At 70.6% G+C, this 115,343-nt stretch carries 86 protein-coding genes and 2 pseudogenes (2 of these 88 running past the window's edge); 41 read left to right on the top strand and 47 right to left on the bottom strand.

All coding sequences use genetic code 11. The annotated features are described in order from the left end of the window. On the bottom strand, positions 1-330 hold the 5' portion of the coding sequence (locus G4D85_RS33190; protein WP_164018079.1) for an SgcJ/EcaC family oxidoreductase. The gene continues 294 nt to the left of window position 1, outside the view; only the first 330 of its 624 coding nucleotides appear in the window; it begins with the start codon at positions 328-330; its stop codon lies beyond the left edge, outside the window. Between the two features lie 181 nt (positions 331-511). Between G4D85_RS33190 and G4D85_RS33195 the strand changes: the two genes are divergently transcribed. Both G4D85_RS33195 and G4D85_RS33200 read left to right on the top strand, forming a co-directional pair. Then, a complete protein-coding gene (locus G4D85_RS33195) occupies positions 512-3,481 on the top strand; it encodes a chemotaxis protein CheB (protein ID WP_164018080.1) in 2,970 nt (989 codons plus the stop codon). Positions 3,482-3,566: 85 nt separating this feature from the next. After that, on the top strand, positions 3,567-5,234 hold the full coding sequence (locus G4D85_RS33200) for an ATP-binding protein (RefSeq protein ID WP_164018081.1): 1,668 nt from the start codon (positions 3,567-3,569) through the stop codon (positions 5,232-5,234). A 1-nt stretch (position 5,235) separates the two neighbouring features. Here G4D85_RS33200 and G4D85_RS33205 read toward each other — a convergent pair whose 3' ends face one another. Beyond that, on the bottom strand, positions 5,236-6,909 hold the full coding sequence (locus tag G4D85_RS33205) for a HEAT repeat domain-containing protein (RefSeq protein WP_164018082.1): 1,674 nt from the start codon (positions 6,907-6,909) through the stop codon (positions 5,236-5,238). Between the two features lie 184 nt (positions 6,910-7,093). Between G4D85_RS33205 and G4D85_RS33210 the strand changes: the two genes are divergently transcribed. Continuing rightward, the gene (locus G4D85_RS33210; RefSeq protein WP_164018083.1) at positions 7,094-8,038 is read left to right on the top strand and encodes a patatin-like phospholipase family protein; all 945 of its coding nucleotides are present in this window, start codon (positions 7,094-7,096) and stop codon (positions 8,036-8,038) included. A 642-nt stretch (positions 8,039-8,680) separates the two neighbouring features. Here the strand turns inward: G4D85_RS33210 and G4D85_RS50860 are convergent. The 3 genes and pseudogenes from G4D85_RS50860 to G4D85_RS33225 all read right to left on the bottom strand — a co-directional run. Continuing rightward, positions 8,681-8,839 (bottom strand): annotated as a pseudogene (locus G4D85_RS50860) (helix-turn-helix domain-containing protein); the annotation flags it as partial. A gap of 419 nt (positions 8,840-9,258) precedes the next feature. Further along, positions 9,259-10,053: an endonuclease/exonuclease/phosphatase family protein gene (locus G4D85_RS33220; RefSeq protein ID WP_240359644.1), complete on the bottom strand. Its 795-nt coding sequence runs from the start codon at positions 10,051-10,053 to the stop codon at positions 9,259-9,261. A gap of 331 nt (positions 10,054-10,384) precedes the next feature. Next, complete coding sequence (locus G4D85_RS33225) at positions 10,385-12,598, bottom strand: neutral/alkaline ceramidase (RefSeq protein WP_164018084.1); 2,214 nt, start codon at positions 12,596-12,598, stop codon at positions 10,385-10,387. Positions 12,599-12,713: 115 nt separating this feature from the next. Here G4D85_RS33225 and G4D85_RS33230 point away from each other — a divergent pair, with 115 nt between their 5' ends. Beyond that, complete coding sequence (locus tag G4D85_RS33230) at positions 12,714-13,565, top strand: hypothetical protein (RefSeq protein WP_164018085.1); 852 nt, start codon at positions 12,714-12,716, stop codon at positions 13,563-13,565. Between the two features lie 17 nt (positions 13,566-13,582). Here G4D85_RS33230 and G4D85_RS33235 read toward each other — a convergent pair whose 3' ends face one another. After that, a complete protein-coding gene (locus G4D85_RS33235) occupies positions 13,583-14,233 on the bottom strand; it encodes an NADPH-dependent F420 reductase (RefSeq protein ID WP_164018086.1) in 651 nt (216 codons plus the stop codon). Between the two features lie 110 nt (positions 14,234-14,343). Here G4D85_RS33235 and G4D85_RS33240 point away from each other — a divergent pair, with 110 nt between their 5' ends. Next, positions 14,344-15,285 (top strand): LysR family transcriptional regulator, encoded by a 942-nt coding sequence (locus G4D85_RS33240; protein ID WP_164018087.1) that lies wholly within the window; start codon positions 14,344-14,346, stop codon positions 15,283-15,285. Between the two features lie 17 nt (positions 15,286-15,302). Here the strand turns inward: G4D85_RS33240 and G4D85_RS33245 are convergent, their stop codons facing one another. After that, entirely contained in the window at positions 15,303-16,037 is a 735-nt protein-coding gene (locus tag G4D85_RS33245; RefSeq protein WP_205525830.1) for a VTT domain-containing protein, read from the bottom strand. A 355-nt stretch (positions 16,038-16,392) separates the two neighbouring features. On the opposite strand from G4D85_RS33245, the gene G4D85_RS33250 reads away from it, so the two are divergent. The 8 genes from G4D85_RS33250 (at position 16,393) to G4D85_RS33285 (ending at position 26,210) form a co-directional block, all read left to right on the top strand. Next, a complete protein-coding gene (locus G4D85_RS33250) occupies positions 16,393-16,854 on the top strand; it encodes a general stress protein (RefSeq protein WP_164018089.1) in 462 nt (153 codons plus the stop codon). 38 nt (positions 16,855-16,892) lie between these two features. Beyond that, entirely contained in the window at positions 16,893-17,231 is a 339-nt protein-coding gene (locus tag G4D85_RS33255; protein ID WP_164018090.1) for a hypothetical protein, read from the top strand. 32 nt (positions 17,232-17,263) lie between these two features. Continuing rightward, the gene (locus G4D85_RS33260) at positions 17,264-18,481 is read left to right on the top strand and encodes a sodium:proton exchanger (protein WP_164018091.1); all 1,218 of its coding nucleotides are present in this window, start codon (positions 17,264-17,266) and stop codon (positions 18,479-18,481) included. After that, on the top strand, positions 18,478-19,776 hold the full coding sequence (locus G4D85_RS33265) for a cation:proton antiporter (protein ID WP_164018092.1): 1,299 nt from the start codon (positions 18,478-18,480) through the stop codon (positions 19,774-19,776). The genes G4D85_RS33260 and G4D85_RS33265 overlap by 4 nt, the downstream gene beginning before the upstream one ends. Positions 19,777-19,829: 53 nt before the next feature. Further along, positions 19,830-20,441 (top strand): L-threonylcarbamoyladenylate synthase, encoded by a 612-nt coding sequence (locus tag G4D85_RS33270; protein ID WP_164018093.1) that lies wholly within the window; start codon positions 19,830-19,832, stop codon positions 20,439-20,441. A 115-nt stretch (positions 20,442-20,556) separates the two neighbouring features. Further along, complete coding sequence (locus tag G4D85_RS33275; RefSeq protein ID WP_420821738.1) at positions 20,557-21,444, top strand: hypothetical protein; 888 nt, start codon at positions 20,557-20,559, stop codon at positions 21,442-21,444. A 15-nt stretch (positions 21,445-21,459) separates the two neighbouring features. Next, the gene (gene xerD / locus G4D85_RS33280) at positions 21,460-22,389 is read left to right on the top strand and encodes a site-specific tyrosine recombinase XerD (protein WP_164018095.1); all 930 of its coding nucleotides are present in this window, start codon (positions 21,460-21,462) and stop codon (positions 22,387-22,389) included. Positions 22,390-22,622: 233 nt separating this feature from the next. Beyond that, complete coding sequence (locus G4D85_RS33285; RefSeq protein WP_164018096.1) at positions 22,623-26,210, top strand: VWD domain-containing protein; 3,588 nt, start codon at positions 22,623-22,625, stop codon at positions 26,208-26,210. A gap of 84 nt (positions 26,211-26,294) precedes the next feature. Here the strand turns inward: G4D85_RS33285 and G4D85_RS33290 are convergent, their stop codons facing one another. After that, positions 26,295-27,479 carry a DUF4388 domain-containing protein gene (locus G4D85_RS33290; RefSeq protein ID WP_164018097.1) on the bottom strand — a complete coding sequence of 395 codons (1,185 nt, stop codon included), beginning with the start codon at positions 27,477-27,479 and terminating at the stop codon, positions 26,295-26,297. 268 nt (positions 27,480-27,747) lie between these two features. Between G4D85_RS33290 and trpS the strand changes: the two genes are divergently transcribed. The 6 genes from trpS (at position 27,748) to G4D85_RS33320 (ending at position 37,980) form a co-directional block, all read left to right on the top strand. Continuing rightward, on the top strand, positions 27,748-28,794 hold the full coding sequence (gene trpS / locus G4D85_RS33295; protein ID WP_164018098.1) for a tryptophan--tRNA ligase: 1,047 nt from the start codon (positions 27,748-27,750) through the stop codon (positions 28,792-28,794). 164 nt (positions 28,795-28,958) lie between these two features. Continuing rightward, a complete protein-coding gene (locus tag G4D85_RS33300; RefSeq protein ID WP_164018099.1) occupies positions 28,959-29,828 on the top strand; it encodes a segregation and condensation protein A in 870 nt (289 codons plus the stop codon). After that, positions 29,815-30,801 carry an SMC-Scp complex subunit ScpB gene (scpB, locus tag G4D85_RS33305; protein WP_164018100.1) on the top strand — a complete coding sequence of 329 codons (987 nt, stop codon included), beginning with the start codon at positions 29,815-29,817 and terminating at the stop codon, positions 30,799-30,801. The genes G4D85_RS33300 and scpB overlap by 14 nt, the downstream gene beginning before the upstream one ends. Positions 30,802-30,825: 24 nt before the next feature. Beyond that, a complete protein-coding gene (locus tag G4D85_RS33310; RefSeq protein WP_164018101.1) occupies positions 30,826-33,543 on the top strand; it encodes a pseudouridine synthase in 2,718 nt (905 codons plus the stop codon). 85 nt (positions 33,544-33,628) lie between these two features. Then, complete coding sequence (locus G4D85_RS33315) at positions 33,629-35,761, top strand: HEAT repeat domain-containing protein (RefSeq protein WP_164018102.1); 2,133 nt, start codon at positions 33,629-33,631, stop codon at positions 35,759-35,761. Further along, positions 35,761-37,980 (top strand): cyclic nucleotide-binding domain-containing protein, encoded by a 2,220-nt coding sequence (locus G4D85_RS33320; RefSeq protein ID WP_164018103.1) that lies wholly within the window; start codon positions 35,761-35,763, stop codon positions 37,978-37,980. The genes G4D85_RS33315 and G4D85_RS33320 overlap by 1 nt, the downstream gene beginning before the upstream one ends. Before the next feature lie 18 nt (positions 37,981-37,998). Here the strand turns inward: G4D85_RS33320 and G4D85_RS33325 are convergent, their stop codons facing one another. Next, positions 37,999-38,694 carry a GspE/PulE/PilB domain-containing protein gene (locus tag G4D85_RS33325; RefSeq protein ID WP_164018104.1) on the bottom strand — a complete coding sequence of 232 codons (696 nt, stop codon included), beginning with the start codon at positions 38,692-38,694 and terminating at the stop codon, positions 37,999-38,001. Between the two features lie 168 nt (positions 38,695-38,862). On the opposite strand from G4D85_RS33325, the gene G4D85_RS33330 reads away from it, so the two are divergent. Next, the gene (locus G4D85_RS33330) at positions 38,863-39,696 is read left to right on the top strand and encodes a hypothetical protein (protein ID WP_205525820.1); all 834 of its coding nucleotides are present in this window, start codon (positions 38,863-38,865) and stop codon (positions 39,694-39,696) included. A gap of 13 nt (positions 39,697-39,709) precedes the next feature. On the opposite strand, the gene G4D85_RS33335 is transcribed toward G4D85_RS33330, so the two are convergent. Next, positions 39,710-40,957 carry an ArsB/NhaD family transporter gene (locus tag G4D85_RS33335; protein WP_164018105.1) on the bottom strand — a complete coding sequence of 416 codons (1,248 nt, stop codon included), beginning with the start codon at positions 40,955-40,957 and terminating at the stop codon, positions 39,710-39,712. Between the two features lie 310 nt (positions 40,958-41,267). Here G4D85_RS33335 and G4D85_RS33340 point away from each other — a divergent pair, with 310 nt between their 5' ends. Genes G4D85_RS33340 through G4D85_RS33355 form a run of 4 tightly spaced genes read left to right on the top strand, consistent with a single transcriptional unit; the run spans position 41,268 to position 44,949 of the window. Continuing rightward, positions 41,268-41,696 carry a hypothetical protein gene (locus G4D85_RS33340; RefSeq protein ID WP_164018106.1) on the top strand — a complete coding sequence of 143 codons (429 nt, stop codon included), beginning with the start codon at positions 41,268-41,270 and terminating at the stop codon, positions 41,694-41,696. Between the two features lie 10 nt (positions 41,697-41,706). Beyond that, positions 41,707-42,516, top strand: coding sequence for an SAM-dependent methyltransferase (locus G4D85_RS33345; protein ID WP_164018107.1), 810 nt, complete (start codon positions 41,707-41,709; stop codon positions 42,514-42,516). Positions 42,517-42,528: 12 nt separating this feature from the next. Then, entirely contained in the window at positions 42,529-44,043 is a 1,515-nt protein-coding gene (locus G4D85_RS33350; RefSeq protein ID WP_164018108.1) for a ferritin-like domain-containing protein, read from the top strand. A 6-nt stretch (positions 44,044-44,049) separates the two neighbouring features. Continuing rightward, positions 44,050-44,949, top strand: a complete 900-nt coding sequence (locus tag G4D85_RS33355; protein WP_164018109.1) for a hypothetical protein — start codon at positions 44,050-44,052, stop codon at positions 44,947-44,949. Here G4D85_RS33355 and G4D85_RS33360 read toward each other — a convergent pair. Further along, complete coding sequence (locus tag G4D85_RS33360) at positions 44,908-47,628, bottom strand: bifunctional serine/threonine-protein kinase/formylglycine-generating enzyme family protein (protein ID WP_164018110.1); 2,721 nt, start codon at positions 47,626-47,628, stop codon at positions 44,908-44,910. The genes G4D85_RS33355 and G4D85_RS33360 overlap by 42 nt on opposite strands. A gap of 339 nt (positions 47,629-47,967) precedes the next feature. Between G4D85_RS33360 and G4D85_RS33365 the strand changes: the two genes are divergently transcribed. The 4 genes from G4D85_RS33365 (at position 47,968) to G4D85_RS33380 (ending at position 54,440) form a co-directional block, all read left to right on the top strand. Then, on the top strand, positions 47,968-49,590 hold the full coding sequence (locus tag G4D85_RS33365; protein WP_164018111.1) for a sigma 54-dependent Fis family transcriptional regulator: 1,623 nt from the start codon (positions 47,968-47,970) through the stop codon (positions 49,588-49,590). A 71-nt stretch (positions 49,591-49,661) separates the two neighbouring features. Further along, positions 49,662-52,079, top strand: coding sequence for a DEAD/DEAH box helicase (locus tag G4D85_RS33370; protein WP_240359646.1), 2,418 nt, complete (start codon positions 49,662-49,664; stop codon positions 52,077-52,079). Positions 52,080-52,094: 15 nt separating this feature from the next. After that, complete coding sequence (locus G4D85_RS33375) at positions 52,095-53,726, top strand: ribonuclease H-like domain-containing protein (protein ID WP_164018112.1); 1,632 nt, start codon at positions 52,095-52,097, stop codon at positions 53,724-53,726. Between the two features lie 228 nt (positions 53,727-53,954). Then, positions 53,955-54,440 (top strand): FKBP-type peptidyl-prolyl cis-trans isomerase, encoded by a 486-nt coding sequence (locus G4D85_RS33380; protein ID WP_164018113.1) that lies wholly within the window; start codon positions 53,955-53,957, stop codon positions 54,438-54,440. 35 nt (positions 54,441-54,475) lie between these two features. On the opposite strand, the gene G4D85_RS50410 is transcribed toward G4D85_RS33380, so the two are convergent. The 22 genes from G4D85_RS50410 to G4D85_RS33490 all read right to left on the bottom strand — a co-directional run bounded on the left by G4D85_RS50410 (position 54,476) and on the right by G4D85_RS33490 (position 84,387). Then, the gene (locus G4D85_RS50410; protein ID WP_275900334.1) at positions 54,476-55,960 is read right to left on the bottom strand and encodes a collagen-like domain-containing protein; all 1,485 of its coding nucleotides are present in this window, start codon (positions 55,958-55,960) and stop codon (positions 54,476-54,478) included. A gap of 24 nt (positions 55,961-55,984) precedes the next feature. Next, positions 55,985-57,769 carry a hypothetical protein gene (locus G4D85_RS33390; protein ID WP_164018114.1) on the bottom strand — a complete coding sequence of 595 codons (1,785 nt, stop codon included), beginning with the start codon at positions 57,767-57,769 and terminating at the stop codon, positions 55,985-55,987. A 3-nt stretch (positions 57,770-57,772) separates the two neighbouring features. Next, positions 57,773-58,483, bottom strand: coding sequence for a hypothetical protein (locus G4D85_RS33395; RefSeq protein ID WP_164018115.1), 711 nt, complete (start codon positions 58,481-58,483; stop codon positions 57,773-57,775). A 9-nt stretch (positions 58,484-58,492) separates the two neighbouring features. Further along, positions 58,493-59,215, bottom strand: a complete 723-nt coding sequence (locus tag G4D85_RS33400; protein WP_164018116.1) for a carboxypeptidase-like regulatory domain-containing protein — start codon at positions 59,213-59,215, stop codon at positions 58,493-58,495. Positions 59,216-59,233: 18 nt separating this feature from the next. Next, positions 59,234-60,916 carry a hypothetical protein gene (locus G4D85_RS33405; protein WP_164018117.1) on the bottom strand — a complete coding sequence of 561 codons (1,683 nt, stop codon included), beginning with the start codon at positions 60,914-60,916 and terminating at the stop codon, positions 59,234-59,236. Further along, positions 60,913-62,718 (bottom strand): baseplate J/gp47 family protein, encoded by a 1,806-nt coding sequence (locus G4D85_RS33410; protein ID WP_164018118.1) that lies wholly within the window; start codon positions 62,716-62,718, stop codon positions 60,913-60,915. Before G4D85_RS33410 ends, G4D85_RS33405 begins: the two co-directional genes overlap by 4 nt. After that, a complete protein-coding gene (locus G4D85_RS33415; RefSeq protein WP_164018119.1) occupies positions 62,715-63,185 on the bottom strand; it encodes a GPW/gp25 family protein in 471 nt (156 codons plus the stop codon). Before G4D85_RS33415 ends, G4D85_RS33410 begins: the two co-directional genes overlap by 4 nt. Next, on the bottom strand, positions 63,185-63,523 hold the full coding sequence (locus G4D85_RS33420) for a hypothetical protein (RefSeq protein ID WP_240359647.1): 339 nt from the start codon (positions 63,521-63,523) through the stop codon (positions 63,185-63,187). Before G4D85_RS33420 ends, G4D85_RS33415 begins: the two co-directional genes overlap by 1 nt. A gap of 4 nt (positions 63,524-63,527) precedes the next feature. After that, the gene (locus G4D85_RS33425; protein ID WP_164018121.1) at positions 63,528-64,202 is read right to left on the bottom strand and encodes a phage baseplate assembly protein V; all 675 of its coding nucleotides are present in this window, start codon (positions 64,200-64,202) and stop codon (positions 63,528-63,530) included. Next, entirely contained in the window at positions 64,199-65,179 is a 981-nt protein-coding gene (locus G4D85_RS33430) for a hypothetical protein (protein WP_164018122.1), read from the bottom strand. The genes G4D85_RS33425 and G4D85_RS33430 overlap by 4 nt, the downstream gene beginning before the upstream one ends. Beyond that, positions 65,176-66,444, bottom strand: coding sequence for a hypothetical protein (locus G4D85_RS33435; RefSeq protein ID WP_164018123.1), 1,269 nt, complete (start codon positions 66,442-66,444; stop codon positions 65,176-65,178). The genes G4D85_RS33430 and G4D85_RS33435 overlap by 4 nt, the downstream gene beginning before the upstream one ends. A 2-nt stretch (positions 66,445-66,446) precedes the next feature. After that, on the bottom strand, positions 66,447-66,935 hold the full coding sequence (locus G4D85_RS33440) for a hypothetical protein (RefSeq protein WP_164018124.1): 489 nt from the start codon (positions 66,933-66,935) through the stop codon (positions 66,447-66,449). 24 nt (positions 66,936-66,959) lie between these two features. Then, the gene (locus G4D85_RS33445; protein ID WP_164018125.1) at positions 66,960-67,454 is read right to left on the bottom strand and encodes a hypothetical protein; all 495 of its coding nucleotides are present in this window, start codon (positions 67,452-67,454) and stop codon (positions 66,960-66,962) included. 41 nt (positions 67,455-67,495) lie between these two features. Further along, positions 67,496-68,947 (bottom strand): phage tail sheath C-terminal domain-containing protein, encoded by a 1,452-nt coding sequence (locus G4D85_RS33450; protein WP_205525822.1) that lies wholly within the window; start codon positions 68,945-68,947, stop codon positions 67,496-67,498. Between the two features lie 81 nt (positions 68,948-69,028). Next, positions 69,029-69,856: a hypothetical protein gene (locus tag G4D85_RS33455; protein WP_164018126.1), complete on the bottom strand. Its 828-nt coding sequence runs from the start codon at positions 69,854-69,856 to the stop codon at positions 69,029-69,031. Continuing rightward, positions 69,853-73,581: a WD40/YVTN/BNR-like repeat-containing protein gene (locus G4D85_RS33460; protein WP_164018127.1), complete on the bottom strand. Its 3,729-nt coding sequence runs from the start codon at positions 73,579-73,581 to the stop codon at positions 69,853-69,855. The genes G4D85_RS33455 and G4D85_RS33460 overlap by 4 nt, the downstream gene beginning before the upstream one ends. A gap of 69 nt (positions 73,582-73,650) precedes the next feature. Continuing rightward, complete coding sequence (locus G4D85_RS33465; RefSeq protein WP_164018128.1) at positions 73,651-76,497, bottom strand: zinc dependent phospholipase C family protein; 2,847 nt, start codon at positions 76,495-76,497, stop codon at positions 73,651-73,653. 4 nt (positions 76,498-76,501) lie between these two features. Then, positions 76,502-79,852 (bottom strand): hypothetical protein, encoded by a 3,351-nt coding sequence (locus tag G4D85_RS33470; protein WP_164018129.1) that lies wholly within the window; start codon positions 79,850-79,852, stop codon positions 76,502-76,504. Then, the gene (locus tag G4D85_RS33475) at positions 79,853-80,434 is read right to left on the bottom strand and encodes a hypothetical protein (protein WP_164018130.1); all 582 of its coding nucleotides are present in this window, start codon (positions 80,432-80,434) and stop codon (positions 79,853-79,855) included. A 281-nt stretch (positions 80,435-80,715) separates the two neighbouring features. Continuing rightward, positions 80,716-81,717 carry a hypothetical protein gene (locus G4D85_RS33480; protein ID WP_164018131.1) on the bottom strand — a complete coding sequence of 334 codons (1,002 nt, stop codon included), beginning with the start codon at positions 81,715-81,717 and terminating at the stop codon, positions 80,716-80,718. After that, the gene (locus tag G4D85_RS33485) at positions 81,717-82,622 is read right to left on the bottom strand and encodes a bile acid:sodium symporter family protein (protein WP_240359648.1); all 906 of its coding nucleotides are present in this window, start codon (positions 82,620-82,622) and stop codon (positions 81,717-81,719) included. Before G4D85_RS33485 ends, G4D85_RS33480 begins: the two co-directional genes overlap by 1 nt. Positions 82,623-82,731: 109 nt before the next feature. After that, positions 82,732-84,387, bottom strand: coding sequence for a M28 family metallopeptidase (locus G4D85_RS33490; RefSeq protein ID WP_164018133.1), 1,656 nt, complete (start codon positions 84,385-84,387; stop codon positions 82,732-82,734). A 227-nt stretch (positions 84,388-84,614) separates the two neighbouring features. Here G4D85_RS33490 and tesB point away from each other — a divergent pair, with 227 nt between their 5' ends. The 5 genes from tesB to G4D85_RS33515 all read left to right on the top strand — a co-directional run bounded on the left by tesB (position 84,615) and on the right by G4D85_RS33515 (position 90,042). Continuing rightward, positions 84,615-85,499 (top strand): acyl-CoA thioesterase II, encoded by an 885-nt coding sequence (gene tesB, locus G4D85_RS33495; protein WP_164018134.1) that lies wholly within the window; start codon positions 84,615-84,617, stop codon positions 85,497-85,499. Positions 85,500-85,586: 87 nt separating this feature from the next. After that, complete coding sequence (locus tag G4D85_RS33500) at positions 85,587-86,540, top strand: DUF1963 domain-containing protein (RefSeq protein ID WP_164018135.1); 954 nt, start codon at positions 85,587-85,589, stop codon at positions 86,538-86,540. An 86-nt stretch (positions 86,541-86,626) separates the two neighbouring features. Further along, positions 86,627-87,325, top strand: coding sequence for a glutamine amidotransferase-related protein (locus G4D85_RS33505; protein WP_164018224.1), 699 nt, complete (start codon positions 86,627-86,629; stop codon positions 87,323-87,325). Positions 87,326-87,584: 259 nt separating this feature from the next. After that, complete coding sequence (locus G4D85_RS33510) at positions 87,585-88,124, top strand: PDC sensor domain-containing protein (RefSeq protein WP_164018136.1); 540 nt, start codon at positions 87,585-87,587, stop codon at positions 88,122-88,124. Positions 88,125-88,149: 25 nt separating this feature from the next. Next, complete coding sequence (locus G4D85_RS33515; protein WP_164018137.1) at positions 88,150-90,042, top strand: methyl-accepting chemotaxis protein; 1,893 nt, start codon at positions 88,150-88,152, stop codon at positions 90,040-90,042. Between the two features lie 86 nt (positions 90,043-90,128). On the opposite strand, the gene G4D85_RS33520 is transcribed toward G4D85_RS33515, so the two are convergent. Then, positions 90,129-90,410, bottom strand: a complete 282-nt coding sequence (locus G4D85_RS33520) for a hypothetical protein (protein ID WP_164018138.1) — start codon at positions 90,408-90,410, stop codon at positions 90,129-90,131. Positions 90,411-90,503: 93 nt separating this feature from the next. Beyond that, positions 90,504-90,923 carry a type II secretion system protein GspG gene (locus G4D85_RS33525; protein WP_164018139.1) on the bottom strand — a complete coding sequence of 140 codons (420 nt, stop codon included), beginning with the start codon at positions 90,921-90,923 and terminating at the stop codon, positions 90,504-90,506. Positions 90,924-91,183: 260 nt separating this feature from the next. Between G4D85_RS33525 and G4D85_RS33530 the strand changes: the two genes are divergently transcribed. Beyond that, positions 91,184-92,905, top strand: coding sequence for a M23 family metallopeptidase (locus tag G4D85_RS33530; protein WP_164018140.1), 1,722 nt, complete (start codon positions 91,184-91,186; stop codon positions 92,903-92,905). 13 nt (positions 92,906-92,918) lie between these two features. Here G4D85_RS33530 and G4D85_RS33535 read toward each other — a convergent pair whose 3' ends face one another. Both G4D85_RS33535 and G4D85_RS33540 read right to left on the bottom strand, forming a co-directional pair. Further along, the gene (locus G4D85_RS33535) at positions 92,919-93,179 is read right to left on the bottom strand and encodes a hypothetical protein (RefSeq protein WP_164018141.1); all 261 of its coding nucleotides are present in this window, start codon (positions 93,177-93,179) and stop codon (positions 92,919-92,921) included. A gap of 70 nt (positions 93,180-93,249) precedes the next feature. Next, entirely contained in the window at positions 93,250-94,695 is a 1,446-nt protein-coding gene (locus G4D85_RS33540) for an ELWxxDGT repeat protein (protein WP_164018142.1), read from the bottom strand. 211 nt (positions 94,696-94,906) lie between these two features. On the opposite strand from G4D85_RS33540, the gene G4D85_RS33545 reads away from it, so the two are divergent. Then, positions 94,907-96,328 (top strand): galactose oxidase-like domain-containing protein, encoded by a 1,422-nt coding sequence (locus G4D85_RS33545; protein ID WP_164018143.1) that lies wholly within the window; start codon positions 94,907-94,909, stop codon positions 96,326-96,328. A 4-nt stretch (positions 96,329-96,332) separates the two neighbouring features. On the opposite strand, the gene G4D85_RS33550 is transcribed toward G4D85_RS33545, so the two are convergent. After that, positions 96,333-97,061 (bottom strand): SDR family NAD(P)-dependent oxidoreductase, encoded by a 729-nt coding sequence (locus G4D85_RS33550; RefSeq protein ID WP_164018144.1) that lies wholly within the window; start codon positions 97,059-97,061, stop codon positions 96,333-96,335. A 256-nt stretch (positions 97,062-97,317) separates the two neighbouring features. Next, a complete protein-coding gene (locus G4D85_RS33555; protein ID WP_164018145.1) occupies positions 97,318-98,259 on the bottom strand; it encodes a bifunctional helix-turn-helix transcriptional regulator/GNAT family N-acetyltransferase in 942 nt (313 codons plus the stop codon). Between the two features lie 235 nt (positions 98,260-98,494). Here G4D85_RS33555 and G4D85_RS33560 point away from each other — a divergent pair, with 235 nt between their 5' ends. Both G4D85_RS33560 and G4D85_RS50865 read left to right on the top strand, forming a co-directional pair. After that, the gene (locus G4D85_RS33560; protein ID WP_164018146.1) at positions 98,495-99,265 is read left to right on the top strand and encodes an SMI1/KNR4 family protein; all 771 of its coding nucleotides are present in this window, start codon (positions 98,495-98,497) and stop codon (positions 99,263-99,265) included. Positions 99,266-100,085: 820 nt separating this feature from the next. After that, positions 100,086-100,217: pseudogene (locus tag G4D85_RS50865) on the top strand (TetR family transcriptional regulator); the annotation flags it as partial. A 693-nt stretch (positions 100,218-100,910) separates the two neighbouring features. On the opposite strand, the gene G4D85_RS33570 reads toward G4D85_RS50865, so the two are convergent. Beyond that, the gene (locus G4D85_RS33570) at positions 100,911-101,906 is read right to left on the bottom strand and encodes a bile acid:sodium symporter family protein (RefSeq protein WP_164018147.1); all 996 of its coding nucleotides are present in this window, start codon (positions 101,904-101,906) and stop codon (positions 100,911-100,913) included. A 198-nt stretch (positions 101,907-102,104) separates the two neighbouring features. On the opposite strand from G4D85_RS33570, the gene G4D85_RS33575 reads away from it, so the two are divergent. Next, a complete protein-coding gene (locus G4D85_RS33575) occupies positions 102,105-102,785 on the top strand; it encodes a GNAT family N-acetyltransferase (RefSeq protein ID WP_240359649.1) in 681 nt (226 codons plus the stop codon). Between the two features lies 1 nt (position 102,786). Here the strand turns inward: G4D85_RS33575 and G4D85_RS33580 are convergent, their stop codons facing one another. Continuing rightward, positions 102,787-103,875, bottom strand: coding sequence for an endonuclease/exonuclease/phosphatase family protein (locus G4D85_RS33580; protein WP_164018148.1), 1,089 nt, complete (start codon positions 103,873-103,875; stop codon positions 102,787-102,789). A gap of 107 nt (positions 103,876-103,982) precedes the next feature. Next, entirely contained in the window at positions 103,983-105,791 is a 1,809-nt protein-coding gene (locus G4D85_RS33585) for a hypothetical protein (RefSeq protein WP_164018149.1), read from the bottom strand. A gap of 202 nt (positions 105,792-105,993) precedes the next feature. Between G4D85_RS33585 and G4D85_RS33590 the strand changes: the two genes are divergently transcribed. Then, the gene (locus G4D85_RS33590; RefSeq protein WP_164018150.1) at positions 105,994-106,764 is read left to right on the top strand and encodes a 3-hydroxybutyrate dehydrogenase; all 771 of its coding nucleotides are present in this window, start codon (positions 105,994-105,996) and stop codon (positions 106,762-106,764) included. Here G4D85_RS33590 and G4D85_RS33595 read toward each other — a convergent pair. From G4D85_RS33595 to G4D85_RS33605, 3 genes are all read right to left on the bottom strand, one after another. After that, on the bottom strand, positions 106,718-108,082 hold the full coding sequence (locus G4D85_RS33595; protein ID WP_164018151.1) for an MFS transporter: 1,365 nt from the start codon (positions 108,080-108,082) through the stop codon (positions 106,718-106,720). The two genes, G4D85_RS33590 and G4D85_RS33595, sit on opposite strands and share 47 nt — an antisense overlap. A gap of 54 nt (positions 108,083-108,136) precedes the next feature. Next, a complete protein-coding gene (locus G4D85_RS33600; protein WP_164018152.1) occupies positions 108,137-109,558 on the bottom strand; it encodes a hypothetical protein in 1,422 nt (473 codons plus the stop codon). A 99-nt stretch (positions 109,559-109,657) separates the two neighbouring features. After that, positions 109,658-111,079, bottom strand: a complete 1,422-nt coding sequence (locus tag G4D85_RS33605) for an esterase/lipase family protein (RefSeq protein ID WP_164018153.1) — start codon at positions 111,077-111,079, stop codon at positions 109,658-109,660. A 411-nt stretch (positions 111,080-111,490) separates the two neighbouring features. On the opposite strand from G4D85_RS33605, the gene G4D85_RS33610 reads away from it, so the two are divergent. Together G4D85_RS33610 and G4D85_RS33615 are read left to right on the top strand one after the other, a co-directional pair. Further along, positions 111,491-112,723 (top strand): threonine aldolase family protein, encoded by a 1,233-nt coding sequence (locus tag G4D85_RS33610; RefSeq protein ID WP_164018154.1) that lies wholly within the window; start codon positions 111,491-111,493, stop codon positions 112,721-112,723. 99 nt (positions 112,724-112,822) lie between these two features. Further along, complete coding sequence (locus G4D85_RS33615) at positions 112,823-113,020, top strand: hypothetical protein (RefSeq protein ID WP_164018155.1); 198 nt, start codon at positions 112,823-112,825, stop codon at positions 113,018-113,020. A 19-nt stretch (positions 113,021-113,039) separates the two neighbouring features. Here the strand turns inward: G4D85_RS33615 and G4D85_RS33620 are convergent, their stop codons facing one another. After that, entirely contained in the window at positions 113,040-114,278 is a 1,239-nt protein-coding gene (locus G4D85_RS33620; protein WP_164018156.1) for an MFS transporter, read from the bottom strand. A 66-nt stretch (positions 114,279-114,344) separates the two neighbouring features. Continuing rightward, positions 114,345-115,343, bottom strand: the 3' portion of a protein-coding gene (locus G4D85_RS33625; RefSeq protein ID WP_164018157.1) for a GAF domain-containing sensor histidine kinase. It continues 822 nt past the right edge of the window; the window shows 999 of its 1,821 coding nt (coding positions 823-1,821); its start codon lies off the right edge, out of view; the stop codon is at positions 114,345-114,347.

The raw sequence follows: 115,343 nt of genomic DNA on the forward strand, positions 1-115,343 counted from the left end.
ATCCACCTCGAACTTCGCGGTGACCTTCTCCACCACGCGGTTCGGCCCGCGCATCATCTCGTCGTAGTAGGCGCGGATGGCCTCCTTGCCCACGCGCACGTCGTTGTTCATGGTGGTGAAGACGACGTCCGGGTGCAGGTGCGTCAGCATCCGGTCCACGTCCTGCTTGTTGAGCGCGTCCTCCATGTCCTGCTTGAGGGCTCGCAGTGCGATGTGCGTGGCCTCCACGTCCGGAGGCGCGCCACCGGGCGCGGCGGCCTCCTGGGCCAGGACGGGCGCCGAGAGGAACGAGAGCAGCAACGCCACCACACAGCCGAGGGTCCGCGTCATGAAGGCTCCGGAAGAAGGCAGGGCTGCCCGGCAGGCAGGTCCGCACGCGTTATGGCACACCTGCGTCAGCGTGCTCACCTGAAGGAGTCGGGTTCGCGCAGTCACGCCGGGAGCCCGGCGCGTATGCTGCGCCCACGGACGGTCGCCAGGCCTCGCCGGACACCGCACCCCGGAGCGCCCCTTGAGCAGCCGCAAGCCAGTGAAGAAGAAGGGCCGCGCAGCTCCCGCCACGTCCAGGCGCACCCGTCGCAAGGCCCCCGCGGAAGGCGTCCCCGTGGTGGGAATCGGCGCCTCCGCCGGCGGGCTGGAGGCCTTTCGCGAGCTGCTGCGCTACCTGCCGAGACAGTCGGGAATGGCCTTCGTGCTGGTGCAGCACCTGTCACCCACCCACGAGAGCAACCTGACGGTCCTGCTGGCGCGGGTCAGTCCCCTGCCCATCGTCGAGGCGAGCGACGGCCAGAAAGTCCAGGCCGACCACGTCTATGTCATTCCGCCCGCGGTGCTCCCCTCGCTCCAGGACGGCAGGCTGCGGCTCGTCCCCCGTCCGCATGGCCCGGGGCTACCCCGGACCATCGACCATTTCCTGGGCTCGCTCGCACGCGAGCAGGGCCCCCGGGCCGTGGGGGTCATCCTCTCGGGGACGGGCTCGGACGGCACCCAGGGGATGAAGGCCATCCAGGACGCCGGAGGCATCACCCTGGCCCAGGCCCCGGACTCCGCGCGCTTCCCGGGCATGTCCCAGAGCGCGTCGGCCGAGGGCGCCGTCGGTCGCGCGCTGCCGCTGAAGGAACTCGGGCAGGCCCTCCTGTTCCTGCGCCAGCCTCCGGAGGCGCCGCTGCCCACCTCCGTTTCCGCCGAACCGGACTTCTCGAGCGAGCCCGAGGCGCTGGGACAGCTCTTTGGCCGGCTGAAGGTCGCCACCGGCGTGGACTTCGCCCAGTACAAGCCGACGACCATCTTCCGCCGCCTGTCGCGGCGGATGGCCCAGTGCGGGATGGAGCGGCTCTCCGACTACGTCACCTGGATGGACGCACACCCCGCGGAAATGGACGCGCTCCGGCAGGATCTGCTCATCCACGTCACGAGCTTCTTCCGGGACCCGGAGTCCTTCCAGTCACTCAAGCTCGACCTCATCCCCGAGCTGCTCCACAGGCACTCTCCGGACGAGCCGCTGCGCGTGTGGGTGCCCGGCTGTGCCACCGGGGAGGAGGCCTACTCCATCGCCATCTGCTTCCTGGAGGTCCTGGCCACGGTGCCCTCGCCACCGGGGCTCCAGGTGTTCGCCACCGACCTGAGCGAGGCCGCCATTGAGAGCGCCCGCGCCGGCGTCTACCCGGAGTCCATCTCCGAGCACGTCTCGCCCGAGCGCCTCCGCCGCTTCTTCGTCCAGGCCCCCGGCGGCTATCAGGTCGCCAAGCCGGTGAGGAGCGTGTGCGTCTTCGCCCGGCAGGACGTGGTGAGCAATCCGCCCTTCTCACGGCTGGACCTCATCAGCTGCCGCAACGTCTTCATCTACCTGGGCCCCGCACTGCAGCGGAAGGTGCTGGCCACGCTCCACTACGCGCTCAAGCCGAGGGGCTTCCTGCTGCTCGGCTCCTCGGAGTCGGTGGGCGCCGCGGCCGACTTGTTCTCCCTGCACGAGAAGGGGCACAAGACCTATCGCAAGAAGGCCGTCGCCTCCCGCGCGGGGTCCTTCCTTCCCCCAAGGGAGCCACGGGCCCATCCGCACGACGGACTGCTGCTCGCCCGCGAGCCGATGCTGGCGCCGCCCGACCCGCAGCGGGAAGCGGACCGCATCGTCCTGGCCCACTACGGGCCGCCCGGCGTCATCGTCAACGACGAGCTGGAGATCGTGAACTTCCGCGGCCACACCGGGGACTACCTCGAGCCGCTGCCGGGCGCGGCGAGCCTCCAGCTCCTGAAGATGGCGCGCGAGGACCTCACGCTGGAGCTGCGCACCGCGGTGAGACAGGCGAAGCGGCAGGGCAGCCGCGTGCGCCGCGAGCGCGTCCGCCTGACCGAGGGAAAGCGCGAGCGGCGGGTCAACATCGACGTGCGCCCGCTGCGGGCCTCCTCCGGCACCCGCGAGCGCTACTTCCTCATCCTCTTCGAGGAGGTCCACGAGCCGGCTCCCGCCCCCAGGGCCACGCGAGGTCGGAAGGCGTCGCCCAGGGACGCCTCGGAAGCGGACTCACTGCGCGAGGAGCTGGCCACCACGCGCGAGCACCTCCAGGCGCTCCTGGACGACCAGGAGACCGCGCACGAGGAGCTGCGCGCCGCCAGCGAGGAGGCGCAGTCCTCCAACGAGGAGCTGCAGAGCACCAACGAGGAGCTGGAGACGACCAAGGAGGAGCTGCAGGCCACCAACGAGGAGCTGACCACCGTCAACGAGGAGCTGGAGAACCGCAACGCGGAGCTGAGCCAGGTCAACAGCGACCTGAACAACCTGCTGGGCAGCGCCCACATCGCCACCGTCATGGTGGGCAGCGACTTGCGCATCCGCCGCTTCACTCCCATGGCGGAGTCGGTGCTGAAGCTGTCATCCGGAGACCTGGGCCGTCCGTTGCGGGACCTCAAGTCCCCGCTGTTCCCCGCGGACCTGGGAGCGGCCATCGCCGAGGTGACAGAGACGCTCGTCACCACCGAGCGCGAGGTCCAGGACGCCGGGGGGCGCTGGTTCCAGCTCCGGCTGCGCCCCTACAAGACGGCGGACAGGCGCATCGACGGCGCGGTGATGACGGTGCTGGATATCGACAGGCTCAAGCGCAGCCTGGACGAAGCCCGGCAGGCGAGGGAGCTGGCGCAGGCCATCCTGGACACGCAGCGAGAGCCGTTCCTCCTCCTGGACCCCTCGCTGCGCGTGGTCTCCGCCAACCCCGCCTTCTACCAGGCGTTCCAGGTGACGCGGGAGCAGACGGAGGGCCACCGCGTCTACGACCTGGGCAACGGCCAGTGGAACATCTTCCGGCTTCGCGAGCTCCTGGAGGAGCTCCTCCCCCGGGACTTGCAGCTGCGGGACTTCTCCGTGGAGCACGTCTTCGAGCACATCGGCGCGAAGCGGATGCTCCTCAACGCCCGGAAGCTCGTCGGCGATGCCTCGCGCCCGGGGCGGATTCTCCTGTCCATCGAGGATGTCACGGGCAGGACGTAGTGCGGCCGGGATCGCTCCCGGCGGATGGCACTCGGGGGCAGGTGAGAGTACACCGGTAGCGGGTGTTCCTGCCCTGGGGGGATGGATGAGCCATTTCGCACAGATGTCCAAGGCGGATTTGGTTCGCGCCCTTGAGAAGCTGGAGCCGGTGCGGGTCGCTCGGGACGCGCTGACCGCCACGGTGCAGGAGCTGCAACGCCACCAGATAGAGCTGGAGATGCAGAACCGCGCGCTGCGTGAAGCCCAGCAGGCGCTGGAGCAGTCCCACCACCGCTACGTGGACCTCTATGACTTCGCCCCCGTGGCGTATCTCACCCTGGACGCGCGGGCCTGCATCCAGGAGCTGAACCTCACGGCGGCGGCGATGTTGGAGCGGGAGCGCCCCCAGCTCCTGGGCCAGCCCTTCACGCCCTTCGTCGAGGGGGCGGACTCGGCCCGGTTCCTCCAGCACGTGCGCCACTGCGCGGTGGAGGGGAAGGTGGGGAGCCTGGAGGTGAGGCTGCGCCTCGCGGGGAGCCGGGCGGAGGTCCGGCTGCACACCGCGCCCTTTCCGAGCGGAGCGCCGCAAGGCGGCCAGGTGTGCCGGGTGGCCCTGGTCGACCTCACCGAGCTGCGCGAAGCGCAGTCCCGGCTGGAGCTCGCCGAGCGGCTGGCGTCGCTGGGCACGCTGGCGGCAGGGGTGGCGCACGAGCTGAACAACCCCCTGGCCTTCATTGGCCAGTGCCTGGAGCTGGCCCGCCTCCGGATGGGGGAGCGCACCGCCGGGGCCGTGGAGAAGGAGGTCCAGGAGCTGCTGGTGGACGCGGCCGTGGGCACCGAGCAGCTGCGCTCCATCGTCCGCGACCTGCACACCTTCGCCCGCGCGGAGGAGGAACGTCAGGAGCGGGTGGACGTGCGCGAGGTGCTGGGGCGCTCCGTCCGGATGGCCCAGGGGGAGATCCGCCATCGCGCGAGGCTCGTTCGGGACGAGACGGAGGTGTCGCGGGTGCTGGCCAACGAGGGCCGGCTGGGGCAGGTGTTCCTCAACCTGCTGGTGAACGCGGCGCGTGCGATTCCTGTGGGAAATGCGAGTCAGCATGAGATTCGCGTCGTCATCCGGGATGAGCCGGGCTCGGTGGTGGTGGAGGTGCGCGACACCGGCCAGGGCATTCCGCCGGAGCGGCTGGAGCGCATCTTCGACCCCTTCTTCACCACCCGGCCGGAGGGCCAGGGGTTGGGGCTGGGGCTCAGCATCAGCCACAGCCTGGTGACGCGCATGGGCGGTGAACTCACGGTGGAGAGCGAGCCGGGACTCGGCAGCCTCTTCCGCGTCCGGCTGCCGGCGGCGCCCGCCGTGTCCGGCCCGCCTGCCCAGCTGCCTTCACCCCGCCTCCCGAAGCGGCCCACCCGGAGGGGACGCATCCTCATCGTGGATGATGAGCCGAAGCTGGTCCTGACGCTGGGGATGCTGCTGGAGGAGGAGCATGACGTGACGCGCTCCCTGAAGGCCCGCGAGGCCCTGGAGTGCATCCAGGCGGGGCCTCCGTTCGATGTCATCCTCTGTGACTTGATGATGCCGGAGATGACCGGCGAGCAGCTCTTCGAGGCCGTGTCCGTCGCGGTTCCCGAGCAGGCACTCAGGATGGTCTTCATGACGGGCGGGGCCTTCACGGACGGGGCCCAGCGCTTCCTGGAGCAGGTGAAGAACCCGCGGCTCATCAAGCCCTTCCGCGTGGACGAGCTGGAGGCGGTGCTCGCGCGGGTGATGGGTTGAGTCACGAGGTCGGGAGGGCCTTCCCGTCGCGGGCCCGCAGCGCGTCCGCGAGGCGGACCGTGTCCTTCACGGGATCCCATGTGCCCAGGGCCCAGGGCAACACCTCGTCCAGGATGGCCTGCCGGAGCTCCCTCGTCGCCTGGTGGGGCTGGAGCGGCGTGGGGGACTCCTGGCTTCCGCCCAGGGCCCAGGTGATGACGGACTCGCGGCTGAGCGCGCGGCTCGCGGCGTAGACGCACGAGGCGAGAGCGCCTCCCTCGCTCTCCTCGAGCAGCGCTTGCTGGGAGGAGGCGGGCTCCTCCGAAGGGAGGCAGAGGGTGGCGTACGTCACCGACCAGGCCGCGGAGAAGGCGTCCGGCGAGGACATCTGACTGGGAATGATGTTCCCGTGATGCCGGGCGCTCCGGACGTGGTCCTCGGAGGGCTGACATACCCACCGGTCCATCGCCATGACGGCCCGCCGGGCCCCGTCGTTGCTCGGCTGCTGGTATTCCCACAGCCCCAGCACCCGGCGCGCGGCGGCCAGGGCGACACGAACGGTCAGCTCGGGGCCGAGCTCCCGCAGCCCCGCGGCCCAGTGCGCGACGCTCTTCGCCGGGGCCTCGGAGGGCTCCCGGGGTGGCGGCAGCGCTCGTAGCAGCGCCGTGACGCGTGGGTCCTGGACCTGCCCCGGGGCGAGGGCTGGCGCACGGCGGCGGAGCACGTCGCGGGCGATGTCGTCGATGGCCGCGTCCACGTAGGGGGCCAGAAGGGAGAGGGCCGTCAGCTCGAGGAGCCCTGGAATGGCGGGCAGGCCCCGCACGCCCAGCCGGCCGAGGGTGAGCAGCGCACGCAGCCCCTCCTCGCGCCGACTCAGCAATACGAAGAAGGCGTCCCGCTGTCCCAGGCGCGCATCCTCGGGTCGGTTCTCCGCCGCCTTCCGGGCCAGCTCCAGCAGCAGGGGAATGGCTCGCACCGGCTCCAGCGTCGCGAGGATTCGCAGCGCTTCGAGGCGGTTGGCGTCGTCCAGGATGGACTGCTCCTCCAGGGCCGTGACGACCTCCGCGTCACCCGGGAAGCGGCCCAGCAACTGGAGGGCATTGCGGCGCGCGTGCGGGTCGGAGTCCTCCAGCCGCGTCAGTGCCACGCTCCGCACGACGTCGGGCAGGGGGCCGTCGACCACCGCCAGCGCCTGCGCGGCCAGGCTCCTTAGCCGCGCGTCATGCTTGTCCTGGAGGCAGGGGAGGAGAGCGCGGAGGGCGGCGGCGGTGGCGCGGGGGCGCATCCGGATGAGCACCGTGAGCGCCATCCACCGCACGCGCGCGCTCGGCAGGCGCAGCGCCTCCAGGAGAGCGGGGACCGCGCACGTGGGCAGGGGCTCGAGACGTCCGAGCGTCTCGATGCACTGCGCGCGGACGCTCGCGTCCGCCTTCGGCGGGACGTCCAGCCTCGGCGTCCGCAGCGTGTCCACGAGCGCCGGCACCGCCCCCAGCCCGGCTTCGAGCACGCGCCCCACGGCTTCGCTGGAGTCGAACCACCGCGCGCGCACCTGGGCGAAGTCGGCAATCCACTCGCGCACCGTCCTGCCCTCCATCCGGAAGCCCGAGTGCACCAGGGCGGCATCCAGGCGTCGGAGGGAGGCGAGGTCGTCCGGCCGGGCCCCGCGCCGTGTCTCTTCGAGGTCGTCGTCGCGCATGAGGGGCCACCTCCCGAGGGCAGGGACGTCCGCTGGAGTTCGTTCTGACTCCGGAGCATCGCATCACCGGACGCGAGGGAGGGAGCGATGGTTCGGGGTGGACACACGAAGGCGCCCGGAGGCAATTCCCGCGTCGCGCCCATGCACCTATCCCTGTCGTCCTTCTCTGAGGTGTGCCATGGCCATGACGGACCGTCCCGCAACGCTCGTGCTCTCCGGTGGTGGCGCCAAGGGTTCCTTCCAGGTGGGCGCGGAGCGCGTCCTGCGCGAGGTCCACGGCTTCCGTTGGGAGCGCGTCTTCGGTGTCTCCGTGGGAGCGCTCAACGCCTCGCTCCTGGCACAGCAGGCGTACCGGGAACTGAACGACATCTGGCTGAACATCCGCGAGGCCGACGTGTACCGGAAGTTCGCCTGGCCCGTCATCGCGCTCCGGCTGGGCCTGCTCCGCAAGCTCGGGCTGTATGACGGCACGCCGCTGCGGGACTTCATCCAGCGGAAGGTCGCTGGACGCCCGTTCGTCGTTCCCGCCCATGTGGGCCGGGTGTCCCTGGTGTCCGGCCAGTACGAGCTGGTGCCCAGCGACTCGAAGGACTTCCTGGAGGCCGTGTGGCACAGCGCCACCATGCCCATCATCTGGGAGCCCATCGGCCCCAACGCCATCGTCGACGGCGGGCTGCGCAACAACACCCCGCTGGGAGACGCGCTGGAGTTCGGACCGACGGAAATCGTGGTCATCGCCTGTGCCTCGCCGAAGCTGGAGGCGGCGAAGCCCCCGGTCAACCTCCTGGATGTGGTCAAGCGCGGGCTCGTCGACATCACCCTCAACGAAATCCTCCTCAACGACGTGGAGGCCTTCGTCCGCATCAACGACATCGTCCGGCAGGCGTACGACGAGGGCCTGACGTTGCGGAGGCCGGACGGCGTGCCCTACCGCTACTGCCGCATCACCGTCATCGAGCCGGCGAAGCCCCTGGGGGACACGCTCGACTTCTCGCCGGAGATGGTCCGCATGCGCATGCGGCATGGCGAGGAGATGGCCCGCTCCGCCATGCGGCCCACAGGTGTGGGCCCGGGCGAGGTCATGCCGCCGCAGGTGGGGCCCTTCGCGGTGCCCCCGCTCCACGCGTAGGCGCGCCTTCACCGCTGGGGAAGCGACGAGGGCGGGCGCTCCATCCCCCGGCGTCCCGGTGGAGGGCTCATTCAGCAGAGCAGGCGTGAGGGTTGCCGCGAGGCCACCGGGCGTTCCGGGTGAGGGCTCCTTCGCACCTGGAGAGGGCGTGCCAGGATCTCGGGGGCCAGAGTCTTCTGAGCGGACCAGGGCGCGCCAGAGCGCATTGATTGATGTGAGCACTTCCGCTTCGCCGACCTGCGCTCCCTGCCACGCCGCGCGCGCCAGTTCCAACAGCGTGCCCCACACCAGCCCCTCTCCCATCCGGGTGCAGCCCGGCGTCAGCACTCCCTCACGCTCGCCTTTCTCCAACACCTCGCGCACCAACGCGCGGGTGGCTCCTCCGTTCGACTGTGGCAGGAGGGCGCCCGGAATCCGGGGACCGGGGGCAGGGGTGGACCGCGGCCCATACTCATGCGCATGCCAGTGCAGGAAGGTGAAGCTGAAGAGGTCCGGGTGCCGTAGTGCCCACCCGGCCAATTCCCACCAGAAGGCGTAGAAGGCCCGGCCGAAGTCCACGCCCGGTTGCACATGCTTCATGAAGAAGGCGACGTCGGCCTGGTAGCTCAGCTCCCTCTCGGCGTAGTCGCGCACCGCCAGCGACAGGCCCTGCTTGCTGCCGTAGTGCCGGTACAGCGTGCCCACCGAGAAACGCATGGCCCGCGCCAACTCGCAGGCCTGCACGTTGTCGTACCCCCGCCGCGCCAGCAGCGCCGCCGCCGCGTACATGGCCTCGGCGTGCATCATCTCCAGAACCCACATCCCCCGTCCCCCTCGCGCCCCGGGTGGCTGCTGGCTGGAAGGAACAACTCCTTCCCCCTCCCGCCCCCGGGCGGCTGCCGGCCGGAATGAACGTTCCTTCCGCCAGCATCTGTCTACCGGGCGGGTCTGACATGGGGCGCAACTCGGCCGCCCCTGATTCAGGCACTGCGCGCGTAGACCCGGGACGTCACGCCAAATGCGCCGCGCGGGCGCCCTCCAGGGTCGTCACTTCCGAAGGACGCTGGAGGGACGGCGGGAGATACCCTCCAGGGCCCGGGCGACCACCGAGGGCTCCAGGTGCAGGCTTCGCGGCATTTGCATGTGGCGCGGATACGCGGAGGCCGCATGTGGGAAAGGGCGGTCTCGCCTGGGATGTTCTCCGGCACGCTGCGCTTCCACCAAAGGCCCGTGTCGCACCGTCAGGGCGCGAAGTCGAAGTGGGCCGCGACGGGGCAGTGGTCCGAGTCCCCCGCGTCCAGCACCCGTGCTCCGGACAGGTTGAGCCCTCGTCCCAGGATGTGGTCGATCTCCATGAACCTGAAGGCCAGCGCGGGTCGCGCGGGCCACGTCGGTCCGCAGCTCGCGTCCGGTCCGTCGCAGGCATGGGCGAAGCCCGCGGAGGCGAAGGACTTCATCGCGGCGTCCCCTCGCTCCTCATTCATGTCCCCGAGCAGCAGCAGCGGCATCTTCTCCTTCGCATAGCGGTCCACGAGCGCCCGGGCCTGCTTGTCTCGCAGGCTCGCGTTCTTCGGGAGGGACTCCAGCAGGCCGTCATCCTTGTGGTGCCTCGCGCCCGGTGCCATCAGATGGACGCAGACCACTTTGAGCCGACGCCCGTTCACGAGCACCTCCGCTTCCATGGCAGGCATGCGGTGCGGCCGCTGCCGGAAGACCTCCGTGCGCAGCAGCCGGTGCCGGGTGGCGATTCCCACGCCCCAGGTCCCAGTGCGAGGGACGAAGCGTCGCTGGCGGTACTCCTTGCCCAGTCGTCGCTCGAAGGCCCAGGCGAAGCGGGGCGTCAGCTCGCGCAGACAGAGGACATCTGGCTTCGCCGCTTCGATGACGTCCACGGACTTCTCCACGCCTTCGAATGAGGAGTCGTAGAGCACGTTGTACGTCATGGCCTTGAAGGGCGGCGGCCCCGATGCGGTCTGCCGGATCCCGCTCCCACAGGCGGCGAGGAACAGGAGCACCGCGATACGTTGGATGCGCATGGCCCGGACTGCCTGCAAGGTCAGGACCCGGAGGTGGCACGGCTTCGTTCATGAGTGGAGGCGCTGTGCCGAGGACTCCGGTCATGTACCGCCCTGCACGCTGATGAGTCCGCGAACCGTACGTGAGGGACGCGACGTGCTGGCGGCACGAGTCGTACATCGTCTCTTGCGTCCATGTGGCAGCAGTCCGTGGTCCTCGGGACGCGAGGTGTGGCCGGTGGAACGCGGTGCAAGCACGAGCCATGTTGAGCTTCGCCGCGCACCGACAGGGCCACTGCGTGGGAGCGATGGCTTGCGTGGCCGGGAGAGGTGGGCCGGCCAACGTATGCCGTCACCGCGTGGCGGCTGTTGCCGGCGCTGCGGGAGAGGGCTCTACCTCCGACACGGCCTGCGCGCGGGCGGCGCCGGGCGGGCAGCGGTCAGCGACGGACTCCGTGACGGAGAACTCACGCGACATGCCGCTGTAGGGGCGCGGAGCATCGTCCGGGCGCGGGCGCCAATCGCCATCATGGCGGATGCGGTACGTGCCCGGACGCGTGTCCTCGGGAATGTCCCACTCCACCGTCACCTGCGAGCACGCGCCGCGAGGAGGGCAGGGGTAGCTCTTCCAGCGGTACTTCGTCTCCCAGTCCCAGTCGTACGCCACCGGCACCCAGTTCCCGTCCTCCTGCCGGCGCTGCACCTCCAGATAGGAGCGCTGCGTGCGCAGGTCATTGCGCGGGTAGCCTCCCCAGAAGGTGACGCGCGCCGTGCCACAGCGCGGGTAGGTGCCCTCCACGTCCCGGCCGGAGACGACGGCGCCGAAGGTGATGTTGCCGAAGCGAGGATCTCCCCGTGGCACCTCGTCGTACGTATGGGACAGCCGGGTCTCCTTCACGAGGCCGCTGGGGGACTTCGGCTTCGGTCCCTTCGGCACCTCCGCTCCCGAGGCGAGCGCCTCCGCCAGCTTCGCCGTCTCCTGCTGCACCGCCGCGAGCTGCCACGGGCCGAAGTGGGTGGAGGCCCCTTCGTAGTCCTGCTTCGCGTACTCCTGGCGCGTCGTGAGGTAGCCCGAGTACGCGTTGGACAGCCCGGCGATGACGACATGCTCCACGCCCACCGGCGCCAGCCGCTCGCGCACCGTCTCGCGCAGCCGCCGGCCCGCCATGGTGGTCATCTCGAAGGGCACGGCCACCAGCACCAGGTTGCCCAGCCGCACCAGCTGCACCGGCAGCACGTTGGGGCTCATGATGGGGCACATGTCCCCGGGCTTCAGCACCACCGGCTTCTCCGCCTGACACGGGTCGTTGTCCACGCCGCAGAAGAAGCCCGCCAGCGGGTCGCCACAGCGCACGCCCTCTTTGCCCACGCCCCGGCCGTCCTCCGTGCCCGCGAGCATGGAGATGCCCAGCGCCGCCTTGCACGTCCGGCGCTCCTGACCGTCCGCCCACTCGGGCGCCACCTTCACATCGTCCATCTTCACGTACGTGTGCCGGTAGTCCACGCCACCCGTGAGCGGCCGCGCGCTCGCGGTGTCCTCGAAGAGGCGCCACGCGAGGTCGAACTGCCGGCGGCCGGCTTCGACGGTGGCGGAAAGGTCCCCCTCGCCCCGGCCCCCTCCACCGCCGTAGATGTTGGGCGTCACATCGCCCTCGTTGCTCTGGGCGAAGGCGGCCACGAAGGTCTTCGGCGAGCCGTAGTCCGTGTCCTGGCGCTTCTCGAAGAGATAGGACGCATAGCCCTTGTTGTCGCCGCTGATGAGCGTGTTGCGGTTGCTCATGGACGTGGCGTGCACCGCGAACCAGCTGAGCATCCCCACGGGGGACATCGGCCCCGGCTCCGGGGATGCGGAGGACTCCAGCCGCAGCAGCGTCATGGCCGTGTCCACGTCCCCCGAGTACCGCGCGCGCTCCTCCCGGGGGTTGAGGCCATACGCGCCCGCGGAGCGGTTGCCGCTCGCTCCGGGCAGTTCACCCGTCGCCAGGAGGATGCGCCCGGGGGCGACGTTGTCGTGGGCCCGGACGATGGACTGGAAGATGCCCTCCGCGATGGCGTCGAAGTTCTGCGGCACGAAGCCGATGATGGGGATGCCCAGGAAGGTGTGGTTGTAGAGCGCGTAGTGCGAGTAGCCGCCCGGCCCCGCGTGCGTGTGCGTGGCGCTCAGCAGCACGTTGTCGTCCGAGTACAGGTCCTCGCCGTAGCGCTCGCGGAGCTTCCGCACCACATCCAGCTTCACCGCCTGGAAGATCATCCCCAGGTCCGCGCTGACGAACACCGCCCGCCTGTCATTGCACGGCGAGGCGATGACGAAGGCGCGCGAGCGCAGCCGCAGGTGGATGCCCGAGGTGTTCTGTCCCGCCTTGACGTAGCCCATCATCATCACCTGCGCCGCCGGGCCGGTGACGTCGTAGACGCCCGTGCCCACCTGGAAGTCCGAGCGGCCGTCGCACCCCTGGGCCCGGAGCGCGAGGGCCTGGGGCTGGGGCTCCACCCGCTTCGGTGCACAGCCGCCCAGCGCCGCGAGCGCCAGCGCGAGCATCCACCCGCGTGAGGACAGGCATTGCATGGTGGTGGTTCCCCCTCGGTAGGATGGGGCGGCGTGCCCGCTCGTGGCGTGAGAGGTTAACCCACCGTGAAGTATTTCTCGCCCGGGTTCAGCGCAGCGCAGAGGAGCCAACACCATGAGTCAGGTTGCCACCCGGAGCCCTCCCGCCGCGCCACGCGAGGACGAGCCGCGGCAGCACGACTCCCTGGACGTCCCCCAGGTGGAGGGTAGCGGTCCGGTCTCCACCGGGGGGCCCGTCGCCTTCCGGGGCGAGCCCCTGTTGGATACCCTCACCGTGCTCGTCCAGGAGGTCCACACCGCGACGGACCTCAAGAAGCCCGGAATGGTGGGGGCCATCAACGCGCTGCTGGCACGGCTGCCCGCGGAGGTGGACGCTGGAGCAGCCTCGGCCGTGCTGCAGCGCCTGCTGGCGGCGGGGCGCCTGGAGGGACTGGCGGACGAGGAGGGGCAGTTTGCCAGCATCGCGGCCACGCAGACCCTGCTGGACCTGGGCTACCCGCATGCGCTCGAGGTGACGCCGGAGCAGCTGGAGGCCCTGCGCCGCTGGAGGCCAACGACGCCTCCCGTGCCATGGTTCAACATCTCCGTGACGCTGTTCTTCGCCTTCGTCGCGCAGATCTTCTTCGCCTCGTCCGGGCCCGACTACCATCCCATGATGGCGGAAGTGCTCGCCGGTGGGACGCGGCGGTTCGCGGAGCGCACCTGGCTGGAAGACTTTGTCCGGAGCACCTCGGCGCTGGTGACCGCGGGCCAGTTCTGGTCGAACTTCGCGGCCTTCATCCTGTCCGTGGCGGCGGGCTGGCACTACCGGGGGCGCCGGCTGGCCCGGCGCGTCTTCTTCGGCCTCGGCGTCCTGGGCCTGCTGGTGGGCAGCCTGCAGCTGACAGCGAGCGTGTGGCTGACGTGGACCACGTTCGCCTCGGCGGCGGGCTCGCTCGTCTCGGGCTGGTTGCTGAAGAGGCGGTGAGCCGGTGGGGCTCCGGCTCAGGCCCGGACGAGCTGCACGTTGAAGTGGGGGGTGCCGAGCGCCTGGTAGAGCCGGAGCCACAGGAACAGGTAGCTCTCCGTGCCACGCGACGTGGTGATGTCCCCCAGGTCGACGACGCGCTTCCAGCCGAACCCCTCCGTGAGGACCTGCGTCACCTGCTTCTTCGCGCCCGCGTCGTTGCCGGCGACGAAGATGTCCGTCGGCGCGGGCAGCAGGCCCGGGTTCACCATGACGTCGGCCGCGACGGTGTTGAGGCTCTTGACCACCTTCACGTCCGGGAAGGCGCGCTGGAGCTGCTCGCCCAGCGAGTCCGTGTTGCAGATGGACAGGGTGGGGGGAAAGCCCTTGGAGAAGTCGAGCGGGTTGGCCACGTCCACCAGCACCTTGCCCTTCAGGTGCTCCGCGCCCGCCAGCTTCAGCGCCTCCAGGGAGGCCGTGCCCGCGGTGCAGTTGAAGAGCAGCTCCCCGAAGGCCGCCGCGTCGGCGAAGGTGCCCTGCGAGGCCCTGGCGCCCGCCTTGCGCGTCCAGGCCACCGCCTTCTCGTGGTTCGCCGTGCGCGAGCCCATGCGCACCTCGTGGCCCAGCTCCACCAGCTTCGTGCCCAGCGTCTCGCCCACCACTCCGGTGCCCAGGATTGCGATTTTCATGAATGAGGTTCTCCGTGCTTCGGGGTTGGGCCAACCCTAACCGTCAACTCCACGCGCATCGAGCACGCGGGGGTTGAACCATCGTCAACTCCAGGTTGACAATGTGGGCCATGGATTTGTTCGCGGGTGTCATCCCCTTCGTCCACGTGGCCGAGGAGCGCAGCTTCCGGAAGGCGGCGGCGCGGCTCGGTGTCACCACGGCGGCGGTGAGCAAGGCGGTGCGCAGGCTGGAGGAGGACGTGGGCGCCAGGCTGTTGGAGCGCACGTCCCGGCAGGTGGCCCTCACGCCCGAGGGCGCGGAGTTCCTCGAGCGCGCCCGGGAGGCGGTGGCCCAGGTGCGCGCGGCCCGCGAGACGGTGGCCCAGGCCCAGCGCGCGCCCCGGGGCCCGCTCACCGTGTCGCTGTCGTACATCCTGGCCCCCGTGGTGCTGCCCCGCCTGGCGCGGCTGCAGTCCCGCTATCCGCAGCTGACGCTCCATGTCCGCATGGATGACCGCTTCAGCCGCATGGTGGACGAGCACATCGACGTGGCCCTGCGCGTGGGTGAATTGGAGGACTCCAGCCTCGTGGCGCGGCGGCTGCTCCACACGCGGTGGGTGACGCTGGCTTCGCCCGCGCACCTCGCCCGCCATGGCACCCCCGCGAGCCCGGCGGAGCTGTCACGCCACCCGTGCCTGAAGTTCGTGGACCCTCGCGGCCTGGCGCGGGACTGGGTGTTCCTGCGCGAGCCCGGCGGCGCTCCGGAGGCGGTGCGCACGCAGCTGGCCATGGACGTCAATCACGGCCCCGCGCTGCTGGACCTCGCCGCCGCCGGCGCCGGGCTGTGCCAGGTGCTGGACTTCATGCTCGACGCGCGCGCGCGGGACGGGCGGCTGGTGGAGGTGCTCGCCGAATACTCGGCGGAAGGCCCGCCCGTGCATGCGCTGTGCATCCCCGGCCGGCAGGCCGTGCCCCGGGTGCAGGCGCTGCTGCAGCTGCTGTCGGAGGAGCTGCGACCCGGGGGCCGCACGGAGTCGGGAACCTTTCAGCGGGTGGGTGCGTCCAACCGTTGAACAGTCGCGCCGGGTCGCTACCAGGTGGCGGGAACACCGCTGTCCTGCTTCGACGGCTCCGGCCGCACCCGCGCCACCGGCACCTTGTCCGGCGGCGTCCCCGACGCGTGGGCCGGCGCGTTCGGGTCTTCTTCGGGTGCGTCGTTGATCTCCTTGTAGAAGCGCCTGCCGATGAACACACCGAGCACCAGCGACACGCCCAGCCCCACCGCGGAGACGACGGTCATCACCGTGCGGCCCTGCGCCAGCCCACTGCCGAACTGCGCGGTGAGGAAGGTGCCGGGAATCGTGCCGATCATGATTCCGGCGAGGGAGGGCCACAGCCTCGCGCCACTCGCCGCCGCGGCCACCAGCATGACGTCCGTGGGGCACAGGGGGTTGATGCAGGCCAGCAGCGCGAAGAGGAAGTCATGGCGCTTCGCGGCTCGCACCAGCGCGGGGTACTTGCCGCCAGCCAGGCGCTTCATGGGCCGGGTGCCTACCTTTCGCGCCACCCCGAAGAGCAGGATGGCAGACAGGAAGCTGCCCGTTAGTGAATAGAGGGTCGCTGCGAGCGTCCCGAACATCATCCCGCCCACCGCGGTCAGCAGCTGACCGGGGAGCAGCGTCACCGGGCGGATCGTGAGAAAGGCAATGTACGCCAGGGGAGCCGCCTTCCCGAAAGGCTCCAGGACGGCGGCAATGTGTTGCTGGTCGATGAAGTCCGGTCCGAGGAACCGGAGCATCACCAGGCCTCCCACGGACACGAGCATCGGGGCCAGTACCCGGAGCCATGTCTTCGCCGACTGCGCCACGCCGTGCCTCCCCCTCGCGGCCCGATCGCCGGACGCGCCGTTGGCAGAAGGTAGGGGCCTATCGGGAATCGGCAATGTGCAGTGCGGTGTTTCAAACATAGGAGCGTCCTGGCGGACGTGCCGTCGCCCGGCACGAATGCTCGGCAGGCGCACCTCAACAGCCTGGAATCACTCAGGTTTTTGTGTGGTGTGTCAGGCGCGAACGGCTGGCGGTGTACGGAGCTTGCTTGCATCGGGGCGCTTCCGTCCCAAGGTTTCAGGCAAGGGGCACCGAGGCGAGGGACGGGTGGCAGTCACGAGAGGAGATGGCGATATGTCGGACAAGGACAACAAGGGCAGCATGACGGTGGCCGAAGCGGGCCGTAAGGGCGGCGAGACTGTCCGCAACGAGCGAGGCCGGGAGTTCTACGAGACCATCGGCCGCAAGGGCGGCGCGACGGTGAAGGCCGAGCGCGGTCGTTCCTTCTACGAGGAGATTGGCCGCAAGGGCGGCGAGACGGTGAAGGCCGAGCGCGGCGCGAAGTTCTACGAGGAGATCGGCAAGAAGGGCGGGGATCGCGTCAAGGCGACCCGCGGGCCGAACTTCTACGAGGAGATCGGCCGCAAGGGCGGGCAGAAGGTGAAGAAGCTCATCGAGGAGGGCAAGCGCGCGGCTCGCGCCGCGATGGTGGCCGCCGAGGGAGGCACGCCGGAAGGCACGGCTCCCGCGGCGCCCTCCGCTCCCGCGGCTCCTCCGGCTTCCGAGCCGGCCGGCCAGGGCCAGGGTAACGAGTAGCGTGGCGCCAGGGGCGCGGACCCGGTAAGACGGGCCGCGTGTACCTGGTCATCACGTTCCTCGAACAGTTGGAAGTCACCGAGCGGGCCATCCGTCGGCTCCGGGAGTTTGGCATCCCGGAGCCGTTGGTGGTGCGCGCCCGGAGCGCCGCGGCTGCGTTGTCCGCAGAGGTGCCCGTGTTCGCGGGACTTCGCAGCCTGGCGCTGGGCGCGGACGAGGACCGTGTCCTCCTGGTGAGCCTGTTGCCAGCGCTGCCCGCCGAGGAGCTGGAGCGGCTGGTGCAGCGAGTGCAACTGGAGATGGATGCGGACGACCCGCCCATGGGCCGGCTGGTCGCCCTGCCGGTGATCTCGGCGCCCACGCACCGCCGCTCGTGACGTGGGGGGGCGGAGCGGTGTAAGCACAGCTCGTGCAAGCGCTGCTCGTCCTCCTCTCCATCGCGGCGCTGTCGCTGCTTGCCTCCAGTCGCGCGCTGGATCCGGGACGCTTCCCGGCTCTGGCGAGGCTGGCGGCCAGCGGCTTCCTGTTCCTCATCTTCGGCGTGCTCATGGGGCCGTCGGTGGCGGGGCTGCTCTCCACACGCAACCTGGACGGCCTGCGCCCGGTGGTGGCGCTCTGCCTGGGTGCCTCGGGAGTCATCCTCGGCCTCAACCTGGAGCCCCGGCTGCTGAGGCTCCTGCCCCGGCCGGTGTACTCGGCCGCGCTGGCGCACGCCGGCACGGCCTTCCTCTTCGTGGCGGTGCCGCTGGTGGCGCCCATCCTCCTCACGTCCGGGCTGTCTCCCCAGGCGGCGGTGGGCGCGGCGGCGCTGCTGGGCGCGGCGGCGAGCCTGTCCTCCGGCCACTTCGCGGTGCTGGCGTACCGCTCGGGGCGGATGGACCGGGCGCGCGGGCTGGGCGTGGCGCTGCTGACCATGCTGGATGACGCGGTGGGCCTGGGCGTGCTGGCGCTGGCGCTGGTGCTGGGCGCGTCCACCCAGGTGGGCGAGGGCCTGGGGCTGGTGTGCCTGGCGCTGCTGCTGGGCGTCATGTGCGGCGCGCTGCTGGCCTTCCTCACGCACTCGCTGAAGGACCTGGCGGAGCTGACGACGGTGACGCTGGGCGGGGTGGCGCTGGTGGGCGGCGCGGCGGCGTACCTGCGCGTGTCCGCGCTGCTGGCGGGCGTGGCGTGCGGTGCCACGCTGGCGCTGGTGGGCGGGCGCACGGTGGAGCGGGTGGCGCGTGCGCTCGGGCGGGTGGAGCGGCCCGCCTTCCTGGTGCTGGTGTTCCTGGTGGGCTGCGGCGTGCATGCGCGGGACTGGGGCGCGTGGGCGCTGGTGCCGGGCTTCGTGGGGCTGCGCTTCCTGGGCAAGGTGCTGGGCGGGAAGCTGGCGCAGCGGCTGGTGGGGAGCGCGCTGGAGCTGCCCCCGAGGCTGGGCTACGCGCTGATTGCCCAGGGCGGCCTGGCGCTGTGCCTGGTGGCCGAGTACGGGATGCTGGTGCCCGGCGGGCTGTCCCAGCGGGTGCTGGACGTGGTGGTGGTGGGCGCGGTGCTGAACGAGCTGCTCGCCGGCCCGGCCTTCCGGCAGGTGCTGGGCCCCCCGCGCGCGGCCACGCCTGCTCGGCAAGACCTGGAGGTGGCGGCATGAAGGGCGCCGTCATCCGCCTGCTGCTGCTGATGGGGCTGCTGGCGGTCATCAGCCGGGCCCAGGTGCTGCGCGCGGACGCGGGCACGCCGGTGACGCTGGCGGCCGGGGCGCTGCTGTTGTGCGGCCTGTTCGCGGGCAAGGTGGCCAAGGGGCTGGGGCTGCCGCGGCTCACGGGCTACCTGCTGGTGGGCGTGGCGGTGGGCCCCTACGCGCTGGGCTTCATCCCCAACGCGGGCGTGAAGGGGCTGGAGCTGGTGAAGGGGCTGGCGGTGAGCCTCATCGCGCTGGTGGCGGGCACGGAGCTGCGGCTGGGGCTCATCCGCCGGGTGGGCGCGCGGGTGGCGATCTTGTGCGCGGGCGTGTGCGGGCTGACCTTCCTGGCGTGCTTCGGGGCGACGTTCGCCGTCAAGCCGCTGCTGCCCTTCATGGCGTCCATGACGGTGCCGCAGGCGCTGGCGGTCAGCGCGCTGGTGTCCACGGTGGTGGTGTCCTTCTCGCCCACCGTCACCATCGCCATCGTCCAGGAGACGAGCGCGCGCGGCACCTTCACCGAGTTCCTCATGGCGCTGGTCATCATCGGCGACCTGTTCGTCATGGTGGCCTTCGCGCTGGCGGCGGGCGTGACGAAGGCCAGCTTCGGCGGCGGGCTGGACGTCACCGGGCTGCTGGGCTCGGTGGGGTGGGAGCTGTTCGGCTCGGTGGCCGTGGGCTGCGTGCTGGCGATGGTGGTGCTCGTCTACATGCGCGGGGTGAAGCGGGAGCTGCCGCTGTTCCTGGTGGGCCTGTCCTTCGCGGCGGCCGAGGGCGGCGCGCGGCTGCACCTGTCCCCGCTGCTGGTGTCGCTGGCGGCCGGGGCGCTCATCGCCAACCTGGACGAGAAGGCGGGGGAGCGCATCCACCATGCGATTCAGCAGGCGGGCCTGCCGGTGTTCGCGCTGTTCTTCGCGGCGGCCGGGGCAGGGCTGAAGCTGGACGCGCTGGTGACGGTGGGGCCGGTGGCCATGCTGCTGGTGGCGCTGCGGGGCGTGGCCATCTGGTTCTCGTGCAAGCGCCTGGCGCCCGCGGACGACCCGCGCCTGAAGGAATACCTGTGGATGGGGCTCATCTCCCAGGCGGGCGTCACCTTCGGGCTGGCGGCGCTGGTGTCCCGGACGTTCCCCACCTTCGGGCCGCAGGTGGAGGTGCTGATTGTCGCCATGATTACCGCGCACGAGCTGGTGGGCCCGGTGCTCACGCGGCGGGCGCTGGCCGCCAGCGGGGAAGTCCGCGCGGACGAGGCGGCTGGAACGGCGTAGGCTGGTCCGCAGCTCACCGGGCACTCACGGGACGAGACAGGAGACACGGAGACATGGCCGCACCCATCCTCGAGGTGGACATGGAGCACCCGTCGCCGCGCCACGTGCAGCGCGCGGTGGAGGTGCTCGAGCGCGGCGGGCTGCTGGCCTACCCCACGGACACGTACTACGGCCTGGGGTGCGACCTCAGCTCCAAGAAGGGCATCGAGCGGCTGTACCAGCTCAAGGGCCGCGACAAGAAGAAGCCGCTGTCCTTCCTGTGCCCCGACTTGTCGGACGTGGCGAAGTACGCGCACGTGAGCAACTTCGCGTACCGGACCATGAAGGGGCTCACTCCCGGTGCGTTCACCTTCATCATGGAGGCGACGCGGCTGGTGCCTGATTTGATGATGTCCAAGCAGAAGCAGGTGGGCATCCGGGTGCCGGACGCTCCGTTGGTGCGCGAGCTGGCCCGGGCGCTGGGCCGCCCTCTGGTGACGACCTCGGCGACCAATACGGAGGGTGTGCCGCTCACCGACGCGAAGGACATCAAGACCGAGCTCGGACACGGGCTGGAGCTCATCCTTGACGGGGGCGTGACACTCAACGAACCCTCCACGGTGATTTCACTCATTGGCGATACGCTTGAAATCCTGAGGCAAGGCAAGGGTAGGCTAGGGGATTGAACTTGAAGGAAGGGGGGAAGCCTTGGCACAGGGGGGAACAGCGCCAGGACCCGTGGATGCACCTGAGCAGGTGCCCGGTCTGCTGAGATTGTTACTGTTGCTACTGTTCCGGCCAGTGGATCTCCACTACCGGCTGAGGACCGCGGGCATCCGCGCGCCGGGAGGCCGCATCGGCCAGCTCTGGCGTGAGCAGGCCGAGGGAGGCCGGGCCGCGGGCCTCTACGTGAAGCGCCTGTTGCTGCTGCTGGTGGTGGGCTCGCCGCTGATGACGGGGCTGGTGGGCCTGCTGCTTCAGCGCGCGGGGATTCCGCTGCACGGCGGGTGGTGGATGTCGGCGCTGTGCTGCTCGGCGGCGGGGCTGATGCTGGCCCTGGTGTCGGGGCTGGCGGCGGGCGTGCTGCTGGGGACGCTGGCGAGCCTGTCCATGCTGGTGGGGCTGCACGCCACGGCCGGGGGCGCCTTCGGGCCGCTCCTGGGAGGCGCGGCCGGCGTGGTGGTGGGGGTGTGCCTGGGCGTGGTGGCGGGGCTGGCGTCGGGGAGCATCGCCAGCATCACCGGAGGGCGCGGCCCATCCGTGGTGCGGGTGCAGGTGGCGGCCATCGTCACGAGCGTGGTGCCGATGCTGGTGTGGAGCGGCACGGCGAACATGTCCTTCGCGGGGGCGGTGGCGGCCAGCTCGCTGGTGGCCTTCCTGCTGAGCGCCTTCCGGCTGCCGCTGTACGCGGTGGAGGTGCTGGCCTCGGCGGTGGCGTACGCGGTGGAGAAGTGGACTGGCAAGCCCACGCTGACCTGGGTGCCGGTGCGCCACCACAACCTCAGCTACCTGCCGCACCCCTTCCTGGGACGGCACCTGGCGCTGGCGGTGCGCTCGCGGCCGGCGGAGGTGCTGGCGGTGGCGGATGCGTGCCTGCGCTCGCCGGGGAACATCCTGGTGGGGTGGCCATGGGTGGTGCAGGCGCTGGAGGCGGCCTCGGCGGACGGAGGCGCGGCGCCGCGGAGCTGAGGTACGGTGGCGGCCATGGAAGGGTTGCTCGACGCGTTCATCGCCTTCATCCGCGCGGAGCGCGGGCTGTCCGGCAAGACGGTGGACGCGTACGCCGCGGACCTCACCGTGTACTTCGAGGACCTGCGGGCGCGCGGCCTCGACGACGTGACACGGGCAAAGCAGGAGGACGTGTCCGCGCACCTGGTGGCGCTCGGGAAGCGAGGCGTGGGCAAGCGCAGCCAGGCGCGCCACCTCGCGGCCCTGCGCGGCTTCCACCGCTTCCTCGTCGCCGAGCGGATGGCGGACAAGGACCCGACGGAGGACCTGGACACGCCGCGCTCAGCGAAGAAGCTGCCCTCGTTCCTCACGCTGGAGGAGGTGGAGCAGCTGCTGGGCAGTCCGGACGAGCGCACGTCCACGGGCCTGCGCGACAAGGCGATGCTGGAGGTGCTGTACGCCACGGGCCTGCGCGTGAGCGAGCTGTGCGGGCTGGGGCTCAATGACATCCAGCTCACCGCGGGCTACCTCGTGGCCAAGGGCAAGGGCGCCAAGGAGCGCCTCGTCCCGCTGGGGAGCGTGGCGATAGAGAAGGTGCAGGCGTACCTGGGGCTGTCGCGGCCGGCGCTGCTGGGGAAGCGCCAGTCGAAGGCGCTGTTCGTGACGCCTCGGGGCGGAGGCTTCACGCGGCAGGGCTTCTGGAAGCTCATCAAGCGCTATGCGCTGAAGGCGGGCATCCTGAAGCCCATTTCACCGCACAAGCTGCGGCACTCGTTCGCCACGCACCTGGTGGAGCGCGGCGCGGATCTGCGCGCCGTGCAGCAGATGCTCGGCCACGCGGATCTAGCCACCACGCAAATCTACACCCACGTGAACAGCGCGCGCCTGAGGTCGGTCTACGACGAGTTCCACCCGCGCAGCGACGTGTTCGTCCCCAAGCCGAAGAAGCGCAAGACGGGGACGTAGGGAAGGGCGAGCGCGTCATTCCAGGGACGCGCTTGGACGCCCTGGCCGGGCCGCGCGGTGCGCCAGTGTTACCGCGAAAGTTACTGTCAGTGAAGTCCTGTAACCTATGGTGCTACAGCGGCTGCGTGTCGCGCCGTGTTTCCGCGCGGTTCGGTGCGGCCACTGATTTGCAGCATTTTCGCGCCTTCACCGCCTCACGCTCAGCAGATGTCCACACCCCCGGAGCTCACTGAATGAGACTCAAGAGACTCATCCCGTCTTCATTACAACCCAGTTGTCGATCAGGACTGGGCGCGCTGCTCGTCGCGTCCTCGCTGTTCGCGGTGACGGCGGAAGCCGCTGCCCTCAAGGTCGTGACCATGGGGCTCGGCTCGGGCACGGTCACCTCGTCCGTGGCGGGCATCAACTGCAGTGAAACCAGTAGTCCCAGTCCCGACTGTGAAGAGTCCTATGGCTCCATCTCCGTGACGCTCACCGCCACGCCCGCCGCGGGGTCCACCTTCGGAGGGTGGGACACCGACGTCGATGGGGACACCGCGTCCACCTCGGACTGCACGGGCATGGCGCTGACCTGCGTCCTGAACATGGCCACGGCGAAGTCCGTGAGACCGGTCTTCAATCTCTCGACCCCCATCCCGGCCCTCACGGCCGCGGACCCGACCGCCATCACGCCCACCGAAATCCAGACGTACCTGACGGCCAACCCCAGCGTCGACACCGTGGCCGAGTTCATCGCCGCGCTGCCGGCCCCGTTCAAGTACAGCCCCATCATGATGTCGCGCTCGGAGAGCCTGCAGACGGGCACCGCCGAGTTCCCGCGCATCCTGCTGTCGAGCATCAACGCGAAGTCCGTCTTCTCCATCGGGCCGGTCCTGCACTCCGCGTACCCGGGCTCGCATCCGGACGTCATCGAGTACATGCAGTGGGATGCACCCACGAAGAACTTCCGCTTCCACGAAATCATCCTGAAGCCCATCCCGCCGATGGGCGTCATCCCGGCGCGCACTCGCATGGTTGCGGTCGACGACCTGAAGTGCTCGAACTGCCACTCGACGCGGAACGTGGTCAACCAGTCGACCCTCCCGGGCACGGACGGCATGCCCGTGGGTATCATCAAGACGAAGAACAAGCCCAACTGGGACCCGTATGACAGCTGGGGCGGGATGGTTCCGTTCAACCGGGACCGGCTGTACAACGGCTCGCTGGACACGGCCGCGTACCGCAAGCTCTACAACCCCTGGACGTGGCGCAACAGCCACCCCATCCGCTCCCTGATCGAGCAATTGCGCCTGCAGCCCCCGAGTGCGCCCGTCGGCGACAAGATCACCCGCTTCCGCGGCGGTCCGGGCGACGGCACGCCCCGGCTTCCCTTCGACACGGTGTTTCCGGTGACGACCGAGCCCGTCCCCTCGACCGCCGGCTCGACGACGAGCTCGTACACGTTCAACAACGCCATCGCGGGCGCGCCCACCAGCGTCCCCACGGGTGGGGCCTACGTCATGCTGCACCACCACTCGCCCCTCACCTTTGACGAAGGGCGCGGCATCCAGTTGTTCGACCTCCTCGGAGGCCTCGATGGCACCCTCAACCAGCAACGCGTCGCGGATGAAATCGCGAGCCACCGCTGGGCGACCGGCAACGTGTTCATCGACCCCCGGCCGGTGGCCCTGGCCATCACGAAGGGCTGCCTCACCATCGGCGCGGGGGCGGTCACCAGCCCCTTCGGGGCCCTGACGTTCAATCAGGCCTTCTTCACGGCGCGCCACGGCGGCAACAACATCAACGCCGTCCGCACCGACACCGACACACGCACGAAGAGCGTGCCGCGCAGGAAGGTGGACATCGAGAAGTTCAACCTCGACCGGACCGGCGACCTGTACCTGGACTTCTTGAGCTCGCCGGTGAACGGCCTCGTCCAGCAGTACGGTGCCACGACCAGCTCGTTGACGGATACCTCTTTCCCCCGGCTGCGGCGCGAGGCGTTCCGCCGGCCCATCGACGCGGGCAGCGCCGACGCGACGTCCATGGGCGGCAAGCTGGTCGACCGTGAAATCTACAGCCAGAACACGACGCCGATGGCCCTGTACCGCTATCTCCTCGAGCCGCTCGGCATCTCCGTGGACAAGTGGTCCATGGGCGTGCGCGGCCGGTCGCGCACCTATGCCTTCGCCGACGTGTTCTCCGCGTACACGAGCACCCTCCAGGCTGCGCTCCAGGCCAACCTGACCTCCGACCCCATCCCCGGCCTCTCGTCGCCCTTCGCCTGCAGCGCCCTGATTCCGTTCGTGAACGCCACGCTGGCGTCGCTGCCCCCGGCGAACGCCGTGCCGACGTACACGGACGTGCAGCGCATCTTCAACAAGAGCTGCATCGAGTGCCACGGTGGGCTCAACTACCCGCCGTACTCGAACTACGGGACGGGCCTGAACCTCGCCGAGGACCAGTCCGGTCCCTTCGTGAATCCGCTCACGGCGTCGCACGGCGCTGCCCTGGCCCGGGCCGCCAGCCTGGCGGGACCGCTGTACTCCCGCATCACCACCGTGTCGGAAGGTTGCCCGGGCGGCATGATGCCGTGTGGCGGGCCCCCGCTGAGCCAGGCGGACATCGACACGATTCGCCGCTGGATCGTGGGTGGCAATCCCTCCACGTGGGGTGACCCGCACCTCACGACCATCGACGGCGTGCGCTACGACTTCCAGAGCGCTGGAGAGTTCGTGCTGCTCCGCGATCCGACCATGGAGATCCAGGCGCGGCACATGCCCGTCCAGACGGAAGGGCCCGTGGGGCCGGACGCGCACACCGGGCTGACCTCGTGCGTGAGCATCATGACGGCGGTGGCGGTGCGCGTCGGTCCGAACCGAATCACCTACCACCTGAATCCCCAGTGGCGAGAGGGTCTGGAGCTGCGCGTCAATGGCAATCCCGTGCAGCTCGGCACGGAGCTCCTGCTGGCCGGCGGTGGGCGCATCGTCCGGACGCCCTCCCAGGGTGGTATCCAGATCGAGGGACCCGGTGGGACGCGCATCATCATCACCGTCGATTGGTGGGCGCACTATTCGGTCTATTACATGAACGTCAGCGTGCAGCAGGCGCGCGCCACCGAGGGCATCCTCGGTCCCATCGCCGTGGGGAACTGGCTGCCGACGCTGTCGGATGGGACGCAGCTGGGGCCTCGCCCCACGGACCCGTACCAGCGCTACATCCAGCTGTACGAGAAGTTCGAGGACTCCTGGCGGGTGACGAACGCCACGTCGCTGTTCGACTACCTGCCCGGGTACTCCACCGCGTCGTACACGGTCAAGGAATGGCCGGAGTACAAGGCGGACGAGTGCAAGGTCAACAAGGCGCCCCCCGGGGTTCCGGTCGTGCAGGCGCTGCCGTCGATTCCGATGGAGCAGGCCTTCGAGATCTGCCGGTCCGTCGTGAACGCAGACCGGCGCATGCAGTGCGCGCAGGACGTGGCGGGGACGGGCGACCCGATCTTCGCGCACACGTTCGTGGAGTCCGAGAAGATCGAAGCCAACAACGCGCCCGGCATTCTGGGGCTGATTTTCCCGAGGGACATGGCCATCGCCTCCGCGACGATGACCTTCCAGTGGGAGGGCACCTTCGACAAGGACCAGGACACCGTCCTCTACCGGCACTGCGTCTGGAGCGTGGACACCCACTTCACCTTCCAGTCGTGCGACAAGCCGACGCGCGAGCTCGCCCGGACGGTGTCGCTGGAGCCCGGCAAGGACTTCCTCTGGAAGGTCCTCGCCGAGGACGGGAAGGGTGCCAGCACCGAGAGCGTGACGTGGCGTGTGACGGCGAAGCAGTAGCCGCCATCGCTGTCGCCTGAATGAGGAAGGGCCACCTCCGCGCACGCGGGGGTGGCCCTTTCCGTTTCACCCGTCAGGCGGGGCTCAGGTCCCCACGCCCACCGTCGGAATCCCGAAGGGGTCCGTGCTCGCGCGGCGGGGTGAGGCGGCCCGCTCGCTGCCGGGCAGGGGGGCCACGTGGATGAGCCCGGACGCCATCAGCCGGTGCACCGAGCGCGACGCGGCCAGCTCGCCCATGGCCGCCGTGCGCAGCGCCTGCCGGATGCTCCGGCTGCCCCGCAGCTTCGAGTACAGGTACAGGTCATCCGCCGTCAGGTCCGGCGGGGTGGGGCGGGGAATCGGCTCGAAGACGAGTCGCCCGTCCAGCGCGAACAGCTCGTCGCTGAGCGCCAGCGTCAGCCGCACCTCCGCCTCGCGGTACAGCGCGTGGGCCTCCGGCACCGGGCCGCGCTCCAGCACCTGCGCCGCCAGGGCCACCGCGTGGTCGTACTTCCCCGTCTCCAGGAAGCGCTTCACCAGGTTCAGCAGCTCCGCCAATTCCGCGGCCTCGCCCAGCCGGGGGCCCTTGGGCCGCTGCGGCGCCAGCGCCCCGCGCCGGTAAAGGTGCAGCACCCAGCGCGCGGCGAACAGCGGCCCCTCCTTCGCGTTCGCCAGCATCTCCGCCAGCGTGGCCCCGCTCGACGCGAGGTCCAGCTGCACGTCCTCCTCCTCGGAGAACGTCTCCACCGCGAACTCGCGGAACACGCGGAACGTCACGTCCTGCCGGGGGAAGATGTCCCGGAACACCGCCCACTCGCGCAGCCGTGACACCGCGTCCCGGTGCAGCGTGGACAGGGGCAGCTTCAGTCCCACCGCCCGCCCGAAGGACGGCAGCCCGGGGGTGAACTCCACCTCGCCCGACTCCCAGGCGTAGCAGTCGAAGAGGGCCTCGCGGGCCTTGTGCTCCAGGGCCTCGATGAGCCGGGGCAGCTCCACGAAGCAGCGCTGCACCAGGAAGGTGCCGTAGGGGATGCCCGCGCCCTCTGCCGCCTCGAAGGCCGCCGCGGCCCGGGGCGCGTCGAGGATGCGCAGATTCACCAGCACCTGCGCCAGGTGCTCGCGCGGGTCATTCGAGCTCTCGCCCACCAGGCAGCCGTCCTTCACCTGGAAGCACCGCCGCACCGCCCCTCGCTCCACCCGCAGCGTGCCCTCCACTCCGGGCGCGGTGAAGAGCGGCGGCATCACCATCTGCAGGCGATAGCTGGCGAGACTTCCGTTGAATGACTCCATTGAGGTGCGTCCTCCCGAGGTGCTTCACGAGGTGGGCTGCGCGTGCTCGCAGGTGGTGCCGCCAGGGTAGCGTCTTACCCGCCCCCTGTTCAACCGCAAGTGCCCGGATTTCCTTGGGATTTCCTGGCTCGTCGCAAATTTTCAGGGAGAGAGGGTGCGGGTTTCCACCAGTCGACGGAAGCGCCGCAGCCTCAACGGAAGGTTGCAGGGGCGCGGCGGGTGTGCGAACCAGCCGCGTCCACCACCCGTCACTCGAGTCGGAACCGACATGCGGATTCTCTCAGGCGTCCAGTCGTCCGGAAAGCTGCACATCGGCAACTACTACGGTGCGCTCCGCCAGTTCGTGCAGCTGCAGGACGAGGGCGAGTCGTACTACTTCATCGCCAACTACCACTCGCTCACCAGCCTGCGGGATCCGAAGGTCTCGCTGGAGATGACGCGCGACGCGGCCGTGGCCTACCTGGCGCTGGGGTTGGATCCGAAGAAGGCCATCCTCTTCCGGCAGAGCGACGTGCGCGAGGTGCTGGAGCTGTACTGGATTCTCGGCACCGTGACGCCGCTGGCGAACCTGGAGCGCGCCACCAGCTACAAGGACAAGATCGCCAAGGGCATCAGCCCGGACTTCGGCCTCTTCGCCTACCCGGTGCTGATGGCGGCCGACATCCTCCTCTACAGCGCGGACATCGTCCCGGTGGGGAAGGACCAGGTGCAGCACATTGAATTCGCGCGCGACTGGGCGGTGAAGTTCAACGCGCAGTATGTGCCCGGCTACGACCCGGCGGACCCGGAGGGCAAGGAGCGGGGCCACACGCCCGGCATCATCAAGCTGCCCGCCGCGCGCCTCCAGGAGTCCACCGCCGTGGTGCCCGGCATCGACGGACAGAAGATGTCCAAGTCCTACGGGAACACCATCGACCTGTTCGGGGACGAGAAGGAAATCAAGAAGCGCATCATGTCCATCAAGACGGACTCCACCCCCGTCGATGCGCCCAAGCCGGTGCCCCAGCAGCCGCCCTCGACGCCCGGGCTGGTCAGCGACGCTCCGCTCTATGACCTGCTCAAGCTGATGCTCCCCGAGGCCGAGTTCCGCGACGTGGACGCCAGCTGGAAGGCGGGAGGGAAGGGCTACGGCGAGTACAAGAAGAAGCTGCTGGAGGCCTACCATGCGACCTTCGGCCCGGCCCGCCAGCGGTACGCCGAGCTGGTAGCCGACCCGGCCGGGGTGGAGAGCATCCTCCAGGACGGCGCCAACCGCGCCCGCCAGGAAGCCACCCGGCTGATGGAGCAGGTCCGCCGCGCGGTGGGCATCCCCTGAGGTGGAGTGACTGAACGGGCTTTCACTGCCGATTGTTTGACCCTCCTGGGGGGCACTGCTAAGGAGGTGTGTCCCCCCGACTCGCGCCCCAGGCCAAGCAAAGTCGGGCCTTTACGCGATGACGAGCCGTTTCCCACACCTTCGAGGGCAGCCAAGGACATCCGGTGAGTGAGGAACGGCACGCACCGGCCGACGAGGCCCTACGTGAGGGGGAGCTGCCCCGTACCCCGGGCGACTCCTTCCGCGTTGCGCTGCCCAATTTCGAGGGGCCGCTCGACCTGTTGCTCCACCTCATCAAGGAGCACCGGGTCGACATCTTCGACATCCCCCTGGCGCTGATCACCGAGAAGTACCTTCAGCACCTGGAGCGGATGCGGGAGATCAACCTGGACATCGCCGGGGAGTTCCTGGTGATGGCCTCCACGCTGGCCCACCTGAAGTCCCGCATGCTGCTGCCCCGGCAGGACGCCGCGGCGGTGCAGGAGGGCGCGGAGGCGCTGGCGGCGGCCGAGGAGGCGGAAGACCCGCGCGCGGAGCTGGTGCGGCGGCTGCTCGAGTACCAGAAGTACAAGGACTCGGCGGAGCAGCTCGCGACGCAGGACCTGCTCGGCCGTGACGTCTTCACCCGCAACGTGCCGGTGGAGGCGGTGCCCATCCCCGAGGAGGAGGTGGGGCTCCAGGAGTTCAGCGTCCTCAAGCTGGTGGAGGCCCTGGACCGGGTGCTGGAGCGCCTGCAGCCCAAGCTGCAGCACGAGGTGGTGCGCGAGCGGGTGACGCTGTCCGAGGCCATCCTCCGAATCGTCGAGCGCCTGCGGCCGCATGGACAGGTCCTCTTCGACAGCCTGTTCACCGAGCAGGACACGCCCACGCGCCAGGAGATCGTCATCACCTTCCTGGCCATCCTCGAAATGGTGAAACGGCGGCTCATCCGGGTGGTACAGGAGGAGGCGATGGGGCCCATCCTGCTCCTTCCCAACGGGGATGCCCTGGAGAAGCTGGCCCCCACGGAGGTCGACGAAAGTGACTATCGGTAGCAACGGCCCCGAGGACGAGACTCCTGCCCCTGGCACGCCCGGCGGCCCCGGCCCGTTCTCCGAGGACGAGATTGCCTCCGTCACCGGCCCCGGCGATGCGGACGAGCTGGACGAGGTGGAAGCCGCCGCGATTGAAGAGGACTCGGACGACGACGTCACTCCCGATTTGGAGACGTCCTTCGAGAAGCTCATCTCGAAGAGCCGGAAGCTGTCTCCGGACCGCATCCGCACCGTCATCGAGAGCGTGCTCTTCGTCGCGGAGCGGCCACTGTCGGTGGAAGAGCTGTACATGGCGACGGGCATCGACCGGGAGCTCATCGCCGAGGCCATCAACCAGCTGTCCGGCATCCACCGCGACGGCATCAGCGGCATCGTGCTGCACGAGGTGGCGGGCGGGTGGCAGTTCCGGACGGACCCGCACTCGGGTGAGTACGTGCGGCGCTACCTGCGGGTGAAGCCGCAGCGGCTGACGCGCGCGGCGGTGGAGACGCTGGCCATCATCGCGTACCGGCAGCCGGTGACCCGGCCGGAGATTGAAGACATCCGCGGCGTGGACTGCGGCGCGGTCCTCAAGGCACTGATGGACCGCAAGCTGGTGAAGATCCTGGGCAAGCGCGAAGAGGTGGGGCGTCCCATCCTCTACGGCACCTCGCGCGAGTTCCTGGAGTTCTTCGCCCTGAAGGACCTCTCGGCCCTGCCGACGCTTCGTGAGTTCCACGAGCTGACGCAGGAGCACCGGGAAATCGTAGAGAAGGAGACGCAGCCGGCGCCGGCTGCGGCGGGGACCGTGGACACCCTGGCGGACCCGGGTTTTACGAAGCGGATGGAGAAGAGCGCGGCGGCAAGCGAGGCCGCGCTAGAGGAGCTGGAGCAGGCCATGGAGGCCGCTGACCGGACACAGAAGGTCAGCTCCAGCGTCCTGGACACGCCCCCGAAGCCCGTGATGGGCGAAGAGGGGCCCAAGCCCGAGTGACGGGCATGACGGAAGAAGGCAAGGATGGCTGCCGAAAGATTGCAGAAGTATCTGGCCCGCGCGGGAGTGGCTTCGCGCCGGCACGCAGAAGAGCTCATCACCGCAGGCCGTGTGACGGTGAACAACGAGACGGTGACGGAGCTGGGCAGCCGGGTAGAGCCGGGAACGGACCTGGTCGCGGTGGACGGGACGCTGGTGACGCCGCCGGACACGTCCTCCTACTACCTGCTCTACAAGCCGATTGGCGTCGTGACGACGCTGTCGGATCCGCAGGGCCGGCCCACGGTGGGCAACTACGTGGAAGAGACGGGCAAGCGCCTGTTCCCCGTGGGACGGCTGGACTACGACGCCGAGGGCGCGCTGCTGTTCACGGATGATGGGGCGCTGGCGCACAAGCTGACGCACCCCAGCTTCCAGGTGCCGCGCATGTACCTGGCGAAGGTGAAGGGCGTCCCGGATGCGGCCACGCTGGACAAGCTGCGCGGCGGTGTGCGGCTGGAGGACGGCATGGCCACGCCGCTGTCCGTGGACGTGTTCGAGGCGGCCGAGCGGAACACGTGGCTGAAGATTGTCGTGGCGGAAGGGCGGCCGCACCTCATCAAGCGCCTGTGCGCGGCGGTGGGCCACCCGGTGGTGCGCCTGTTCCGGCCGGCCTACGCGGGCATCGGCGTGGAGGGAATGCGGCCGGGTGAGCTGCGCGCGCTGAAGAAGTCCGAGGTGGAGCAGCTGGGCGCGGTGTCCGAGGGACGCGCGCAGCCCGCGGCGGTGGAGCTGAAGCTGCCTCCGCGCCGGCATGGCCGCGCGGCTCCGGGCTTCGACGGGGACGAGGACGAGCTGTCGATGGACGATGAGGCGCCCGCGCCTCGCAAGGCGTCGAAGACCATGGTGGTCGCGGCCAAGGCCGCTCGCGCGATGGATTCGCGTCCCGAGAAGCGCGAGCGGAAGCCCGCTGCCGAGGGTGGCACGGGCAAGGCCCGCGTCGGCCGCACTGGCAGTGGGGACGAGGCGCGTCCTCCGCGCAAGGCGTGGGGCGGTGGCGACGCGGACGGTGCTCCTCGGGGCCGTGCCGCTGGCGCCGGTCGTCCGGTGCGCAAGGAGTGGGGCGCCGGTGGCGAAGACAAGCCGCGTCGCAGTTTCGGTGCGGGTGGCGAGGACAAGCCTCGTGGCCGCAGCTTCGGTGCGGGTCGCCCGGAGCGTAGCGCTGGCGGTGAGGACAAGCCGCGTCGCAGCTTCGGTGCGGGTGGCGAGGACAAGCCTCGTGGCCGCAGCTTCGGTGCGGGTCGCCCGGAGCGTAGCGCTGGCGGTGAGGACAAGCCGCGTGGCCGCTTCGGTGCGGGTGGCGAGGACAAGCCGCGTCGCAGTTTCGGTGCGAGTGGTGAGGACAAGCCGCGTGGCCGCTTCGGCGCTGGCGGCGAGGACAAGCCTCGTGGCCGCAGCTTCGGTGCGGGTGGCGAGGACAAGCCGCGTGGCCGCTTCGGCGCCGGTGGTGACGACAAGCCTCGTGGCCGTAGCTTTGGCGCCGGTGGCGAGGACAAGCCGCGTGGTCGCTTCGGCGCGGGTGGTGACGACAAGCCGCGTGGCCGTAGCTTCGGTGCCGGTGGTGACGACAAGCCGCGTGGCCGCAGCTTCGGCGCGGGTGGTGACGACAAGCCGCGTGGCCGTAGCTTCGGTGCGGGTCGTCCGGAGCGTAGCGCTGGCGGTGAGGACAAGCCGCGTGGCCGTAGCTCCGGCGCGGGTGGCGAGGACACGTCGCGTGGCCGTGGCTACGCCTCGGTGGAGCGTGGCGCTGCTGCAAGCCGTCCGGTGCGCAAGACGTGGGGCGCCGGTGGCGATGAGGGCGCGGCACCTCGGGGCGAGGGCCGTCCGGTGCGCAAGACGTGGGGCGCCGGTGGCGACGAGGGCGCAGCGCCCCGGAGCCGTGGCGCCGGTGGTGAGGACCGGCCGCGGGCCCGTAGCTTCGGTGCCGGTGCCGCCGGTCGTCCGGAGGGTGGCGCGGGTGGCGAGTCCCGGCCGCGTGCGCGTGGATATGGCGTCGGCGGGGCGGGTCGCCCCGAGCGTCGCGAGTCCGGCGCTGGCGCTGGCCGTCCGGAGCGGAGCGAAGGCCGCCCCGCGCGCAAGACCTGGGGTGGCGGTGACGAGGGCGGTGCCCCTCGCGGTGCCCGTCCCGAGCGTCGTGAATTCAGCCCCCGGGCTGGCGCTGCTGGCGGCCCCCGTGGCGCCGGGCGTCCCGAGCGTCGCGAGTTCAGCCCCCGGGCTGGCGCTTCAGGCGGCCCCCGTGGCGCCGGGCGTCCCGAGCGTCGCGAGTTCAGCCCCCGGGGTGGTGCTTCAGGCGGCCCCCGGGGTGCCGGGCGTCCCGAGCGTCGCGAGTTCAGCCCCCGGGGTGGAGCCTCGGGCGGGCCGCGTGGCGCGGGCCGTCCGGAGCGCCGGGAGTTCTCGCCGCGAGGCGCCGAGGGTGGTGCACCTCGGGGTCGCGGTGGCCCGGGTCGCCCCGGATTCGGCGCGGGTGCTCGGGGGGCAGGCAGCCGTCCCGAGCGCAAGGAGTGGAGCCCGACCGACGCGCGCGGCAACCCCAGTGAGCGGGTCGTCCGGGCAGGCGCTCGCCGTGGCCCCTCCGACGAGAGGGGCGAGGGCGGGAAGTCCGGGGGATTCAAGGAGCGGGGCGCGTCGCCTCGCTTCTCCAGTGGGGGACCTCGAGGGGGAGCAGGCCGGCCCCCTCCGCGGGGTCCCCGCCGTCCCCGCTGAAGTCACACCCGTTGGATTGGGCGGGCGGAGGGGCTCGTTGATATAACCGGCAGCGACTTTTCCACCGTTTCCCTAGCGGAGAACGATGCGATCCGGCGCGCGCCCCTACCTCCTCATCCTGGCACTGGTCCTCGGCTGCAATGGCAGCCGGGACCAGCTGCTCGCCGATCTCCAGAGTCCTCGCCCGGAGGTCCGTGCCCTCGCGGTGAAGAAGCTGGCCGACCAGGGCAATGCGGACGACCTCGTCCTCTTCACCCGCGCGGCCAAGGACCTGGCCGCCATCGTCCGCGCCGAGGCCGCCGTGGCGCTCGGCGAGAGCCAGGACCCCCGCGTGGTGGACCTGCTCGGTGAGCTGCTCGAGGACTCCGACGAGGACGTCCAGGGCCGCGCCGCCATGGCGCTCTCCAAGGTGAAGAACGACAAGGCCAAGGCTTACCTCACGCTCCAGTACGGGCGGCGGGGCCGCGCCACACGGCAGGTCATCGTCCAGGCACTGAAGAACGCCAACGTCCCCGGCGCCATGGCGGAGGTGGTCGCCGCCGAGGCCAAGGCCCAGTGGGACCGGAACCTCCTGGCCCTCACCGAGGGCGTGCTGCCCGAGCGCGTGGGCGCCGCCGAGGAGCTGGGCAAGAGCGGGCGTCCGGAGGCCGTGAACCGGCTGCTCCCGCTGGTGCGCGACAGCCAGGTCATCCTCGCCGCCGCCGCGGTGCGCGGCCTGGGTGACGCCGGAGACAAGCGGGCGGTGGGGCCCATCGCCCTGCTGCTGGACGAGAGCTTCCCGGAGCTGCGCGAGGCCGCCATCAGCGCGCTGATGAAGCTGCAGGACCCGGCCGTCGCGCCGCGCCTTCAGGCGGTGGCGGCGGAGAAGAGCGCGGTGAGCCCGCTGGCCATCGACGCCATCCTGGCCTTCCCCCGCTCGCCGCAGACGGATGCGGCCCTGTGCGCCGTCATCATGGACGGCGCTTCCTCCGAGGCGCTGGCCGCGGGCCGGAGCATGCGCTCGCGGGGCGGCTGCCCGGTGGACCCCATTGGAGAGCGGCTGGCGCGCCCAGCCACGGCCGCCAGCGGACTTCAGGCGGTGATGGGACTCGGACCCGCGGCGCTGCCGCTGCTGGGCCGGGTGACGCCGTGGTTGAACCAGCCTGACGCGTCGCTGCGGTTGCTCGCGGTCGAGGCGGTGGCCGCGGTGGGAGATGCCTCCGTCGTCCCCGCGCTGCAGAAGCTGTACGAGCAGGAGGTGCAGGGGCTGGCGTCCCTCCGCGCGGACTGGGTGACGCAGCCGCTGCCGGAGCGCTACGGCGAGGGCTTCGACCCGTCCGCCGCGTCCGCCGAGCCCCGTCACGTCCACGCCGCCGCCCCGGGTACCGAGGACCGGGCCGTGAAGCACGCGACGCTCCTGGAACGCGTCAAGGCGCTCAACGCGACGCGCGCGCGGGAGTCCGGCCAGACGATGGTGCAGCACCGCGTGCCCACCGAGCTGTACGACGACGTGGAGACGGAGCGCCTCGCGCCGCTGGCCACGCTGCTGCGCGCGCTGGGGACCCTGAAGGCACCGGGCGCGTTGGAGCTGCTCAAGGGCTACACCCAGGATTCGAGCGCTGCCCTTCGCGTGGCCTCGCTGGTGGGGCTGGCGCGGCTGGGGCCGGAGGGCGTCGCGGTGGCGAAGACGGGGCTGCTGGAGCCCGAGCGCGACCTGCAGAAGACGCTGGCCCAGGCGCTGGCGGAGGCGGGTGAGGTGGGGCAGGCCGCGCTGGTGGAGCTGCTGCCGAAGATGGGCAGCGAGAAGCTGCTGGTGCTGGACGCGCTCACGCGCGGCGGGAGCGTGCCGGCCTCCGCGTCGGCCGTTCTCCAGACGGTGGTGCGAGAGGGGGGCCCGGAAGCGGCCTTCGCCGCGGCGCTGCTAGGCCGGATGCAGGCGAAGGACGCCGTGCCCACGCTCATCAAGGCGCTGGACGAGCCGAACAGTGTCGCGCGGCGGGACGTGCTGCTGGCGCTCGGGGCCATTGGCGACACGCAGGCCGCCGAGGTGGTGGCGCGAGACTTGTTCCACGACCTGCCGGAGATTCGCGCCGCCGCGGCTTCGGCGCTGAAGAAGATTGGCACCCCCGCGCAGGCCGAGTCGCTGGATGCGCTGAAGGGGGACTACTTCCGCACCGTGCGTGAGTCGGCGGGAGCGGCACTGACCCGGGATGGCACCGCCGCCGAGGGGGCCCGTTAATGGAGCTGCGCAAGCTCAAGGACAAGGCCACCGAAGCCTTCACCAAGGGCCGCTTCTCCAAAGCCGCGGAGCTGTACGAGGAGTACTGCCGGGCCGACCCGAAGGACCACCAGTCGCGCCTGCGCACGGGCGACGCGTGGGTCAAGGCGGGTCAACGCGACAGGGCCATCTCCGCGTACCAGTCCGCCGCCGAGGGCTTCGCGAAGGAGGGGTTCCTCCCGCGCGCCATTGCCGCGAGCAAGCTGATCCTGGAGTTGGACCCCGCGCACCGTGGCGTGCAGCAGATGCTCGCGGACCTGTACGCGCGGCGGGCGGCGCCGGCCGGGGCGAGGGCTCGTGGCCCCATGGGCAGCGCCTTCGCCGAGGCTCCGGCCCCGGAGCCCGTCGCGAAGTCCCGCCTGCCCGACGCGGTCCGGGCGGCCGTGGCGGAGATCAACCTGGATGTCGACGTCGAGCCTCCGGAGTCGCTGGTCGCCGGGGGTACGCCGGTGGACCTGTCCTCCGAGCTTCCCGCGGAGCTGTCGCTGTCCGTCGATGCGGCTCCGGGGGCTTCGGCGGGGGCGGAGGAGGAGGTCCTCCACTCCGTGAGCGTCGGGCTTTCGTACCTCGTGCCCGATGATGGGGCAGAGGCGCGCCCGGCGGCGCCGGAGGGTGATGAGCCCATTTTCATGGGCGTGGTCGTGGAAGAGGCGGAGCCCGTCGTGGAGGGCCAGGGGCTCTCAGAGGAGACGGACTCCAGCGCTCCGATGGCGGCTTCGGCGCCTGCCTCCGCGCCCGCCGAGGTACCGGTTCCCCCGGCGGTTGCGGCCCGCGCGCAGGAAACGGTCCGCGCGCAGGAGGCAGCCCGTCCCGCGTCGACCTCGTTGCCACCGGGCCTCCAGCCTCGCGCGTCGCAGCGGGTGGCCGTGCCGGCCGCGCTCCAGTCGCCTCCGCCTCCCGTCAACACGCCCCTGGCCGAGGCGCTGCCTCCGGTGCGGACGCCCAGCGGAAAGTGGCAGGCACTCTCGTCGCCCATCGCGGATTCAAGCGCCGCGGCCCCCCCGAGCTCCGCGACGCCTGTTCCCGCGGAGTCCGTGGCCCCCGCATCCTCTGCACCCCCGGGCCTGCGCCCCCGCCGCGCCGAGCCGCTGCCTCCCGCTGGCGCCACCGCGCTTCCGCTCCGCGAGCTGTCCCCGGAGCTCGGGGCGTCGCTTCGCGCCTCGGCGGTGTCCTCCTTCACGGAATTGGAGCTGGAGGGCGACTCGCTGCTGCACGCGGTGGAGCTCGCCGCCCAGGCGGGCTTGAGCCAGCGCGCCGCCATGTCCGCCTCGCCCGTCGCGGACGAGGAAGAGGTCTACAGCCTCACCGAGGAGGTCGCCTCCGACGGGCGCTCGGTGGAAGAGCTGCCCACCGTCCCGCTGTTCTCGGACCTGCCGCGCGACGCGTTCATCGAGCTCTTCGAGCGCTGCCCGCTGCGCCGCTTCGGCCCGGGGGAGCGCATCATCGAGCAGGGCTCTCACGGCGACGCCTTCTACGTCATCTGCGAAGGCACCGTGCGCGTCTTCCGGACGGAGGGCGGCCAGCGCCAGGACCTCGCCACGCTGGAGGGCGGCGCGTGCTTCGGTGAGATGGCGCTGCTGTCCGGCGCGGCGCGCACGGCCTCCGTCGAGGGTGCGTCCGAGGACACGCAGCTCCTGGAGATCTCCGCGCCGGTGCTCGCCGAGCTGTCCCGCAGCTACCCGCTGGTGGCCCAGGCCCTCAAGAAGTTCTGCCGGCAGCGGCTGCTGACCAACGTGATGAACACCTCGGCGCTGTTCCGGCCCTTCAACCGGAAGGACCGGCGCACGCTGGTGGAGCGCTTTCGCGCGCGCGACGTCGAGCGCGACGACGTCATCATCCGCGACGGCGACCAGACGGACGGCCTCTACGTGGTGCTGTCCGGCGAGGTCGAGGTGAGCAAGGACGGCCACCTGCTGACGCGGCTGAAGGAGGGTGACCTGTTCGGGGAGATCTCCCTGCTGCAGAAGACGCCCGCCACCGCGACGGTGTCGGCCGCCCGGCACACCACGCTGCTGCGGCTGCCGCGCGCGGACTTCGACGCGCTCATCTCCAGCCACCCTCAGATCCTGGTGCTCATCTCCGAGCTCAGCGACGAGCGCCTGCGCCGCACCCAGCGCGTGCTGGGCGAGGCCTCCGAGGGTGACCTGGCGGAGGGCGACGAGGATCTCATCCTGGTGTGAGGCGCAGGGCCTCCGGCGTCAGCGGACCTTCGCGAGGTAGTCGTCGCGAGTCACCAGGCCCCGCGTCTCCAGCAGCTCCAGCATCGCGCGCAGCGAGCGGGCCTGCTGCGCCACCATGCGCTCCAGGCTGGCCACCTGCTGCGAGAGGTCGTCGACGCGCTGGAGCAGCTCGCTCTCACGCGGCGCGGGCGTGGGGTGCGCCGTCGCGCGCCCGGTGACGATGAGGGGCTCCGACTCGGAGGGCGGGGCGAGCTCGAAGGTGGGCTCGTCCATGCCGAACGTGAGCGGGGTGGCCGTGGGAGAGGTGACTTCCCCATGGTAGTTGCGGCGGATGGCGCGCTCGATGGACGACGCGGCCGCGACGACCACTTGAATGCGCTGGCCGGTGTGGAAGGCCAGCTCCTGGAGGGACTCCACGTTGGTGGGGTCGGCCGTGGCGACGGTGAGCACCTTGTTGAGCGGGTCCGCGGCGGTGGGGAAGACGGTGTAGCGCTCGGCGATGTCCGCGCGGACCGCCTGGAGGGCCACGGGGGAGGGCGTGTGGGCCTCCAGGTCGACCGTGGGAATGGCGAGCTGCCGGGAGAGGGCGTGGACCATGGAGTTCTCGTCCACGAAGCCCATCTGCACCAGGGTGAGCCCCAGCTTGCCGCCCCACTTGCGTTGCTCCGCGAGGGCGGAGCGAAGCTCCGTCTCCGTCAGCAGGCCGGCGTCCATGAGAATCTCCCCGAGCCGGCGCTTGCGACCAGGGAGGGAAACAGGGGGCGGGGTAGGCGTACTCACGGCGGCGGAGCATACCAGTGGACGACGACGGGGAGCCCCAAAGGGTGAGGGTACGGCCGGGTAGGAGCATGAAGGCGGAACTTGCGATACAACTGCGGGTGAATGACACGGTGCCTCCTTCTGCCTCTCGTGCTGGTACTCGCCAGCGGTTGTGCGTCCCAGCGGCTGGCCGGCGCGGACCTGGACCGCGTGCGGCGGCCCGCCTTCATCTCCCGCATCGAGGAAGGCGCGGGGCCCAAGAGCCTCGTGTTCCGCGAAGACTCGGCGTACGGCGGCAAGCTCAAGAAGCTGGAGCCGGTGGAGGCGGACCGGCGGCTCACGGTGAAGCTGCAGCAGGCCGTGACGCGCTTTGAAATCTCCGAGCGCATCCGCGTCAACACGCTGACCCAGCTTCCGCGCGAGTACCCGTGGACGCGCGTGGTGGACCCGGCCCGCGTGGCCTCGGTCCTGGAGAGCTTCCTCGTGGAGGAGGTGCCCGCCAACGCGCCGGACTATGACCTGGTCACTCCGCTGGGCGCGGACACCATCGTCGAGTTCGTCGTCCAGGAGTACGGCATGCGCAGCCAGGACGGCCGCGCCGGCGCCTACGTGCGCGGGTACGGGCGCATGTTCACGCTGGATGGGCGCTCGGAGGTGTGGCGGCGCCCGTTCGAGGTGGACCAGGTGTCCGCGAAGGCCGAGCACCTGGACCCCTTCAAGGTGGGAAAGAACCCGGACCTGTTCCGCCAGGCGCTGACGAAGATGCTGGACGAGGTGGCCGAGGTCTTCGTGAAGGACCTCACCCCGAAGGACCGTCGGGGCGGCCCGCCGCTGCCGGACATGCCCACCACCGCCGCGCCGGACTCGGTGCCCGGCGTTGCCGACCAGCCCTCGCCGTCGCAGCCTCCCGAGCAGGAACTGCCCGCCGGGGAGCTGCCGGACCCGGACCCGGAGTAGCCCGCTTTCGCGCTCAGAACAGCGCGTGCTCCGCGAGGAGCACGGCCAGCCCGACGACGAAGCTGACCAGGGTGACGGGCACCCCCACGCGCAGGTAGGCGAGGAAGGTCATGTTCACCTTCCCGCGCGCGGCCTCGAAGACGATGAGGTTGGCCACGCTGCCCACCAGCGTGAGGTTGCCGGCCAGCGTGGAGCCCAGCGCGAGCACGTGCCAGCCCAGCTCGACGTTCTGCAGCGTGGGCACCCACGTGCGCGCGAGCATGACGAAGGGCACGTTGCTGAAGAGGTTGGACGCCACCAGCGTCAGCCCCGCGAAGCCGAGCGTCTCGCGCCAGGGCGGGCCGGCCATGAGGGGCGAGAACAGCGCGCGGATGTCCTCGGCCCAGCCGTGCTTGTTCACGCCGTAGACGACGACGAAGAGGCTGGCGAAGAAGAGGAGCAGCACCCAGTCCACGCGCTCCAGCGCCTCGCGCGGCTCGCGGCGGGACAGGGCCATGACCAGGGCGGCGCCGGCCAGGGCGCTCCAGCTCATGGGCAGGCCGGCGAAGAAGGCCGCCACGACTCCGACGAGCACGGCCAGGGTGAGTGCCAATAATCCCCGGTCCACCGGAGGCGGGGGAGGGTGCGCCTCGAAGCGCTTCGTGGGCAGGTCGTACCGGAAGATATAGACGAGCGCGCCGGTGACGATGGCGGTGGAGATCAGCGCAGGCAGGGCCATGTACGCGGCGAAGCTGGCGTAGGACAGGCCCGAGGCACCCTGGATGAGCATGTTCTGCGGGTTGCCGGTAAACGTCGCCACCGAGCCGCTGTTGCTGCCCATGCACACCGCGAGCAGGTAGGGAACGGGCGGCAGGCGCGCGTCCTCCACCGTGGCGAGCACCAGCGGCGTGAGCATCAGGCACACGGTGTCGTTGACGAGGAAGGCCGACAGCACCGCGGAGATGAAGGTGACGGCCACCAGCAACAGCCGGGGCGTGTGGGCCTTGCGCACGGCCCAGGCTCCGGCGGTGCGGAAGAAGGCCGCCTGCGACAGGTAGGCGGCCAGCAGCATCATCCCGAGCAGCAGGACGATGGTGTCCCCGTCGATGGCGTGCCGGGCGGAATTCTCGCTGTGGTTGAAGACCTCGGCGGGTGTGACGACGCCGAAGACCACCATGAGCACGGCGCCGAGCAGCGCGCCGCCGGGCCGGTCCAGCTTCAGGAACGGAAGACGGGCCCCGGCGATGAAGACGTAGGTAAACAGGAAGATAGCGAGGGCCACGGGCGCGGCACCCTATCCGAGAGTCCGCCGCCGCGCCGCATCCATCAATTGCATGGGATGTCGTGGAGGTGTCGTGCGAATGCCAGGCAGGCTGTCGCGGCGGTGTTGCCCGGTTGTCTCGCGCGGCTCCCCGAGGGAGCGCCCCGTGGCACGGGCATCGCCTGCGGACCCATGGAATCTGGGGGGTTGCGACGACGGCGCCATGCGGGTCGGTCGAATGCGCTCAAGAAAGCCCGGTGGTCCAGTGCTTGCTCATGCTCACGAACGAAGCCCTCGGTCGTGGGGGCCTGTTCTCGGAGGCGGAAACGTCATGACGCTGCTGGACTATCTCATCGAGGTTTCGCAGGACCCCATGAAGGAAGAGATGTTCAAGAAGTTCCGCGCCCATGCACTCGAGAATGTGGCGCTTGCTTCCGAGGACAAGCAGTTGTTGCTCGACAACAACTGGAAGGCCATCTCGCAGAAGCTCGGCAACAAGGTGTTGATCATCATCTACGAAAATCTGCGGGTGACGCTCCCCGAGTTCATCAACGCCCTAGCCCGGAGCGAGCAGTTGAAGGCGAGCTTCATGGCGGACTCCAGTGCCTTTCTCAAGTCCGTGGACTTGGAGGCCCACGATAGGGAGCTGCTGACCCGAGGCATCATCACCGAGGTCGAAAACGCGCTCGGCAGGCAGTTGGAGGGTCCGCTGCTCGTCGCCTTCCAGAAGGGCGGCAACTCCCAGGGTTCCGGCGCCTGAGCGAGCGACCATGATCGCCAACCCGACTTCGCATTCAACTCCTGGGGGAAGGCTGGTGGTGGTGGGGACCGGGATCCGGACCGGTGCTCACCTGACCCCCGAAGCCGCCTACTGGGTCCGGTGCGCCGACAAGGTGTTCCATGTCGTGTGCGATCCAGTGAGCGAGGCACTGCTCCGGGAGCTCAATCCGCGAGCGGAGTCGCTCGTGGGGCTCTATGCCGAGGGCAAGAGCCGCCTGGAGACCTACCGGGCGATGATCCAGCGCACCGTGGCAGCCGTGGAGGAGGGGTTGCTGGTGTGCCTTGCGGCCTACGGGCACCCAGGCGTGTTCGCCTGGCCGACGCACGAGTCCATCCGACTCGCTCGTGCGAAGGGGTACGAGGCCACCATGCTGCCAGGCATCTCCACCGAGGACTGCCTGTTCGCGGACCTCGGGGTGGACCCCGCGACCCACGGATGTCAGAGCTACGAAGCGACGGACTTCCTCCTTCGCCGACGCCGGTTCGATCCATCCGTGCCGCTCGTCCTGTGGCAGGTCCACATGATTGGCGAGCGGAATTTCCGCCCCGAGGGTTGTGACCGCGCACGCATCCAGATCCTCGCGGAGGTCCTTGGAAGCCACTACGGCACGAGCCATGAGGTGGTCTGCTACCAGAGCCCCCAGCTGCCCATCCAGGAGCCCACGCTGACCCGAGTGCCCCTGTCCGATCTGGGGACGCACGCGGAGCTGATCTGGACGCTCTACGTCCCCCCCCGAGAGCAGCCCAACGTCGATAGCGAGATGGTGCTGCGCCTCGGGCTGAGTGCTGCCCTCGGCTGAGGACGAATGACCATGGCACCGACCGAGACCATCACGAAGCGCGAGCAGCTCGTCACCGCGCTCTACGATGCCGCGGAGCTGGAGCACACGCTCTGCTGCCAGTACCTCTTCGCGGCCTTCTCGCTGAAGGCCCGCAAGGAGGAATGGCCAGGTGACGCCGTCGCCTGGGAGTGCGTGCGCGAGTGGAAGAGCCGCCTGTTGCTGCTCGCCCGCCAGGAGATGGTGCACCTGGGGGTCGTCTGCAACCTGCTCAGCGTCGTCGGAGGAGCACCGCATCTGGAGCGGCCGAACTTCCCGATGCCAGCGCCGCTCTTCATGCCCGATCAGAGGTTCGACCTGCTGCCCTTCAACGAGGAGGCTCTCGACCGGTTCATCCTCGTGGAGCGACCTCGTGACTCGGACAGTGATGGCGCACCACAGCCGACGGTGCCGCTCCCTCGGCCGGCGCTGAAGGTCAGGCAGGATCGGCATACCGGGGCTGTCAGTATCTGCGCCGTGGAGCCCGGTACTCGCTTCGAAGGGGAGGAACTGCTCCCGGATGACGAGTTGATCCGCATCGACAACCGGGAGCTCACCGCCGCCCGACAGTGTGAGTTCCTGAAGGAGGCCAAGCCCGGGACTGTGGTGCCGATTGAAGCACGCAGGAAGGGGTGCCAGCAGCCACTCCACACGAAGGTGGCACTGGACGCCGGCTTCAGCCGTCCGCTGCTTGGCTACGACAGCGTCGCCGACCTCTACGAGAAGATTGACGTAGGACTGGGGCTCCTTGCCGGGACGAAACCCAACCAGCTCCTGGTCAACCGGGGCGAGGGACAGATTACCAACGAGAGCTTCAACTACCCCACCAGCCAGGTCGTCCACGACATGTTCTTCCCGAAGATCAAGGACCTCAAGTCAGCAAGGGGGGCAATCCAGTTCGTCCAGAAGCAGGGGGAAGGGACCCTGAAGGAAGGCGGCCACCATGCGCTTCTCCTGCAGACGCGGAAAGAACTCATCCAGATGCAAGCGACCCATGGGCCTGCTTTCACCCCTGCTCGACCCGTGCGCTCCAATCCACAGGCGCGCGAGGACCTGTCCCGTGAAGGCGCTGCCTTCATCGAACAGCACGAGGCCAGAGACGTGGCCCTCCTGCTTAACTACGCCTACGAGACGATGCTGATGATGCTGGTCCGCCTGTATGCGGATGCGGGCCGGGACAGCTCCAAGCAGTTCATCGTGCTCCGCGATACCGCGCTCAGGTCCATCATGACGATGGTCATCCGTCCGCTGGGCGAAGTGCTCACGGAGCTGCCGGCCTCGGAGGATGGAAAGTGGATGGCGGGTGCCTCCTTCGAGATCGACAGCCGCATACCGCTGATCCACAACACCAAGGCCGCGTGGGCCATCTTCCAGGAACGGCTGACGAACCTGGCCGAGCGGTCGAAGAAGATGTGCGGACGCACGGGCGTTCTCGAGAGGATGAACTACGTCCATCAGAATCTGGACTGCCTCGCCAGGGACCTGGGCGTGAGACTCAAGGAGAAGTGACAGGTCATGCTCACGCTCTTGTTCGACGGTTGGTTCCAGTGCCGGCTTCCCACCAACCCCGATCCCGCGGACGAACCTCGGGGCGTCTCGGGATACACGTTCGCCCTCGCGAACGAGCTGGATCTCGACAGGATCATCCGCTTCAACGACCCGGTGGATCCCCGTTCCCATGCGCCTCAGGTGGGCGTGGCCGTCCGTTCGGTGCTCGTCGATGGGGTGGCTCTGCCGTTCAACCACCCCCTGGTGGGAGCCCGGGTCGATCTGCTCGGCAAACCGGTGTTCGACGCGGCCAATGGCATCCTCATCGAAGAGGCCTATGAGCCCATCATGCCCTTTGATCTCCAGGTGTCCCTCCCCGGCCAGGGAGAGCTGCTGCGGGCGAAACTGCCCGATTTCGATACCTATAAACAGGACCAGGCCAAGCGGCGGCTGCAGGTCGTGAAGTTCTTCGAGTGCCACCTCTTCGCAGCCCAGGCAGGCGTGCAGGATCCTCTTGCATGGCGTAGACGGCGACTCGAGCAGCTGCGGGTGGACCTGGCGAAGAGTGGCAACGCGGTCGAGCAGTGCGCATTGCGCAAGCGCATCCAGGAACTGGAGGTCACCGAGCCCCGGAAGAATGGGGCTTCCCAGTTCACCGAACGGAGGCTGCTCTTCTTGAACGTGGTGGAGATTCGCCGCGTGGAGCTCGATGGCCAGAAGGGCTCCCGCGTTCCAGCGTTGCTGGGGCGAGAGCCGGACATGAACCAGCGCTGGGTGGCCGAGCTCTGGATGGGGGCCTGGGACGCGGATGCGCTCAGCGGTTTCGTGAAGGGCGCAATTCTGATCCCCTTGCGCCCGGAGTCCTCATCGCGAAGTGTCCTCAGGTCAACGCGGGGCGGCACCCGGCGCGCCACGCGCCAGCCGTAGGCCGATGCTCCAGTCCCGGGTGACGGGTTGGGTTTCAATGCGTGCGGCGACACGCAGGAGCGTGGCGTCCATGTACCAGTTGCCGCCGCGCGGGATGACCACGGCGGGGCTGCCACCGGGCGCCTCGAGCACATAGCGCCCGTCTTGCAGTTCTGGGCCTTCGGCGCGGAAGGAGTCGAGGCACCAGTCCGCGACATTGCCGGAAAGGCCCCGGACGAAGTAGGGGCTCTCGTCCGCAGGAAAGGTGTCAACGGGTTCGATGCGAGGCAGACCCGGGCGGCTCTCACGCATGTTGCACCAGGTCGGATCGAGGAAGTCCCCCCAGGGGTAGGCGCGCCCATCGACGCCGCGTGCTGCCTTCTCCCATTCCAGCTCTCCCGGCAGTCGCCAGGGGAGCCCTGTTCGTGCGGCCGTCCAGCGGGTGAATGCCGCCGCGCCGTGCCAGTCCACCATGACCACGGGCCCATCCAGGCTCCAGGTTTCTCCATTGATGTCCTGGGTCAGCTTGAATCGCCCGTGCTCGTCGCGCGAGCAGAGCAGGCCGCCAGGTTCCTCTGGGCGGAGCGCCCGGTCCCGGGGCGCCCATTGAAGGGCTTCTGCTTCTCGCCCCTCATCCAGCAGCCCATTGAGGAAGGCGAGATACTCGGCGTTGGTGACGGGGAAACGGCGCATGACGAAGCCGTCCACCCAGCAGCTCCGCAGTGGCATCGGCGAACCACCCGCCAGCGGGTCTCCCCCTCCCGTGAACCACCCTGAAGGCACATAGAGGTCGTCGGGACCCAGTTCGTGCGGAAGCGGAAGGTGGATGGGCAGGGGCTCATGTCCGCCCGGACGGATGCCATCCCAGTGCTGCTGACGCAGGATTCGGATGGGGTAGCGCACCGGAACCCGGCCCTCGGCACGCAACACCAGCAGGTAGCTGCCCATGGGAAGGGTGACGCGGTTCAAAGGCGTTCGGCCGAGGATTCGCACCGGCTCGGTGACGAGCCGCCGGGACCGCAGGACGTAGCGGTGGAGCTCAACCTCGGCTCCCGGTGGGTCGGTCCACAGGGACAGCGCGCCATCGCCTTTCAAGTAGGGCGCGCTGCGGCCCGACACATCGTGCAGGCGCAGGAGCTCCTCGAAGCGGGTCGCGGCCCGCGTGTCCCGGGTCTCCTCGGCGGCCATGTGCTCGGCACGATAGTGGTCGGCCAGGCGCTCGTGCGCGGCCGCCAGGTGTGGGGCGTGGTTGAGCGCCGAGCTCAGGGTCTGCACGTATTGGAGCACCAGCAGGTCGTGCCGTCGGACAAGCTCCTCGGCGGCATCTTCCTTTTCCCAGGAGGGCAGCTTGCTCTCCACCGGCCCATGTCCGGCGACGTTCTGCCTCAGGCCTCGGGCTTCTTCGCGAAGCGAGGCCACGCGGGCGCGCAGGGAAGCGAGCTCGGGCTCCATCGCCTCCGAACGTGCGACGAGCCTCAGTGCTTCCGCCCTGCGTTGTTCTCCGGCGAGCCACGCCTCCACGGAGCGCGCCAGCTCATTCGCGTCCACTGGGCGTTCCGCGGGCTGGCGTCTCATCGCCTGCATGCACAGCGCCACCAGCTCCGCAGGCGCCGATTCACCCTCCATCGTCATGGGAAGGCTCGCCTCCTCCAATTCCAGTGAGCGATTGGGTGACAGCTCATTGAGGCACTCCGCCGTCTCCTCCTCGAAGACTTCAGCCTGACGGCGAACAGGTGGCGCAGGGGCGCCCAGCAGGACCTTGCGCACCACCGCGAGCGCGTCGTGCCCTTCATAGGGTGGGCGGCCAGAGAGGATCTGGTAGAGGATGGCTCCCAGCGAATAGACATCGGACGAAGGACCGAGAGGCTCGCCTCGGGCCTGCTCAGGGGACATGTAGGCGGGGGTTCCCATGATCTGGCCGACCTGGGTTTCCAGCGCGGTTTCCTGGGAGCGGATGGTACCCAGGGGCGTGCCGCCACCGCCGGAGGCCGACGACTCCCGGACCTTGGCCAGTCCCCAATCAAGGACCAACACTTCGCCAAAGGCACCGACCATCACGTTCGACGGCTTGAGGTCGCGGTGCAGCACACCGCGTGTGTGGGCGTAGGCGACCGTTTCACAAACGCGATGGAACGATTCGATCAGCCTGCGGAACGTCCATCCCGAAGCTGATGCCTCCGAGCGGCCTTGGGAGATTGCCTCATGGACCTCGGTGATCACGGAGCTCAGCGTGCGTCCGGAGATCTCCTTGAGAGTGAAGTACCAGCGACCATCTTGAAGGCGGCCCAGGTCGTGGACAGGCACAATGCCCGGATGCTGGAGCTGCGCGGTGGCCTGGGCCTCCTCGATGAAGCGCGCCATGCTCTCGGCATGGATGGTGACGTCGGGGCGCAGCAACTTCATGGCCACGGTGCGGCCGAGAAACGCATCGTGGACGCGCCGGACTTCGCCCATTCCTCCCTGGCCGAGCAGCCCCAGTTCCTTGTAGCGGGAAGGAAGCAGTGTTGCACCTTGGGGCGAGGGCTCGTTCCGGCTCCATCCGGCGGGTTCCCAGGCGAGCCCCTGGTCAGGAGTGGGTACCTGGCTCACCGTCCTCATGGCCTGTGGTGGATCGGCTGATAGGGGAGTCTCATCGGGAAGCGGCTCCACTTGAGGCTGTCGTGCGGCATCACCATCGACAGCGTGGCTCTCCTTGCTCATGGCATCCCCTCCTCATGCGAATCCTGCCACCCGGCTCGCACAGGATATCCTCATGTGAGAGCCGCGTTCATCGAAGGGCGGTCGTGTTAGCGTCGCGCGTGGAGCCGTTGGCGCTCCCCCATGAATCAGTCCCAGACGTTATCCACAGGCTCGTTACGAGCCCCGGCCGGCGAGCTCTCGGCTCACGGGCCTCGGCCGGCGCTTGTCGTGCTCTGGTCCTCCGAAGAACCTGAGCGCGTTGGAGAGGTTCTCTTCATCCCTCCGGGGAGTCCGGACCGCTCGTGGCTCTTCGGTCGGGGGCATGGGGTACCTGAAGACCCGGGGGAGCGGCTGGAGCCCATGCGCCAGCGGCCTGGCGAGTCGGTCTTCGCCGGTCCGGTGCGCTCCAGCCGCATCTCGCGCCAACAGCTCCTCATCCAGGAGCCGGCTCCGGGCACTCTTTGCATTCGGAACATCGGCAAGCGCAGGCTGCTGCACCAGGGGCGTCTGGTCAACGAGGTGGAGGTCTCGCAGGGAGACGTCATCGAGATCGAGCAGCAGCTCGTGCTGCTGTGCACCCAGCGTCCGGCGGTCCTTCCCGTGCAGCCCGACGCTCCCGGAGGGTGTGCTCCCGAGTTTGGAGACGCGGATGCGCATGGGATCATCGGTGAGAGCTGTGCGGTCTGGACGTTACGCCGCCAGCTTGCCGCAGCTGCGGCGCAGGACACCCACATCCTGGTGCAAGGCCCGAGCGGCGCGGGCAAGGAACTGGTCGCCCGCGCCATCCATTCGCTCTCTCCCCGGCGCCAGCGACCGCTCGTGGCGCGCAGCGCGGCGACCATTCCCGAAACGCTGATCGACGCGGAGTTCTTCGGGAGCGCGCGCCACTACCCCAATACCGGAGCGCCGGAGCGCCCCGGACTCATCGGTGAGGCGGATGGGTCATACCTCTTCCTCGATGAAATCGGTGAGCTTCCCGTGGCACTCCAGACGCGGCTTCTCCGGGTGCTGGACCAGGGGGAGTACCAGCGGCTGGGCGAGTCCAGGCAGCGCCTGGCGAACTTCCGTCTGCTCGCGGCAACCAACCGCCCGCTCGAGGTGCTTCGGCACGACGTTCTGGCGCGCTTCGCGGTGCGTCTTGGACTGCCGGGCCTGGATGCGCGCCCAGAGGACATCCCTCTCATCGCTCGCGGACTGTTGCGGCGCATGGCCGCGGGCATGCCCTCCCTCGCGCAGCGCTTCTTCTCCAACGCTCGGATGGATGGTCATCCCCGCCTCTCTCCCTCGCTCGTGACCGCACTGGTGCGGCATCCCTTCGAGACGCACATCCGGGAGCTGGAATACCTGCTGCGCAGGTGCATCGAGGTGAGTGCGGGGAGTGTCATCACTCCCTGTCCGGAGCTGGGCGCGTCCACGCCGCGTTCCGAGCCGGAGCAGGCAGTGGAGGTGCGGCACCACACCCCAGGGCCGCACATCGCACGCCCTCCGGTGAGTACTCCGCGAGAACCGGCCAGCCGTGAGCACCTGGAGCGGCAGATCTTCACCGACGAGGAGCGCCACCTCCTGGGGCTCCAGCGTCAGCACCGCTTCAACATGAGCGCCTGCGGCCGCGACCCCGAGTATCCCGGGGTGCGACAGACCGCCGAGCGCCATATCCGCATCCTGCTCGCCAAGGCGCTGTTCGCCCTGGACTGGCAGGTGGCTCCGGCCGTGGCGCTCGTCGGAGGCGCGCAGGGCGCGGCGGCCTTCGCCACCCTGAACGACGAGTCGTGTGCACGGGTGCAGCAGAAGCTGGAACGTTTCCTGGAAAGCCTGAACGAGAAACTGCCCGTACAGAAGGGCGCGGAGGCAAGCCTCCAGGACACCCTGCGCGATGCCTACGGCGTGGACTCCATTCATGTCCTCCGGGTCGCCACGGCGCTCGAGGAGGGGCGGCTGGCCTCCCGCCCGCGTCCGGGTCCCGATTCCCCGACGGACCCTTGACCCGGCTGCTGGGGAGCCGCCGCGCATCTCGCGTTGTCCGCCCCGGTGTACGCCTGTACAGTGCCCGACCCATGAAGCCTGAGAAGGAAACCGACGCCTTCGGCGGGTCCCGGCGCACTCCGTGGAATGCGCCTCGCGGGCTGGACGCCGTCCTCCAGGGGTGGCGCTCGGACCGTCAGCTCTGGCCCAACTTCGCGCTCGACGAGGCCACACCCGCCCGGGTCGGCTCCTTCGCGCCCATTCCCGAGGACGTCGCCCCGCAGGTGCGCGAGGCCCTCCAGAAGCGCGGCATCGACCAGCTCTTCTCCCACCAGGCCGAGGCGTATCGCCTGGCTCGCGCGGGGCAGAGCCTGGTCATCGCCACGCCCACCGCCTCGGGCAAGAGCCTCTGCTACAACCTGCCGCTGCTGGACCGCTTCGCCCGCGAGCCGCAGGCCCGCGCCCTGTACCTGTTCCCCACCAAGGCCCTCTCCAGAGATCAGGAGGAGGCCCTCCGAGCGCTGATGCGCGAGGCGGGCCTGAACCACGGCGCGATTACCTTCGACGGGGACACTCCGGCGGATGCGCGCCGCGCGGCCCGGGAGCGCAGCGGCGTGCTGCTCACCAACCCGGACATGCTGCACACCGGCATCCTCCCGCACCACGCGAGCTGGGCGCGCCTGTTCTCCAACCTCCGCTACGTCGTCATCGACGAGCTGCACACGTACCGGGGCGTCTTCGGCTCGCACCTCGCCAACGTGCTGCGCCGCCTCCAGCGCGTGGCGCGCTTCCATGGCGCGGATCCGGTGTTCGTCGCCGCGTCGGCCACCATCGGCAACCCGCAGGCGCATGCGCGGCGGATGCTCGGGCGCGAGGTGGCGCTGGTGTCGGAGAGCGGTGCTCCCTCCGGCGAGCGTCGCGTCATGGTGTTCAACCCGCCCGTGGTGAACGCGGAGCTGGGCATCCGCGCCAGCTACCTCAAGACGGCCGTGCGCCTGACGGCTGACCTGGTGCGCGCGGGAGTGTCCACGCTGCTGTTCGGCCAGTCGCGCAACAACATCGAGGTGATGCTCAAGTACCTGCGAGATCGCTTCATCGAGGAGAAGCTGGACCCGTCCCTCATCCAGGGCTACCGCGGCGGCTACCTGCCGGGCACGCGTCGCGCCACCGAGGCGGCGCTGCGCGCGGGCGATGTGCGCTGCGTGGTGGCCACCAACGCGCTGGAGCTGGGCATCGACATCGGCTCGCTGGATGCGGTGGTGTGCGCGGGCTACCCGGGCTCGGTGGCCGCGCTGATGCAGCGCTTCGGCCGGGCAGGGCGGCGCGGCGCGGGGAGCCTGGCGCTCCTGGTGACGTCGAGCGCGCCGTTGGACCAGTACATGGCCTCGGACCCGCGCTTCCTCATCGGCGCGCCCGTGGAGCACGCGCGCATCGACCCGGACAACGTGGAGATCCTCGTCCAGCACCTCAAGTGCGCGTCCTTCGAGCTGCCGTTCGAGGAAGGCGAGCCCTTCGGGGACGTGCCGCCCGAGTCCACGGCGGAGGCGCTCGGCTTCCTCGCGCAGCACGAGGTGGTGCACCCCACCGTGGGCGAGGCGGGCCGCCGGGTGTTCCACTGGTCCACGGATGCGTACCCGGCCAACCACGTGTCCCTGCGCAGCGTGGGATGGGACAACGTGGTCATCATCGAGCGCGGCACGGACCGGACGCTGGCGGAGATGGACTTCCGCTCGGCGCACACGATGCTGCACGAGCAGGCCATCTACCAGCACGAGGGCGAGCAGTTCCAGGTCGAGAAGTTCGACTACGAGAACCACAAGGCCTTCGTACGCAAGGTGGCGCCGGACTACTTCACCGACGCGATGACCTACGTGCGCGTCCACGTCATCCAGGAGGATCAGGGCGCGCCCATGGGGCCGGACCTCCAGGCGGGCATGGGCGAGGTGAGCGTCATCGAGAAGGTGGTGGGCTACAAGAAGATCAAGTTCCACACGCACGAGAACGTGGGCTACGGCGACGTGGCCCTGCCGGAGATGCAGATGCACACCACGGCGCTCTGGCTGACGGTGCCGGAGTCGGTGGTGCGCTCGATGCGCGCGCCCCGGCCCGCCGTCATCGACGCGCTTCGCGGCGTGGCCAACGCCCTGCGCACCGTAGCGTGTGTGGGGTTGATGATCGACCCGAGGGACGTGGGCAAGACGCTCGGCAACCGGGACGACGCCGAGGGGCCTCCGCGCAAGGATGGTGGCGTGGGCTTCGACCCGACCATCTTCCTCTATGACAACGTGCCCGGCGGCGTGGGGCTGGCCGCGCGCCTGTATGACCAGCGGGACGAATTGCTGCTGAGGGCCCGGCGGCTGCTGGAGTCCTGCGCGTGCGAAGAGGGGTGTCCGGCCTGCATCGGTCCGGCCACCGGGACGACGCCTGGCAACGCGCCGGTAGAGCCCTTCCCGCGCAAGCGGTTGGGGCTGGAGCTCCTCTCGGCGCTCGGCGTCGCGGGCATGCAGTAGGCGGAGGGCGAGCCCGTGGACCTCAAGCGCAAGCTGGCACGGCTGAACGGTGTGGGCCCGGGGGGCAGGACTCCGGCGAAGCCCTCCGTGACGGAGGAGCAGGGCGGCGGTCCGTCGGCGCCGTCCGCTGGCTGGACGGAGTCGCGCCAGGAGGTGACTCCCGCTTCCGCCATTGCTCCAGGTGCCAGCCCGTCCACGGGAGAGCCGCACGCGGATACGAGCAATGCCTCCATCGCTGCCCGGGGTGAGTCGCGCCAGGACGTGGGCTCCGCCCCTGCCGCCGTGCCGCGCTGGAACGCGGGCTCGGTCCCTGTCACCGCTCCCGAAGTTGTTCCGAGTGAAGCGAGCGGAGCGCCCGCCGAGCCCTCGCGTCCCCAGGACCCGCGCGTCGCCGCCCTGCGCCGGATGCTCGCGGACTGGTCGCAGCGGCAGGAGACCTCCTCCGCGCGCCGGGCCGCGGTGCCCGCACCGCCGCCTCCCGGCCCGCTGCCCGTGGAGGCCCGCACGACGCCGCACGGCACCGTCCATGTCTCCGAGCGCGTGCTTTCCCCGGAACACCGCCACGGCAGCGCGCCGCTGGCGGGAGCGCTGGACGTCGAGGGCGAGCTCGTCGCCAGCCTCGCGCTGCAAGCGGAGCTGGCCGGCGTGGACTTCCAGCGGATGCTCTTCCTGGACACGGAGACGACGGGCCTCGCCGGTGGAACGGGCACGGTGCCGTTCCTCGTGGGACTGGCCTGGTTCGAGGGGCGCTCGCTGCGCGTGCACCAGCTCTTCCTGCGCCGGCTGGGCGAGGAGTCCCCCATGCTGCGCGTGCTCTCCGAGCGCATGGCGCGGTCCTCGTGCCTCGTCACGTTCAACGGCAAGAGCTTCGACTGGCCCCTGCTGCGCACGCGCTTCGTCCTCAACCGCGTCCCCGCGCCCGCCGAGCTTCCCCACCTGGACCTGCTGCACTGCGCACGCCGCGTCTTCAAGCACCGGAACTCCGGCGCACGGCTGGTGCACATGGAGGAACAGGTCCTCGGGCACCGCCGCGTCGGCGACGTGGATGGCGCGCTCATCCCCGACCTGTACTTCCGCTTCCTGCGGGGAGGGGACGGCTCGGCGCTGACGCCCGTGCTGGAGCACAACGTCAACGACCTGCTGCTCCTGGCCGCGCTGCTCGGCGAGCTGGTGCGGCGCTTCCGGGCGGGGAGCGCGGGGGCCTCGGTGCCCTCGGGCGAGGACCCACGTGACTTGCTGGGGTTCGCGGGGGTCGCCCTCCGGGCCCGGGACTATTCGCGGGCGCAGGCCTTCGCCCGGGCCGCGGCGGCGGGGGATAACGGCACGGTGGGTGTCGAGGCCCTGGCGCTGGCCTCCCGCCTGTCACGCAAGGCGGGCGACCCGACGGCCGCGGCCGGCCACCTGCACCAGGCGCTCAACGCCGCGCGAGGCTTCCAGGCCGCGACCCTGCACCTGGAGTTGACCAAGCTCTACGAGCACGCCCTCAAGGACCTTCCGAGGGCGCTGCAGCACGCGCGGCTCGCCGCGGCGGCCGAGCTGCCCGAGGACCACCGGCGCCGTGTCGCGCGGCTGGAGGCACGGCTCGCGCGCATGGCCGGGGCGTACTCGCTGGACCTGCCCGCGCGGCCCCAGCGCTCCGAGGCCTGAGTCGCGCACCGCGCGGCTCGAAGCACTCGCACCGTGGGGCCGGGTGTGGTGGGCCTGCCGGACTCGCGGTCCCACTCCAGGGCATTCCCTCCGCGCATCGGCCGGGCAGCCCGTCCGGCATTCCCCCATCGCTGGAATCGAACAGAAGCCCGGGGAGGGACGCTCGCCCCATTGTCAGACAGGCACATCATTGAGGCATGTGCCATCGCCGTGCGCTATGAGGGCCCCATGAAAATTACCAAGGACAGCGTTGTCTCCATCGATTTCCGGCTCCACCTCGGTGACGGGAAGGCGGTGGACGAGAGCGAGCCCGGAGAGCCGCTCGTCTACCTGCAAGGGTACGAGGAAATCGTCCCCGGGCTGGAGAAGGTGCTGGAAGGCAAGTCGAAGGGCGACACCCTCCAGGTGGTCGTCACCCCCGACGAGGGCTACGGCGACTACGACCCGGATGGCCTCGAGGAAGTTCCCCGTACCGAGTTCCCCGAGGGCCTGGAGCTGGTGGCCGGCGGCGTCCTCAGCGCCACGGACCCGGACGGTGACGAGGTGGACTTCTTCATCAAGGAAGTGAAGGGCGACACGGTGCTGGTGGACTTCAACCACCCGCTGGCCGGCAAGACGCTCCACTTCGACGTCACCGTGCGCGACGTGCGCGCCGCGACGGCCGAGGAGCTCGAGCACGGCCACGCGCACGGCCCGCACGACGAAGAGCACTGACGGAGCGGCCCTCGCGGCCGCCTCGCCAGCTACAGCTATTTGATGACGACGCCCTTCCTGGCGATGAAGAACCAGCTCTCGAAGACCCCACCCGGCAGGTGTGGGGTCGCCACGCCGAGGAGCCTCTCCGTCGACGCGGAGTACACGCGCTCCTTGTAGTCGCAGATGGTCCCCAGGTGGATGCGGATGAGCACCCGGCATCCGTGGGGGATGGCCTGCTGCACCAGCGTGGAGTCATCGCTCATCGACCACGACAAGACGGTCTGGCCGTCGGCGAAGGCCGTGCCGTGGAGCGTGAGGATCTGGGTCGGAGCCAGGGGCTTCGACGGATCCGAGTGGGGCTCCAGCCAGACCTGGATGAGGCGGGGCATGCGCTCGATGAATCGGGACGCCAGCTCCGACTTCAGGCTCACCTGGAGCTTCTCGAGGAGGCTGAAGGTGCCGGTCGCGTCGTGCGGCCAGTTGATCTCGTCGATCCACGGGTAGTCTTCGGTGACGCCCGCTGGGCCTTGTGGCCCCGTGGGCCCCATCGGTCCCATGGGGCCTGTCGCTCCCGTGGCACCCGTCGCTCCCGTGGCGCCGGGAGCCCCGGGGTCACCCCTGAGTCCCTGGGGCCCTTGAGGGCCTGTCGCTCCGGTGAGCCCCTGTACGCCTTGAGGCCCCGTGGCTCCGGCCGGGCCCGTGGGCCCCACCGCTCCGGTGTCGCCCTTCGGGCCCTGTGGGCCAACAGTGCCCGTGGCTCCCGTGAGGCCCTGCGTGCCGGAAGGACCGATGGCGCCCGTGTCTCCCTTGGGGCCGGCGGGTCCCGTCGCGCCCGTGGCTCCCGTGAGGCCCTGTGGCCCCTGGGGTCCCGCCGCTCCGGCGTCACCCTTGAGACCCTGCGGCCCTGTCGCGCCCGGATCTCCCTTCAGGCCCTGCGGTCCAGTGGGGCCGGCCGGGCCTGTTTCGCCCTGGAGGCCCTGTGGGCCGGGCGTCAGCTCGATATCCAGCGGCGCGCCGTCGAAGTGCCAGTGGCCCTGCTCGTCCTGCACGAACTCGCCGCTGTGCGCGTGGTTGCCGACCGCCGCGAAGATGGACGGGTCCTGCTCCACCGAGACTCCATCTCCGCTGCTCAGCCGCGCCACCACCAGCGCATCCGGCCCCAGGTCCGCCTCGTCGTCCAGCTCCAGCGCCACCGTGGTGGTGAGCAGGAACAGCGTGGCCACGCCGCCCAGGCGCAGGTTGGCCTGGTCGCTCTCCTGGGCTCGCAGCACGACACGCCACGGGCCGTCGCCCACGGGCAGGGGGAACGTCCGCTGTGTCTCCACCGCCAGCCGCGCGCCTCCGGGCGCGAAGGCGACGCCGGGCGACAGGACGACCGCGTCCTCGGCCTCCACCTTGAAGCCCCAGGCCACGCGGCCCAGGCCCACCGTGCGACGCAGGTCCAGCACGCTGTCCCGCAGCCGGTTCTGCATGTGCTCGAGGTGGTCCGCGGTGACGCGGAGCCCCTCCAGGAATCGACTGCGCGCGTCTTCGGCCATGTACGGGCTCCTGATGCGACTCGGTTATTTCGACACCACGGCGACCAGGTCCCTCACGGTGACGGTGCCGGCGGTCAGGCTGGTGATGCGGACGCTCGCCGTCTTCCCGGTGACGTCGAGCGCGAAGGTGCTTCCCTCGGGCGGCCAAAGCGCGGTGACGCCTCGGGCCGTGGGCGTGGTGCGCACCTCCGGCGTGCCGGCCACGGGCGCGGCGGCTCCCGTGTGCACGGGCAGCAGCCTCACCGGCGGCGCGACGGGCGAGTCGTTGCGCGCATGCCCCAGCGCATGCACGCGCCCGCCCACCGTGCCGGAGAGGGTGAGCGCCGCGGGAAGCGGCTCCCACGGCCCCGTGGGACCTCCCCGTCGAAGGGGCAGGGGTGTCTCGCCCGTTCCGTAGCGTCCCAGGGCCCACTCCACGGTGCCCCGGCCCACCAGCACCGCGGCCCAGGGCGCGTCGCCTCGCAGCGCCACCGGCTTGGGGAACTCGAAGAGCGTCCATGTGTCCGACGTGTCGCCCGAGGCCGGTGGCTCCAGCACCACCGGCTTGCTGGCGGACGCGCCCTCCATCGCCGCGCCCGCGGTGCCCCCGGCTGACGCGTCCGGCTGGTGCTGGAGCAGCAGCACCCGCACCTCCGCGCCGCCGGCCCGCGCGCGCAGCGGCAGCCGCACGCCGGTCAGCTCCGTGAAGCCCGCGGCCGGCGTCAGGCGCACGCACGCGGCCCGCTCCGGATCCAGCACCAGGTCCGCCTCTGGCGCCACGGCGGGGCCCACCGGGGGCAGCCCGCGCTCGGAGGGCAGGGCGCCGGCCACAGTGAGCCGCACCTCCTCCACCTTCTTCGTGCCGGAGGGCAGGGTGAGTGGCACGTCCTGCACGCCCTCGGTGGCGAAGACCAGGTCCTTGCGGTCCTCGGGCTCCAGGGGCGTGCGCACCAGGTAGCTCACCTTGCGAGGCCCCGCCGCCAACGAGAGCTGGCCGGGCTGCCGCGCCAGCAGTTCCAGGTGGAAGGTGCGCTCCTCCGGGTGGTCCGGGTCTCCCGTGAGCTTCGCGAAGGCGTCCCGCAGTGACACCGTCTGCTGCGTGGCGTTGCCCACCTTCTTGAAGTCCTCGGGCCCGCTCCCAGGCTGCACCGGCCCGGGGAACGTCCATACCGGCGCGCCTCCGTCGATGCGCAGCTCCAGGTCTCCGGGGAGCGAGGGCAGCTCCACCGCCAGCCGCGACGCCGCGACGGCATCGGTGAAGCCCGCGGGCTTGCTGGAGGTGATTTCGATCAGCAGCCGCTCCGTGCGCACCTCGGCGGTGAAGCGCGCCACCGCGGTGCTGGGGTCGTCCGCGTCGTCGCTGTACGGCGGAGGATAGAGATAGCTGTTCGCGAACGCGCTGCCCGTCCACGTCCGCACGCCGACGATGGAGAGGAAGCCCCCCGGCTCGTTCTGGCTGACGAGGTAGCTGTCACCCACCAGCGCCACCGCGCTCACCGTGCGCGGAGTCCCGAAGTCCACCACCACGGAGAGGGTGCTCTCCGGTCCCTCCTGCTTGCGGACCTGGCCCACCGAGCCCAGCGAGCTCCAACTGGCGCGGTCGGCCTGCACCACCACGTCCAGCTCGCGCACCAGCGCGTTGCCCGGGAGCTTCACCTCCAGGGCCGCGGTCGCCGTGCCGTTCGCCACGCGCTGTGGCGCGAGCCGGACCTCCATGATGGCAATCGGCTGCGAGTACGCGTACGCCGCCAGCTGCGCCTCCATCACCACGCCGGAGGCGCCCGCGACGTCAGCCAGGATGCCGCCTGGATTCGAGGACGAGGCAGCCATGGGTCAGCTGTACGCCTTCGCGCCCTGGAGCACCCGGTACGCCGCGTCCAGCGACAGGGCGGGCTCCTCGTCGTTCACCTCGATCTCCGCCTGGCTGAAGATGCTGTACATCAGCTGCCGCTCATTGTCGTTGAGCTCCGCGGCCGTCTGCTTGCGCTCCAGGATGTCCCGCGCCTGCGCGACGATGGGCGCCACCTGGTCCACGGTGCGGTGGACGAAGGCGGTGTGTGCCCGGTCCACCAGGCCCAGCTCGATGTTGGTGGGCGGCACCAGCACCAGGTCCACCACGGTGCCCTTGGCCACGCGCGTGCCGGGCTTCACGCTCTGCTGCACCACGCGCGGCGTGCTGAACGCGACGACGGGCTTGAGCCGCTCGACGTACGCCTCCACCCGCGTGAGGTTCAGGCTCGGCGACCTCACCTCCACGCCGTCGCGGACGATGACGGTCTCCGCGGCCTTCGAGCCCACCTCGACAGCCCCCGCGAGGCTCGCCGTGTACACCTGCGTCCGGGTTGCCGTCGCCTTCGTGTCCGAGGCGGCGGGCTGGGCGGCCGCCAGCTGCGGCGCTGCCGTCAGCTCCGCCGTGGGCTGCGTGCCTGTCGTGGGCTTCGCGGTGGTGGCGCGCTTCGTTGTCCGCGAGGCCGGAGTGGGCGTCTTCTCGCTGCCGCCCGTGCTGCTGCCCGAGCGCGTCTTCGTTGTCTTTCGGGTCGCCATGGTCGCCTCTCACTTCTGAAGGTTCTGCACCTTGCCGAGCACCAGGCCCATCGCCTCCAGGGCCTTCTTCGCCTCCACCAGCGTGAGGCCCGCCATCGACGGCACCTCCACGGTGGTTTCAATCTTCGGCGCCACCGCCACGGCGAGCGCCACCGTGCTGCCACCCACCGGCACCAGAGTGCCCGGAGGCGGCGACTGCACCAGCACCAGCGACAAGTCGTATTCAGGGCCGGGCGTCGAGGGCGGCAGGTCCTTGCCCTGCGTGTCCAGCAGCCGCGACACGGTGATGGCCTTCGCGCCCAGCGCGGTGCGCGCCTGCGTCAGGGTCATGCCGAACACCGTGGGCATGGGGACATGGGTGGCCGTGAGCGCCAGGTCCAGCGAGACGTCGCCCGCCGCCTCGGTGATGGTGACGTTGCCGGTGGCCACCGCGTAGCCCGGTGCCTCGGCGCGGACGGTGTAGGCCCCGGGCACGAGGCCCGGGATGAAGTACGTGGTGTCCGTCGACACCGGCCGTACGGCCTCGACAGGAGGGGCGCCGGTGCGCGTGGCCGTGACGCGCACGGTGGCCAGGTCCACCCCGGGCGTGGTGATGGTGACCCGGACGGCGTGGCTGGAGGCCGCCAGGTGTTTGTGCAGGCCGTCGACGCCGTCGACCACGTCGTTCCACGCCTGCGCGGTGAGTGGCTCTCCGGGGTTGACGTGCCGGGCGATGAAGGGGTTGAGCGCCATGATGATTCCTTTCGTCCGTCAGGATGCGGGCGGCACGGGGGACACCACGGTCCCGCCCAGGATGCGAAGTGTCGGGTCTCCCTCGGGCAGGGGCAGTACGCCCGTGCCGAGGATCCAGGAGTCGTCCAGGAGTTTCGTTTCGATGAGCACGCCCGCCGAGCGGAAGCGCTCCAGTGCGCGAGCCACCCGCTCCAGCGCGGTGGCCTCGGGCGTGTCCAGCGCGTCGAAGCGCGGGGGAATGGACACCCGGACCACGTAGGACTGGTGCTCGCGCCAGGCCAGCTTCAGCTTCGCGGCGTCCGGGTGGGGATTCGGCGGCGGCGCGAACACCGAGCGGTCCGCGAAGCCGATGGCGAAGTAGGGCGTCACCCGGCGCACGGTGAAGGCCGGCGCGGTGCCCTGGCGCAAGGACAGGTGGGCCTCCTGCACGAAGAAGGCGAAGCGCGTGTCGCCCACGCCGATGCCGGGCACCTCCAGCGACACCGCCGGATGGGGGAACACCGCGTCGCGGTCCAGCGTGCCCGGGGGCGTGGCCACGGCGAAGGTGAGGGGACGCGCGCCCTCCGCAAGGCCCGGCCCGGCGAACACGAAGTCGCGCGTGTGCGGCGCGGTGGCGTCCGCGAAGCAGGCCCCCTTCCAGGAGTAGCCCCGGTCCGTCACGTCCACGCCGTCCAGGCGCAGGGTGCCTTCCTCGGTGAGCACCAGCTGCTTCCCGTCCGGCACCGAGCCCGCGAAGCCGAAGCCGCAGCCCTCGTCGCGGTTCACCAGGTGCGGCCCCACCGTGTGGTCGCCCAGGCCCTCGATGCGCACCTCCAGCTCCGCCTGAGAGAAGCCGCGGCGGGACACGCTGAAGAGGTCCGCATGCGGACGCGGGCCCAGGTCTCGCTCCTCGCGGCGCAGCGGGTTCTCCTCCACGCCGACAATCTCCTCGGCGTAGGGCAGGGGCAGGGGAGGCAGGTTGCCGCCCCGGGGGACGGGCTCGGGGCGGAGCCGGTCCTTCACGAAGGTGACGTGCCGGTAGCGGTCCAGGCTGTGGAAGTAGCCGTCGGTGCGCGTGAGGTCGAGCGTGGTGCTGCCGGCCTCGCGAATCTGCGCCAGCACCTGCGCGTTCCGGGCGGTGTCCACCTCCAGGTCCAGCGCGTTGGTCGCGGCCTCCAGCAGCGAGCCCACGGTGATGTTGCCGTTGCCGTGGATGCGGCAGATCTCCCGGACGCGCTCGCGGGCCGCGTCCAGCACCTTGCGGAACGTCACGCTGCGCCGCGCGGCCGCCGCCAGCGCCGTGGCCGCCGCGTTGAGGTTCGCCGGCTGGGCCGGGGGCGCGTACCTCGGCAGCAGCGCGCCGGGCGTCTCCGTGCCCCAGAGCTCGAAGAGGGCCTGTGCCTGGGCGTCGCGCTCGGCGGTGTCGCCCGCCGTCACGGCGTCCTCCAGCGCCTGCGCCAGCGCGAGGACCTTCGCGACGCGGAGGAAGAGGAGGTCCAGTTGGGTGCGGTCGATGCCGTGCAGGCCACCGAGCAGCAGCAGATCCCGCAGCGTGTCCGCGTCCGCCAGCCGGTGCGCGCGGCGCACGCCGGCCAGGTCCGAGGAGAGCAGATCCAGGCCGCCGGCCAGGGCCGCCACCGCCTCGCCCAGCTGCTTGCCGGGCCGGGCGGCCTCCAGGTGCGCGGGGAAGCGCTGGAGGATCTGCAGGGGGCGCGTGCTCACGGTGAGGTCACCTTCACGTTGCGAATCCAGGCCAGCTCCTGGGGCGTCAGCGTGAGCGCCGGGCTGACGCCATTGAGCCGCACGCCCGCCGTCACGTACTCACCCGTGTAGCTGAGGGTATTCACGGTGAACGTCTCGGGCGGGGTGATGAGCCCGCGCAGCGCGGCGGCCGTCAGGTTCGTCAGCGAGCCCACGCCGTCCCGGAGCTGCGCCATGATTTGATAGCGCGCGGCGTCCAGGTTCGCGGCGGTGTCGCCCAGCGCGCCCGCGCCCAGCAAGGTGATGCCCACGACGACCTCCAGGCCCAGCAGCTCGCCGGCGACGCGCACCTCGATGCTGCCTCCGTCCTTCGTCGCCACGGACGGACGCCGCGTGCGTCCGGGGAAGACGTTGCGGTGGCGGGGCCCATTCGGCGCGGAGGGCGGGTACAGCTCCAGCGCCGCGTCCACCACGCCGTCGATTCCCATCAGCGCGGCGACGACGCGGTTGTAGACCACCGCCTCGCCCACGCCCGCGTCCGCCACGGTGACGCGGAGGGTCTCCTCGGCCAGCGTCTTGAGCGCGGTCCGGTCCTGCGCGGACAGCCGGGCGGAGCCGGGCACCAGGATGACCCGGGCCACCACCGGGGCGAACAGGCCCTCGCCGTCGAGGCTGTCCTGCGGGTCTCCCTCCATTTCCGAGACGAGGTTCGCGCTCGGGGTGACGACCTCGGGCGGCGGCGTGACGCTCAGGTGGTGCAGCACGCGCACGCCCACGGGCCGGGTGCTCTCGATGAGGTCCACCGCGCGCTCCGCCAGCGCCTGCGTCAGCTCGGCGGCCACGCTCACCGTCACCAGCCCGGGGCGGGTGAGCGGATCCTCCTCCAGCAGGATGTCCTTCTCGCGTACCCCCGGCAGCGTGGCCAGCGCACCCTTGAGCGCACCCACGGTGCCCTGGCCCGCCGTCTCCAGCGCCCGGCGGGCCCGCGCGCGGAGGGCCTCGTCCGTCTCCGGGTCGCCGTCCAGGCGGGTGCCCTGCGGATTCGCCGCGGACTCGATGCCGAGGATGGGCCGGTGGATGACGGAGATGGAGCGCGCCGGAGCCACGCCCAGGGGGCCGCTGTCTCGCGCGCGGATGGGTGCCTCCACCGACAGGCTGCCCCGGTGCAGGGTGCGGTCCTCGGTGGTCTCGAACTCCGCCAGCGGAGGCTCCGCCGTGGACAGGCGCGTGCCCTCCGGGACGAAGATGTCCGCGGGTGCGGGGCTCCCGCGGCTGAACACCACCGAGCCCGTCGCGAAGGTGCGATCTCGCCGCTCCAGCCCGACGAGGCGCACCAGGTTGTCCAGGTCGCGCCCGGTGGCGGTGTCCAGGAAGCCGGCCTCGTAGACGCCCTCGAGCTGCCGCGAGACGACGGCGTACTCGCGGGCGAAGCTCTCCGACAGCAGGCGCACCACGCTGCCCGGGTTGCGGTCATTCAGCCGGGGCGCCGCGCCGGAGGGGCCCCGGTGGTCGTAGTTGGCGAAGAAGGCCGTGCCCTCGTCCGGCCACACCGCGTCCGCGGCGGGCGTGCCGTCCGGGCTCGCCAGCCACTCGATACCGCCGTCAGTGTCGAGCGTGAAGTCGGTGTCGAGGACGAAGCGGTAGAAGTCCCCGTCCACCTGGCCGAACACGGACAGGGTGCTGGGGACGACGGGCCCCGGTGGGGACAGTCGGAAGGGGGCGTTCTCCGGCAGGAAGACGAAGCGCTCGCGGGCCACGCCGCCGGTGAGCGAGAGGAGCAGGTCCTCGACGAACTGCGCATACGGCTCCGCGGCGTAGCTCATGGCCGGGGCTCCAGGGAGAAGGGCACGACGAGGTTGAGGGGCGTCGGCTGGCCCACCACGCGCACGAGCAGCTCGATTCGCACCGTCTCGCGGGGCGGCTCGTGCTCGGCGCGGACGTCCGCCTTGAGGACCTTTTCGATTCGCGGCTCCTGCGCCAGCGCCTGCAGGATGAACAGCTTGATGAGGTTGCGCGTGCGCTCCACGTTGGGCTCGCCCAGCAACTCGTGGTGCCGCGAGCCGTAGTCCGGGTGGCCCAGCGGGGCCAACTCGCCCTTGCGAGTCTTCAGCCGGTTGGCGATGGCCTGCGTCAGCGCGTCCACGCCCTCCACCACGCCCAGGTCCTTGAGCGCGCCGCGCCGGCCCGTGGCCAGGTCCGCGTCCTCGAAGAAGCCCTGGCCCCAGGCGTAGTCGAGCTCCAGGTCCTTCCCCATGTACGGGGCCACATCCTGTGCCGTGCGTCGCTTCATCACGGAGCCCCCGTATCGGTAATGTATGGCGCTGCCGGCGGGCCGATGATGGCGAGCACACCCGGCCCGCTCGGAATCTGGTCGCCCACGCGCACCAGCCCCTGACCGTTGATGACGACGCCGGTGGAACCCCCGTTGCCGATGGGCAGCACGTACGGCGCCCCGGAGACGGAGTTCACCATGTTGCAGAGGCTGCCGGCGGTGGCCAGCGGCATGCCGCCCGCGGTGGCGATGACCTGCGTAATCGTGGTGATGACGCCGGAGTCCGGCGGCCCGGCCACTCCGGGCGTGAGCACCACGCTGCAACCGACTGTGACTGGCGGGCCTGGCACGGTCATTCCCTCAAGACGGGCTGAACTGCGTGTTGCCCGCGATGCCGACCTGCGGGCCCTTCACCTTGGCTTCGCTCTGTCCTTCCAGGGTGGCCGAGCTGCCCTTCAGGGACGCCGCCCCCTGGGCCGAGAGCTTCAAGTCCCCCTGTGCCGCCAGCTCCATGTCTCCTTGCGCCTGCACGGACACCTTGCCCTTGGCCTGGATGGTGACGTCGCCGTCCTTGTTGATGACCACGGACGTCTCGCCCAGCGTCACCGTGAGCGCCTCGTCCTGGAGCGTGACGGTGCTGCCGCCGGGCAGCTCCACGTGGAAGCGCTTGACGGCGGAGTCCTCCTCGTCGGGCGGCTGGTAGACGACCTCGTGCGGCGCGGCCACCGGCGGGTGCGCCTGGTCGTCGTAGACACAGCCCACGACGATGGGCGCGTTGAGGTCTCCGCCCACGAAGTTGACCAGCACGAGGTCCCCCACGTTGGGCAGCGCGGAGAAGCCGATGCGGCCCACCGCCACGGGCACGCGCGGCAACTCCACGCCGCTGGCGCGCAGGCGCACGTCCACCTGATGGTTGGCCGGGCTGTCCTCGGAGTCGTGCGTGTGCACGAGCGTGACGCTGCCCAGCTCGGGCTGGCGCACGCGGGACAGCTCGTCCCGGATGATGGCGCGCAGGGTGGCGACGAGGCCGCTCACAGGAGCCCTCCCAGCGAGCCGCCGCCACCGGCGGACTCCACGGTGAGGGTGGTGGTGAAGCCGGCGCGCGCGTCCAGCACGTGCGCCACGGACAACACGCGCAGCGGACCCGGATCTCCGGAGGGCAGGTCCTTCACGGCCACGCGGGTGCCCGGGCGTACCTCGGGACGGCCGGTGACGGTGAGCTGCCCACGGACGGCCGCGCGGGCGGCGCGGTCCGTCAGCGCCTGGGCGAGCTGGTCCGCGGCGTCCCGGGTCCGGAAGGCGGGCACCACTCGCACCGGGCCGCTGGCGCCGCTGGCGGGCTCGCGCTGGAGCCAGTGCCACTTGTCGGAGCCGGAGTCGCTGGCCGCGCCCGAGGCGACGACGGCGGGAGCCTCCGGGCCGTGGCCGGGCCCCAGCTTCCAGGCCAGCAGGTCCGCGCCGTAGCGCAGGTCGACCTCGGCCATGCCGGGGCGGACGGGGACGAAGCGCAGACCGCCCTCGGCGCTGGCGCCCACGTCGGCGCCGGTGAGGGTGGCCAATTCCAGCAGGTGCGCCCAGAGCGAGCGGCGGTCGTCCACGCTGTACGCCTCCAACTGGAGGCTGCCTTCCACCTCGTCCACGTCCACGTCGGACGCGAGGTCCCGGACGATGTCGCCCACCGACTGTGAGACGTACGTCTGCGAGCGGCGCGCACGGGACAGCGCCACCGTGGCCGCGAGTCCTTCCAGCAGGGTGCCGTCCGGACCGGCGAGGATGCTGGTGACTTCACCGGCCCACACGGGTTCCTCGTCGTCCGCGTTGCCGAGCGCAATCTCCAGCGTGTCGCCCGGCGAGGCCTCGGCCAGCTTCGACGCGGGCCACAGCGTGAGCTCCACGGCGTCGTGCGTGCCGGACATGCCCAGGTGGATCTGCACCCGGACGAGGGCCGCTTCGGCCGCGGTGTAATCCCGGCCGGAGAGGGTGAGCACGGCGTTGGGGCGCGAGAGGGTCATGGGTCCAGCCCCTCCAGCGACACGCCCGCGCGCTCCGCTTCACGCCTCAGCAGGCGCTCCAGCCGCTGCGACAGCTTCGTCTCCTCCATGCGCTCCGCGAGGACGCTGGGGATGGCGGGGGAGGGCAGGGCGGTATTCGCCAGCAGGGTCGGAGGCGGATGCGACTCCGTCCTCGCCCGGGGCGCCTGGGCTGCACCGGACGATGCCTGGGCGGAGCGCGCGGCAAGGCCCGCGAGCCCTGTGAGTCCATTGCGAGCTTCGTCCGCCCGAGCCGTCGAGCCGCCGCGAGCTGCTTCCCCGCGCGTCGCGAGCCCTCCACGGGCTTCCTCCGCACGTGCGGCAAGGCCCGCGAGTCCACCGAGCCGACCGCGAGCCTCCGCCGCGCGAGCCCGTGAGCCACCGACCTCGGAGGCCGCCTGAGCAGTCGCACCGGGCGACGACACCTCGGAGGAGGGGAGGCGCGGACGGGAGGGCCCACGTGCGTCGAGCCGTTCCAGCGCCCGCTCCAGGGGCGCGGACAGAGAAGCCGTCTGAGGCGACTCCCCGCGCTTCTGCTCCGAAGCCACGAGGCTCCGCGACAGCACCGCCGCTACTTCTTGCGTCGACTCCTGAGAAAGGGAGACGAAAGGCGTCTCCAGCGCCGCCGTCGCTCCAGCGATTCGCGCCCGTTCCACGAGCCGCGCCCGGACTTCCTCACGCGAGGGAAGCCGGGGCCCACCGCCTCCCGTCGAAGCCGCGGGCGCCTCATGACGGGCGCGTGCGGGCCGCTCCACCGACGCAGGCGTCACCAGCGCTGCTTCCTGGACTCCCGCCATTTCCTGGAGCCGCAGCGGGTCCACGCGGCGCTCCGGAACGGCCATTCTCGCGGGCCCCCCGGTGCGAGCCGACCCAGCCACCACGGCCTCGCGCTTCCTCCGTGACACCGGACGACGGGGCTCCCCCGCCTCACGTTCCCCGGTGGAAGGAACGTTCATTCCACCCGCGACCGCCTCCCCCGGCACGCTCCGCCGGACCACCGGCTGTGCCGAGGCACCGTCACCCTCCACGGGCGCCAGCTTCGTCACGGCGCGCTCCAGCCGCTCCCCCACCGACGCCGGGGTGAGCAGCGGCGCGAGCCGCTCCCGCATTCCATCCTCCACGCCACCGAGCTCCGGAGACAGCGCGGGCAGCAGCCGGGACTCGGGCTCCAGCGTGGACAGCGTGCGTCCCGGCGCCGCCGCCAGGCCGAACAGCTTCCGGAACGAGGGGTGGACGCGGCGGGCCATCGTCAGGCGCTCCCGTCCTGCCCGTCACGGGCGAGCATCTCCAGGTACAGCAGCACCTGACCCACCGTCAGCTCGGAGCACTCGGCGGGCGTCCAGCCGAACTCCTTCGCCAGGACGAAGCACGCCTTCGCCAGCGGGGCCTTCACCGCGCTGTCCAGGTCGTCCTCGCCCAGGTTGAGCCCGCTGATGGCGTTGACCTTCTCCAGGAGGAACTGCACCAGCCCCGCCGACAGGCTGCCCACCTGCTCCACGGTCAGCTTCGGGGACACCAGCGCCTGCTGCACCATCAGGACGCTGGTCAGCACGCGCTGCTCCTTCGCGGCCCGCGACACGCGCTCCACGTCGCGGATCTGCAGCGGGCGCAGGACGACCTCCCCCGCGCTGCCCGTGGGGGAATCACCTGTGCCCGGCTTCAGGACGTTCGCGGGGAGCGAGACGGTGAACGTCCCCGCGGCGCCTGCCAGGAGCTCCTCGGCGGTAAGGCTCGCCATTTCCGACTCCTCCTCCTTCCCGCGTTACGCCGTGGTGTCTTCGACCTTCACCCAGAGGGCCTTGAAGCTGACCTTCTCCATCACGAAGTCGTCCTCGGGCAGGCTGTAGGCCCACTCGTCGATGCGGACGCCCGCCACCGTCACCGTGGCCGTCGTCCCCGGCTGTCCCGGGTTCTCCAGCCGCAGGCTGAGGTTGAAGGCCGGACTGACGAAGGTGCCCGCGGGCCGGTTGTCGGCCGCGTCTCCCAGCATCAGCTTCAGCAGCGCGCCGTTGACGTGCGCGCGCTCGATGGTGCCGAAGACGTTCATGTTCCCGGGCCGCAGCTCCGTGGCGAAGCGCTGCCCCAGCTCATGGAAGGGCCTCACGTCGTTCGTCACGCGCACCGTCACCCCGGTGCACCGGCCAATGGGCGTCAGCGAGTACTGGTCCGCGATGGCCTTCGCCTTGTCTCCCTCCGGTCCCGAGTCCACAGCGACCGAGATGGTTCCATCCGAACCGCGAAATACCGTGCCAGGCATGCTCTTGCTCCGTTCTCAGGGACGCGCGGTCAGCGGACCCATCACTCGAGGTTCATGATGACCTTCACGAAATCAATCGAGAAGGTCGGCTGAAGGGTGAGCTCGACGAGCGCGATGCCGTTGATCTCCTGCTGGCGGGTCGCGCTGACCTTGAGCGTGTACTTGGTGAGCATCTCGTCCAGCACCATGCCGGACAGGAAGCCGTCCAGCGTGGCCTGCAGGGCCGCGCGCACGCGCGAGTTGTTGAGGCGGCCGATGTACGGGTTGGAGCCGATGCGCACGCCCGCCTTCGCGTAGTCCACGATGCGGCGCACGGAGATCTGCTTGAAGGCCCCCGTGTCCGTGGTGATGCCCTTGAGCACCCGGATGCCCAGGTCCTTCTTCAGCGCCAGCACCCGGTTGCCGAGCAGCGACTTCTGCTGCGCGCGCGTGTACTCGGTGGTGACGTCACCCACCGGCAGGTCCTTGTTGGTGAGGCTCACGTGCGGCGCCACCGAGGACAGGCGGCCCGCCACCAGCGCGGCGGTGTAGGCCGCCGGCAGCTTCGACTGAGGGTTGGCCTGGCCGGCCTTCGCCGCGTCGTCCGCGACGATGCCTGGCGCCACCAGCACCAGTCGCGCGTTGGACACCTTCGTCGCGTCCGCGCTGCCGATGCCGGCCGGGTCATCCGTCGAGGCGCCGATGACGGCGATGCGATCCCGGCTGTCGTTCTCCGTGGCCTCCAGGTGCGCCAGCACCGGGGCGGCGTTGTCATTGGCGTTGGCGCCCGCCACCACCACGAGGTTGACGGGCTGGTTGGCGAGCAGCGCCAGGCCCGCGGAGAACTCGGTGTTGGTGGGCGGGTTGCCGTTCGACGTGACGTTGGTGGGCAGGGCCCCCTTGTTCACGAAGCGCGCGACATCGGCCACGGCGACCGCGCTGGCGGATACCAGGCTGCTGCCCGCGTTGACGGCGGCGGCCAGCTCGTCAGCCCTGGCGGCGGTGAACTCCTCCTTCACCCGCCCGTGGGAGACTTGCAGTCGGGTGCGGTTGTCGGAGGCGTCCGCCGGCAGGTTCTTGAAGGTGGTGACGGTGACCTTGATGTCGTTGCCCCACGTGCCCGGCGTCTTCGCCGTGAGCGTGGTGACCGTCGTGTCGGTGCCGCCGACGTCCGCCGTGAGGTTCCACGTCGTGGACGGCATGGTGCCCACCACGTTGGCCACGCGTACGGCGTAGACGGTGGAGGCGCCACCGGAGAAGAGTTGCTCCAGGGCGCGCGTCAGGCTGAGCGCCCCCGCGGTGGATCCCGTGGTGGGCCACGCGTCGTAGCTCCCGAAGGTGTCCAGCGCCTCCGCATAGCTGCCGAGGAGCTTCACCTCGTTCACCGGCCCACGGCTCGCGGTGCCGACGATGCCCACGTTGCCCGTGGAGATGCCGCCGACTCCAATCAGCCCCTCCGCCCGGACGTCGATATACGTCCCGGGGAGGACCATCTCTGCAATCGTCTCGCTCATCCTGCGCTCCTCGTCAGACGTCGTTGTGCCGTCGCTTCACTCCGTGATGGGCCGCCTTCCCGCGGCCACCGCGTGCCCGTCTCAGCTCCCAGGCAGCCCCACCTCGGCCACCACCGGAATCTGGCGGATGACTCCGCCCGAGGACTCCGGCCTGTCCACGTCCCGCTCGAACTCGAAGCCCAGCCGCGCCGTGCGGCGCCGGGCCTGCGGTGCCGCCACCTCTGGAACGCCCACGCTGCCCAGGCTTCGCAATTGAATGGAGCTGAGTCGCGCCACGGCGCTCCGCGCTGCCGGTCCCAGCAGCGCCTCCACCACCGCGTCCGACAACTGCACCGCCGCGGGCGCGGTTCCCGCGCAGGTGTCCACGCGCAGCACGCCGTTGAGCCGCTCCACGCGCCGCTCCCACTGGCCCAGGAAGTACGTCACCACCACCAGCCCTGTCTCCGGCAGCGGCGCGCCGAAGGTCAGCAGTCCCACCGTCGGGTCCGCGCTCACCTCGCTGGCGCCCGGCGCTCCGGCCACCACCGTCCGCGGCGAAACGCCCACGGTGACGGTGAGGTCCGCCGGCCCGAGTGGCCCCTCGCCGCCTTCCGCCTGCACCAGCCCGCCATGGGGCAGGGTGAGCCGCAAGCGGTCCTCGCTGAGGAGCGAGAAGGAGGGGTCCTCCGGCAGGCGGGGGTTCGCCAGGTCGATGCGCGCCGTCCACGGTAGCGCGCCCCCGGTGATGACCGAGCCATGGTCCCCCAGGCCGATGCGCGGCCGGGATGACTCCTCCAGCGACAGCACCACGCAGGGGAGGTCGGCGGTCTCCGCCGGCTCGGCCACGCCGACGCTCTTGGGCGTGGGAGACAGCCCGAGCCCGGACAGGTACGACGCCACCGAGGCGAGGAAGGCGGACTCGACCGTCATGGCACCGTCTCGAAGCGCAGCGCGCGCAGTGCGGCATTCGTGGCCTGCTGCCGGCGGGTGAAGAACAGCCAGAAGGCGTCCGGCCCGGCCACGGTGTTGATGTCGGGCATGTCCTCCAGGTTGATGTTCTCCACGGCATCCACGGCGCGGATGACCGCCGCGAGCACGAAGGCCTTGGCCCAGGGCTCCGTCTGGGCGGGCGCCGGGTCCGCGGCGGTGAAGTCGAAGCGCGCCACCTTCCAGTGCGCGGGGTCCAGGTCCCGCACCTGGACGCGGGCTCCAATCTGCGTCCAGGCTCCCGCCACGGTGGGGTGGACCAGCGGGGCCTGGTACAGGTCCACGTCCACGTGCACCCGCACGTTGTGGCGGTTGTGCACGCGCACGAAGATGGCGTTGTCATTGCCAATGCGGATGCGGTCGCCACGGCGCGGGTCCAACAGGTTGCCGAGCGGACCCAGCGGGGCATTCAGGTCCGCGGCGGGAATGGCGTCGGCGACGGCCTTGCGGAGCACGAGGAGGTCGGGGCTCCGGCCACCCCACGCCACGGAGCCGCGCTTGCCGAAGTCGTCCAGCCCATCCCGGACGAACACCGCCGCATGCTCCACCGGGGTGACGCGCAGGGCCGCCTGACGCCGGGCGAGCACATAGGCCTTCGTATCGCCGGACAGGGGCGCCTCCAGCGGATCGTCGGCGACCTGCTGACAGACGGCCAGGAGGGCCGCGTTGTGGCGGATCTTCAGCGGGCACACCCAGTCGAAGCGCACCACCACGGGCTGGCCGGGCCGGGCCGTGACGTTGTTCTGGATCCCCGCGAGCTGCCACGCCGAGGCCGGCGTGGGCGCATTGGGAAAGTTGATGGCGGCGGTGTCCAGCGGCGGGATGACCACCGGGTTGCCCGCGTTCGCCCAGTACAGCGCCACCTGCACGTTGTTGGCGACGGCGTGCCCGCGGTTGTGCACCTGCACATAGACGCGGTTGGTGTCGCCGGTAAGGGGCGGCTCGGAGACGAACTCCTCGTCCAGCTCGGAGCCGTCCGGCTGGTTGCCATAGGCCTCGGACTGGAGGAAGCGCCTGTCGCTGTCCAGCAGGTCCGGCGCGTTCACCTTGATGTCGATGGAGTGCGTGCCGTCCAGGTGGCTGGCGTTGGCCCCGGTGGGAAGGCGCGGGTCCTCCGCCAGCACATGGGCCGCCGGGTAGGTCCGCCCGTCGTCCATGAAGTGGTCCCGGATGCCCAGCTTCACCGAAGGCACGCGGTAGGCCGCGGGCGTGACGTAGGGACCGGGCGCCGCGCCCACGGGCGCCCCGCGGATGCTGGCCTCGAAGCAGCCCCGGGCGAAGGTGGCGCAGCGCAGGGTGAGCGCCTCGGGCACCACCTCCAGGTCGTTCACCACCAGCGGCTTCATCCCCCGGTTGAACGTCGACCACGTGGGGGTGAGGGGTGGCACCAGCGCGGTGCCCAGGGTGAAGGCCGGCAAATCCCTCGTCACGTAGACGCCCACCAGCGTCCCCGCGAAGAGCACGCGCGGGTCCGTGGGGTGGAACGCCAGCGCCGTGACACCGCCCGGAGGAAGCTGCGCGCCGTTCGTCACGTCCTCCCAGGTGACACCCCGGTCATGGGAGAGCACCACCCTGCGGGTGGAGGAGTATGCGGCGGCCGCCACCACCTGTGGGTGCGCGGGGTGCACCGCGAACGCGGAGATGAACACCAGGGCGCCGCCGGTGTTGAGGGGCGTGTTTGCCGTCCAGCTCGTGCCGCCGTCAGAGGTGGAGAAGACGTCACCCGTGCTGGTGCCCACGTAGATGTCGGTGGCGGAGTCCGCGCCGGGACCGAACACGAGCGCGCTGGTCTCCGCGGGGCCTCCGGCCGCCGTCGGCGTGTACGTCATCGGGCCGAGCCGGCTCCAGCTCGAGCCTCCGTTGTTCGTGAGGAACGCACCGCCCTTGCGGCCCAGCAGCAGCCGGCCCGGGGTGCTCGGGTCGCTCCGGACGAGCCCGCGGAAGAGCTGCCCGTTGGCGGAGGGAATCGAGCTGTCGATGGTGTTGCTGGTCACCCGCATCTTCACGGGCTCGACGCCGTCGGGTGAGGGCACCTCGCGCAGCGGGGTGAAGGTGTCGCCGTCGGAGGTGATGTTCGTCTCGTCCAGTCGGACCTGGCTCGTCGTGTAGAACTTGCGCGGGTCCGTGGGGTGCATGGCAATGGCACCGCCATCGCCGCCGTCCACGCGGTACCAGGTGGGCCCTCCGTAGGTGAGGAAGGTGCCGTTGTCCTGCATGCCCCCGCCGAAGATGAACGGGTAGACGGGGTGGGTGCTGATGTCGATGAACTGAGACCCCTGGATGCCGTAGCTGCGCTTACGCCAGCTCACGCCCTGGTCGTCCGTGAAGGACACGCCGCCGTCATTGCCCACCCACAGCCGCCGGGGGTTGGACGACTGCCGCTCGCACAGGTCGAACACGATGGCGTGCATGTCCGCGTGCTGGGCGCGGCGGTCATGCTCCATGTAGTTGCGCCAGTCGATCAGCCTCGACCAGGTGGCACCCGAGTCCGTGCTGCGCAGCAGGTCCACGTGCCCGGCGATGACGACCTCGGGGACGGTGGGGTGGACCGCCAGCTCCATGCTGTACCAGGCCTGTCCCGCACTGTCGTCGGACCGGCTCTTGGGCTGCTCCATCCAGGTGGTTCTGCCGCCCGTGAGGACGTACGCGAAGCTGACCCCGCCGTCCGTGGAGCGCAGCAGGGGCAGGGGGTTGCCGGAAGAGAAGGGGCCCGTCGTCGCGTCGTCCTCGATGAGCGCGTAGGCGATGGTGGCGTTGGACTGCGCGAAGGCGAGGCGAATCCTCCCGATGGGGTTGGTGCGCGTGGCGGTCGGCGCGTCCGGGGGCGGCGGGGGGACTCCGGTGGAGGGCGTCCACACCGTGCTGACGGCCACCCGGTCGAAGACGCCGCGATGCACGCCTTCGTCCTGGACGCCGGCCAGCAGCCAGAGCTTGTTCGGGTCGCCAGGGTCCGTCGCCAGCGCCACGTCGGTGACCATCCGGTTGGTGCCCGCGTACGCCAGCGCCTCGCGGTGGGCGACGTGGCCCTCGAAGCGCCACAGGCCACTCGAGCTGGCGGCCCAGAAGCGGTTCGGCGTCGTCGGGTCCACCACGATGCGGGTGTACCGGTAGGCGGCACCCAGGGCGCCGCCGCCCTCGTTCCCGGTGGCGACCTGCACGAACGTCGTACCGCCGTCACTGGAGTGGAACAGGCCCAGGCCGCCCGCGTCCCAGCGCGCCTTCTCTCCCGTGCCCACGAAGATGTGGTCCCGGTTGGTGGGCGCCACGGCGATGGTGCCCACCGGCACGACGCCAATGCCCGTGGCCCCCACGACGTCCTCGGAGAGCGGCTCCCAGGTGTTGCCCTGGTCCCGCGTGCGCCACAGGCCGGCCTCGGCCGTGCCCGCGTAGAACGTCTCCAACTGCACGGGGTCCTGCGCCAGGCAGCGCACCGCGCCGCCCACGTTGCGCGGGCCCAGCGGCGTCCAGCCGTCGCCGGTGGCGTCCGCCGGAGCGGCCCGCTGGTGCACGTGCGCGCTGCGGATGATGGTGTAGAGCGAGCCGCCGCCCGCCAGCGTCCGCTCGAGCCGCTCCAGCTTCTCCCGGGCGCGGGCGCGCGGGCGTCCGCCGCCCTCGCCCTCGGGCGCTTCAGCCTCGCCGGGAGTCGCTGCCTGTTCGTCGCCAGCCACCGTGCTCTCCTCCTCTCGTCGGGCCGCGGCCGCTCGGGGCCGCGGGGACTGCGTTCACGTCCTCCTCCGCTACAGCGTGAGGGGTGCTGGCAGGTCCAGCAGGTAGGCCAGCGCCTTGCCCAGCTCCTCCGTGGTGGGCTCGCCCGGGCGGGCCGGGGCCGCGCAGGCGCGGACCGTGGTGCGCTCCAGCCACTGGCGCAGCACCGGCACCCAGCCCTGGGCGTTGCTGAACGGCTCGCCGTCCGCGGAGCGGGGCGCCACCCAGTCCGGATCCCTCGGCTGCGGCATGGCCGCGTCGTACGACGCCACGTTGCCGCCCTTCTCACTGCGCGCGCCGCCCATCACCAGCATGCGCCACTCGTTGACGCGCCGCCGGTCCAGGCTCCAGTTGCGGAACACCTGGTAGACCTTGGACACGCCCGGCGCCACCGCCGCGCCTCCACCCCGGGGAGCCCGGCCGGCCAGCTCGGGAATGAGGCGCTCGGCCTCGGTGAGCAGGTGCGGCGTCATGCCCATGCACAGCAGCGCGCCCAGGTCCGCCGCCAGGTCCATGATGGACTCGCCGCCCAGCACGCCCGGGGGCATGCGCGGGTCCGTCACGTACGTGTAGCCGTCGCGCGGCTCCTCCCTCGGGCCCACCCGGCTGTACCGCTTCGCGGAGATGGGCGGGTCGAACGCGCGGTCCACGTGGAGCAGCGTGTCGGACACGATGTCCGTCACGATGCGCAGCTGGCCCTCGCTCTCCAGCTGATCGCCCGGCTCGAAGAAGTAGTCGAAGCCGGCACCGTGGACGCTGGTGCCGCTGGAGACAATCTTGCCCGGCCCGCCCACGGCATCGTCCTCGGGCGCCGGGGAACCCACGGCCCCCCGCGTTCCGAAGCGCACGGCCTGGTAGGCCTTGTCCGCGTGGTGGAGCACGTACTTCGTGTCGTCCGCGGTGGTGCCCACGGGGTACCAGGCTGTCACCGACTCGGGCAGACCTTCCTCCGACTCGTCACCGGCGCCGAGTTCCTCGGAGAAGGTGGCGCCCGGGGGCAGCTCGTAGTCGAGGTCCGCGTCCTCTGGGAACACGAGCGTGGCCTTGAGCTTGTTGCGCTCCCCGCCGGGCCCCTCGAAGGTCTGGTTGAGGTACTGCGCATACTCCCGGACGCTCATCGGGACGATGGGCGCTTCCAGGGTGCGCGCGGGCTCGCCGGTGCCCGTGAAGCTGAAGTCCAGGCGGGACTGCTCGGAGCGGATGAACAGGTTGCCGGGGCCCTCCCACCAGAGCTTGAGCAGCGGCCGGCGGCCGGACGGGTAGTGCAGCTTGTCCAGCGTCGCGGCATCCCCTCCGGGCAGCGTGAAGAGGGTGCTGTCGTCGAAGAGGCGGACGAAGTGCTTGCGGTCCGCGGGGAAGGACTCCGGGTGCTCTGGGATTCGCGCGTCACGGACCGTCCAGGGCAGGAGGATCCACCCCAGCAGCACGCCAATGGACATGACACAGACGAGCGCGATGAAGCCGCCCGTGCCCCCGCCCTCGCCCAGCTCCCGGAAGGTGGACACCAGCAGGAGGACGAGCAGCAGGGCGACGAGCGCGAACAGGAAGGGCAGGGCGTAGATGAGGTCCAGCGCCATGCGCGGCTTGTCCCCGGAGGCGAGGTCCACCATGCCCTTGGTGGCCATGGCCGCGCCGAACAGTCCCACCGGGGCCAGCAGCGCCAGCCAGCGCGTCCACGTGTCCGGGGCGTCGCCCAGGGTGATGAGGAAGACGAGGGCGAGGATGAATGACACCCCGAAGCCGGCCAGCCCCACCCCGTGCAGCGCTCCCACGCCCTTCGTGGTGATGGCGGCCAGCCAGATGCCGTAGAAGCCCATGGGGATGATGCCCAGCGCCGCGGGCATCATCAGCAGCTCGAACCAGCCGCGCTCGTCCACGTCCTCCAGCTCGCGCTCGATGAACTGGCGGCTGTTGGGCAGCGCCACCAGCAGCGGGGCGATGGCCAGCGCCGGCAGCATCATCGGCGTGAGGAAGAAGAACCACCGCCAGTAACCCCAGCCGTAGCCCATGCCCACCACGCCGGTGCGGTAGAACTTGTAGCCGTCCCGGAGGAAGTCGACGGTGAGCGACGGCGGCTGGTGCTCGCGGAAGGCCGTCTCGAACGGGCCGAAGCCCACCGGACGCGCCGACTGTGCGCCGTACACGCGCTCCAGGGCGTCCACGTACGCGGGGAAGAAGGCGCGGGGCACCTCGTCGAGCGTGGGCCACCACACGTCCCAGTCCTGGCCCTCGCGGGTGCTCTCGCGCAGCAGCACCTGATGCGCCACCCGGGCGTCGATGGAGCCCTCGCCACCGCTGTGGCTGAACTTGTGGCGGGTGCGGTAGCCGTTGTGCCACTCCAGGTCGTTGATGAACGGGTGCGAGATGACGTCCGCGGCCACATGGCACAGGTGGCCCAGCATGTACCCCGCCAGCTTCTTGGCCTCGTCCGCGGTGGCTGAGCCGTCCGCGACGGCGCGGCCCACCGCCTGCCACAGCTCCAGCACGAAGGTGTGCGTCTTCGCGACCACCAGCTCGCGGTGGCTGTCCGGGTTGCCCTTGTGGACGGTGTCGAAGACCCAGGCCTGCCCGCGGCTGAAGAAGGAGGAGAACGCGGGGATGTCCGGCCCCATGGAGCCCATCACCGAGAAGCGGGAGACGCCCTTTCCCAGGGGGGACAGGTAGATGCTGCCATCGGTGGGGTAGCTGATGGCGGGGGCTTCGGGGCCAGCGTGCTCCGACATCAGCCGGTGCGCCTGGTCCGCCAGGTGCCAGACGCGGTACTCCAGGTCGGTGACGTCAACGCCCAGGTTGATCTTGTTCCGGAGCCCGTCGCGGATGCGGGCCAGCCGCTCCCGCGTCAGCAGCATGATGGTCTTGTGGGTCAGGACGGCTGGCATGGCATCACCCCACGGAAACCGAGCCGCTCACCGAACCGCCACTGCCTGGCGCGGGGAGGGCCTGCTGGAGGCGCTGGAGCGCCTCGGTGGTACGGTCCAAGCCCTCGTCCACCTGGGCCGCCAGGTCATCCAGCGCGTCCAGCACGGGGGCCACCAGGTCGTCGAGGTTCAGCGCCTCCAGGGCCCGGAGGACTTCGTCGTAGATGGCGATGGGTGACGCGAGCAGCTCCCGGGCCTTCAGCTTCGCGATGACTCGGTCCTTCGTGGTCTTCAGCGCCGTGAGCACCGCGCGCAGCGCCGCCAGCGGGTCGAACGTGAGCAGCTCCGCCTTCAGCGCGTCGAAGGACGCCAGGGTCGGCGCCAGCAGCGTGGCGGGTGCCAGCGCCTGGATGCCGGCCTTCGCCGTGTCGTAGATGGACTGGAGCCCCTGCCGCAGCGGCGCCAGGTCCAGCGCGGCGGCGATGGACTCCAGGTCGGCGATGGCGTCCTTCAGCGGGACGACGAGCAGGTCCACCAGCGCGGCGACGCGCGAGCGCACCGCGGTGAACACGGGGGTGAGGATGTTGGCCAGCCGCTCCGCGCTGACGGACTGCAGCACCGCGAAGAGGGCGTCGCGCAGCCCCGCGTCCAGCGAGGGCAGGCCCAGCACCCGCAGCAGGGACTTGAAGAAGTCGCGCACGGGCTGGAACGGAGCGAAGGCGTCCGTCAGTCGCTGCATGCCTTCATCCACCTCGGACAGGCCGGTGGCGCGCAGGGAGGCGGTGCGGCTGGTGGCGGTGTCCAGCAGGGCCAGGTAGCGGGTGCGGTTGCCGGTGAGAGCGGCCAGGCGGCGCTCGGCGTCCAGCCGCTCCACCACCGCCTGGAGGGAGTCCACCACGGCCTGCTGGCCGGCCCCCGAGGCGCGGGCCCGCAGTGTGACGATGGACGCGCGCAGCGCGGCGGCCCGCTGGCCCACCCGGGTGGACAGTCCGGCCAGGTCCAGCCCCTGCACGGAGGCGTGGGTGGACACGACGGCGTCGGCGATGCGCCCGACGCGGCCGGTGAGCGCGGCCTTGCCGGAGTCTCCGCTCAGCCAGCCCAGCACCACGTCGAAGGTCCACGGGTGGATGCGCAGGCCCGTGCCGGACAGCAGGGACGCGAAGAGCGGCCCCAGGGCTCCGGCCAGCCGCAGGTCCGGCGCCTTCGCCAGCAGCTCCCGCGCCTCCGCCATGGCGGCCACCAGCATCGGCCGCAGCCGCGTGGGGTCCAGCCTGTCCAGCAGCGCCTTGCCCTGGGTGGCGAGCAGGTCCAGCGACGGGCCCCAGGTGTCCAGCTTCAGCCCGTCCAGCACCTGCGCCCTCGCGGCGTTCAGCCGCGTCTCCAGCGGGGTGATGAGCGCGGCGGGCGAGTACGCATCCACCGCCGCCAGCACCTGGGCGAAGGCCGCGTCCAGCGGTTGCAGGGCGGCATGGACGTCGAAGGCACCCAGCGAGCCCTTCACCCGGGTGATGGCGTCTTCCACCGGCTGGAGGGTGAGGCGCGGCAGCAGCTCGTCGGCCTTGGCGGAGATGCGGGCGAGCTGCGTGTCGATGGGCGCTTCGAGCAGCCGCGGGTCCGCCTTGCGGACCTCGGTGACGAGCGCCTCGTACTTCACCTGCAGGTCATGGAGCGCGGCCTGGATGGGCTCGCGGAGCTGGAACTTCCCGTCCGGGCCAATCTCGAACCAGCCCTCGACGGTGTCCTTCACCCCCGGCACGTCGATGGCGCGGATGGGCGCGGCGGCCGCGTCCACCTCGGCCTTGATGTCGTCCGGGAGCATGCCGAAGGGCACCAGCTCGAAGGCGTCCGCCGCGGTGCCGATGACGTCCACCGCGGTGTCGAAGTACGGGCGCATCTGCGCCTGGGCGAGCGTGTTGGCGAAGCCGCGCACGTTGTCCGCCACCTGACCCACCACCTGGTCCAGGTGGAGGGACTGGATGAAGGCTTCGGCGTCCTTCAGCAGCGCGAGCACCTGGGTGCGGAAGGCGTCGACGGCCGTCTCCGCCTGGCCGAGCGCGGTGGTGACGGTGCCAGCCACCGCGCCCAGCGCGGTCTCCACGTCCTCCACGAGGCCGCGGATGCTGTCCATGACGGCGGAGACGGGCTCCAGGACACGGCGCACCGCGTCCGCGATGGAGCCAAAGGGCAGGGTGGCCACCGCCTGGCGCACGCTCTCCAGGGCGGCGCGTGCCGTCGCGACCATTCCGGTGATGACCTGGGCGATGCCGTCCACCACGCCGGTGATGGCGCCCAGCCCCGCCGTCACCGGCTGCGTCAGCGGGGTGAGGTCCAGCGCGGTGATGCTGGCGGCGATGCCCTCGGCCTGGCCCTCCAGGAAGGTGAGGAGCGAGTCGAGCTGGGCGCCCGGCCCGGCGGGGAGCCGCAGGGCCAGCACCGGGCGCAGCGCCTCCACCAGCGCCTGGACGGCGTGGGCGATGGGCGTCGTCTCCACCGAGCGCAGCAGCGCCGTGGCCGCCGCCACCTCCGCCTCCACCGTCGCCACGTCCATGTGCACCAGGGTGGCCTCGCCGAACCCCAGCGAGCGGGACAGCAGCTCCTCCAGCTCCGTCATCCGGCGGACCGCGTTGCGTGCCGCCCCCAGCGCGGCCTCCACCTCGCCAGGGTTGTCCAGGTCGATGCCGGCGATGAAGGTGGAGAGCAGCGCGCCGTCCGAGCCCAGCGACGTCTCCAGCGCGGCCACCGTCTTTCCCACCAGGCCCGCGTCCAGCTGGCGCGCCATGACGGAGGTGAGCCGCTCGGCCTCGGCCAGCGAGGACTCCAGCGCCATCAGCGCGCCCAGCGCCCGCGCGGTGCCCACCGCGGCCGGCACCAGGTCCGCCACCGTGCGCGCGCTGCCCAGGTCCAGTCCGGTGGCGCCCGCCACGGTGCGCAGCAGGCCCGCCAGCGCGCGCAGCTCCGGCGCGCCCCCCAGCAGGTCGCTCAGGCGCAGCAGCGCGCCCAGGATGCCGCCCTCACCGGGCTCCTCGAGCAGCGTGCCGAGCCGCGCCACCAGCGCCCGCAGCTGCTCGGGCAAATCCCCGGAGGTGACGGCCTCCACCGCCTGGAGCGCGGACTCCAGCGGGCGCACCACGTCCCCCGCGCCCGGCAGCTGCGCCAGCAGCGGAGCCACCTGCGCGGCCACCTGGGACACGGACGCGCTGATGCCGGACGCGTCCACCCGGGCCGCGCCCTGGGACACCTCTCCCAGCCGCGCGTCGGGCGCCGGGGCGGTGGCGCCTTCAATGGTGGCCGTGGGGCCGGTGAGCGAGGACAGCAGCGTCGACACGAGGCCGCTCGCGTCCAGCTTCCCCTGCACGTCGGTGATGGGCGCGGCCACTCAGGTGCCTCCGAAGAGGGCGGCCAGCGGTGACAGCAGGCTGCCGGCGTTGGACAGGTTTCCCTTGAGCGTGTCCGCCGCTTCCTGCACGGGGGCCAGCAGGTCGCCCACCTCGGGGATGTCCGCGACGAGGGCCGGCAGATCCAGCCCGTCCAGCCCCAGCTCCGCGAGCAGGTCCAGCTCCGCGTCCAGCTCCAGCCCCAGGTCGGCGCCCAGCCCCGGCGGCTCCGGAGGCTCGGTGTATTCGCGCAGCACCAGCCGGTAGCGGAACACCTCCGGCGCGGACGCGTCCTCCTCGAAGGCCAGCTCCTCGATGAGGACCTGCTCCAGCTCCGACTCCTTGACGATGTCCGCCACGAAGTCCACGGGCTCGCCCGCCTGGAACTTCGCCCGCAGCTCGGCGAGGAAGGTGTCGCGTGTCTCGTCACCCCACAGCGAGCCGGTGATCTCCACCGCGAGCGCGCCGCGCCCCAGGTCCTGGTGCAGGTCGCCCGAGAGGCCCGCCACCGGCAACACCGCCAGCCGCCGGGACTCCAGCGAGGCAATGCGCTCGATTCGCGCCGGCTCCCAACCGCCGATCATCGGACGGACAAGCACTCCACAGCCCCCCTTCGCGCGTGTTGCGGGTTCGCGACCGGCTCTGCGTGTGACTCTAGGTGAAGCCTATAGTACCCAGAGGCGATTACCAAGCCAGGCCTTCACGGGTTGTGATTGAAGGTTTACCCGCAGAGGAGGATTCGCGGGCCCCTGAAACAAGAATCCCGTGGTCGCCCCGGCTGAGGGGGCGGCCACGGGAACACCCGCTCGAAGCGGGCGCCTCCGTCGGATTGAACGGAGGTCGTGAGGTTCCTTCGCGAGCGGCGCTACCTTCCGCCCATCAGGTCCGACGTGAAGCCGAAGCCGGCGAGGAGGTACGGCATCGCCTCCTGGCGGTTCTGGTGCTTCAGGTACCACCCGGTCATGACGACCACGGTGGGCTTGTTGAACATCGTCCCTTCATCGGTGTGGAAGGAGTACGCGGCCATGGGGCCCACGCGCATGTGGCTGTTGTCGCTGGCGGTGACGCCCTCGGCCACCCTGTCCCCGTACTTGGGGAACACGGCGCTGAAGCGGGCGCCCACCGTCAGCTGTGGGGTGGCCAGCATGAGCAGGTCGGTGTCGTTGGTGAGGACCCAGCCCTTGCCGGGGACGAGCGTGTCCAGCGTCGCGTCGTAGAACGTCGCCCGGTCTCCCTCGCGCAGGTCCACGTTCCAGTACTCGACGGCGAGCTTGGAGCGCACCACGAAGTTCCTCACCTTCGCCTGCACCGTGGGCTCGAGGAGGAAGTGGTGGCCGGACGTGCTGTACGCGTTGGTCTCGGTGAGGTCTCTCGCGTCGTCCGAGTGGTCCGCCAGCGGAGTCGTATAGGACTGGAGGAAGCCGAGCGTGCCGAGGTAGCTGACGAACTCGTAGCCCGCGCGCACGTTGAGCATGGCCACCGGCTGGAACTCCACCAGGGGGCCCACCTTGAGCGAGGCCGGGTTGACCTTCACGCTCAGGGCGCCGCTGACGAAGTTGTCGCGCAGCACCATCGCCTCGCTGTCGAACATGCGCTTCTGGAGGATGAGCCGCGCCTGCGACTCGAGCCCCAGCGGGTTGTGGCGCACGATGCTGAAGTTGGCCAGGTAGAGGCGCAGGTCCGGAATGGGCGCGAGCGGCGCCGGTGCCTGCGTCGCGGGAACGAGGGGCTCCGGGGCCGGCTGCGGCGCGGGCGTGGCGGACGCCTGCGGGGCCTCCGGTGCTTCATCGGCCTGCTGCGCGGCGGCCGGGGCGGCGAGGCCCAGGCACAGCGACAGCAGGGACAGCGAGGAGCGCTTCAGCTTCATCAAGACACCTTCTCGGGGGTGGGGGACGTGGAGAGCTCCGGAGCGTCCTGCTCGCTCGTGAGGCCGCGGCTGACGAAGTAGCCGAAGGCGGCGGCGGTGAAGTACATGATGAGGCTGTAGATGGCCGGGGGAATGGCCATGGTGGGGTTGGCGAGCAGCGTGGGGCTCAGGGCGATGGTGATGGCGAGCATCCCGTTGTGGATGCCGATCTCCATGCCGATGGCCACCGCCTGGCGCTTGGGCAGCCGGACCAGCAGCGGCACGCAGTAGCCCACCGCCATGCTGGCCAGGTTGAACGCGAGCGTGGCGGGCCCCACCTGCCGGAAGAAGGCGCTCATGTTCGCGCGCTCCTGGTAGACGGCGGCGGCGATGATGGCGAGCAGGAACACGGCCGACATCAGGCGGATGGGCTTGTCCAGCCGCAGGGCCACCCCCGGGCGGCGCGCGCGGACCAGCATCCCCAGGCTCACCGGCACCAGCACGATGGCCATCACCTGGATGACCTTGCTGAACTGCATGGGCACCGCGCGCCCCTCGCCCATGAAGTGCACCATGGACAGGTTGATGATGAGGGGCAGGGTGAAGAGCGTGAGCGCGCTGTTCACCGCCGTCAGGGTGATGTTGAGGGCGACGTCACCGCGCGCCAGGTGGCTGAAGAGGTTCGCCGTCGCGCCACCCGGAGAGGCGGACAACAGCATCAGTCCCACGGCCAGCTCGGGAGGAAGGCTGAACGCGTGCGCGACGAGCGCGCAGACGACGGGCAGCAGCAACATCTGGCACACGAGCCCGATGATCACCGCGCGCGGATAGACGATGACCCGCTTGAAATCCGCGAGTGTGAGCGACAACCCGAGGCCCAGCATGATGATGCCCAGTGCCACGGGCATCAGGACCGCGGTGAACACGTTCGCCTGCATCCGCCCCCCATTGGGTGTCCTGCGTTGAACAGGGAGCGTCGCAAAAACAGACGTCGCGCTTCAAGCCACCCCCTTCGAATTGGGATGGCTCATTGCGTCAGCGTTTCACACCGGCGTCGAAGCGGCGGAAGAAGCTGTCCGCGTTCCAGCGTGGGCGCTCGGGAGCGTCCGCCACGGAAAGGGTCAGGTCCGCGAGCAGCCGGACGAACTTCGCCGCGCCTTCCCTGTCGATGGGCTGGGCCAGGTCATCCGAAGGCGCGTGGTAACGCTCGCGATACCACGTCTTGTAGACAGTCTCCTCGCGAGTGCCCTTGTCGAAGCCGAACTTGAAGGACAGGGCCGGCACGCCCTTGAGGATGAACGAGTACTGGTCGCTGCGGATGAAGCGCATCTGGTTGGGCTCGGGGTCCCCCAGCGGCTTCACGCCGTGGGCGGTGGCCACCCGCGCGAGCGCCGCGCCGAGGGTGGACTCGTCCTGGCCGTAGCCCACCACGCGCGTGAAGGGGAACAGGGGCAGGAACATGTCGAGGTTGAAGTTGGCCACCAGGTGCTCGGTGGGCACGGGGGGACGGGCGGCGAGGTACTTCGAGCCGAGCAGCCCCTTCTCCTCGCCCGTCACCAGGGCGAAGAGCACGGAGCGCTTCGGCTTCGCGGCCTGGAGCGCCCGCGCCACCTCCAGCACCGCGGCCACGCCGGTGGCGTTGTCCATGGCGCCGTTGTAGAGGCCGTCGCCCTTGACGGGCTCGCCCACGCCCACGTGGTCCAGGTGGGCGGAGAGGACCACGTACTCCCGGGCCAGCGCCGGGTCGCTCCCGGGCAGCAGGCCCACCACGTTGACGGACTTCACCGGCGCGGTGACGAACTCCGCGCGGGCCTTGAGGCGCAGGGGCAGCTCGTACCTGGGCAGCGGCTTGTCCGAGTCCGCCAGCGCGAGGAGGTCCTTGAAGGTGTGCGGGCCGCCGTCGAAGAGCTGCTGCGTGCGCTCGGCGTTGAAGACGACGGCCAGCTTCATCCCATGGTCGTCGTTGAGGGCCGGGTCGGCGAACTGCATCGCGGCCTTCTTGCGCGCCCCGGCCACGCGCGACCAGGGCACCTCCAGGTGCTTGGGGTTCTGCAGGGTGACGAAGCCAATGGCCCCCGCCTTCTTCAGCGCCTTCGCGCGCTCGACGCTGGAGGAGTGGTGGGCGCGCAGCGGACCGGGAATGGTGGACGGGCCGCCATTGAGGAAGACGGCGATCTTCCCCTGGAGGTCCACGCCGGCGAAGTCGTCGTGGCCGGCCTCGGGGATGGACAGGCCATGGCCGATGAACACCAGGGGGGCATCCACCTCGCCCGTCTCGCCCGCCCGCGTGGAGATGACGGCGTCCTTCCCAATCACCAGCGGCGTCTGCTTGCCGTCCCTGACGAGGGCCAGCCGCGAGCGCTCCTCCACCAGCCGGCGCGACACCAGCTCCATCTCCTGGAGGTACGAGTCTCCGGCTCCGGGCTTCACCCCGAGCGCGGCGAGCTGCTCGGCGACGTACGCGGCGGCCTTGCGGTGGCCCTCCGTGCCCGTGTCGCGGCCCTGCAGCGCGTCACTGGCGAGGAAGCGGACATGGGCCCACCAGCGCTCCGTCTCCACCTTCAGAGGGGGCGCGTCGGCGCGGCCCGCCGGAGCGCTGGCCTGGGCGACCGGAGCCGGGGCCGGGGCGCCAGCGTGAGCAGCCGGAGAGGCGAGGAGGGCAAGCACGGGCAGCAGCAGGGGACGGGGCATGAAGGGCTCGCTGGGGGCCAGTCGGAAACGGTGGCCGCGCGCCCGAACATATGGCCCGGCTGCCCATTCCGCTGCCCGACGCGATGCCTCGCGGGCCGTCGCAGGTATCCCCAAGGGGATAGGGAGTCCCGGGCTTGCGCGCTGAGGGAGTCCGGTCCGCTTCTCAACGAAACGGTGGAACCGCCGCCCGAGACAGCGAGACCCGCGTTCGGCTAGGAGGGGAGGCCATGAGCCGAGTGCTGGATGAGCTGTTGGAGCTCCTCAAGCTGGAACCCATCGAGGAGAACCTCTTCCGTGGGCGGAGCCAGGACCTGGGCTTCCGCAACCTCTTCGGAGGCCAGGTGCTGGGGCAGGCGCTGTCGGCGGCCAGCCAGACGGTGCCGGTGGAGCGGCACGTCCACTCGCTGCACAGCTACTTCCTGCGCGCCGGGGACGCGAGCCTGCCCGTCGTCTACACCGTGGACCGCGTGCGCGACGGCGGCAGCTTCACCACCCGCCGCGTCGTCGCCATCCAGAAGGGACAGCCCATCTTCACCTTGATGGCGTCCTTCCACGGAGACGAGCAGGGCTTCTCGCACCAGTCGCCCATGCCCGAGGTGCCGGGCCCGGAAGGTCTGCCCACGGACCAGGAGCTGCTCAGCCGCCAGGCCCACCGCATTCCCGAGCGGATGCGGGAGAAGTTCCTCTGCGACAAGCCCATTGAAATCCGGCCCATCGCGTACGTGGACCCGTTCAATCCCGACAAGCGCGAGCCCATCAAACACGTCTGGTTCCGCGCCGACGGCGACCTGCCGGCTGACCCGCAGGTGCACCGGTACGTGCTGGCCTACGCGTCCGACTTCAACCTCATCGGCACCGCGCTGATGCCGCACGCGACGAGCTTCTTCAACCCGCGCATCCAGGGCGCGAGCCTGGACCACGCCCTCTGGTTCCACGGGGACCTGAAGGTGAATGACTGGCTGCTGTACTCCCTGGACAGCCCGTGGGCCGGCAATGCGCGCGGCCTGGCGCGGGGGAGCATCTTCACCCGCGACGGACGGCTCGTCGCCTCGGTGGCGCAGGAAGGGCTGCTGCGCATCGTCGAGAAGGGCGGCAAGAAGAGCGAGGGCTGAGGGAGGCTCACGGCAGGCGGAGACCCCGCCCTCCGGGGCATGAATTCCGCCAGCGCACCTTCTCGGGGGCGTGGCACGATGCGGGCAGTGAAGAACCTCCGGGTCACCCTGGCTGCCCTCGTCGTGTGGACCGCGGTCTCCACCGCGCTCGTCCTGCTGCTGCCGCTGGAGCGGGCCATGCCCTTCCTGCTGCTGGGGCTCTGCCTGGTCCCGGTGGCCGTGTTCCTCGCGGACTGGCTCCGCTCCTCGCCCCGCGCGGGCCGTTACACCGCGGGGCCGCGTGAGGCCCCGCCCACCGCCGGGCCCGCCCCCGCCGTGCCGGAGGACGCGCTCACCGAGGAGAACCTGCGGCGCGTCTTCGGAGCGAACGGCGTGGCCACCGCGTGGGCACCGAAGCTGTCGGCCTCGCCCGCCTCCGTCGACACGCTCGAGCGGCTGGGAGGGCCACCCGCCTTCCTCGCCCCCGTGGTGTGGCCGCGCTGCCGGCGCTGTGGCACGCCGCTCACCTTCATCATGCAGGTCGCGGTGGGGCCCGAGCGTCCGCTGCGCTACCCGGAGGAGGGGCTCCTCTACGTGTTCCTCTGCCAGCGCGTGGACGTGAGGACGAGGGAGGATGCCATCTGTCCCTGCTTCGACGTGGACCAGGGCGCGGAGCGCTGCTTCGTGCAGCCCCGGCCCGCGGGGACGCTGACGCTCACGGTGGAGCCCATCGGCTCGAGGCTCGCGAAGTCGTACGCGGTGGAGGGGTGGCAGGCGCGCCCGTCGGTGCGGATGCCCGCCGGTGTCGCGACTCCCGAGCAGTACAGCCTGTATGCCGCCATGTCCGGCTGGCTCGACATCCAGGTGGGTGGGTTCGCGGACTGGGTGCAGGACGAGGCCAACCCGGGGCCGTGCTCCTGCGGAGCCCCGCGCGAGCTGGTGCTCCAGTTCGCTGAGTTCGAGGACGACCTCAACCTGGGAGGCGCCGGCCGCGCGTACGTCTTCGCGTGCTCCGCCCGCCACGCGCCCGACGCCTTCTCCCTGTTCTGGCAGACTGCGTAAGCGGGTGTAGGCCCCCGCACGTCACACGCCTCCCTGGCTGGATTCCCGCTAGGCTCGCGCGCAACGCCAGGCCGGAGGTCATGTCGATGCGCGCGGTGGTGTTCCAGCACGAGGAGCATGAGGGAGTCGGCTTGCTGGGGCCGGTGCTGGAGGAGGCGGGGTTCACGCTCGTGAACCGGTTCCGCGCGGTGCGCCGGGAGGACGTGGACGCCGACCTCGTGGTGGTGATGGGCGGCCCCATGGGCGTCTACGAGGCGGAGCAGCACCCCTTCCTCCACGATGAGCTGGCGCTCCTCACCGAGCGCCTCGCCAACGAGCGTCCCTGCCTGGGCATCTGCCTGGGCGCCCAGCTCCTCGCGTCCGCCGCGGGCGCCGAGGTCTTCCTGGGGAAGAACGGCTTCGAGGTGGGCGTCGCGCCCGTCCGGTGGACCCCGGAGGCACTGAAGGACCCGGTGCTTGCCGGCGTCCGCCCGAAGACGGTGGTGGCTCACTGGCACGGCGACACCTTCAAGCCCGTGGCGGGAGCCGCGCTCCTGGCCTCCACGGACCGGTACTCGCAGCAGGCCTTCCGCCTCGGGACGTCCTACGCCTTCCAGTTCCACCTGGAGCTGACCGCCGCCGAGCTGGGACGGTGGTTCGACCTGGAAGCGGAGGACCTCGGCCAGCGCGGCAGGGACCTCCAGGAACTGAAGTCCCAGCTCCCCAAGCTGAAGGCCGCCGAGGCGGAGAACACCGAGCTGCTCCAGCGCCTCGCGCGCCACTTCGCCGAGGCAGCGGGCCGCTGAGGCCCCCTCGGCCACCAGGGCCGGGTTGGCCCCCGGTCCGCCCGTCAGGCCGATGCCCGCCAGCATGCATGGCAGGCGGAAGTGCTTCCAGGTGGCCAGCCGCCATCGGGGGTGGTCACCCATGACAGGAGGAGGAGGGCAAGCCCGCTCTCCTGGCTTCGTGTCTTCAATATCTGCCGTGTAACAATCCGTATCGTTCAGGTGGGAATGCGGTTCCTGGGGCCCGCTCACACGGGCGTCTGAACGAAAGGGAATGCGGATGTCCTGGTCGAGCAGTCTGACGGTCTTCCTGCTGGCGCAGTTGCCCCCGGACGGGGCCGCGCAGCTCCAGAAGGTGGACCGGGTGATGCCCGCCCTCCAGCGCATGGCCACGGACCCCGACGTCATCGAGGCGGTGCGGGCCCAGAATGCCCGTCGCGTGCCGCTGGCCACCATCCGCGAGCAGGACGACACGTGGCGCGCGTCTCCGGTGCTCACCCCCTTCAAGCAGCGGGTGCTGGACACCGGGTGCTCTCGAGCCCTGGGCCGGCACCGGGCGCGGCTGGGCGTGGTGGTGGCCGAGGCCTTCGCCATGGATGACCAGGGCGCGCTGGTGGGCTCCACGCGGCGCACGTCCGACTACTGGCAGGGGGACGAGGCCAAGTTCCAGGTGCCGTACACCCGGGGCCAGCCGCTGCGCGAGAAGCCCTTCTTCGACGAGTCCTCCCAGTCCTACGTCATCCAGGTCTCCCTTCCCGTACGCGACGGCGGAAGGACGATTGGCGCGCTCACCGTCGGACTCTCCCTCCTGGACCTCTGAACCTCCCTTGCTCACGCACCCCTTCATGCGAATCCTGGACGGTCTCAAACTGCGCGCCCGCCTCACCCTGGCGGTGGCGCTGCTCATCCTCTGCGCGCTGCTGCCGCTCAACCTCTTCCAGCGGGGCTCCACCACGGAGAACCTCCAGGCGCAGATCCACGCCACGCTGGAGGTGGAGGCCGCGGGGCTGAGGGACCTGGTGGAAGCGGCGCTCGCCGAGCGCGAGGCCAACGCGCGCAGCTGGTCCGAGGACGCCATCCTTCGCGGCGCACTGCTGTTCGACACCTTCGAGAAGAGCGACGCGGTGCTCGCGACGCTCCAGAAGCGCCACCCGTCCTTCTCCGGGCTGGTGCTCTTCACCGAGGACGGCCGCGCCGTCTCCGCCAGCGAGCCGAGGCTGCGCGAGGCGTTCGCCAGCCGCCCCCAGGACGTGCTCGCCACGCCCTGGTTCCGCGCCGCGCTGGAGGACCGGCTGGACCCGCGCGCCGTCACCCAGGTGGACCCCGTCTTCGGCCGCCGGGTGTTGCCCTTCGCGGTGCCGGTGCTCAGCCCCATCAGCGGCGGGCGCATCGGCGTCCTGCTCGCGGCGTACGACTGGGGCGAGGTGGGCGCCGTCGTCTCCTCGGCGCTGGCGCGCTCACGTGCCCGGGGCCTTCAGAGCTTCGCCCTGGAGGTGCTCACCGCGGATGGCACCTCCCTGTACGACTCGCACGATGCGGGCACCCCGCGCGCCGCCGACGCCGTCCGGCTGGAGGCCGTCAACCAGGAGGCCCTGCGGGACGTGGGCGACGGCTGGCGCTTCGCGGCCACGGTGGACCCGAAGGAGGCCTATGCCCCCCTGGAGCGCGCCGCCACGGTGGGCCTGCTGCTCACGCTGGGGGCCATGGTGCTCGCCGGCCTGGGGGCGTGGCTGCTGGCGCTGGGGATGACGCGCCCCATCTCCAGGCTGAGCGAGGTGGTGGGCCGCATCGTCCGGGACGGCGACCTGACGCAGAAGGTGGAGGTCTCCACGCGCCGGGACGAAGTGGGCGAGCTGGCGGATGCCTTCTCGCGGATGATGAGCCACCTGCGCGAGTCCACCGCCAGTCTGCAGCAGGGCACGCGGGTGCTGGGCCAGACGGTGGCCGAGCTCACCAGCGCCTCCGCCCAGCAGGAGCGCAACCTGTCCCGGCAGGCCGCCGCGCTGCAGGAGACGCAGGTGACGGCGCAGGAAATCAAGCAGACGTCGATGATGGCGGCGGACCGCTCCCACGCGGTGCTCGGCGCCACCGCGCGCGCCCGCGAGGTGGGCCAGGCCGGCGAGGCCACCGTCGGCGCCAGCCTCCAGGGCTTCGAGCAGCTCCGCGAGCAGGTGGGCCGGGTCGCCGCCAGCATCTCCTCGCTCTCCGACCGCACGCAGCAGATTGACGGCATCACCCAGTCGGTGAAGGACCTCGCTGACCAGTCCAACATGCTGGCGCTCAACGCGGCCATTGAGTCCGCCCGCTCGGGCGAGCACGGCAAGGGCTTTGGCGTGGTGGCGCGGGAGATTCGCAGCCTCGCGGACCAGTCCATCAGCTCCACGGGCCGCGTGCGCGAAATCCTGGAGGACATCCGCCGCGGCATCCAGGCCACCGTCACCCTGTCCGAGGAGGGGCAGCGGCGCACCGAGACGGGCCTGTCCCAGGTGCGCGCCAGCGGTGACAGCCTGCGCGAGCTGTCGAGCATCATCCAGGACAACGCCAACGCCGCCCAGCAGATCGCCGCCGCGGTGACGCAGCAGAACGCGGGCGTCGCGCAGATCTTCACCGCGGTGACGGACCTGTCCCGGATGATGGACGAGACGCTGCAGGGCCTGAAGGGCACCCAGCGCACCACCGAGGTGCTGCGCGACGTGGCGCAGCGCATGGAAGTGGTGGCGAGCACCTACCGCGTCTGACGAAACGGCACGGCCCGCGCCGGAAGCTCCGACGCGGGCCGCGAAGTCACGGGCCCCTGGGACGCAAGGCCCCGGGGCCGCCGCGCTCAGGAGCAGTAGTTCCTGTAGGTGTACTCGGAGTACGCCGACGTCCGGCCGTTGGTCCACACGGAGTTGTCACCGCAGAAGCAGTACCACGCGCCCACCTCGGTGAGCTTCTCCGGCTCGCGATAGAAGATGCGCTCGTAGTCCTGGCCATTGCAGGAGGGGAGCGCGTCTTCACGGGACTCGAGCGCGGCGGTCTCCGCGCTCTCGTCCGCCACGGCCCCACCGCAACCGGACATCAGTCCCGCCAGCAGCACGCTTCCCAGCAGTCGCTTCGCCTGCATGTGTTCCTCCTGGAGTGAGCTTCACGGCTGTGCAGCGCTTCCAGGGTAGCAGGCTTCGAGCAGGCGGGTGCGCGCCGTGTGGCTGGCGGCGGCTCAGCCCTTCGACGTGTGCGCGGGCGCGGAGGAGATGTCCGCGTTCTCCCCCTCGCCACCCGCGGTGCCGTCCGCTCCGTAGGAGAGGATGACGGGCCTGCCGCCCTCGTTGAGGTACACGTAGTCGTTCTGCCAGGGGTCCTTGGGGAGCTGCTCCAGCGTCCGGTTCTCCACCAGCGCGCCGAGCCCGGCGCTGGTGTCCGGGAAGCGGCCCGTCTTCGCGTAGTGGAGCTTGAGCGCCGTTTCGATGCTCTTGATGTCCAGCGCGGCCCGGTCCTCCCTGGCGTCTCCCAGCGCGGGGATGACGGCCACACCAACGGCCGCGGCGATGAGGCCGAGGATGGTAATCACCACCATGATTTCGATGAGCGTCATGCCGCGGCTGCGACGGCGCTGCTGCTTGGGCTTGTTTGGATTCATGACTGTTCTTCACCTCATGTGACGTTCTGGCAGGCCCCGCTTCGCCGCTCGTGTCGCCGGGTCCTTCAGCTCCCTGGCTCCGCGCATGGCGCTGCCCCCGAGGGCCCCCCACCGACGGTCGGCAGCGGGCCCGGGTGGACTCCAGTGCAGGCCGCGTGCCGGACCCTTTCGTCACTTCCGACATGGCGGGCCGGGAAGATTCGCGAGGGGCCTCGTTCCATCGCGGTAGATCCACTTCACCGTCCCGAGAGCCCCACCCCATGAAGCTCCACTTCCTTGCCTCCGCCGCCAGCGGCGTGCTGGCGCTGGCCTCGCTCGCCCCTTCGCTCGCGAGCGCGGCCTGCGACATCGACAGCGCGGCCCAGTCCGCTCCGGCGCTGACGTCCTCCAACTGGTACCACCGCATCGACGGGGCGGGGAACGTCGCCGCCTCACACGCCGACGGCTACTACCAGATCAGCGCCGCCAGCATGGTGGACCGCGCCGGCTGGCTGGACGGGACGGTGGCCCGCATGCCCGTCTACAAGCCGTTCCGTGACACCACCGTGCAGGCCGGCACCGGCTGGATGTACGGCGCCAACTCGCGCCACAACGCGCTGGACTACGACAAGGACGGCGCCAGCTTCCGCGTGGACGCGGTGGCCGACGGCACCGTGCTGTGGGTGGGCTACATGCCCAGTCCGGGCAACGTGGTCATCGTCGAGCACACGGCGAAGAACGGCTCGAAGTTCCGCACCGTCTACCACCACCTGCGCGACGGGCGGGACGAGGACATCGCTCGCGCCCGGCTGACGAAGACGTACTACGAGAAGGGCAACGGCAGCGGCTCGTTCGCGTCGGCGGACGCCGCCTGGAAGAACTACCAGAACCAGGCCGACGCCGACGGGCAGACGCTGACCGCGGGCGCGACGGCCGCGCAGCTCACCGCCATCGAAGCGCGCTGGGGCACGCCGTCGCAGGGCCTCCTGGTCAGCGAGGGGCAGACGGTGAAGGCGGGCCAGCAGCTTGGCATGGCCGGCCTCACCGGCGCGCACGGGATGAATAGCTCAATCAACAACACGCACCTGCACATCATGTTCGCGCGGTCCGCGGAGCACTGGGTGGGGGGGATGAAGCAGAACCTGTGGACGTTCTTCGACCCGTACGGCCTCTACGCGCTCAGCGCGTCCTGCTACCAGACGGAGTACCCGACGGGGCAGGGCGGCCAGGCCGACCAGCACGCCTCTCACTTCGCGCCGTTCTTCCAGGACTTCGCCGGCGTGGACTCGGGGAAGTTCCAACAGGGCTTCAACTACTTCGCCTCGTTCGGCTGGTTCCCCTCCACGCTCGCCACCGAGTCGAGCGGCTGGACGTGGAAGCTGGGCGGCTCGTTCCAGTACAACCCGTCCTCACCCGTCACGCGCACCTTCCGCACCTTCGCGGCGCATCAGGCGGACGCGGACGAGTGGATTCCCAAGGGCTGGCGCCCGGACAAGGTCGTGGGGATGACCGCGCCGGACGCCCCGCGCTTCACCGCCATCTACGCGCCGATTACGACGGGCTTCATCGCCCGGCACAAGATGACGCCGAGCTGGTTCGGCACGCAGATCAACGACAACTATCAGGCCGGCTACCTGGTGACGGATGCCTCCGCGTACCTCGAGGCCGGGCAGCTCTTCTTCACCGGCACCTGGGTGAAGCAGCCGGCGGTGACGGCGCAGTACCTCCTCCACTCCATGACGGAGACGGACCTCTGGAACCAGGACGACTCGCTGAAGGCGTCCGGCTACAAGATGGTGCACGTGTCGAAGTACTCGCACCCGGGGCTGGGGGACCGGTACATGGCCCTCTGGCACGTCACCTCGAAGACGCTGGTGCCGCTGCTCAACCTCACGCCGGAGCTCTTCCGGAGCTACCGCGACATCTACGTGAGCTCCTTCAACTACCGCGTCCGCCACGTCAGCGCGTACGGCGGGAAGTACGCCGTCATCTTCGAGAAGTAGGCGGGCCGGGCCCTCAGGTACAGCTCTTCGCCCGCTCGTTGCAGCTGCTGACGCAGCCAGGCGTGTCGAAGTCGAACTCGGTGTCCTGGGGCTTGCTGCTGGCGGGGCCCTCGGGGAAGCGATTGGTGGCCCTGGGCGGAGGCTGGCAGGTGTCGAGGCAGGCGTTGTACTCGTTGCGGCACGGCTCCGACATGCCCGAGGTGCTCAGCGTGGCGCAGCCGGCCAGCCCCGTGAGCACTCCGGCCAGCACCCCGATTCCCAGGCAGGTTCTCATCCCCGCACTGTAGGCCACGGGGCCCCACGCTGGCAGGGGCGGGGCGGCCCGCCACCTGCGCAGCGCGCGGCTACAGGGCGCTCGGGCCGCAGCGCCCCTCGGGCCGGAGGGGCAGGGCCCACAGCTTGCGGACACCGGCGCCATCCTCGGCGGTGAAGAACGCATCCCACCCGGAGCGCACGAAGCCCCTCGGCTCCGAGCCCTTCGCTCCGGGGGACAGGTCGTCAATCGGCACCGTGCCTCCAGCCTGGCCGTTGCTCATCCAGGCCTCGCGGCCGCGCCCCGAGGTCTCCGCGCTGAAGAACAGGTTTCCCTGGAGCGCCACCATCCGCTCGGGGAAGGAGCTGCCCTCGCCCGGCTCCACGTCCGCGAGGAGGCGCGTCCCGGCCACCGTTCCATCGCTCACCCACGGCTCGCGCCCGTTCGTCCCATCCTCCGCGGAGAAGACGAGCCGCTGGCCGAACACGGAGAACTCGCCGGGCATGGAGCCCATGTCTCCGGGGTGGACGTCCTTCACCCGCCACGTCCCCTTCGGGGTGCCGTCGCTCCGCCAGAGCTCCATGTCTTCGCCGGCCATGTCCGTGGCCGCCGCGAAGTACAGCTTTCCACCCATCGCCAGCATCTCCCCCGCGTGGGTGAACTCGGCGACCATCTTCGGCGCGCCCCCCTCCGTCACCATCAGCTTGAGCTTGTGGCCGTGCAGGTCGCCCATGACGAAGAACACGCGCCGGCCCACGGGGGTCGGAGCGCCCAGCACGGCGCCCTCGCTCGACATGCGCATCAGCTCGGTGGGAGGACCGCTCGCGCCAAGGCGCATCACCGTCGTGAAGAACGCCTCGAAGTGCGCGATGAAGTAGATGGAGCCATCACTGCTCCGGGCGAAGAGGTCCGGGTTGGTGCCCTCGGCGCCCGGGTCCAGGTCGGCGACGAGCGCCGTGCCCGCCGCGGTGCCGTCGCTCATCCACAGCTCACGGCCGTGCTCCTCGTCGCCCGCGGTGAAGTAGAGCCGGCCCTGGTGCTCGAACATCGAGCGGGGGAACGAGCCCGTCGGCCCGGGCCAGATGTCCGCCACCAGGCGTGTGCCGGCGGGGGTGCCGTCACTCACCCACAGCTCGCGGCCGTGCTCCGCTTCCTCGGCCGCGAAGAAGACCCGCTCTCCCACCCGCGTGAGCTGCATGGGGGGCGTGCCCGTGGGCCCCGGGGCGAAGTCCTTCACCTTGAAGGTCCCCGCGCCCTGCGTGCCGCTGGTCACCCACAGGGAGCCTCCCGACGCGTCGTCACCCGCGAAGAAGAAGAGGAGGCCGTTGGCATGCACCGGATCTCTCGGCTCCGGCGCGGTGCCCGGGAGGCCGGTGCCCAGCGCTTCGGGCGTCGTGCCGCAGGGCTCCCACGTACTCGCCGCCTGGGCCGCGACGCTTCCCGCGCCTCCCTCGTGCTGGGCGGGTCTGCCCGCGTCCTGTTCGGTGCAGCCGGAGAGCAGCGCCAGCGCCAGGGGAAGGGCAGGCCAGCACTTCATGAGGACCTCGATGTGATGGGTGGAAGGACTGGCGGAATCTGGCCGTCCGGGCGCTCACGCCTACCCGTGCGGAGGGCGGAGGCGACCTGCCTGCACGCGACAGTCGCGACGTGGGGCGGCAACACTCCCTCAGACGCGAGGACCGATTGGCTCATGCGGCCCGCCCATTAGGTTCTGCCACTCCCATCGGCAACATCCCCTGGAGGCCGCAATGTCGTGGAGCTCCCTCTACCCCCGGCCGCGGGGGCTCGCGGTCTGTTTCGCCCTGTGCGCGGTGCTGGGCAGTCCCGCCCGGGCACAGACCGCGCCGTCGGACGTCGGCACCTGGTCCAGCGTCATGAGCTGGCCGGTGTCGGCCACGCACGCGAACCTGCAGCCGGATGGGAGGGTGATGTTCTTCGGCGAGTTCGCGGAAGGGAACCTGGCTCCCCGCCGGTGGGACCCCGCCACCAACACCGTCACGTCGCTGGCGCACCCGGGGTACAACATCTTCTGCGCGGGCCACTCGTACCTCGCGGACGGCCAGCTGCTCGTCACCGGCGGGCACATCGAGAGCCACGTGGGGCTCCCCGACGCGAGCCTCTTCAACCCCACGACGGCCTCATGGACCCGCCTGCCGGACATGAACGAGGGGCGCTGGTACCCCACGAACACGACGCTGGCGAACGGGGACGTCATGGTGCTCTCCGGCGAAATCGAAGATGCGGGCGACATCAACGAGCTTCCCCAGCGCTACCTGGCGGCCAGCGGCACGTGGCGGAACATGACCGGGGCCGTGCTCAAGCTGCCGTACTACCCGCGCATGTTCCTGGCACCGGACGGCCGGCTGTTCTTCGCCGGCCCGTCGCGTGGCACGCGCTGGATGAACACCTCCGGCACCGGCTCCTGGTCCACGGGGCCCTCCAGCCGCTTCGGCACGCGGAGCTACGGGCCCGCGGTCATCATCGACGGCCGCGTGTTCCTCGTGGGTGGGGGAGACCCGCCCACGGCCACGGTGGAGAGGATTGATTTGAACGTGTCCTCGCCCACGTGGAGCTACGTGGCGTCGATGCTCACCTCCCGGAGGCAGCACAACGCGACGCTGCTGCCGGATGGCCGGGTGCTGGTGACGGGCGGAAGCCGGGGCAGCGGCTTCGACAACTCGGGCTCGCCGGTCTTCCAGGCGGAGGTGTATGACCCCGCGACGAACCGGTGGACGCGCTGGGCGAGCAACACCGTGTACCGCGGCTACCATGCCACCGCGGTGCTGCTGCCGGACGGGCGCGTGCTGAGCGCGGGAGGCCGCAACCGGCGCACGGCGGAGGTCTTCTCTCCGCCGTACCTGTTCAAGGGGGCGAGGCCCGTGGTCAGCGCTGCGCCGACCACCGTCACTCCCGGCACCTCCTTCAGCGTCACGACGCCGGACGCCGCGCGCATCACCCGGGTGACGGCCATCGCCCTCGCGTCGGTGACGCACGCGTTCGACCAGAACCAGAGACTCCTGACGCTGGGCTTCACGCAAGGCGAGGGGGGGCTGACAGTCACCGCGCCCGCGAACAACAACGTGGCGCCCCCGGGCTACTACCAGCTCTTCCTCGTGTCGGACACGGGCGTGCCGTCGCTGGGGCGGATGGTGCGCATCACCGGCCCCTGAGGCGTCAGACGGCCGTCCAGCCTCCGTCCAGGTCGAGCACCATGCCGGTGGCGTACGCGTTCGTCGCGAGGAAGAACGCGGCGTCCGCCATGTCGCGGACGGTGCCGGGGCGCTTGAGGGGGATGCGGCTCACGAGGGCGTCCATGAACGCGTCGAGCTGCTCGGGTGGGACGTGCCAGTCGATGGCCGTGTCGCGCGTCAGCCCCGGAGACAGGACGTTGACCCGGATGCCCTTGGGGGCCAGCTCGATGGCGAGGGAGCGCCCCATGGCGTTGACGGCGCCGCACAGGCCCGCGCCGCCGGCATAGTTCGGCAGGGCGGCGTGGCCCGCGATGCCCGAGCAGAAGAGGATGGAGCTGCCCGGAGCCATCTTCGGGACGGCGTAGTGGCAGGCGGCGAGCTGTCCGAAGAAGCGGTCATTGAACAGGTCGCGCCAGGCCTTGGGAGACACCTCCTCCACCGGGCCGAACACCGCGCCGCCGGCGCAGGTGACGAGCAGGTCCACGCGGGGTACGGAGTCGATGAGCCGCTGGACCTGGGCGTCATCTCCCACGTCCGTCGCGATGCCGCGTGCGCCGTGGCCGATTTGCGCCGCCGCATCGTCCAGTCGCTGCTTGCGGCGGCCGGCAATCACCACCTCCGCGCCTTCTCGGGCGAACCGCTCCGCGATGGCGAAGCCGATGCCCGTGCCACCACCCGTGACGACCGCGATCTTTCCATCCAACGCACCCATGACTGCCTCCAGGAAGTAGGGGACGAGAAGCTCCGCGAGGAGAGCATGTCCCTGGCGCGTCACCTGCTTTTTGTTGCCGGGCGCAAGGACCGCGCAGTGGAGGGGAACGCGGGTGTATCGGCGAGCCTCGCCTACACGCGCGGCGGCGCCACCTGGAGCCCTGGGACGAAGCCTCGAGGCCGGCGGGGCGCCCTACAGGTCTGGTGGGGTCGGCAACCGCCGCAGGCGGTGGATTCTCGGCGCACTGCAAGGCGCCTCAATGACGCGGGAGCTTCAGCTCCCACGTCTCGCCGACGAGGCCGTGTCCGAAGCTGTTGTGCGGCTCGGAGTGGACGAGGACGAAGCCGGCCTGCTCGTAGAGATGGCGGGCCGCGTGGAGCACGTCGTTGGTCCACAGGCGCACCTTGCGGTAGCCGGCCTCTCTGGCGAAGCGCACGCACTCGCCCACCAGCCGCGAGCCGATTCCCAGTCCGCGCGCGGAGGGCTCCACCAGCAGGAGGCGGAGCTTCGCCACCGTCTTCGACTCCTGGACCAGGAACACCGAGCCGACATTCTCTCCGTCCCGCTCGGCAATCCAGCAGCGCTCCCGCTTTGGCTCGTACTCCTGGATGAACTTCGCGGCGATGCTGGCCACCAGCGCCTCGAAGCGCTCGTCCCAGCCGTACTCCTGGAAGTACAGCGCGCCGTGGCGCTGGACGACCCAGCCCATGTCTCCCGGCCGGTGCTGCCGGAGGAGGTACGGGGCCTTCTCTGTCTCCACCTTTCCCCCGAGCAGCTCCTCGATGGTCCGCATCGCGTCCAGCAGGCGCCGCTGCCCGGTGGGGGACAGCCGGGCCAGCAGCGCGCCGACCTCGTCGCTCGAGCGCGCGTTGAGCCGGGCGAAGGCGTCCTGGCCCCGCCGGGTCAGCCGCATCAGGCTCTGGCGCCCGTCGGCCTCGGAGCGCTCCCGGGCCATCAGGCCCCGTGAGCCGAAGCCGCGCAGCACCCGGCTGAGATAGCCCGGATCCAAGGCCAGGTCCCGGCTCAGCTCGGCCGCCGTCGGCTTCTCGCGGTTCGCCAGCTCGTAGAGCACCCGCACCTCGGTGAGGGAGAAGTCGCTCTCCAGGTGGCCCTCGTGCAGGACGCCGATTTTCTGGGTGTAGAAGCGGTTGAAGTGCCGAACCGCCGCCACGCTCCGCTCGTGCCTGGTCGTCGCCATGTCCTGGGTCCTCGGGTTCGTTCTCCCCAACTCGTTGCCAGTGTCAACCAATCGATTGCCTCAGGCAACCATCATGGCGGCGCCCACTGCGGGTGTGCTCGTGTGGGGGAGGAGCCGCCATTTGACTGCCAGCAGCTCCATGGGTGATGTCGTCGGTGGCTTCGTGCCATACCTGCCAGGAACTGCTTTTCATGACCCGCTGCACTGAAGAAGCCTGCTGATGGATTGGCCCCTTGTGATCGAGTTCATCCGGCAGCGCGACCCGGCGTTCCTGTCTCAAGTGGAGGGAATGCCGGACGCCGCCATCTCGGCCCTGGCCGCTGACCGCGGCGTCACGCTGCCTGCCACCTATGTGGAGTTCTTACGGCGGATGGGGGGCCACAGTCATGGCTACACTCCGTTTGGCGCGACTCAGGACCACGGCTTCGCCGCCATCGCCGAGCGCCTCGAGGCGGAGCGCCTCGACGACAAAGACGACGCGCCGCCCGGCCGCTTCTTCCCCGTGGCCATCGAAACCGACCTGTCGCTGGTGGCGTTGTACGACCACTACCTCGACCTGCAGCGCGGCGATGGCGATGACGCGCCCCTCGTGACGCTGGAGCAGGGCGTTCCGTTCAGATGGCAGACGCCGGACGAGACCGGCGAAACCTGCGGCGAACGCATCGCCGCCAGCGTGTTCAACCACTTCGAGCTGCGCCTCCGCGCCAATCGCGACGTGGTGGCCCTGGGCGGCGCGCTGCAAGCCGGCCAGGGTCGTGCCGCGTTGCAGCAGGCCCTCGCACTACTGCAACGCGCCGGGTTCGCGCCTGTCCTGCCGCTGCTGGGCCGCGTGGCGTGTTTGCAGGCGGGTCCGCTCAGCGTGCTCGCCAAGGTCAACGAGAACTACGAACTGCTGACGCTGCGGATCGGCAGCGACGACGCGCTGGCCGTGAAGGAGCTGGTCTCCCAGTTACTCGCCGGCCTGCCCGGTGCGCGGCGGCCGGCTGGCCCGCGCAACCTGGACTGAACCCGGCGCGGCAGGCGGCGGCGCGCTTCAGGATGCTCAGCGGCCCGTCGATGTCGGCCACTTTGGCAAGCTCGCGCAGCTCGTCGAGGGCGGGCAGCGCGGCCAGCACCGCATCGGCCGATAGCAACAAGCAAGCTCAAGGTTTCATCTCGCCGCGACGTTACGTGGCAGTTGGACGGATGACCGCGCAGGGCCGCAAGGGCCGCCGAGCGCAATCGCCCCTTCCAGTCCTTCAGTGGGCCAGCGCAAGCCGGGCAGCTCCTGTCCGGATCGTCCAGCACGTGCACCTCTTCCACGAGTGGATGCTGGAGCTGCTCTCGCAGGTGGTGGCCATGCTGCGGCAGCACATTTGTACGTCCTCTGGCTCATTGCAGGACGGGCTGGGGCGAGGACGTACGGGTCGTGGGCGCTGGCACCGCCGCGGGACGCGCACACCCGTCCCGCGAGCCCGTCGGTCGTGGGCGCTGGCATCGCCGCGAGGAGCGCACGTCCGCCCCGCGAGTCGGCGGTCATGGGCGCAGGCACCGCCGCGAGGAGCGCACGTCCGTCCCGCGTGCCCGTCAGCCGTGGGCGCTGGTTCCGACGCGTGTCCGGTCGGGCGACGCCTCGGCCGCGAGGGGCCCACGACCCGGGACGTTGTCCCGACCTGCCCCCGTGTCAGACCCACCCGGTAGACAGGTTCGGGTGGAAGGAACGTTCGTTCCGCGGCGACCCCGCTCCCGAGGGGGGCGAAGCGGAAGGTCGTCTCGTTCGCGGCAGCCAGTCGCCCGAGGGGCGGGGAGGGGATGGGGATATGGAATTGCTGGAGATGTTTCACGCGATGGCCCTGCGCTATGCGGCGGGACTGCTGGTGCGGCGCGGGTACGAAAACGCGCAGGCCTCGGAGCTGGCCCGCGCCATGCACATGTCAGTGGGCGCGATGTACCGGCGTTATGGCAGCAAGCTGGGGCTGGCTCTGGCGGTGCGCGAATACACCGAGAAGACGCTCTGCTATCAGGCGGAGGTCTCATTCCTGTTGAGCCACGGCAAGCCGGGCGTGGACTTCGCCCAGGCGTTCCTCGACTTCTGGTGGGAACTGGCCAGGTGGGCGCTGACGCAGCCGGACCTCTTCGGCTTCACGTTCCTGCACTGGCATGCGCGCGAGTATGGGCCGCACTCGCCGCCGGCTCCCGGGCCTCGGGTGGCCGGGGCGCTCATTCCGCAGCAGTCGTCCGGTGGGACGACGCGTGCGCTGGTGCGCGACGTGCTGGAGAAAGGCGAGCGGGAGGGAGCGCTGCTACGCGGCTGCGTCCCGATGGGTGAAGGGTTGGTGTGGGGCACGTTGCTGGAACTGGCTCGGACGGCGCAGCAGGGCGCGCAGGCGGGTGAAACCGAAGTGCTCGCGTCGGCACGGGCCCTCTGGCGCGCCCTGGGCCGCTCCGAACACTCCGGGCCCCAAGGCACTGGCACACCACCCACAGACAAGGACGCCGGGCTCTGCGATAGCGGCTCGTCCCCCGCAGGCGAGGACTCCGGGCTCTGCGATAGCGGCTCGTCCCCCACAGGTGAGGACGCCGGGCTCTGCGATAGCGGCTCGTCCCCCACAGGCGAGGACTCCGGGCTCCGAGATATTGGCACCCCTTCCTTGGGTGATGCTTCCGGGTGCTCAGGACGTGGGCGGAGAGGCCCGGCTCGCGTAGCGCTCGGCCAGGGCCGAGCACACGAGCAACTGGAGCTGGTGGTAGAACATCAGCGGCAGGACGATGAGCCCCAGTCCCGGGTGCGCGCCGAACAGGAGCCGCGCCATGGGCACGCCGGAGGCCAGGGTCTTCTTGGAGCCACAGAAGACCGCGGCAATCTCGTCCTCCTTCACGAAGCCGGCCCGGCGGGTCACCAGGGTGCTCAGCACGAGCACGATGGTGAGGAACAGCGCCGCGCCCCCGAGCGTCACCGCCAGGATGCCGCCACCATAGTTCGTGAACAACCCGGCCTTCACCGAGTCACAGAACGAGGCGTAGACCAGCACCAGGATGAACAACCTGTCGAAGCTGTTGGTGTAGCGCCGGTAACGCGCGAACCAGGCGCCCAGCAGTGGGCGGAGCAGCTGGCCGATGACCAGGGGCAGCAGGAGCAACGTCGCCAGCTTGCGAATGGCCTCGCCCAGCGGAATCGACTGGCCTGTCGTCGAGGCGAGCAGGCTGACGATCAGCGGGGTGAGGACGACGCCGAGCAGGCTCGACAGGCTTGCGTTGAAGATGGCCGCCGCCACGTTTCCGCGAGCCAGCCCCGTCATCGCCACGGACGAGGAGATGGTCGACGGGACGGCGCACAGGTAGAGGAACCCCAGCAGCAGGTCAGGTGGCAGCCAGCGCCCCGCGATGAGGTTGAGCAGCAGCCAGAGGAGGGGAAACACCCCGAAGGTGAACGTCTGCACCACGACGTGCAGCCGCCACTGCAGGATTCCCGCCTTCAGGTTCGCCAGCGGCAGGCCGAGGCCGTACAGGAGGAACACCAGGAAGATGCCGGCGTTGGCGACGACATCCGCGTGCATCGCCCCACCGGTGCTGCCGAAGTCGGGGAAGAGGACGGCGAGCACGACGGCGGAGATCATCCCCACCAGGAACCAGTCCCGTGCGAGCCGTTTCACGAGGCGAAGGGGCATGCGGAGGAGATGAATACTCCGTGCGACGGGAGACCTCCACCCCTGCCTTCAGCCCCAGCGCCGGACCCCGTGCGTCGGCGGGAACAGCACTCGCGGCGAGCTACCGTCCGACACCCCATGACAGCGACTGTCGTACCGGCACCGGACCCCGTGCGTCGGCGGGAACAGCACTCGCGGCGTGCTACCGTCCGCCAACCCATGACCGTGACTGTCCAGGAGCTGGGGCCGGAGCTGCTCGACCAGGTGGGCCCTCTCTGCGCCCGCGCCTTCGATGACTACCCCTTCCTGGCGGAGCTGTTCCCCGGCGCCCCCGAGCGGCGCGCCAGGGTGTCCACCCGCTTCTACAGCGCCACCGTCATCGACTGCCTGGAGCACGGCATCGTCCACGCCATGGTGGAGGGTGGGCGGCTGACCGGTGTCGCCGCCTGGCTGCGGCCGGGGGCCTTTCCCCAGTCGCTCCGGCGCCAGGCGGGGTTCCTTCCGACAGTCTGGGCGGGCCTGCGGTACTTCCCCGGCCGGGCCCGGCTGGCGCTCCAGGCGCTCGCGCGACTGGAGCGCTACCACCCCCACACGCCACCGCACTGGTACCTCGCCGCCATCGCCGTCGAGCCCTCCCACCAGGGCCGGGGACTGGGGGCGCGACTGATGAAGCGCGGCCTGGAGCTGGCGGCGGAGCAGGGCGACCCCTGCTTCCTGGAGACGGCCAAGGAGTCCAACCGCGAGTGGTATCGCGGCTTCGGCTTCGACCTCCAGCGCGAGGAGCCATGCTTCGACGGCGGGCCGCCACAGTGGTTCATGTGGCGGCCGCCGGAGACGGTGGCCTCGGGGAAAGGGCGCGCGGAGGTGGCACCTCCCGCGCGGGCTCCCGGCGCGGCGTAGGTCAGCGGTCGATGCGGAACCTCACCACGACGCCCGCGTGGTCGGAGGGCCAGCGCCCCTGCTCGGTGCGGTCGGACAGCTCGTCACCGACGACCTCGGCGGAGAGCGGCTCGAGGCCGTCACCGTTGTAGAGGACCAGGTCGATGCGCTCGTCGAAGCCCTCGGTGGTGGTGTCATTCACCGTGTCGCTGACGCAGCAGGTGAAGCCGTCACCCGAGCCCACCGTCGTCCACGCGTCGGTGAGGCCGGCCGAGCCGGTGAGGATTCCATAGGCCGGCGTCGGAGAGCCCGGGCCGGTGTTGAGGTCGCCCACCAGGATGAGGGGCCGGGGATAGCCCGCGAGGATGGTGGCCAGCTCGTTGGCCTGGGCTTCGTTGGCGGGCATCAGCCCTTCCATGTGCGAGTTCACGAAGGTGAGGCGCGCTCCGTCCACCGTGGCCTCCACCTTGGTGAACCCGCGCCTGAAGGTGACCGACGCGCCGCCCACGGGCACCTGCTGGTTGGTGGTGTAGTTCTGCTCCACCACGTTCGAAATCAGGACGTCTCCCCGTGACAGGATGACGTCGTAGTCCGTCAGGCGGATGTCGGTGAGGTCGCTCGCGTTGCCGGAGAGCGCGGCCGGGAGCTCGGAGTCCGCGTTCGTCACCTTCGCGGCGACGCGGTAGTTCAGCCCGCGCGCCTCCAACTCGGCCATCAGGATGGCGAGGAAGTCGTAGGTGATGTTCGCCGCATCCGGCAGCGGGTAGGAGCGGAAGTCGCTCGGGTACTGGGTCCGGTAGAGCGACACCTCCTGAAGGCCGACGAGCGCGGGGTCGGCCGCCTGGATTTCATCCGCGAGCGCCTTCGCGCGATCCCGGAAGTCCGTGGCCTGCACCGTCGCATAGAGCTGCGCGGCAATCGCCGGGACCTGCTCGAAGGTCTGGGCATTGGCGAGCAGGAAGATGTTGCCGCCCAGATAGATGTTCCGGGTCATCACCGCCGCTTCGGTCGAGCCTGTCTGGGAGTCGGGCTCGTCGTCGTCGCAGGCAGTCAGGGACAGCACGGCGCACCCGAGCAGCGGTGCCAGCAGGCGGAGGGGGCGTGGGAACATGGGGCTCCTGGGTGGAGGGAGGCCGCAGTGTGCCATGCGGGAAGCGCCCGGATGCCGGGGGAAGCGCGGGAGAGGGCTCCACCCCCGCGCCAGTCCACACTCCGCGCTCAGAGCCTCATGGGGCCGAGCTGGTGAGGCACCGGAACGCTCCCTCCAGGAGGTGGCAGCGCCAGGCTGCGCAGCGCTCCGTCGCGCCACGTCATGAAGCACAGCTCCGGGGACTCCAGGGGGACGTCGAAGTCGAAGTGCACCCGCATCAGGCCAGCCTCGGTGGACTCCTTCACGGTGATGTGGAGCCCCGTGAGCTGGAGCTCCGTTCCCGGCGCGGGAGGGGTGTCCTGGTAGACCTGCTCCCAGAAGCCGGTGTGGCGCACGTCCGCGCGCACCACGAGGTCCAGGCCCGTGGCCGAGGTGCGCTCCAGGACGTGTTCGTGCGGCGCCGAGCTGAGCAGCCGGAACCGGCGCGGCGCCCGGCCCTGGAGCACCATCGCCGCCGGGACGAAGGTGGCGATGCTCGGGTCGGCCGCGGCCACCATGACGAGGGTGCCCTCACACGGAGGGGCCGCGCTGGCGATGCTCCACTGGGCCTCGGCTATCTGGTCCAGGCCCAGGCCCATCACCACCCGGAAGAGCGGCCCCGCGACGAAGTGCCCGAGCACGAGGACCGCCACGGCCACCCGGAGTCCTCCGCGCGCCAGCCCTGAGCGCCCGGGCTCGCGGGCGGCCTCCCAGCTCCGGACCAGCAGCACGGCCACCAGGGCGCTGCCCGCCAGCAGCGGCACCATCAACACGCGGCCACCGATGACACCCGCGGCGCCAGGGATGACCGAGGCCAGCCCCCCGGGTAGCAACCAGCGCAGGGTGTTCCGCTCCTGCTCCGTCAGCCGCCCCCGAAGGGCGCGCAGGAGCAGCAGGGCGCCCACGGTGACGAGCGCTCCCCACACGGCGAAGGCCGCGTGCAGCGGGGGAAGGGACGAGGCGGCATCCGACGGCGTGCCGGCGACCAGCTCTCCCAGGAGGATGAGCACACGCTGGGCCATCGTCACGACGAAGGTCCCCGGCGCACCCAGCGGGTCCAGGTAGGCGCCGCTGCCTCGCGCGCCGTAGCCCCGCGCCACGTAGAAGGCGAGGTACACCCCCACCAGGATGATGAACGGAGCCAGGGCGACGGCCGCGCGGCGCAGTCCCTCGCGGCGGCCGAACAGCTCATAGGCGCCAATCAGCGCTACCGCCCCAAGCGCCGGCTCACCGCCGAGGAGCGCGCCCACCATCAGCAGCGGGCCGAGGAGCCGGCCCGGCCGCCAGCCGTCCTCGCGGGCTCGCAGGTGGGCCGCCAGGGACAGCAGCCCGAGCAGCCCGGACACGAGCGGATGGCGCGACGCGAGCCACGCCACCGGCATCAGGTGCGCCCCGGCGATGGCCCAGACGACGGTCGCCACCCCCGCGAGCGGTACGGGCAGGAGGCGCCGGTGCAGCGCGCCGACCACCGCCATCATCCCCAGGAACCACGCGAGGCTGTGGAGGTGCGCGGGCAGGGGCTCCTGTCCGAAGAGCCGCAGGTCCAGCACGAGCAGCGCGCTGGTCAGCGGCCGGAAGAACCGCACGGACAACACGTCCGACGTCCACCACGGCAGCAGCCCGGCCTCCCTCAGCCCCGCGGGGGTCGTGCGCGCGGTCCCCACGAACTCGTAGAGCGTCAGGGGCCCCCAGTCGCCTTGGTCCCGGAGCACCCCGGAGAGGACCAGGCGGTGCAACAGGTCGTCGAGCAGCAGCCCTACGTTCAGCGAGGGCAGCGACACGAGCACGCCCAGCCCCATCGCCAGGACGAGCGAGCGGGGCCAGCGCCACCACGAGCGGGACGCCGTGGCGCTGGAGGGCGGTGTGCCCGGGACTGCCTGTCTGGGTGTCTCGGACATGGTGGTAGGCCGCTTTCCCGCGTAGCTCGGGAGAGCGTACCCCTGTCGGACGGAAAGACGCGTGCCTTCCCGGGCCTCCCGGACGCCGAGGCCGCTGCCCGGGGGCGCCGGGGTGGACGCTCCGGCGATGGCGCGGCGCGGCACCCCGTCGCGCCATTGCCCTTCGCGGCGGCTTCCTCCACCATGCGCGCGGAGGTGGAACATGAATCAGGATTCAAGTCGAAGCGCGCTCGTGACGGGCGCGGCCAACGGCATCGGCCTCGCGGTGGCGGAGAGCCTGGCGGCGCAAGGAGTGCGGGTGTTGCTGGCGGACCTCGACGAGGCGGCGGGCACCGCGGCGGCGCAGCGGCTTCCCGGCGCCCGGTTCCAGCGGGCGGACGTGTCGTCCCGCGAGGACTGCCGCGCCCTGGTGGCGCACGCCGAGCGGGAGTGGGGGCGGCTGGACATCCTCGTCAACAACGCGGGCCTCCAGCACGTGTCCCCGGTGGAGGAGTTCCCCGAGGACCGCTGGGAGCAGCTCATCCGCATCATGCTCGTCGGCCCGTTCCTGCTGACGCGCTACGCCCTGCCGCTGATGTACGCCCGGAAGTGGGGGCGCATCATCAACGTGTCCTCGCTCCACGGGCTGGTGGCCTCGCCGTACAAGTCCGCGTACGTCTCCGCCAAGCACGGGCTGATGGGCCTGACGAAGACGGTGGCCCTCGAGGCCGCCGACAAGGGCGTCACCGTGAATGCCGTGTGCCCCAGCTACGTGCGCACGCCCCTGGTGGAGAAGCAGATTGCCGACCAGGCACGCGTCCACGGAATCACGGAGACGGAGGTGGTGGAGAAGATCATGCTGGCCCCCGCCGCCGTGAAGCGGCTGCTGGAGCCCTCCGAGGTCGCCGCCTACATCTCCTTCCTGTGCTCGGACGCCGCGGCCGGCATCACCGGGGCGGCACAGGTGATGGACTGCGGCTGGACGGCTCGCTGAGCACGTCCGGACCGGGGCTCGTGGGTGGAGCCTCGGTCAGGTTCTCCCGGAACGTCTCCGCCGACAGGTAGACGGAGACGAGGGTGATGACCGCCAGCGCCACCATGTAGAGGGACACCGACCAGGCCTGGCCCCCCGAGTACGCCAGCAGCGCGGTGGCCACCAGCGGCGACAGGCCCCCGGCGAACACCGACGCCAGCTGGTACCCCAGGGATGCGCCGCTGTAGCGGACGCGGGTGCCGAACAGCTCCGAGAAGAAGCTTGCCTGCGGCCCGTACATCGCCGCGTGCGCGATGATGCCCAGGACAATCGCCAGCCAGATGAGGCCCGTCTCCTTCGTGTCGAGCAGCCAGAAGAAGGGGAAGGCCATCAGCCCGCAGCCCACCGCGCCCGCCAGGTACACCGGCCGGCGGCCGAACCGGTCCGACGCGGCGCCAAACGCGGGAATCGCCACCAGGTGGACCGACATCGCAATCAGCACCCCGTTGAGGAAGGTGGAGCGCGGCAGTCCCAGCCGCTCCGTCCCGTACGAGAGGACGAACGTGGTGATGATGTAGAAGAAGCCGTTCTCCGCGAAGCGCGCCCCCATCGCCAGGAGGATCTGCTTCGGGTAGTTGCGCAGCGCATCCAGCACGGGGATGCGCGGGGACGCCTCCTGCGGCTTGCGGTGCTGGAACACCGGGGACTCCGCCACGCGCAGCCGGATGAACACGCCCATGCCGATGAGCAGCGAGCTGAGCAGGAAGGGGATGCGCCAGCCCCAGGCGAGGAACTCCGCCTCCGGCATGCGGGAGAAGACGGAGAAGACGGCCGTCGCCAGCAGCATCCCCGCCGGTGCTCCCATCTGCGGCCAGCTTCCATAGAAGCCCCGGCGGTGGGCGGGCGCATGCTCCACCGCCATCAGCACCGCGCCGCCCCACTCACCGCCCAGGCCGAAGCCCTGCACCAGCCGGAGCAGCACCAGCAACGCCGGCGCCCAGACGCCCAGCGTGTCGTAGGTGGGCAGCAGGCCCACAGCGAAGGTGGCCACGCCCATCAACATCAGCGTGGCGCTGAGCATGGCCTTGCGGCCGAGCTTGTCGCCGTAGTGGCCGAACACCACGCCGCCCAGAGGCCGGGCGACGAAGCCGACGGCGAAGGTGCCGAAGGCCGCCATCGTCCCCGTCAGCGGGTCGAAGGAGGGGAAGAAGAGGCGGTTGAACACCAGCGCCGCCGCCGTCCCGTAGAGGAAGAAGTCGTACCACTCGATGGCCGTGCCGATGAAGCTCGCCACCGCCACCTTGAAGATGGAGTCCTGCCGCGCCTGCGTGGGTTCCATGCCTTCCCCTCCCGAGTCCAACGTGGTGTGCGTGGTCCGTGCAGCGCAGACGGCTTACAGCAGCAGACGGAGCGTCGCGAAGTACGAGGCGTCAATCTCGTCGCGCTGGCCGTCCTGCTTCCGCTGGAAGCGGGCGTAGCGGGCGCCGAGCGCCACGTCCTCGGTGAACCAGTAGGTGCCGCCCACGTTGAGGTAGAACTGCGTGGTGCGGGTGACGGGCTCGCTGGCGGGGGTGTTCCCGGTGGGCGCCACGAAGGTGGGCGAGCCGTCCGAGATTCGCGCGAACTGGAAGCCGACGCCCGAGCGGCCCTGGACGTTGACGTCCACGCCGGCAGACACGGACGTGGCCGCGTAGCGGGTGGACAGCAGCTGGTCCGCGAAGCCCGGCGTGGCGTTGGCGACGTCGTTCTGCACGCGGGCGATGTTGAAGAACGGGGTGATGAAGAGGGGGATGCCCACATTCGTGTGCAGCTTCAGGAGCACGTTGCCGCGCAGGTTGTTGCCGCGCAGCAGCGGGTCCGTGCGGGACGTCGTCTGGTAGTTCACGTCGAACACCTGGGCCATGGCCTTGGCCTCGAACAGCTCGTGCGTGTAGCCGATGGACGGGCTGATGACCTGGAAGTGCAGGTCGTCGTCGGGCTGGCCGTTGCGGTAGTTGCCCAGGGGCCGCTCCCAGAAGCGGCTGCCGCCGCCAAACGTGCCGCCCACCTGGTACGAGCTGGAGGTGCTCAGGGGGTTGGCCGCGGTGAAGCCCAGGCCCACGCGGAAGCCCTTCCAGTCATACGCCGCCTGCGCGCCCTGGCCGCGGTTGAAGCCGCTGTAGAGCAGCGGATCCCGCGTGTACTTGTCCGCGAGCAGCGTGTCCGCGACGTGCGTGGAGAGGTAGTCCACGCTGGCCGAGTCCACGACGATGCCGGCCTCCAGGGTGGCGCCCCAGCGCTGCAGGCGGATGACCTGGTCGCGGACGCTGAACGACGCGGTGCCCTCCCAGACGCCCGAGCCGTGAGCGCGGATGTTGCGCTCGAACTCGCTCCTGAAGGAGACATACTGGCCCAGCCGGCCCTCGAAGCCGAAGCGCGTGAGGGCCACCGTCGTGGCCCGGCTCTCGCGGCTGGTGTTGAGCGTCTGGATGAGGTTCTCCACGTGGATGCCACCCGCGAGCGCGAGGATGGGCTTCACGTAGAACGACTCGTTGCCCACCGCGATGCGCGGCCTCACGGTGGGGGGCGGCCGGGCGTCGACCACCTCCGAGGTGCCCGCCATCTCCTCGGCGGTGACGGGCTTCTCGACCGGAGCGTCCGGTCCGGACGCCGGAGCCCCGCTGGTGGGGGCGGCCTCGGCGGCCTGGGGAGCCTCGGGTGCGGGAGCCGCGGGAGCGGCCTCGGTGGCAGCGGGGGCGGGCGTCTGGGCCCAGGCGGCCGGCACGGTGCCCAGGGCCAGCGCGCAGAGGGACGCGGTGAAGGGGAATCGCTTCATTGGGTGGGCTCGGGAAGGGGAGGGGGGAACGACGAGCCGGCCCCGCCGCGTACACCACGGCGGGGCCGGCCCTGCTGCTTGGAGGGAAGGTGAGGAGCGCTACTCGGCCAGGTACCGCAGCGTCAGGTCCACGCCCGCGTTGGAGCGCATGGAGCCGAAGTGGTTGGCGATGAAGCCGTTCACGAAGTAGCCGCTGGTGTCGTAGTCGTTCAGCGTGGTGAGCGTGTTCGTCACGCAGCCATCCATCTCGATGCGAGAGGCCGCCTCCGAGACGTAGAAGTCCTGGTAGTTCGTGCCCTTCGTCTTATCCGTCATGGTGAGCGTGTAGTACTTCACCACGTTGTTGCCGCACTGGCCCGTCTTGCCGAAGGCGTAGTCACCGTCCGCGCAAGGCGTGGCGAAGAGGTCCCGGGGACCGTTGAGCGGCTTGTGGAAGTACGTCTGCACGTAATTGGAGCGGCTGCCCATCTCACAGACGATGGTGCCGCGCATGGTGTCGTTGGCGGCGCACAGCGAGTTGGGCTGGGTGTCGTAGGTGGAGACGCCGTGGTTGGCGCCCGAGCCGAGGATGACGTGGCTCAGCTGGGGGAACGGGTTGATGCCACCCGAGCGGCCCGAGCTCCACTCCACGTAGAGGCGGCGCACGGCGTCGCGCGCGACGGTGACGCCCAGCGAGTGGCCGACGAGGGCCACCTTGCGGTTGGGGTTGTTCCTCATCACCGCCTTGACGAGCGACTGGAGGATGGGCGTCGCCCAGCCGTGGTCGATGTTGCCCGAGGAGTTCTGCGTGCTGGCGTTCGCGGACGGGTCGATGCTGGTGACGACGTCCGTGCGGAAGTCCACGGCGATGACGCGGAAGCGCTGCGCGATGAGCTTCTCGGCCAGCTGATCCCGGGAGGTGGAGTCCGCGGTGAACTGGACGTTCTCCGTGGCCGTGTTGACGGGCGTGCCCGGCGTCAGGAGGAACTTCTCCCAGGTGTGCGGGCGGGTGGAGTTGCCGTGCACCAGGATGACGATGGGCTTGGAGGAGTCCTCGGAGTTCTGCGTGTACTCCTTGGCAGCGCAGGGGTAGCCCTCGATCTTCGCCTTGTCCCCGTCGATGAAGCCGGTGGCGGCGTTGGGACCGCCGAACGCCGAGTTGCCGGTCCACTTGCCGTCGTTGTTGCCGTCCTTGTACGGCGTGGTGCCGGCGGTATTGGTCTTGTCGTAGTAGAGGTTCGTCACCGAGCAGCCCGGGTGGTTCGTCAGCGGGCGGTACTTGCCGTCATAGGTACGGTAGTTGTCCTGGTTCTGCGGCACCGTGGTGGTGATCTCCGCCATCTCCGGCGCGTCCTGGATGGACCAGGTGGAGATGTCGATGCCCGCCGCTTGTACCTCGGCGGTCTTCGAGGCGATGCGCTCGCGACATGCCACCACCTCGGCCGGGGTCTCCACGACGGGAGGCGGATCCTCGCCGACCTCCTGGTTCGAACACGCCAGCCCGCACAGCCCGAAGACCGCCGCCACAGCACGAATACTCATGCGATGCGTTGCCATTTGTAGCTCCGTTGCAATCGCTTACAGGGTTCAGTGGAAGTGCGGGTGCTTCCCTCCGGCGCGCTACATCCGGTGGTGGGAGGTCCCGGCCTGCGGCGTGGACGAAGCGCACCGCAAGTGGGGCGATTCGTACCAAACGCGGACCTCGGGGAGCAAATCAGACTTGAAGACTGATTCAGATTTCGGCCGCTCCAAGTTGAAGGGTGATTCAGTATTGCGGTGCGTCACGTGCCGAAGTTGAAGGGTGATTCAGTATTGCGGTGCGTCAGGGGTTGTTCGGGGGTGGGGTGCGCGTCGCGGTGCGTCAGGCTTTGCGAAGCAGGGCGCGCATCGCGGCGCGTCACGGGTGTAGGTTCCTTCCGCTGGACATGGACCTCTCCAGGAAGGCGCGCACCGATGAATCCCCGTCACCTCAGCCGGGGCGAGTTCCTCGCCCTCACCGGCCTGCTGTCCGGCTCCGCGTTGCTGCGAGGCACCGCCGAGGCCGCCACGCCTCCGGCGCCCACGCCCGCTGGCAAGGGCGCGCCTGGCCCGGGGCCTTCCCGGGAGGAGATGGAGAAGGTGCGCCGCGAGTGCCGCGCCTCGCTGACGTCCGGCATGCCCGTCAACGCGGGCGACGAGCTCATCCGCATCGGTGAGTGGGTGAAGCGGCAGGGCGTGTCGCGGGACTTCTATGGGAACGGGGAGTTCGTCCAGTCCTTCGAGAAGCGCGTGGCGGGCCTGCTCGGCTTCGAGGACGGGTGCTACATGCCCACCGGCACCATGGGCCAGCTCGCGGTGCTGCGCATGTACGCGGACGCGAGCGGCAACCGGCGCGTGGGCCTGCACCCCTCGTCGCACCACGTGCTGCACGAGAGCGACGCCCACGCGGTGATGCACGGGCTGCGCGAGGTGCTCATCTCACCGTGGACGCGGCCGCTGCTGGCCAGTGACGTGCGCGACGCGAAGGACCCTCTTGGCACGGTCAGCGTCGAGCTGCCGGTGCGGTGGCTGGGCGGACAGCTCCAGACGTGGGAGCAGCTGGAGGAGCTGAAGCGCACCTGCCGTGAGAAGGGCGTGAAGCTCCACATGGACGGTGCGCGGCTGTGGGAGTGCCAGCCCTACTACGGCCGCTCGTACGCGGTCATCTGCCGGGGCTTCGACTCCGTCTACGTGTCCTTCTACAAGATGGTGGGCGCGCTGGGCGGGGCCATGGTGCTGGGCAGCAGCGACTTCGTCCGCACCGCGCGCACCTGGCGGCACCGGCACGGCGGCAACCTCTACCAGATGCTGCCTTATGTCGCGTCCGCGGCCATGCGCCTGGACGACGTGCTCGCCCGCATCCCCGGGTACGTGAAGCGAGCGAAGTCGCTCACCGAGGCGCTGGCGGCGGACTCGCGGCTGACGGTGCTGCCCCGGCCCGTGCAGACGAACATGTTCCGCGTCTTCCTGCGCGGTGACCCGGCGGCGCTGACGCGCCAGCGAGACAGAATCGCCCGCGAGGACAAGGTCTGGGTGGCGGGGGGCTTCAGTCCCACGCGCGTGCCCGGCGTCGTGGAGACGGAGCTGCAGGTGGGGGAGGGGCTGGGAGACATCAAGGACGCGGACATGGCCCGCGCCTTCTCGCGGCTGTGCGACGCGGCCGGCTGAGTGGAGGGCAGGCAGCCGGGCGGCCATGAAACGAAGCGCGCCCGACACTCCGTGGGCGCGGTGGGTTGCGGAGGCTCCGGCCTGCGTTACCTCAAGTACATGACCGAGGTTCAGACGACATCATCGCGCGACTACAAGATTCCGGAGGGCTGCCCCGTCTGCGCGGCGGACCTTCCGGTGCGTGTGTCCGCGTCCGGGCCGAGCGCCGTCTGCAAGCACTGCGGGTGGTTCGGCCGTCCCACCCTCACCGTGACCCACAGCGGGTTCCGCGTCTCCGTCGAGGGGGAGAAGGCGTAGCCCCGAGGCCCGCCCTGACCTACCGGCGGGCGGATTCCAGGTGGTCCACCCGGCGCAACTCCGGGAAGAGCCAGGCCCAGAGCGCCACCACCACCAGCGTGCCCACCGCGCCCGCCACTACGGCGTGGACGGCGCCCACGCTCTCGGCGAGCCCGCCCGCGCGGAACTCGCCCAGCTCGTTGGAGGCGCCGATGCACATCAGGTTCACCGCGCCCACACGGCCGCGCATGTCGTCCGGCGTGGCCACCAACTCCAGCGTGTGCCGCACCACCACGCTGACCATGTCCGCGGCGCCCGCCACCGCCAGGGCCAGCAGGGACAGGGGCAGCGAGCGACTCACCCCGAAGACGAGCGTGGCGAGCCCGAAGATGGCCACCGCCCCGAACATCTTCCACCCGGCCCGGCCCCCCACGGGACGCAGCGCGAGGAAGACGGCCACCAGCGCGGCGCCCACCGCCGGAGCGCCACGCAGCAGTCCCAGCCCCCACGGCCCCGTGTGCAGCACGTCCCGCGCGTAGATGGGCAGCAGCGCCACCGCGCCGCCCATCAGCACGGCGAACAGGTCCAGGGTGATGCTGCCCAGCAGCATCCGCTGCCGGCGCACGAAGCGCAGCCCCGCCACCAGCGTGGCGAAGGACAGCTTCTCGCTGGAGGCGCTGCCTGTCCTCACCTTCAGCGAGAGAATCCAGCCCACCGTCAACGCGCACAGCGATGCCGAGGTGATGTAGACCCCCGCGGCGCCCAGCCAGCCGTAGAGGAGGCCGCCCACCGCCGGGCCGGCGATGGAGGCCATCTGCCAGGTGGTGGAGTTGACGGCCACCGCGCGAGTCAGCTCCTCGCGGGGAACCAGGTAGGGCGTGAGCGCGGAGCCCGCCGGCGCGTAGAAGGCGCGCGCCGTCCCGAAGAGCACCAGCACCCCGTAGACGAAGCGCACGTCGCGGATGTGCCCCAGCGTGAAGATGAGCAGCAGCAGGCTGCACAGCAGCATCACCCCCTGGCACACCGCGATGATGGCGCGCCGGTCCACCCGGTCCGCCATCTGTCCACCCAGGAGGCTGAAGGCGAGGAAGGGGAGGAACTGGGCCAGGCCCGTGTAGCCCAGCGCCAGCGCGCTCCCTGTCAGCTCGTACACCTGCCAGCCGATGGCCACGGACTCGATCTGCACGGCCAGCACCGCGCACAGGCGTGCCACCTGGAAGACGCGGAAGTCACGATGACGGAAGACCGAGCGGGAGGACGTAGCGTCGAGGGCGGTCATGCTGGGACGGCGCTCTAACGCACACGCCGCGCTCGCGCCACCCCGACACGGCGAGCCCGCCTGCCCTCAGTGAAGCAGCGGCCCGGGCACCGCCGCCGTCCGCCAGGGAAGCTCCACGGTGAAGATGGAGCCCTTCCCCGGCTCGCTGTGGACGGAGATGGTGCCGCCCATGCAGGAGAGAATCTCGCGGACGATCCACAGCCCCATCCCCAGGCCGCTGAAGTGCTGCTCGGAGACGGCGCGCTCGAAGCGCTCGAAGATGCGCGCCTGGTCCCGCTCGGCGATGCCGATGCCCTCGTCCCGCACGGAGAGCCTCGCGGCGTGCTCGTCTCCCGTCACCTGCACGGTGATGGGACGGCCCTGGCCGTACTTGACGGCGTTGGACAGGAGGTTGGTCATCACCTGCTCCAGCCGGAGCCGGTCCCACTGGCCGCGGAGGCTTCCCTCACTGCGCAGCACCAGCGTGCTGCCACTTCGCGCCAGCTCCTCACGGAAGCGCACGGACACGTCGCGGGCCACCTCCGACAGGTCCAGGTCCTCCGGGTGGAAGCGCAGGCGCCCCTCCCGGACGCGGGCGATGTCCAGCAGCTCGTCCACGAGGTGTATCAGCCGCTCCACCTGCCGCTCGACGACCTCCGCCTTGGCCATCACCCGCTCGGAGGCGTACGCCTGTCCCTCGCGGATGCGGCGCAGCAGGCTCTGTGACTGGAGCCGCAGCGTCATCAGCGGTGTGCGCAGCTCGTGCGCGGCGATGGAGAGGAACCTGTCCCTGCTGCGGACGGCGTCGACCAGCTCCTGGTTCAGCCGGGCGTTGTCCACCGCCAGCGCCACGCGGCGGGCGACGTCCCGCGCCAGCTCCACCTCCGTGTCACCGAGCCGGCGCGGAGGGACGGTGGTGAAGCCGATGGCGCCCAGCACCCGGCCCCGGCCCACGAGCGTCAGGCGGATGGAGGAGCCCGCGGCGTCTCCCAGCCGGAGGTGGCCCTCCACCGACGGAGAGCCGCCGGTGTCGGGCGCGTAGAGGGCCGGGGGCTCGGAGACGCCTCGCAGGCGCTGCTCTTCCTG

Origin of the sequence: Pyxidicoccus trucidator (assembly GCF_010894435.1) — a bacterium.
In the GTDB taxonomy this organism is placed as follows: Bacteria; Myxococcota; Myxococcia; order Myxococcales; family Myxococcaceae; genus Myxococcus; species Myxococcus trucidator.

Bases quoted from the DNA above. Each gene is read 5' to 3' on its own strand.
- G4D85_RS33200 (WP_164018081.1), top strand. From the start codon at position 3,567: ATGAGCCATTTCGCACAGATGTCCAAGGCGGATTTGGTTCGCGCCCTT.
- G4D85_RS33205 (WP_164018082.1), bottom strand. From the start codon at position 6,909: ATGCGCGACGACGACCTCGAAGAGACACGGCGCGGGGCCCGGCCGGAC.
- G4D85_RS33210 (WP_164018083.1), top strand. From the start codon at position 7,094: ATGACGGACCGTCCCGCAACGCTCGTGCTCTCCGGTGGTGGCGCCAAG.
- G4D85_RS33220 (WP_240359644.1), bottom strand. From the start codon at position 10,053: ATGCGCATCCAACGTATCGCGGTGCTCCTGTTCCTCGCCGCCTGTGGG.
- G4D85_RS33225 (WP_164018084.1), bottom strand. From the start codon at position 12,598: ATGCAATGCCTGTCCTCACGCGGGTGGATGCTCGCGCTGGCGCTCGCG.
- G4D85_RS33230 (WP_164018085.1), top strand. From the start codon at position 12,714: ATGAGTCAGGTTGCCACCCGGAGCCCTCCCGCCGCGCCACGCGAGGAC.
- G4D85_RS33235 (WP_164018086.1), bottom strand. From the start codon at position 14,233: ATGAAAATCGCAATCCTGGGCACCGGAGTGGTGGGCGAGACGCTGGGC.
- G4D85_RS33240 (WP_164018087.1), top strand. From the start codon at position 14,344: ATGGATTTGTTCGCGGGTGTCATCCCCTTCGTCCACGTGGCCGAGGAG.
- G4D85_RS33245 (WP_205525830.1), bottom strand. From the start codon at position 16,037: ATGCTCGTGTCCGTGGGAGGCCTGGTGATGCTCCGGTTCCTCGGACCG.
- G4D85_RS33250 (WP_164018089.1), top strand. From the start codon at position 16,393: ATGTCGGACAAGGACAACAAGGGCAGCATGACGGTGGCCGAAGCGGGC.
- G4D85_RS33265 (WP_164018092.1), top strand. From the start codon at position 18,478: ATGAAGGGCGCCGTCATCCGCCTGCTGCTGCTGATGGGGCTGCTGGCG.
- G4D85_RS33270 (WP_164018093.1), top strand. From the start codon at position 19,830: ATGGCCGCACCCATCCTCGAGGTGGACATGGAGCACCCGTCGCCGCGC.
- xerD (WP_164018095.1), top strand. From the start codon at position 21,460: ATGGAAGGGTTGCTCGACGCGTTCATCGCCTTCATCCGCGCGGAGCGC.
- G4D85_RS33285 (WP_164018096.1), top strand. From the start codon at position 22,623: ATGAGACTCAAGAGACTCATCCCGTCTTCATTACAACCCAGTTGTCGA.
- G4D85_RS33290 (WP_164018097.1), bottom strand. From the start codon at position 27,479: ATGGAGTCATTCAACGGAAGTCTCGCCAGCTATCGCCTGCAGATGGTG.
- trpS (WP_164018098.1), top strand. From the start codon at position 27,748: ATGCGGATTCTCTCAGGCGTCCAGTCGTCCGGAAAGCTGCACATCGGC.
- G4D85_RS33310 (WP_164018101.1), top strand. From the start codon at position 30,826: ATGGCTGCCGAAAGATTGCAGAAGTATCTGGCCCGCGCGGGAGTGGCT.
- G4D85_RS33315 (WP_164018102.1), top strand. From the start codon at position 33,629: ATGCGATCCGGCGCGCGCCCCTACCTCCTCATCCTGGCACTGGTCCTC.
- G4D85_RS33320 (WP_164018103.1), top strand. From the start codon at position 35,761: ATGGAGCTGCGCAAGCTCAAGGACAAGGCCACCGAAGCCTTCACCAAG.
- G4D85_RS33325 (WP_164018104.1), bottom strand. From the start codon at position 38,694: ATGGACGCCGGCCTGCTGACGGAGACGGAGCTTCGCTCCGCCCTCGCG.
- G4D85_RS33330 (WP_205525820.1), top strand. From the start codon at position 38,863: ATGACACGGTGCCTCCTTCTGCCTCTCGTGCTGGTACTCGCCAGCGGT.
- G4D85_RS33340 (WP_164018106.1), top strand. From the start codon at position 41,268: ATGACGCTGCTGGACTATCTCATCGAGGTTTCGCAGGACCCCATGAAG.
- G4D85_RS33345 (WP_164018107.1), top strand. From the start codon at position 41,707: ATGATCGCCAACCCGACTTCGCATTCAACTCCTGGGGGAAGGCTGGTG.
- G4D85_RS33350 (WP_164018108.1), top strand. From the start codon at position 42,529: ATGGCACCGACCGAGACCATCACGAAGCGCGAGCAGCTCGTCACCGCG.
- G4D85_RS33355 (WP_164018109.1), top strand. From the start codon at position 44,050: ATGCTCACGCTCTTGTTCGACGGTTGGTTCCAGTGCCGGCTTCCCACC.
- G4D85_RS33360 (WP_164018110.1), bottom strand. From the start codon at position 47,628: ATGAGCAAGGAGAGCCACGCTGTCGATGGTGATGCCGCACGACAGCCT.
- G4D85_RS33365 (WP_164018111.1), top strand. From the start codon at position 47,968: ATGCGCCAGCGGCCTGGCGAGTCGGTCTTCGCCGGTCCGGTGCGCTCC.
- G4D85_RS33370 (WP_240359646.1), top strand. From the start codon at position 49,662: ATGAAGCCTGAGAAGGAAACCGACGCCTTCGGCGGGTCCCGGCGCACT.
- G4D85_RS33380 (WP_164018113.1), top strand. From the start codon at position 53,955: ATGAAAATTACCAAGGACAGCGTTGTCTCCATCGATTTCCGGCTCCAC.
- G4D85_RS50410 (WP_275900334.1), bottom strand. From the start codon at position 55,960: ATGGCCGAAGACGCGCGCAGTCGATTCCTGGAGGGGCTCCGCGTCACC.
- G4D85_RS33390 (WP_164018114.1), bottom strand. From the start codon at position 57,769: ATGGCTGCCTCGTCCTCGAATCCAGGCGGCATCCTGGCTGACGTCGCG.
- G4D85_RS33395 (WP_164018115.1), bottom strand. From the start codon at position 58,483: ATGGCGACCCGAAAGACAACGAAGACGCGCTCGGGCAGCAGCACGGGC.
- G4D85_RS33400 (WP_164018116.1), bottom strand. From the start codon at position 59,215: ATGGCGCTCAACCCCTTCATCGCCCGGCACGTCAACCCCGGAGAGCCA.
- G4D85_RS33410 (WP_164018118.1), bottom strand. From the start codon at position 62,718: ATGAGCTACGCCGCGGAGCCGTATGCGCAGTTCGTCGAGGACCTGCTC.
- G4D85_RS33415 (WP_164018119.1), bottom strand. From the start codon at position 63,185: ATGAAGCGACGCACGGCACAGGATGTGGCCCCGTACATGGGGAAGGAC.
- G4D85_RS33420 (WP_240359647.1), bottom strand. From the start codon at position 63,523: ATGACCGTGCCAGGCCCGCCAGTCACAGTCGGTTGCAGCGTGGTGCTC.
- G4D85_RS33430 (WP_164018122.1), bottom strand. From the start codon at position 65,179: ATGACCCTCTCGCGCCCCAACGCCGTGCTCACCCTCTCCGGCCGGGAT.
- G4D85_RS33435 (WP_164018123.1), bottom strand. From the start codon at position 66,444: ATGGCCCGCCGCGTCCACCCCTCGTTCCGGAAGCTGTTCGGCCTGGCG.
- G4D85_RS33440 (WP_164018124.1), bottom strand. From the start codon at position 66,935: ATGGCGAGCCTTACCGCCGAGGAGCTCCTGGCAGGCGCCGCGGGGACG.
- G4D85_RS33445 (WP_164018125.1), bottom strand. From the start codon at position 67,454: ATGCCTGGCACGGTATTTCGCGGTTCGGATGGAACCATCTCGGTCGCT.
- G4D85_RS33450 (WP_205525822.1), bottom strand. From the start codon at position 68,947: ATGAGCGAGACGATTGCAGAGATGGTCCTCCCCGGGACGTATATCGAC.
- G4D85_RS33455 (WP_164018126.1), bottom strand. From the start codon at position 69,856: ATGACGGTCGAGTCCGCCTTCCTCGCCTCGGTGGCGTCGTACCTGTCC.
- G4D85_RS33465 (WP_164018128.1), bottom strand. From the start codon at position 76,497: ATGCCAGCCGTCCTGACCCACAAGACCATCATGCTGCTGACGCGGGAG.
- G4D85_RS33475 (WP_164018130.1), bottom strand. From the start codon at position 80,434: ATGATCGGCGGTTGGGAGCCGGCGCGAATCGAGCGCATTGCCTCGCTG.
- G4D85_RS33480 (WP_164018131.1), bottom strand. From the start codon at position 81,717: ATGAAGCTGAAGCGCTCCTCGCTGTCCCTGCTGTCGCTGTGCCTGGGC.
- G4D85_RS33490 (WP_164018133.1), bottom strand. From the start codon at position 84,387: ATGCCCCGTCCCCTGCTGCTGCCCGTGCTTGCCCTCCTCGCCTCTCCG.
- tesB (WP_164018134.1), top strand. From the start codon at position 84,615: ATGAGCCGAGTGCTGGATGAGCTGTTGGAGCTCCTCAAGCTGGAACCC.
- G4D85_RS33505 (WP_164018224.1), top strand. From the start codon at position 86,627: ATGCGCGCGGTGGTGTTCCAGCACGAGGAGCATGAGGGAGTCGGCTTG.
- G4D85_RS33510 (WP_164018136.1), top strand. From the start codon at position 87,585: ATGTCCTGGTCGAGCAGTCTGACGGTCTTCCTGCTGGCGCAGTTGCCC.
- G4D85_RS33515 (WP_164018137.1), top strand. From the start codon at position 88,150: ATGCGAATCCTGGACGGTCTCAAACTGCGCGCCCGCCTCACCCTGGCG.
- G4D85_RS33520 (WP_164018138.1), bottom strand. From the start codon at position 90,410: ATGCAGGCGAAGCGACTGCTGGGAAGCGTGCTGCTGGCGGGACTGATG.
- G4D85_RS33525 (WP_164018139.1), bottom strand. From the start codon at position 90,923: ATGAATCCAAACAAGCCCAAGCAGCAGCGCCGTCGCAGCCGCGGCATG.
- G4D85_RS33530 (WP_164018140.1), top strand. From the start codon at position 91,184: ATGAAGCTCCACTTCCTTGCCTCCGCCGCCAGCGGCGTGCTGGCGCTG.
- G4D85_RS33535 (WP_164018141.1), bottom strand. From the start codon at position 93,179: ATGAGAACCTGCCTGGGAATCGGGGTGCTGGCCGGAGTGCTCACGGGG.
- G4D85_RS33540 (WP_164018142.1), bottom strand. From the start codon at position 94,695: ATGAAGTGCTGGCCTGCCCTTCCCCTGGCGCTGGCGCTGCTCTCCGGC.
- G4D85_RS33545 (WP_164018143.1), top strand. From the start codon at position 94,907: ATGTCGTGGAGCTCCCTCTACCCCCGGCCGCGGGGGCTCGCGGTCTGT.
- G4D85_RS33550 (WP_164018144.1), bottom strand. From the start codon at position 97,061: ATGGGTGCGTTGGATGGAAAGATCGCGGTCGTCACGGGTGGTGGCACG.
- G4D85_RS33555 (WP_164018145.1), bottom strand. From the start codon at position 98,259: ATGGCGACGACCAGGCACGAGCGGAGCGTGGCGGCGGTTCGGCACTTC.
- G4D85_RS33570 (WP_164018147.1), bottom strand. From the start codon at position 101,906: ATGCCCCTTCGCCTCGTGAAACGGCTCGCACGGGACTGGTTCCTGGTG.
- G4D85_RS33575 (WP_240359649.1), top strand. From the start codon at position 102,105: ATGACCGTGACTGTCCAGGAGCTGGGGCCGGAGCTGCTCGACCAGGTG.
- G4D85_RS33580 (WP_164018148.1), bottom strand. From the start codon at position 103,875: ATGTTCCCACGCCCCCTCCGCCTGCTGGCACCGCTGCTCGGGTGCGCC.
- G4D85_RS33585 (WP_164018149.1), bottom strand. From the start codon at position 105,791: ATGTCCGAGACACCCAGACAGGCAGTCCCGGGCACACCGCCCTCCAGC.
- G4D85_RS33590 (WP_164018150.1), top strand. From the start codon at position 105,994: ATGAATCAGGATTCAAGTCGAAGCGCGCTCGTGACGGGCGCGGCCAAC.
- G4D85_RS33595 (WP_164018151.1), bottom strand. From the start codon at position 108,082: ATGGAACCCACGCAGGCGCGGCAGGACTCCATCTTCAAGGTGGCGGTG.
- G4D85_RS33600 (WP_164018152.1), bottom strand. From the start codon at position 109,558: ATGAAGCGATTCCCCTTCACCGCGTCCCTCTGCGCGCTGGCCCTGGGC.
- G4D85_RS33605 (WP_164018153.1), bottom strand. From the start codon at position 111,079: ATGAGTATTCGTGCTGTGGCGGCGGTCTTCGGGCTGTGCGGGCTGGCG.
- G4D85_RS33610 (WP_164018154.1), top strand. From the start codon at position 111,491: ATGAATCCCCGTCACCTCAGCCGGGGCGAGTTCCTCGCCCTCACCGGC.
- G4D85_RS33615 (WP_164018155.1), top strand. From the start codon at position 112,823: ATGACCGAGGTTCAGACGACATCATCGCGCGACTACAAGATTCCGGAG.
- G4D85_RS33620 (WP_164018156.1), bottom strand. From the start codon at position 114,278: ATGACCGCCCTCGACGCTACGTCCTCCCGCTCGGTCTTCCGTCATCGT.